Annotated in this window: 78 protein-coding genes, 1 other RNA gene and 1 pseudogene; 73 read left to right on the top strand and 7 right to left on the bottom strand. The window is 42.1% G+C overall.

The genetic code is table 11. The features are described 5' to 3' along the window. Window positions 1-293 (bottom strand): transposase (locus ACE1TI_RS12220; RefSeq protein ID WP_375007855.1); only part of this gene is annotated, 293 nt, incomplete at its 3' end. A gap of 384 nt (window positions 294-677) precedes the next feature. Here ACE1TI_RS12220 and secA point away from each other — a divergent pair. The 8 genes from secA (at window position 678) to ACE1TI_RS12180 (ending at window position 9,944) form a co-directional block, all read left to right on the top strand. Next, window positions 678-3,206 (top strand): preprotein translocase subunit SecA, encoded by a 2,529-nt coding sequence (gene secA / locus ACE1TI_RS12215; protein ID WP_375007854.1) that lies wholly within the window; start codon window positions 678-680, stop codon window positions 3,204-3,206. An 80-nt stretch (window positions 3,207-3,286) separates the two neighbouring features. Beyond that, a protein-coding gene (gene prfB / locus ACE1TI_RS12210) for a peptide chain release factor 2 (RefSeq protein ID WP_375007853.1) occupies window positions 3,287-4,391 on the top strand; the annotation gives its coding sequence in 2 pieces (ribosomal slippage) (window positions 3,287-3,358 and window positions 3,360-4,391; 1,104 coding nt in all). A 146-nt stretch (window positions 4,392-4,537) separates the two neighbouring features. Continuing rightward, window positions 4,538-5,323, top strand: coding sequence for an SDR family oxidoreductase (locus tag ACE1TI_RS12205; protein ID WP_375007852.1), 786 nt, complete (start codon window positions 4,538-4,540; stop codon window positions 5,321-5,323). Window positions 5,324-5,363: 40 nt separating this feature from the next. Beyond that, window positions 5,364-6,254, top strand: coding sequence for a YitT family protein (locus ACE1TI_RS12200; protein ID WP_375007851.1), 891 nt, complete (start codon window positions 5,364-5,366; stop codon window positions 6,252-6,254). A 54-nt stretch (window positions 6,255-6,308) separates the two neighbouring features. Beyond that, window positions 6,309-6,632, top strand: a complete 324-nt coding sequence (locus tag ACE1TI_RS12195) for a c-type cytochrome (protein ID WP_375007850.1) — start codon at window positions 6,309-6,311, stop codon at window positions 6,630-6,632. 399 nt (window positions 6,633-7,031) lie between these two features. Continuing rightward, window positions 7,032-7,718: a cell division ATP-binding protein FtsE gene (gene ftsE, locus ACE1TI_RS12190; protein ID WP_375007849.1), complete on the top strand. Its 687-nt coding sequence runs from the start codon at window positions 7,032-7,034 to the stop codon at window positions 7,716-7,718. Further along, complete coding sequence (gene ftsX / locus ACE1TI_RS12185; RefSeq protein ID WP_375007848.1) at window positions 7,708-8,604, top strand: permease-like cell division protein FtsX; 897 nt, start codon at window positions 7,708-7,710, stop codon at window positions 8,602-8,604. The genes ftsE and ftsX overlap by 11 nt, the downstream gene beginning before the upstream one ends. A 41-nt stretch (window positions 8,605-8,645) precedes the next feature. Next, a complete protein-coding gene (locus tag ACE1TI_RS12180) occupies window positions 8,646-9,944 on the top strand; it encodes a murein hydrolase activator EnvC family protein (protein WP_375007847.1) in 1,299 nt (432 codons plus the stop codon). A 234-nt stretch (window positions 9,945-10,178) separates the two neighbouring features. Here the strand turns inward: ACE1TI_RS12180 and ACE1TI_RS12175 are convergent, their stop codons facing one another. Next, window positions 10,179-11,297: a cysteine desulfurase family protein gene (locus ACE1TI_RS12175; RefSeq protein WP_375007846.1), complete on the bottom strand. Its 1,119-nt coding sequence runs from the start codon at window positions 11,295-11,297 to the stop codon at window positions 10,179-10,181. Between the two features lie 356 nt (window positions 11,298-11,653). Between ACE1TI_RS12175 and ACE1TI_RS12170 the strand changes: the two genes are divergently transcribed. From ACE1TI_RS12170 to ACE1TI_RS12025, 30 genes are all read left to right on the top strand, one after another. Beyond that, complete coding sequence (locus ACE1TI_RS12170; RefSeq protein WP_375007845.1) at window positions 11,654-13,138, top strand: S41 family peptidase; 1,485 nt, start codon at window positions 11,654-11,656, stop codon at window positions 13,136-13,138. A gap of 114 nt (window positions 13,139-13,252) precedes the next feature. Beyond that, complete coding sequence (locus tag ACE1TI_RS12165) at window positions 13,253-14,446, top strand: PDZ domain-containing protein (protein ID WP_375007844.1); 1,194 nt, start codon at window positions 13,253-13,255, stop codon at window positions 14,444-14,446. A 67-nt stretch (window positions 14,447-14,513) separates the two neighbouring features. Then, window positions 14,514-14,738 carry a hypothetical protein gene (locus tag ACE1TI_RS12160; protein ID WP_375007843.1) on the top strand — a complete coding sequence of 75 codons (225 nt, stop codon included), beginning with the start codon at window positions 14,514-14,516 and terminating at the stop codon, window positions 14,736-14,738. 444 nt (window positions 14,739-15,182) lie between these two features. After that, window positions 15,183-17,159, top strand: coding sequence for an excinuclease ABC subunit UvrB (gene uvrB, locus ACE1TI_RS12155; protein ID WP_375007842.1), 1,977 nt, complete (start codon window positions 15,183-15,185; stop codon window positions 17,157-17,159). Window positions 17,160-17,164: 5 nt separating this feature from the next. Further along, window positions 17,165-20,050, top strand: a complete 2,886-nt coding sequence (gene uvrA, locus ACE1TI_RS12150) for an excinuclease ABC subunit UvrA (protein WP_375007841.1) — start codon at window positions 17,165-17,167, stop codon at window positions 20,048-20,050. Between the two features lie 361 nt (window positions 20,051-20,411). After that, entirely contained in the window at window positions 20,412-21,605 is a 1,194-nt protein-coding gene (locus tag ACE1TI_RS12145) for a DUF4097 family beta strand repeat-containing protein (protein WP_375007840.1), read from the top strand. Between the two features lie 13 nt (window positions 21,606-21,618). Then, window positions 21,619-21,819, top strand: coding sequence for a PspC domain-containing protein (locus tag ACE1TI_RS12140; RefSeq protein ID WP_375007839.1), 201 nt, complete (start codon window positions 21,619-21,621; stop codon window positions 21,817-21,819). Further along, complete coding sequence (locus ACE1TI_RS12135; protein WP_375007838.1) at window positions 21,819-22,175, top strand: phage holin family protein; 357 nt, start codon at window positions 21,819-21,821, stop codon at window positions 22,173-22,175. Before ACE1TI_RS12140 ends, ACE1TI_RS12135 begins: the two co-directional genes overlap by 1 nt. 384 nt (window positions 22,176-22,559) lie before the next feature. Beyond that, entirely contained in the window at window positions 22,560-23,495 is a 936-nt protein-coding gene (gene hprK, locus ACE1TI_RS12130; RefSeq protein WP_375007837.1) for an HPr(Ser) kinase/phosphatase, read from the top strand. A gap of 24 nt (window positions 23,496-23,519) precedes the next feature. Continuing rightward, window positions 23,520-24,404: a prolipoprotein diacylglyceryl transferase gene (gene lgt, locus ACE1TI_RS12125; RefSeq protein WP_375007836.1), complete on the top strand. Its 885-nt coding sequence runs from the start codon at window positions 23,520-23,522 to the stop codon at window positions 24,402-24,404. A gap of 33 nt (window positions 24,405-24,437) precedes the next feature. After that, window positions 24,438-25,388 (top strand): nucleoside recognition domain-containing protein, encoded by a 951-nt coding sequence (locus ACE1TI_RS12120; protein ID WP_375007834.1) that lies wholly within the window; start codon window positions 24,438-24,440, stop codon window positions 25,386-25,388. Next, complete coding sequence (gene ppaX / locus ACE1TI_RS12115; protein WP_375007833.1) at window positions 25,378-26,025, top strand: pyrophosphatase PpaX; 648 nt, start codon at window positions 25,378-25,380, stop codon at window positions 26,023-26,025. Before ACE1TI_RS12120 ends, ppaX begins: the two co-directional genes overlap by 11 nt. Beyond that, the gene (locus ACE1TI_RS12110; RefSeq protein WP_375007831.1) at window positions 26,022-26,531 is read left to right on the top strand and encodes an acyltransferase; all 510 of its coding nucleotides are present in this window, start codon (window positions 26,022-26,024) and stop codon (window positions 26,529-26,531) included. The genes ppaX and ACE1TI_RS12110 overlap by 4 nt, the downstream gene beginning before the upstream one ends. A 229-nt stretch (window positions 26,532-26,760) precedes the next feature. Further along, window positions 26,761-28,875 (top strand): glycoside hydrolase family 97 protein, encoded by a 2,115-nt coding sequence (locus ACE1TI_RS12105; protein ID WP_375007830.1) that lies wholly within the window; start codon window positions 26,761-26,763, stop codon window positions 28,873-28,875. A 15-nt stretch (window positions 28,876-28,890) separates the two neighbouring features. Further along, on the top strand, window positions 28,891-29,892 hold the full coding sequence (locus tag ACE1TI_RS12100; RefSeq protein ID WP_375007829.1) for a COG1470 family protein: 1,002 nt from the start codon (window positions 28,891-28,893) through the stop codon (window positions 29,890-29,892). A gap of 300 nt (window positions 29,893-30,192) precedes the next feature. After that, window positions 30,193-31,380 carry an ATP phosphoribosyltransferase regulatory subunit gene (locus ACE1TI_RS12095; RefSeq protein ID WP_375007828.1) on the top strand — a complete coding sequence of 396 codons (1,188 nt, stop codon included), beginning with the start codon at window positions 30,193-30,195 and terminating at the stop codon, window positions 31,378-31,380. After that, entirely contained in the window at window positions 31,373-32,011 is a 639-nt protein-coding gene (hisG, locus tag ACE1TI_RS12090) for an ATP phosphoribosyltransferase (protein WP_375007827.1), read from the top strand. Before ACE1TI_RS12095 ends, hisG begins: the two co-directional genes overlap by 8 nt. After that, window positions 32,008-33,282, top strand: coding sequence for a histidinol dehydrogenase (gene hisD / locus ACE1TI_RS12085; protein WP_375007826.1), 1,275 nt, complete (start codon window positions 32,008-32,010; stop codon window positions 33,280-33,282). Before hisG ends, hisD begins: the two co-directional genes overlap by 4 nt. Next, window positions 33,282-33,872: an imidazoleglycerol-phosphate dehydratase HisB gene (gene hisB / locus ACE1TI_RS12080; protein ID WP_375007825.1), complete on the top strand. Its 591-nt coding sequence runs from the start codon at window positions 33,282-33,284 to the stop codon at window positions 33,870-33,872. The genes hisD and hisB overlap by 1 nt, the downstream gene beginning before the upstream one ends. Window positions 33,873-34,105: 233 nt before the next feature. Continuing rightward, window positions 34,106-34,750, top strand: coding sequence for an imidazole glycerol phosphate synthase subunit HisH (gene hisH, locus ACE1TI_RS12075; RefSeq protein WP_375007824.1), 645 nt, complete (start codon window positions 34,106-34,108; stop codon window positions 34,748-34,750). After that, a complete protein-coding gene (hisA, locus tag ACE1TI_RS12070; protein ID WP_375007822.1) occupies window positions 34,743-35,477 on the top strand; it encodes a 1-(5-phosphoribosyl)-5-[(5-phosphoribosylamino)methylideneamino]imidazole-4-carboxamide isomerase in 735 nt (244 codons plus the stop codon). The genes hisH and hisA overlap by 8 nt, the downstream gene beginning before the upstream one ends. Further along, window positions 35,478-36,236: an imidazole glycerol phosphate synthase subunit HisF gene (gene hisF, locus ACE1TI_RS12065; RefSeq protein WP_375007821.1), complete on the top strand. Its 759-nt coding sequence runs from the start codon at window positions 35,478-35,480 to the stop codon at window positions 36,234-36,236. Further along, complete coding sequence (hisIE, locus tag ACE1TI_RS12060) at window positions 36,233-36,865, top strand: bifunctional phosphoribosyl-AMP cyclohydrolase/phosphoribosyl-ATP diphosphatase HisIE (protein ID WP_375007820.1); 633 nt, start codon at window positions 36,233-36,235, stop codon at window positions 36,863-36,865. Before hisF ends, hisIE begins: the two co-directional genes overlap by 4 nt. Before the next feature lie 122 nt (window positions 36,866-36,987). Continuing rightward, the gene (locus ACE1TI_RS12055; RefSeq protein ID WP_375007818.1) at window positions 36,988-38,043 is read left to right on the top strand and encodes a tetratricopeptide repeat protein; all 1,056 of its coding nucleotides are present in this window, start codon (window positions 36,988-36,990) and stop codon (window positions 38,041-38,043) included. A gap of 150 nt (window positions 38,044-38,193) precedes the next feature. Further along, a complete protein-coding gene (trxB, locus tag ACE1TI_RS12050; protein WP_375007817.1) occupies window positions 38,194-39,138 on the top strand; it encodes a thioredoxin-disulfide reductase in 945 nt (314 codons plus the stop codon). Between the two features lie 368 nt (window positions 39,139-39,506). Next, window positions 39,507-39,977 (top strand): NUDIX hydrolase, encoded by a 471-nt coding sequence (locus ACE1TI_RS12045; RefSeq protein ID WP_375007816.1) that lies wholly within the window; start codon window positions 39,507-39,509, stop codon window positions 39,975-39,977. A 26-nt stretch (window positions 39,978-40,003) separates the two neighbouring features. Beyond that, the gene (rapZ, locus tag ACE1TI_RS12040) at window positions 40,004-40,897 is read left to right on the top strand and encodes an RNase adapter RapZ (protein WP_375007815.1); all 894 of its coding nucleotides are present in this window, start codon (window positions 40,004-40,006) and stop codon (window positions 40,895-40,897) included. Next, window positions 40,890-41,834: a gluconeogenesis factor YvcK family protein gene (locus ACE1TI_RS12035; protein WP_375007814.1), complete on the top strand. Its 945-nt coding sequence runs from the start codon at window positions 40,890-40,892 to the stop codon at window positions 41,832-41,834. Before rapZ ends, ACE1TI_RS12035 begins: the two co-directional genes overlap by 8 nt. A 66-nt stretch (window positions 41,835-41,900) precedes the next feature. Continuing rightward, window positions 41,901-42,863 (top strand): DNA-binding protein WhiA, encoded by a 963-nt coding sequence (gene whiA / locus ACE1TI_RS12030; RefSeq protein WP_375007813.1) that lies wholly within the window; start codon window positions 41,901-41,903, stop codon window positions 42,861-42,863. A 31-nt stretch (window positions 42,864-42,894) separates the two neighbouring features. After that, entirely contained in the window at window positions 42,895-43,152 is a 258-nt protein-coding gene (locus ACE1TI_RS12025; RefSeq protein WP_375007812.1) for an HPr family phosphocarrier protein, read from the top strand. A 41-nt stretch (window positions 43,153-43,193) separates the two neighbouring features. On the opposite strand, the gene clpP is transcribed toward ACE1TI_RS12025, so the two are convergent. Continuing rightward, a complete protein-coding gene (gene clpP / locus ACE1TI_RS12020; RefSeq protein ID WP_375007811.1) occupies window positions 43,194-43,772 on the bottom strand; it encodes an ATP-dependent Clp endopeptidase proteolytic subunit ClpP in 579 nt (192 codons plus the stop codon). A gap of 333 nt (window positions 43,773-44,105) precedes the next feature. On the opposite strand from clpP, the gene ACE1TI_RS12015 reads away from it, so the two are divergent. The 25 genes and pseudogenes from ACE1TI_RS12015 (at window position 44,106) to ACE1TI_RS11895 (ending at window position 68,980) form a co-directional block, all read left to right on the top strand. Then, a complete protein-coding gene (locus ACE1TI_RS12015; RefSeq protein ID WP_375007810.1) occupies window positions 44,106-44,351 on the top strand; it encodes an amphi-Trp domain-containing protein in 246 nt (81 codons plus the stop codon). Between the two features lie 135 nt (window positions 44,352-44,486). After that, a complete protein-coding gene (rpoN, locus tag ACE1TI_RS12010) occupies window positions 44,487-45,842 on the top strand; it encodes an RNA polymerase factor sigma-54 (RefSeq protein ID WP_375007809.1) in 1,356 nt (451 codons plus the stop codon). 381 nt (window positions 45,843-46,223) lie between these two features. Beyond that, a complete protein-coding gene (locus ACE1TI_RS12005) occupies window positions 46,224-47,243 on the top strand; it encodes a sugar-binding transcriptional regulator (protein ID WP_375007808.1) in 1,020 nt (339 codons plus the stop codon). Window positions 47,244-47,363: 120 nt separating this feature from the next. Further along, entirely contained in the window at window positions 47,364-48,368 is a 1,005-nt protein-coding gene (gene gap / locus ACE1TI_RS12000; RefSeq protein WP_375007807.1) for a type I glyceraldehyde-3-phosphate dehydrogenase, read from the top strand. Between the two features lie 205 nt (window positions 48,369-48,573). Further along, window positions 48,574-49,758, top strand: a complete 1,185-nt coding sequence (locus tag ACE1TI_RS11995; RefSeq protein WP_375007806.1) for a phosphoglycerate kinase — start codon at window positions 48,574-48,576, stop codon at window positions 49,756-49,758. Window positions 49,759-49,796: 38 nt separating this feature from the next. Further along, window positions 49,797-50,558 (top strand): triose-phosphate isomerase, encoded by a 762-nt coding sequence (tpiA, locus tag ACE1TI_RS11990; RefSeq protein ID WP_375007805.1) that lies wholly within the window; start codon window positions 49,797-49,799, stop codon window positions 50,556-50,558. Beyond that, on the top strand, window positions 50,551-52,083 hold the full coding sequence (gpmI, locus tag ACE1TI_RS11985) for a 2,3-bisphosphoglycerate-independent phosphoglycerate mutase (protein WP_375007804.1): 1,533 nt from the start codon (window positions 50,551-50,553) through the stop codon (window positions 52,081-52,083). The genes tpiA and gpmI overlap by 8 nt, the downstream gene beginning before the upstream one ends. Window positions 52,084-52,102: 19 nt before the next feature. Beyond that, window positions 52,103-53,386 (top strand): phosphopyruvate hydratase, encoded by a 1,284-nt coding sequence (eno, locus tag ACE1TI_RS11980; RefSeq protein ID WP_375007803.1) that lies wholly within the window; start codon window positions 52,103-52,105, stop codon window positions 53,384-53,386. 152 nt (window positions 53,387-53,538) lie between these two features. Continuing rightward, window positions 53,539-53,769 (top strand): preprotein translocase subunit SecG, encoded by a 231-nt coding sequence (gene secG, locus ACE1TI_RS11975; protein ID WP_375007802.1) that lies wholly within the window; start codon window positions 53,539-53,541, stop codon window positions 53,767-53,769. Window positions 53,770-53,924: 155 nt separating this feature from the next. Continuing rightward, on the top strand, window positions 53,925-54,695 hold the full coding sequence (locus ACE1TI_RS11970; RefSeq protein ID WP_375007856.1) for an IclR family transcriptional regulator: 771 nt from the start codon (window positions 53,925-53,927) through the stop codon (window positions 54,693-54,695). A gap of 18 nt (window positions 54,696-54,713) precedes the next feature. Next, window positions 54,714-55,697: a sugar kinase gene (locus tag ACE1TI_RS11965; protein ID WP_375007801.1), complete on the top strand. Its 984-nt coding sequence runs from the start codon at window positions 54,714-54,716 to the stop codon at window positions 55,695-55,697. Beyond that, window positions 55,697-56,335: a bifunctional 4-hydroxy-2-oxoglutarate aldolase/2-dehydro-3-deoxy-phosphogluconate aldolase gene (locus ACE1TI_RS11960; protein ID WP_375007800.1), complete on the top strand. Its 639-nt coding sequence runs from the start codon at window positions 55,697-55,699 to the stop codon at window positions 56,333-56,335. The genes ACE1TI_RS11965 and ACE1TI_RS11960 overlap by 1 nt, the downstream gene beginning before the upstream one ends. Before the next feature lie 211 nt (window positions 56,336-56,546). Further along, window positions 56,547-57,188, top strand: coding sequence for an alpha/beta hydrolase (locus ACE1TI_RS11955; protein ID WP_375007799.1), 642 nt, complete (start codon window positions 56,547-56,549; stop codon window positions 57,186-57,188). Between the two features lie 115 nt (window positions 57,189-57,303). Continuing rightward, a complete protein-coding gene (locus ACE1TI_RS11950) occupies window positions 57,304-58,059 on the top strand; it encodes an alpha/beta hydrolase (protein ID WP_375007798.1) in 756 nt (251 codons plus the stop codon). A 49-nt stretch (window positions 58,060-58,108) separates the two neighbouring features. Then, window positions 58,109-60,442: a ribonuclease R gene (gene rnr / locus ACE1TI_RS11945; RefSeq protein WP_375007797.1), complete on the top strand. Its 2,334-nt coding sequence runs from the start codon at window positions 58,109-58,111 to the stop codon at window positions 60,440-60,442. A 162-nt stretch (window positions 60,443-60,604) separates the two neighbouring features. Then, window positions 60,605-61,078, top strand: a complete 474-nt coding sequence (gene smpB, locus ACE1TI_RS11940) for an SsrA-binding protein SmpB (RefSeq protein ID WP_375007796.1) — start codon at window positions 60,605-60,607, stop codon at window positions 61,076-61,078. Between the two features lie 93 nt (window positions 61,079-61,171). Continuing rightward, window positions 61,172-61,511: a transfer-messenger RNA gene (ssrA, locus tag ACE1TI_RS11935) on the top strand. A gap of 638 nt (window positions 61,512-62,149) precedes the next feature. Next, window positions 62,150-62,504, top strand: a pseudogene (locus tag ACE1TI_RS11930) (hotdog family protein). Window positions 62,505-63,112: 608 nt separating this feature from the next. Further along, window positions 63,113-63,763: an SDR family oxidoreductase gene (locus tag ACE1TI_RS11925; protein ID WP_375007795.1), complete on the top strand. Its 651-nt coding sequence runs from the start codon at window positions 63,113-63,115 to the stop codon at window positions 63,761-63,763. 491 nt (window positions 63,764-64,254) lie between these two features. Then, window positions 64,255-65,295, top strand: coding sequence for a hypothetical protein (locus ACE1TI_RS11920; protein ID WP_375007794.1), 1,041 nt, complete (start codon window positions 64,255-64,257; stop codon window positions 65,293-65,295). An 831-nt stretch (window positions 65,296-66,126) separates the two neighbouring features. Beyond that, window positions 66,127-67,725, top strand: coding sequence for a catalase (locus ACE1TI_RS11915; protein WP_375007793.1), 1,599 nt, complete (start codon window positions 66,127-66,129; stop codon window positions 67,723-67,725). Window positions 67,726-67,831: 106 nt separating this feature from the next. Then, the gene (locus tag ACE1TI_RS11910; RefSeq protein ID WP_375007792.1) at window positions 67,832-68,056 is read left to right on the top strand and encodes a YozQ family protein; all 225 of its coding nucleotides are present in this window, start codon (window positions 67,832-67,834) and stop codon (window positions 68,054-68,056) included. 17 nt (window positions 68,057-68,073) lie between these two features. After that, entirely contained in the window at window positions 68,074-68,328 is a 255-nt protein-coding gene (locus ACE1TI_RS11905) for an alpha/beta-type small acid-soluble spore protein (protein ID WP_375007791.1), read from the top strand. 124 nt (window positions 68,329-68,452) lie between these two features. Then, on the top strand, window positions 68,453-68,596 hold the full coding sequence (locus tag ACE1TI_RS11900) for a hypothetical protein (protein ID WP_375007790.1): 144 nt from the start codon (window positions 68,453-68,455) through the stop codon (window positions 68,594-68,596). Window positions 68,597-68,824: 228 nt separating this feature from the next. Next, window positions 68,825-68,980: a hypothetical protein gene (locus tag ACE1TI_RS11895; protein ID WP_375007789.1), complete on the top strand. Its 156-nt coding sequence runs from the start codon at window positions 68,825-68,827 to the stop codon at window positions 68,978-68,980. Window positions 68,981-69,027: 47 nt separating this feature from the next. Here the strand turns inward: ACE1TI_RS11895 and ACE1TI_RS11890 are convergent, their stop codons facing one another. Next, window positions 69,028-69,273 (bottom strand): hypothetical protein, encoded by a 246-nt coding sequence (locus ACE1TI_RS11890; protein ID WP_375007788.1) that lies wholly within the window; start codon window positions 69,271-69,273, stop codon window positions 69,028-69,030. Between the two features lie 234 nt (window positions 69,274-69,507). Here ACE1TI_RS11890 and ACE1TI_RS11885 point away from each other — a divergent pair, with 234 nt between their 5' ends. From ACE1TI_RS11885 to ACE1TI_RS11860, 6 genes are all read left to right on the top strand, one after another. Then, on the top strand, window positions 69,508-70,062 hold the full coding sequence (locus ACE1TI_RS11885) for a hypothetical protein (protein WP_375007787.1): 555 nt from the start codon (window positions 69,508-69,510) through the stop codon (window positions 70,060-70,062). Next, window positions 70,049-71,104, top strand: a complete 1,056-nt coding sequence (locus ACE1TI_RS11880; protein ID WP_375007786.1) for an alpha/beta fold hydrolase — start codon at window positions 70,049-70,051, stop codon at window positions 71,102-71,104. Before ACE1TI_RS11885 ends, ACE1TI_RS11880 begins: the two co-directional genes overlap by 14 nt. A 147-nt stretch (window positions 71,105-71,251) precedes the next feature. Beyond that, window positions 71,252-74,242, top strand: coding sequence for a formate dehydrogenase subunit alpha (fdhF, locus tag ACE1TI_RS11875; protein ID WP_375007785.1), 2,991 nt, complete (start codon window positions 71,252-71,254; stop codon window positions 74,240-74,242). Beyond that, window positions 74,217-74,708 (top strand): helical membrane plugin domain-containing protein, encoded by a 492-nt coding sequence (locus ACE1TI_RS11870; protein WP_375007784.1) that lies wholly within the window; start codon window positions 74,217-74,219, stop codon window positions 74,706-74,708. Before fdhF ends, ACE1TI_RS11870 begins: the two co-directional genes overlap by 26 nt. A gap of 14 nt (window positions 74,709-74,722) precedes the next feature. Beyond that, the gene (locus ACE1TI_RS11865) at window positions 74,723-74,962 is read left to right on the top strand and encodes a heavy-metal-associated domain-containing protein (protein WP_375007783.1); all 240 of its coding nucleotides are present in this window, start codon (window positions 74,723-74,725) and stop codon (window positions 74,960-74,962) included. Beyond that, complete coding sequence (locus ACE1TI_RS11860; RefSeq protein ID WP_375007782.1) at window positions 74,962-75,090, top strand: hypothetical protein; 129 nt, start codon at window positions 74,962-74,964, stop codon at window positions 75,088-75,090. The genes ACE1TI_RS11865 and ACE1TI_RS11860 overlap by 1 nt, the downstream gene beginning before the upstream one ends. Window positions 75,091-75,257: 167 nt before the next feature. On the opposite strand, the gene ACE1TI_RS11855 is transcribed toward ACE1TI_RS11860, so the two are convergent. Together ACE1TI_RS11855 and ACE1TI_RS11850 are read right to left on the bottom strand one after the other, a co-directional pair. Then, the gene (locus ACE1TI_RS11855) at window positions 75,258-75,428 is read right to left on the bottom strand and encodes an LPXTG cell wall anchor domain-containing protein (protein ID WP_375007781.1); all 171 of its coding nucleotides are present in this window, start codon (window positions 75,426-75,428) and stop codon (window positions 75,258-75,260) included. 8 nt (window positions 75,429-75,436) lie between these two features. Next, window positions 75,437-76,015 (bottom strand): MFS transporter, encoded by a 579-nt coding sequence (locus ACE1TI_RS11850; protein ID WP_375007780.1) that lies wholly within the window; start codon window positions 76,013-76,015, stop codon window positions 75,437-75,439. A 441-nt stretch (window positions 76,016-76,456) separates the two neighbouring features. Between ACE1TI_RS11850 and bcbE the strand changes: the two genes are divergently transcribed. Continuing rightward, window positions 76,457-77,683 carry a bacillibactin exporter BcbE gene (gene bcbE / locus ACE1TI_RS11845; RefSeq protein WP_375007779.1) on the top strand — a complete coding sequence of 409 codons (1,227 nt, stop codon included), beginning with the start codon at window positions 76,457-76,459 and terminating at the stop codon, window positions 77,681-77,683. Window positions 77,684-77,720: 37 nt separating this feature from the next. Here the strand turns inward: bcbE and ilvD are convergent, their stop codons facing one another. Further along, window positions 77,721-79,418, bottom strand: coding sequence for a dihydroxy-acid dehydratase (ilvD, locus tag ACE1TI_RS11840; RefSeq protein ID WP_375007778.1), 1,698 nt, complete (start codon window positions 79,416-79,418; stop codon window positions 77,721-77,723). 240 nt (window positions 79,419-79,658) lie between these two features. Here ilvD and ACE1TI_RS11835 point away from each other — a divergent pair, with 240 nt between their 5' ends. From ACE1TI_RS11835 to ACE1TI_RS11825, 3 genes are read left to right on the top strand one after another with little or no spacing between them, the layout of a single operon-like run. Then, window positions 79,659-79,985, top strand: coding sequence for a hypothetical protein (locus ACE1TI_RS11835; protein WP_375007777.1), 327 nt, complete (start codon window positions 79,659-79,661; stop codon window positions 79,983-79,985). Between the two features lie 22 nt (window positions 79,986-80,007). Continuing rightward, window positions 80,008-80,373: a hypothetical protein gene (locus ACE1TI_RS11830; RefSeq protein WP_375007776.1), complete on the top strand. Its 366-nt coding sequence runs from the start codon at window positions 80,008-80,010 to the stop codon at window positions 80,371-80,373. Continuing rightward, window positions 80,274-80,876, top strand: coding sequence for a DUF4097 family beta strand repeat-containing protein (locus ACE1TI_RS11825; RefSeq protein WP_483860648.1), 603 nt, complete (start codon window positions 80,274-80,276; stop codon window positions 80,874-80,876). The genes ACE1TI_RS11830 and ACE1TI_RS11825 overlap by 100 nt, the downstream gene beginning before the upstream one ends. The last annotated feature ends 284 nt before the right edge of the window (window positions 80,877-81,160 follow it).

The following is an 81,160-nucleotide window of genomic DNA, read 5'->3' as shown; positions in this document are numbered from 1 at the left end:
CGGTAACTTGGTTCATACCCTTGAGCTAACCACATCATTCGGACACTATCTTTCAATAACCCTTCGATCTTTCTGCCAGAGAAAACAGATTGCGTATAAGCGCATAAAATTACCTTCATCATCATTCGCGGATGATAAGCCGGACAGCCTGTTTTACGCAAAAATCCAGTGAATGCTTCATCCGGAATACTCTCTACGACATCGTTGACGGCATAGGCTATATCATTTTCTTGAAGTTTTATTTCTAAATCTAACGGCAAAATGACTTGATTCATGGTATAATGTTTAAACATAAGGATACCTCCGATACTGTTTTGGTGTGTGTACTTTAACTTTATCAGAAGGTATCCTTTTTGCGTACTTCATTTTAGAATTTTATTAAAAAAAGAGTGGTACTCACCAACGTATTGGCGGGTACCACTCTTTTTAATTACTGGGTTTTGTCCCAGCCCTTCCTTTGGCCCGCCTCCTCGCCCCGTTGTAAGGAGCCGCGGAAACTGATAAAATGATGAATAAGTGTGAAAAGATTCTCCATATACTGGGAAGGGACTAAGCTTTACAAAATAGTACCTTCTTTAACTAAGAAAAGCGCAAGGCTTATCATGCGGTCCCTTTATGAACCGCACGCTTTTCAGATACATTCCGATAGACGGATAAGAGAGGACGATGATAGCGTCATGATCGGTTTACTAAAAAAAGTAATCGGTGATACGAATCAGCGAAGCTTGAAAAAACTGCAAAAAACGGTGGATGAAATAGAAAGTTACGCAGAAGAAATGAAACAGCTTACTGATGATCATTTGCAAGCTAAAACAGAAGAATTTAAAGAGCGTTATAACAATGGTGAATCTCTTGAAAAAATGCTTCCGGAAGCTTTTGCGGTCGTACGAGAAGCATCCACCCGTGTTCTTGGACTAACGCCTTTCCGCGTTCAGTTAATGGGGGCGATTGTCCTTCATGACGGCGACATTGCCGAGATGAAAACCGGGGAAGGGAAAACCCTTGTTGCTACGATGCCGGTTTATCTTAACGCTATAGCTGGAAAAGGAGTTCACGTCGTAACTGTCAACGACTATCTTGCCGGCCGTGACAGCGAAACGATGGGGGAACTGTACCGTTTTCTAGGCCTTAGCGTTGGGTTGAACCAAAAAGGAATGACAAAAGAAGAAAAACGGGAAGCTTATCTGGCTGATATTACCTATGGTACGAATAATGAGTTCGGTTTTGACTATTTGCGCGATAACATGGTGCTGTACAAAGAAAAAATGGTGCAGCGGCCACTTCATTTTGCAGTGGTCGATGAAGTGGACTCTATTTTAATTGATGAAGCGAGAACGCCGCTTATTATTTCGGGTTCTGTGGAGCAGTCGACCAAGCTGTATATGGCAGCAGATGCCTTTGTCCGCCGCTTGAAGCTGGATGAAGATTATACGTATGACGAAAAAACAAAAAATGTTCAACTGACAGAAGAAGGGGTTAACAAAGCAGAACAGGCATTTCAAATTGATAACTTGTTTGATCAAAAGCATGTGCAGCTCATTCACCATATCAACCAGGCGTTGAAGGCCCATGTTTCGATGCATCGGGACACTGATTATGTCGTTGATGAAGGACAAGTTGTTATTGTGGACCAGTTTACCGGACGATTGATGAAGGGACGCCGCTACAGTGACGGCCTTCACCAGGCGATCGAGGCTAAGGAAGGCCTGCAGGTGCAGAAGGAAAGCATGACTCTTGCTTCCATCACGTTCCAAAACTATTTCCGCATGTACGACAAGCTTGCCGGGATGACAGGTACTGCTAAAACAGAAGAAGAAGAATTCCGCAATATATATGGCATGAACGTCACGGCCATTCCAACAAACAAGCCGATTATTCGTGAGGATAAACCGGACATGATTTATAAATCCCGCGAAGGCAAATTTAAAGCCGTAGCAGAAAAAATAGAAGAGCTTTATAAATCAGGTCAGCCGGTACTTGTGGGTACGGTAAGTGTCGATACCTCCGAACTTGTTTCACGGATGCTGAAAAAGAGAAAAGTGCCCCATAATGTCCTGAATGCGAAAAACCATGAAAACGAAGCGAAGATTATAGAAGATGCAGGTCAAAAAGGAGCAGTTACGATTGCTACCAACATGGCCGGGCGCGGAACTGACATTAAACTCGGGGACGGCGTCACAGATATTGGCGGACTGTATGTAATTGGTACAGAACGTCATGAAAGCCGCCGTATTGACAATCAGCTGCGCGGTCGTTCCGGTCGTCAAGGTGACCCGGGTGCTTCTCAGTTTTATCTATCGATGGAAGATGAGCTGATGCGCCGGTTCGGTTCGGATAACATGCGTGGCATGATGGAGCGTTTAGGGATGGAAGAAGATCAGCCTATTGAAAGTAAGCTCGTGAGCCGGGCCGTTGAACAAGCCCAAAAACGCGTAGAAGGCCATAACTTTGATGCTCGTAAACAAATCCTTCAATATGATGATGTTATGCGCGAACAGCGCGATATCATCTATGCCCAGCGTATGGAAGTGCTCGAATCCGATGATCTCAGTAAAATTGTGAAAAACATGATTAAATCAGTAGTAGAACGAGCTGTTGCCTTGCATACTCCGGAAAGTACGGTACCGGAAGATTGGGACCTTGAGGCGCTAGTTAACTACTTGAAAGGAACCGTCCTTGCAGCGGATGATATCTCAGAAAAAGACGTTAAAGGATTAGAACCAGAGGAAATTACAGAGCTTGTATTAGAAAAAGTGTACGCACGCTATGAAGAAAAAGAAGAAGAAATGACAGCAGAAACGATGCGCGAATTTGAAAGAGTAATTATGCTCCGCGCCGTAGACCGTAAATGGATGAATCACATTGATCAAATGGACCAGCTTCGTCAGGGTATTCATCTGAGAGCTTATGGGCAGAATGATCCGCTCCGCGAGTATAAATTTGAAGGCTTTAACATGTTTGAAGAAATGGTAGAGTCCATTGAAGAAGAAGTTGCTACGTACGTGATGAAAGCACAAGTTCGCAACAACCTCGAACGTGAAGAAGTGGCGGAAGGAAAAGCTGTCCACGGCGACAACACGGAGCGCCAAAACACAAAACGGCGGCCGATTCGCAAAACAGAAAATGTCGGAAGAAACCAACCCTGCCCGTGCGGAAGCGGCAAAAAGTATAAGCACTGCCACGGCCGGCAGGAAGCAGCCCAATAATAAATGAAATGAGGGGGAGCGCGCCTCCTCCTCTTTTTTGCTTGAGAATAAACAATAAACTTTACACGAGGTGACTTGTTATGGATATGTCAGACATTCGCAATAATCTTTCTAGTATGGCTAAGCGTTTAGCGGACTTTAGGGGGTCTCTTTGACCTCTCTGAAAAAGAGGAGCGTATTGCGGAACTAGAAGAAAAAATGACCGAACCTGATTTTTGGGACAACCCGGATGAATCGAAAAAAGTAATCGATGAATCAAATGTATTAAAAGACACGGTGAACGGGTATAAAGAGCTTTCCACCATGTATGATGACCTTGAAGTGTCCTATGAGCTCGTCAAAGAAGAAGACGATGAAGACTTGAAAAAAGAGCTTGAAAATGGCGTGACAGAACTGAACCAGAAATTAAATGATTTTGAACTGCAAATGCTTTTAAGCGAACCTTATGATAAAAACAATGCCATCTTGGAACTTCACCCTGGCGCCGGCGGTACGGAATCACAGGATTGGGCAGAAATGCTTTTACGTATGTATAAGCGATGGGCCGAACAAAAAGGCTTTTCTGTAGAAACTCTTGACTATTTAGCAGGAGATGAAGCGGGGGTAAAAAGTGTAACGCTTCTTATCAAAGGCCACAATGCATATGGTTATTTGAAAGCAGAAAAAGGAGTTCACCGGCTGGTGCGGATTTCTCCATTTGACTCATCAGGCCGGCGCCACACTTCTTTTGTATCTTGTGAAGTGATGCCGGAGATGGGCGATGACGTCGAGGTAGAGATTAATACGGAAGACCTCAAAATTGACACGTACCGCTCCAGCGGGGCTGGCGGCCAGCATGTCAATACGACCGATTCGGCTGTGCGGATCACCCACCTTCCAACCAATACGGTTGTAACATGTCAAAACGAACGTTCTCAGATTAAAAACCGAGAACGAGCGATGAAAATGCTTAGAGCAAAACTCTATCAGCAAAAAATGGAAGAGCAGCAAAAAGAAATTAATGAAATCAGAGGGGAACAAAAAGAGATCGGCTGGGGGAGTCAGATTCGCTCTTATGTATTCCATCCTTATAATATGGTAAAAGATCATCGAACCAACCTTGAAATCGGTAATACGTCTTCTGTGATGGACGGAAATATCAATCCGTTTATTGATGAATATTTGCGTTCGAGCATGAAGGCTTAAAGCATTAGGGCCTGGCCCTGAAAAAGGGCCGGCTCGTCTTATTTATGCTCAACCCTTATGGGATGTACCATAAGAATTTTTAGATGGTGCATTTTTGTAAAGGGTTGCAAAAATAAAATTTTACCCATAGGTTGAGGAGGCTGAAAATGGATCTTGAATTAAAAGGGAAAGCTGCTGTGGTGTTAGCATCAAGTAAAGGGCTTGGTAAAGCATCTGCTAGACAATTTGCGCTCGAAGGAGCGAGGGTGATGCTTTCGGGAAGAAACGAAGAAGCGTTGGAGAAAACTGCCAAAGAAATTGAAACAGAAAGCGGCAGTCCGGTGTATTGGAAAACATGTGATGTCTCTAAAGCAGAGGATATCAAAGCACTAATGGAACAAGCCAGAGACAAAATGGGCCGTATTGATGTGCTCGTTAATAACTCCGGAGGTCCTCCTGCCGGTACATTTGCAGACATGAAAGATAGTGATTGGCAGCAAGCGTTTGAGCTGACATTGTTTAGTTTTATCCGCGCTATTCGTGCTGCGCTTCCTGAATTAAAAAAGAATGAAGGACGAATCGTAAATATTGCATCTTCTTCATTAAAAGAACCGGTGGACCATTTAATACTTTCCAACACTTTTCGCATGGGCATAGCGGGACTTTCGAAAAGCTTAGCAAGAGAGCTGGCGCCTGACGGAGTACTTATTAATACTGTAGGTCCTGGCCGGATTGCGACCGATCGTACCAAAACCTTAGATGAAAAGAAAGCAGAGCGCCTGGGCAAAACGCTTGCAGACGTTAGAGCCGAAAGTGAAGCTTCTATACCGGCAGGACGTTATGGAACCCCTGAAGAATTTTCTAAGCAGGTTGTTTTTCTTGGATCTGGAGCGAATACTTACGTGACCGGCCAAACATTACTGGTCGAAGGCGGAGCCGTAAAAGCATATTAAACGGCGGCAAATGAGCTGCTGACATCAGGAGGAATACGGGATGTGGAATTGGGATAAACGGCGGGAACCAATGCCGCAGAACGTGCAGCTGGTTCTCAATTCATTGTTTATTTTTTTAGGCTCAGCGATAGTAGCTGTATCTTATAACCTATTTTTGCTGCCAAACCGTATTGCCTCCGGGGGATTAAGCGGTCTTGCCACTATTATTTATGATGTGGCTGCAATTGAGCCGGCTGTTACCCTATGGTCTCTGAATATCCCGCTGTTTATCGCGGGAATCGTTCTTCTGGGAGGCTGGAAATACGGAGGAAAAACCTTAATTGGCACGTTATTTCTTCCGTTAGTGGTCTATATGACAAGGAATATTCAGCCAGCCGTAGATGATCCGCTGCTAGGTGCTTTATTTGGAGGTATAGGGGTTGGTCTTGGGCTAGGCTTAGTGTTCCGTGCGCATGCGTCTACCGGCGGTACCGACCTTGCCGCACAGATTATACATAAATATACTGGCATTTCACTTGGGGTCTGTGTGTTTGTTATGGATGGACTGATTGTTGCGACGTCAGCCTTTGTCTTCAGTCTTGAATTTGCCCTTTATGCTTTAATCGGTTTATTTGTAACTGGAAAAACAATCGATATCGTTCAAACAGGCGTGGGATATGCAAAAGTAGCGTTCATTATTACCGCTGCGGAAAACGAAGTACTGGACGTTATTTTAAATAAAGTAGACCGCGGCGTCACCAAATTAGATGCTCATGGGGGATATACCAACCACCCCCGGCCGGTATTAATGTGTGTAGTAAACCGAAATGAGGTCACAAAATTGAAACAATTGGTTCAATCTGTTGATTCTCAGGCTTTTGTGGTAGTGACAAACGCTGCGGAAGTACTTGGAGAGGGTTTTAAAAAAGAAATAGTAGGGTATAATAAGTGAGCGATATTTGGAAGAATTATCATTTATTAATTTGAACGAGGGAGGACAACCATCATGAAAAAATTTCTCATGGCGATCGCAGGCAGTGCCGTACTTATTCTTGGAGCCTGTGGAGGCGGAGAAGAAGACGAAGGTGAATCTGGCGGCGGTGAAGGCGGCGAGACATATGATGAAACAGCTGCTGAAGAAAGTTATCAAGCAAACTGTGCGCAATGTCATGGTGAGAACCTGGAAGGCGCAAGCGGTCCGGAGCTTCCAGGAGGACACTCTGAGGATGAAGTACGCGAAATGATTGATAATGGTGGAGGCGGTATGCCAGCAGACATCATTGAAGGCGAAGAAGCGGATAACGTCGCAGCCTGGGTTGCAGACCAATAATCGGTGTATATGGACCGGAATTTCCGGTCCTGCCCTCTCACGAAATCAAGACTTTTTTCCTACACTTTTTCTTTTTAATTATTACAACCCCTATGCATCATCAAACCCCTTTACTCTCACGATTTCACGACTTTTTTTTATTTCTCATTACCATTGAAACAAAAATGTAATACTTTTATAGCGTTTTTTCGGTTGGAAAGATGATATAATGTTTCAGTGGAAGATGACATAAACTTATCTTTCTTTACTTTTTTCAACAAAAAATTTCAAAACACCGATGACTCACTATATGCTTGGTACTGCCAAGTATCTTTTCATGTAAAAATATGTTCAGGAAGCAGCGGACAAGCACCTTTGTCGACCCAGCTTAGAAATTGTTTGCTTCAGGAAGTGATGAGTATGATAGAAATGATTGATGTGTCGAAAACGTATTCTAATGGTGTGAACGCCTTGAATAATATCGACATTCTGATTGAAAAAGGAGAATTTGTATACGTGGTAGGGCCAAGCGGTGCCGGGAAATCAACGTTTATTAAAATGATTTACCGTGAGGAGAAACCTTCAGAAGGAAGTATTGTGATAAACGGTTCGGACCTTACCACTTTGAAAGAAAAGCATGTACCGTATTTACGCCGTAAAATCGGGGTAGTATTTCAGGATTTTAAACTGCTCCCAAAGTTATCTGTTTTTGAAAATGTTGCTTTTGCACTTGAAGTTATTGAAGAACCACGCGACGTCATAAGAAAACGAGTTATGGAAGTGCTTGATATTGTTAAACTAAAAAATAAAGCACGATTTTTACCGGATGAATTATCAGGAGGCGAACAGCAGAGAGTATCTATAGCGCGTGCTATTGTTAACAAACCGCGTGTGGTGATAGCGGACGAGCCTACTGGAAACCTGGACCCGGATACCTCATGGGAGATTATGGATATCCTTGAGGATATTAACAGCCGGGGAACGACTATTTTAATGGCTACCCATAATCGCGAAATTGTAAACACGATCAAAAAACGGGTTATCGCGATTGATTCCGGCCGAATTGTTCGTGATGAGCTAAGGGGGGACTACGGATATGAAAGGTAGAACCCTTGTACGTCATGGAAAAGAAGGGATGAAAAATCTCGGACGCAATGGCTGGATGAGTTTTGCTTCCATTAGCGCAGTAACGATTATGCTGATGGTAGTTGGTGTCTTTTTAATTCTTATTATGAACATGAATCATTTCATGTCTTCTGTTGAAGAAGACGTAGAAGTTAGGGTTTATGTTGATTTAACAGCAACAGATGAAGACCAAGAAGAATTAGAAGAAGGACTCAAACAGATAGATAACGTAGAGAGTGTTACATATTTGGGAAAAGATGAAGGGCTTGATGAATTAATAGAAAGCCTTGGAGAAGAAGATAGAGAAGCGTTTGAGTCTCTTCGCGATGAAAATCCACTGAATGATGCATTTATTGTACATGCTGCCGATCCGCAGCTGACCGAGCAGGTTGCATCGGAGGCAGAGGAACTGCCTCACATAGACCGGGTCGATTACGGTGAACAGGTAGTTGAACAGCTGTTTAACGTGACCAATGTTCTTCGTACCATAGGCATTGTGCTTGTACTCGGGCTTATGTTTACTGCAATGTTTTTAATTTCAAATACGATCAAGCTGACGATCGTAGCTAGACAAAAAGAAATTCAAATTATGAAACTAGTAGGGGCAACAAACGGCTTTATACGCTGGCCGTTCTTTATAGAAGGCTTGCTGCTCGGTGTACTGGGAGCGGTACTGCCAATAGCCGCTATTATGGCGGGCTACCACTATCTTTATGATAACTTCGCAGATCGTTTGCGGTTGAATTTTGCAGAACTTCTGCCGGTCTATCCGCTGACCTTGCAGGTAACGCTTGTTCTCCTTGGAATAGGAGCGCTGGTCGGCGTTTGGGGAAGTCTTACATCCGTTCGTAAGTTTTTAAAAGTATAACGCTTTTGTTCATGGAAAAGTATAGAGGAGGAAAACTGGGGATGAGGAAACAAATAGTTAGGAGTTTAATTGCATTTGCTGTTATTACTGTCGGCTTTGCGTACGGAACTTCAGATAATACAGCAGATGCCAGCTCTGAACTAAGGCAGAAGCTAAGTGATTTAGAAGAAAAGCGAAACAGCAACAAAGCAGATTCAGAAGAAACAAAGAAAGAAATGGAAGAGCTCGAGGACGAAATAAAAAAAGTAGAAAAAGAGCTTCGCCAGATTGATGAAGAAATGACCGAGACGAACGAAAAAATTTCGGAAAAAGAAGACGAAGTAGAAGATACAGAAGAACGCATTGATGAACTGAAAGACCGCATCAAAGAGCTTGAAAAGCGGATTGAAGAGCGCGATGAGCTGTTAAAAGACCGGGTCCGCGCTATGTATCAAAACGGCGGTTCTGTTGATTATATAGAAGTGCTCATGGGAGCAAAAAGCTTCGGCGATTTTCTTGACCGAGTGTCTGCGCTGAACACCATTGCAGAACAAGATAGAGAAATTTTAGAGGCACATATTAAAGACCAGGAAGAGTTAGAAGAAGCAAAAGAAAAAGTAGAAGAAGAGTTAGCTTCTCTTGAAGAAAGCCTGGATGAATTGGAAAATTTAAAAGAGAAATTAGAAGAACAAAAAGAAGAAAAAAGTGATATTTTAGGCGATCTTGAAGAGGAGGAGGAGCTCTTAGAAGATGCTCTTATTTCGCTTGAGGACGAAGAAGAGCTTCTTAAGAAGCAGGAAGAAGCTGCTGAAAAAGAATTAAAAGCATACGAAAAACGCCAGGAAGAACGGAAGCAGCATGAAAGAGAACAAACCGAGAATTCATCTTTCGGATCCAGCGGCAGCAGCTCAGAAAGCAGTGCCAGTTCCAGCAGTGATGTACCACCAGATAGTGGAAGCGGGAAATTAACAAGACCTGCAACCGGTGCGGTAACTTCTGAATACGGTCCGCGCTGGGGCAGAATGCATCATGGTACGGATATTGGACAGGGCGGCCGTTCGAATGTACCAATTGTTGCAGCAGAGGACGGCACGGTTGTGCAGGCAAAATATATGAACGGCTACGGTAATACGGTGATGATTTCTCACCGCGTCGATGGCAAGCAGGTCACAACGCTTTATGCGCATATGTCGTCAATCAGTGCCTCCGCTGGAGAGAGTGTTTCTAAAGGAGACAAAATTGGCATGATGGGGAATACAGGTGCTTCTCAAGGTCCTCACCTTCACTTTGAAGTTCATGAAGGACCGTGGAACGGATCAAAATCCAACTCGGTAAACCCTCGTAATTACGTAGACTTTTAGAATAATAGAAAAGGAGTGTCTCCCTCGGAGGCACTCCTTTTTTATTGTTTAGGAAATTATGTTTTTACAAGTTGTGGATAACTATCACCATATTGTTTGATCCGCGTCTAACTTCAGCGCCCAGCCTCTCGGGGTTTAATAACCTCCAGTCATGAAAGGCAAAGAGCGCCTTTCATGACTGAAGAACATTTACCTGTCGAGGCTGAACATGGCGCTTGCGCTTTTGTTCCCAATCTATAAAACTTCTTTTAGTCTCTCCATTACAACACGAACATCTTTCTCCTCTGAATAACGCCCAAGGCTGAAACGGACAGCTCCTTTCCCGGTTTCTTCATCAACACCCATAGCTTCCAGCACAGAAGAAAGCTGAACTGTTCCAGAGTGGCAGGCGGCACCAGTGGAAGCGGCAAGCTCAGGAACACGCTCGAGAATTTCTTGTCCTGTGTACCCTATAAAACTGACATTTAATGTATTCGGCAGCCGCTGATTAGGATGGCCATTCAGGTGAACCAGGGAGCCAAATGTTTCTTGCAATTCTACCCAGAATTGATCTCGTAATTCTTTTATTCTTTTTATATTATGATCCTGTTTTGCAGATTCGCATGCTTGGCCGAGCGCTCCTGCAAGAATGACATTTTCCGTACCGGCACGTCTTCCTTGTTCATGTCCTGCCCCATGCATAAATGAAGGAAGTGTGCAGCCGCTTCGCATATACAGCGCTCCAATGCCTTTGGGTGCATAAATTTTATGGCCGGCAATCGTTAGAAAGTCAACACCCAGCTTGTCAACGTTCACTGGGATTTTTCCGAGAGATTGAGACGCATCTGTATGAAAAGGAATGCTGTGCCGACGGGTAATCTCTGCAATTTCTTCAAGCGGCTGAATGGTTCCGGTTTCATTATTGGCATGCATCACTGAAACAAGAATCGTGTTGTCTGTTATGGCTTTTTTTATATCTTCCGGATGAATTTGTCCATAAGTATCCGTATCAATATATGTGACAGAAACACCATGTTTTTTTTCTAGATACCTGCATGGTTCGAGGATGGCAGGATGTTCTGCTTTTGTAGTTACAATATGAGTTTTTTTCCTATGGTTAGCTTCAACAATACCTTTAAGTACATGGTTATTGGATTCGGTGCCGCCGCTTGTGAATATCACTTCTTCTGACGCTGCGCCTATCAAACTTGCAACTTGCTGCCGTGCTTTTTCTACAGCCATTTTAGCTGGAGAGCCGGCCCAGTGAGAAGCAGATGGGTTGCCGTAAGCGCCATCACCCAGATCATTAATAATTTGTTTCACTTCCGGAGCAAGCGGGGTGCTGGCATTAAAATCCATATATATTTTTTTCATTATACCCACCTTCCTTTTCTTTCACTGTACCTTTTTCTTTCAGTGCTGTGCAAATGAAAATAAAAATATAAATAAATTTTTAAAATGTCAGGTGAACGCCTAAATGGCAGCTTATCACTATTTTTAAGAAATAAAGAGAGAATAATGATGGACGTAAAGGAAGCTGTAAAAGCCCTGTCTATTATTATTTTGTTTTTCAATTATAGTATTTGTTGAGTGCATTTTTCATGCTAGAATAAAAGGAAGCAGAATGTATGAAAAAAAAGGAGCGGCGATTCTATTTGCTCTTTTCTCTGCATATAATAACTAGCTTGCAAGATACATGCTATGAAACAGAGCTGGGGTGGATAAACATAATGAAATGGAAAACAAAAGCGGCAGCAGCAGTTACCGGCGCTGTGTTAGTAGCAGGAGCTGGCGGTGTGTTTGCTGGAATGTCAATAAAAGATACAGAAGAAGACCCTTCCCGGTCTGCTTCTAATGCCAATAATCAAGTAGAGAACATTGAGCAAAGTGAAGAGTCGTCAGAAGCTGCAGAAGCAGGAATGGAAAAAATTGAACAAGTGTATCAAATGATTAACGAGCAGTATGTAGAAGATGTTGATGAAAAACAGCTGCTTGAAGGAGCTCTTGAAGGAATGGTAAAAGAGCTGGATGACCCTCATTCGGCTTATATGGATCAAGAAACAGCAAATGAGTTCAGTCAGTCACTTGAATCTTCCTTTGAAGGCATTGGTGCAGAGGTAAGCATGGTAGATGATATAGTGACGATTGTTTCACCATTTCGTGATTCTCCTGCTGAAGAAGCTGGGTTGCAGCCCAATGACCAAATTCTAAAAGTGGACGGCGAAAGTACAGAAGGCGATTCTCTGAATGAAACGGTACTTAAAATCCGCGGAGAAAAAGGATCCAATGTCACTCTCACTGTGCAGAGAGGCTCTTCGGACCCATTTGAGGTAGAAGTAGAACGCGATGAAATTCCAGTAGAAACGGTTCGTTCAGAAACGATAGAAGAAAATGGTCAAACAATCGGCCATCTTGAACTAACTTCTTTTTCTGAGAGCACAGCAGAAGAATTTGAAGAGCATTTAACCAAGCTGGAAGAAGAAGGTATGAATGGATTAATTGTGGATGTGCGCGGCAACCCGGGCGGATTTTTGAACAGTGTTGAAGATATAGGTGATTTAATTATCCCTGGTGGAGAACCAGTGGTTCAAATTGAAGATCCAAATGGAGAAACAGTTCGCTCCATTTCCAAGCTTGATGAAAGAAAAGATTATCCTATTGTCGGCCTTATTGATGAAGGAAGTGTATCTGCCTCTGAGATATTAGCGGCTGCCTTAAAAGAAGCAGGCGGTTATGATTTAGTTGGTGAAACTACTTACGGTAAAGGTACAGTGCAGCAATCGATGCAGCTTGGAGACGGCAGCGAATTGAAACTGTCTATGTTTAAGTGGCTCACTTCGGATGGAAACTGGATCAATGAAGAAGGGGTGGAGCCTACAATTGAAGTCAGGCAGCCAGAATACTTCTATTCAGCAGTTTTGGCGCCTGAGGAAGAATTGAAGCAGGAATCTGTCGGAGAACAAGTGAAAATAGCGCAGCAGATGTTGGAAGGGCTAGGGCACGATCCCGGTCGTACGGATGGCTATTTTGATGAGCAGACAGCTGAAGCTGTGGCATCCTTCCAGGCAGCCGAAGAAGACCTCGATGAAACAGGGATTATAGACGAAGAAACGGTCAGTCGGTTAAATCAGGATCTGCTTGAATTAATTCGTGATCCCGAAAACGATAAACAATTAGAAAAAGCACTAGAAGTAGTCAGCGAACAAACTTCTTAATGAAATGAGCGCTCTGCTGCGCTCATCCGCCCCATTAGAATATAATTTTTAATGTTGCGGTGTTATCTTCTAAGCATACGAAACCGATCCATCTACCATAAAGGAGATGCCGCCATGGATGTTTTTGGCATAGAAGTATTAAAAGGTCTGGGGCGTTTTTTTGCGCATCCGCTTACATATATTATTCCAATCACGATGTTTATACTTGGTTATGTTCGTGTGAAAAGAGAGAGGGCCGCTTTTCATACACGGGTGTATCAAGCGGTATTTGACGTTACCGCACCGCTTTTACCCGGTCTGCTGACTGGGATTGCACTATCTATTGTAATTTTTGCGACGGGTTTAACGGTGCCTTTTGCTTTTCTAGTACTGGTCGGAAGTATCATGTTTCTGTTTATCCTTCTTGGGAGAATCCGCTGGCTTTCTCCTTCCTATACTATTGGGCTGGCTATTATCTTAGCGTTGTTTTTACCGGGGATGGAGAGCGGCTACGGATGGGTGGACAGCTTATTGTCTGAGCTGGGACAAGCCGATTACCGTCCAGCTCTTGTACTCCTTACTGTGCTAATGCTTGCCGAAGGACTGCTCATATGGAGAAATGGCAAGAACCATACCTCTCCTATTGTAGTGAAAAGCTCACGTGGAAAATGGATTGGAGCACACCGGCTCCAGCGTATCTGGTTCATTCCGGCTTTCATTTTTGTTCCGGGCGGTACACTGGAAGCTTTGAACTGGTGGCCTGTGTTATCTATAGGGGATGAAGGTTTATCTCTTTCTCTCGTACCGTTTGCGATTGGAGTTAAATACAGTATATTTTCTACTCTTCCCTCAGCTGCTATGAAATTAGCAGGACAGCGCGTTATGGTACTAGCAATTATCACGGGGATAAGCACGGCAGCAGCTTTTTATGCTCCGGCTATGGTATTATATACAGCCATTTTTGCGGTGGCTGCAAGAGAAATACTCACACTCTGGATAAAAGGAAAAGAACGGTCTCACACCCCTTTTTTCCGATTACGTCAGCATGGTATCTGTATTCTTGGGGTGCTTCCTGAATCGCCCGCAGAAAAAATGGGAATGAAACCTGGCGAAGTAATAATGAAAGTAAACGGCCAGCCTGTAAACAATGAAAGTGAATTTTATGATTCTCTTCAGAAAAATTCTGCTTACTGTAAAGTAGAAGTATGTGATGTTCAAGGAGAAATCAGACATACTCAATCCGCAGTATATGACAATGAGCATCATGAGCTCGGTGTACTATTAGTAAAAGAACAGGATTTTCCGGAAATAATGACAAAAGAAGCGTAATAGAGGGGGAAAAACTAAAACTACTGGTAACTTCTCCTCTATTGAAGTAAAGAAGGACTGATGGTTTGTGGTGACAGTAGTGGGAGCGGTAATTCTCCCGTTTTTTCTTATCCTGGCAGGTGTGAGGCTTACCCACAGTTTTATTGGCGGCGTCTCTGTTGCTCTTATGGTGACAGCAGCATTACAGCCGTGGAACCTAGGGGTGGGAACGATGATTATAGCAGCTGTTTCTCTTGCTGCAGCCATTCCTGTAGGATGGCGAGTATCGAAACATCAGAAAACAGGACCTTAACGACGGAAAAAATTATACCGTCGTTTTTTGCACTTTTTGCACTGTTTAATTATAAAAAAGTTGTTGGGAACGGCCCCTCGTTTTTTTATATTCGTAAAAATGTTAGAAATAGACGGGCACGCGGACCCTTATTCCGTTATTTCATGTGAAATTGATGATTTTCTCAAAAAATACAGCCATTAGCGTAACTGAGGTCCTCAAGCACGTTAAATCAGTAAGAAAAGAAGAAATTAGCGGAACGTGAGTCCGCCTAGCGAACTGCTTACACGATTCAACCGTCCACTGCTTGAGATAAATATTGTTCAGCTCGCGGTCTTTCTGGAAAATAAAAATACGAACATATATTCGTAAAAATCGTTTAAATTGACGTGTTATGTGGTATAATGTATAAGCAGTATTGAAAAGATGTAAGTAGTGATTTAAACGAAGCGAGGGATAGGGCTCATGAATGAAACCTTTGATTTAGTTTCCAAATATGATCCGGAAGGGGATCAGCCTGAGGCAATTAAAGCTTTAACAAAAGGAATAAAAGAAGGCAAAAAACACCAGACATTGCTTGGTGCCACAGGAACGGGTAAAACATTTACTGTGTCCAATGTTATAAAAGAAGTTAATAAGCCAACCCTTGTCATCGCACATAATAAAACCTTGGCAGGACAGCTCTACAGTGAGTTTAAAGAGCTGTTTCCAAATAACGCAGTTGAATATTTTGTCAGCTATTATGACTATTACCAGCCGGAAGCATATATTCCACAGACGGATATGTATATAGAAAAAGACGCCAGTATAAATGATGAAATAGATAAATTGCGACACTCTGCTACGAGCGCATTATTTGAAAGAAATGACGTCATCATTGTCGCCAGTGTATCCTGTATTTATGGTTTAGGTTCGCCGGAAGAGTACCGTGACCTAGTGCTTTCTCTTCGTACAGGCATGGAAATGGAAAGAGATGACGTGCTCCGCGAACTCGTCGATATTCAGTACGAGCGTAATGACATAAATTTTGTGCGCGGGACATTCCGTGTGCGCGGTGATGTCGTAGAAATTTTTCCGGCTTCACGAGACGAACATTGCATTCGAGTGGAGTTTTTCGGTGATGAAATAGACAGAATAACGGAAGTGGACGCTCTTACCGGAGAAATTCTCGGAGAGCGCAATCACGTGGCGATTTTCCCGGCGTCTCACTTTGTTACGAGAGAAGAGAAAATGACGAGGGCAATTAAAAATATTGAAAAAGAACTCGAAGAACAGCTGGCTCATTTTCGGGAAAAAGGCAGAGAGCTGGAAGCCCAGCGCCTTGAACAGCGCACCAATTACGATATCGAAATGATGAAAGAAATGGGTTTTTGCTCCGGCATTGAAAATTATTCCCGCCATCTGACGTTTCGTAAACCAGGTGAATCTCCCTATACGCTCCTTGATTTCTTTCCAGATGATTTTTTAATAGTGGTCGATGAATCCCATGTGACACTTCCGCAGGTCCGTGGCATGTACAATGGAGACCGGGCCCGTAAAAGTGTATTGGTGGATCACGGCTTCCGCCTGCCGTCTGCAATGGACAACCGGCCGCTTCAATTCGAAGAATTTGAAAAACGTGTGCGACAGGCCGTGTATGTATCAGCTACACCTGGACCATATGAGCTTGAGCATTCGCCTGAAATGGTGGAACAAATCATCCGGCCGACCGGACTTCTGGATCCGACGATCGATGTTCGGCCGATTGAAGGGCAGATCGATGACTTAATCGGAGAAATTAATGAACGGAAAGACAGAAAAGAGCGGGTGCTTGTCACGACGTTAACAAAAAAAATGGCAGAAGATTTAACGGCTTATTTAAAAGAAGTTGGTATACGTGTAAAATATTTACATTCCGATATTAAAACATTAGAACGGATTGATATTATACGCCAGCTCCGGCTCGGAGAATTTGACGTACTCGTAGGAATCAACCTGCTCCGTGAAGGACTGGATATCCCGGAAGTTTCTCTCGTTGCTATACTCGATGCGGACAAAGAAGGCTTTCTCCGTGCCGAACGCTCGCTGATCCAGACCATGGGCCGTGCGGCAAGGAACGCTAATGGGCACGTTATTATGTATGCTGATAAAATAACAGATTCAATGGATGTTGCCATCAACGAAACGAACCGCCGCCGTGAAATACAGAAAGCCTATAATGAAAAACATGGTATTACTCCAAAAACCATTCAAAAAGACATTCCTGATTTAATTCAGGCAACGATCGCTTCTGAGGAAGAAGGGGACTTTAACAAGCCGGCCCTTGAAAAAATGAGCAAGAAGGAACGTCAAAAAGTAATAGACGAATTAGAAGCAGAAATGAAGCAGGCAGCCAGAGATCTTCAGTTTGAACGGGCTGCAGAGCTTCGTGATATGGTACTTGAATTAAAAGCGGAAGGATGACCTCTATGGCTCTTGAAAACTTACGAATAAAAGGTGCTCGTTCCCACAATTTAAAAGATATTGATGTGACAATCCCGCGAGATAAGCTGGTCGTTTTTACAGGGCTGTCTGGTTCGGGTAAATCATCGCTTGCATTTGATACGATTTACGCTGAAGGCCAGCGCCGCTATGTCGAGTCCTTATCTGCGTATGCCCGGCAGTTTCTAGGGCAAATGGATAAACCAGATGTCGATTCGATTGAAGGGCTGTCTCCAGCCATTTCTATTGACCAAAAAACAACAAGCCGTAATCCCCGCTCCACGGTGGGCACGGTAACGGAGATATATGATTACTTACGGCTTTTGTTTGCAAGAATAGGCCGGCCTGTCTGTCCGAAGCATAATGTTGAGATCTCGTCTCAAACGGTGCAGCAGATGGTGGACCGTATGCTTGCTTACCCGGAGCGTACCAAAATGCAGATTCTCTCTCCGCTTGTGTCAGGGCGGAAAGGAGAGCATGTGAAGGTTCTTGAAGACCTGAAACAAAGAGGGTTTGTCCGTGTCCGGGTTGATGGTGAAATGCGGGAAGTCAGTGAAGAATTTAATCTTGAGAAAAATAAAAAGCATGACATCGAAGCAGTTGTGGATCGCATCGTAATTAAAGATGGCGTAGAAACCCGTCTTGCTGACTCTCTGGAAACTGCTCTTGATTTAAGCGGAGGAAAAGGGCTAATAGATGTAATTGGAGAAGAGGAACTGCTGTTTAACCAGCACCACGCTTGTCCATATTGCGGCTTTTCTATAGGAGAGCTTGAGCCGCGTTTGTTTTCTTTTAACAGTCCGTATGGCGCGTGCCCAACGTGTGATGGTCTTGGCAGCAAACTTGAAGTGGACGAAGAGCTTGTTATTCCGGATTGGGAGCGGACGATTAGAAACCATGCGATCGCTGCCTGGGAGCCGACCAGCTCTCAATATTATCCGCAGCTCTTAGAATCCGTTTGTCACCACTTTGGCATCGACATGGACGTGCCTGTTAAAGATATTCCGAAGCAGCAAATGGACATTATTTTACACGGAAGCGGCAGAGAAAAGGTTACTTTCCGGTATGAAAATGACCGGGGCACTGTAAAAGAACGGCAGATTTATTTTGAGGGAGTATTACGGAATATATCCAGACGCTATCACGAAACAGTATCTGATTATATCCGCGAGCAAATGGAACAATATATGGCACGCAATCCGTGTCCGACTTGTAAAGGCTACCGCCTCCGCAAAGAAAGTTTAGCCGTGAAAGTAGCGGGCAGTCATATCGGCCAAACGACAGAGCTTTCTGTGAAAGATGCAAAGAGTTTCTTTGAAAACCTGGAACTAACCGAGAAAGAACTCGCGATTGCTCGCTTAATCCTGCGTGAAATTGAAGAAAGGCTCAGCTTTTTAGTAAATGTCGGGCTTGATTATTTAACCTTAAGCCGTTCAGCCGGCACACTGTCCGGAGGAGAAGCGCAGCGAATAAGGCTTGCCACCCAAATAGGTTCCTCTTTAATGGGCGTACTTTATATACTGGATGAGCCTTCAATTGGGCTTCACCAGCGCGATAATAATCGTTTAATCCGTACGCTTGAGAGAATGAGAGACCTTGGTAATACTTTGATTGTCGTGGAGCATGATGAAGACACAATGCTGGCGGCTGACCACATTGTAGATATCGGACCGGGGGCAGGTGTGCACGGGGGCTATATCACCTCTGAAGGAACCCCGGACGAAATAAAAGAAGACGAGAAGTCCTTAACCGGACAGTATTTATCCGGCAAAAAATTCATCCCGCTTCCAGCAGAACGCAGGGAGCCGCAAGGACGCTGGCTTAAAATAAAAGGAGCAAAAGAAAACAACCTTAAAAATACCAATGTAGATATCCCGCTCGGTCTGTTTACTGCTATCACCGGTGTTTCAGGTTCCGGAAAAAGTACATTAATCAATGACATCTTATACAAATCTTTGTCTCAAAAGCTGCACCGCGGCAAAGAAAAGCCGGGGAACCACAAAAAAATTGAAGGAATTGATCAGCTTGAGAAAGTGATCGATATTGACCAGTCCCCTATCGGCCGAACGCCGCGTTCTAATCCGGCGACATATACCGGAGTTTTCGATAATATTCGTGAAGTATTTGCGATGACGAACGAAGCAAAAATGCGCGGTTATCAAAAGGGACGCTTTAGCTTTAATGTAAGAGGCGGCCGTTGTGAAGCATGTAAAGGAGACGGCATTATAAAAATTGAAATGCATTTTCTGCCGGATGTATACGTCCCATGCGAAGAATGCGGCGGAAAAAGGTATAATCGTGATACTTTAGACATACGGTACAAAGGGAAGAATATCGCTGATGTGCTCGCTATGACAGTAGAAGAAGCACTCACATTTTTTGAAAATATCCCGAAAATTAAACGTAAAATCCAGACGCTCTTTGACGTAGGACTCGGTTATATTAAACTTGGCCAGCCTGCAACGACCCTTTCCGGAGGAGAAGCACAGCGGGTGAAATTGGCCAGTCAGCTGCACCGCCGCTCTACTGGTAAATCACTGTATATTCTGGATGAACCGACAACTGGTCTCCATATAGACGATATTGACAGACTTTTGACGGTGCTTCAGCGTCTTGTAGAAAATGGAGATACCGTTCTTGTTATTGAGCATAATTTGGACGTTATTAAAACAGTAGACTATATCATCGACCTTGGTCCGGAAGGCGGTGACAAAGGCGGGAAACTTGTGGCAAATGGACCGCCTGAAGAAGTCGTGAAAGTAAAAGAATCTTACACGGGCTATTATTTAGAGCCGATTCTAGAAAGAGAACAAAAACGAATGGAAGAAAAGCTATTACAAGCCGAGCAGGTAGCTGAGCCATCGTCTTCTTAATAATAAGCTGTCTCAAAAGCGCAAGAAATATGAGGTTGCCGTACAAACTGTAATGGAAAACCAGCTATTTCTCCTGTGCCTTTGAGGCAGCTTTTTTCATCATTTCATCATAGAAAGGAGACAAAAAACAGACAGCAGGGGGAGTGGAAATCCGTCTCCAGTCGGAAGAAATGTTGAAACGAAAACGATATCTTAAACGTAAGAGTTACTACCGAACAATGATTTTAAAACGTATTAGTAACACATTATAAGTTAACAAAGCCTGCGTTAAGCCTTGTACTTGGCGGAAGTCTTATTTGAGACCAGTTTTGTCTATATTAACTTGGCATGATCCAAGTTTTGAAAAAGGAAGGGATGAACGATGGAAGAAGAACGCAAGCTAATTTTAAAGATGGTAGAAGAAGAAAAAATTTCACCGGAAGACGGCGCAAAATTACTAAAAGCGCTGAACCAGGAAAATAAAACAGAAAATGCAGACGCTGCCTCTGTTACCGGTACACAAAAACAACCGGAGACACGCACCTCGGAAGAAAAAAGCGATCCGGGTGTTACTGGCCCAGAGTCGTCGAACAGTCTTTCAACGAAGGTGAACTGGGAAGAAGGAAATAAGCGGTTTGAAGATTGGGAGAAAGAAAAACGGAAAAAAGCAGATGCTACGACAAGCTTTACCGATTTCATCGACAGCGCCATTCAAAAAATCAAAGAATTGGATCTCGATTTTAATTTCGGAACGTATCAAAACGTCCATCATATTTTTCAACATAAAAATATGGAACAAACGGCGCTGGATATTTCTTTGGAAAACGGTTCTATTGAATTAAAGCCGTGGAATGAAAATGATGTAAAAATGGATTGCCAGGCCAGAGTTTATAAAGGAAAAAATCAAGAAGAAGCCCGACAGGAGTTTTTAAACGAAACGGCTTTTGAAGTGGATGGAAATCTGCTCAGCTTTTATACGAGAACCAAATCTATCAAAGTGAATGCCGTAATGTATCTGCCGCGCAAAACGTATGAACGCGTGCAGCTCTACACGTTTAATGGCCATTTGAAAGGGGAACTAATAAAAGCGGACAGCTTTTCAGGAAAAGCTGTAAACGGAAGTTTAACCATCGAAGCCCCGGATCATATGAAATTCAGCGGGGAAACTGTAAATGGTCCAATTAAAATAAGCCGAGGAAAACTTGATATTGCTGATATTAAAACCATGAATGGAACGATTGAATTAGATACCGACATCCGTGATTTAGAAGCAGAATCGGTTAATGGTACGATTGATAGTAAGCTTTCTATCAGCCAAGATGCACGAGCCAATCTTTCTGCCACTACTGGAAGTATTTTCATTACTATCCCTGAGCATATTCGCACTGAAGGTCAGCTGAGAACCAATGTAGGAAACTATAATTATTCGTTAAGCGATATGGAAATTACAGAAGAGAAAAAAGATTTTATCCAGAAATCATTACGGTTTACTTCGAACCATGCAGCATCTCCGCGTTTACGTTTAGATGCAAGCACGAAAACAGGATCCATTTCAATAAAACCGAAACATGTCTGAGGAGGAAAAGAAAATGAAAAAATTACATCGCAGCCAGCATAACCGCATGCTTGCAGGGGTATGCGGAGGAATTGCTAATTATTTTAATGTAGATCCAACGTTAATCCGTATCGTAACTGTATTATTAGCTATTATTACTTGGGGCCTTCCTGTACCGATCGCTTACATTGTCTTAGCTATTATTATGCCGAATGAAGGAGATATGGTCGAGTAATGGGCTGTATTGTTCCGTTTATTGTAAACGCGGTAACGCTTATGGTAGTGGCAGGTTTTTTCAGCGGGTTTGAACTCCAGGGGATCGGCGCAGCCGTGTTGGCTAGTATTATTTTGACTGTTATTAACATGCTGATCCGTCCGCTCTTAGTAGTGCTCACTCTTCCAATTACTGTGTTTACACTCGGATTTTTTATCTTCATTATTAATGCGGCCTTATTAATGCTCACTGCTGGGTTAATGGGAGATGCCTTTGAAATTTCAGGATTTGGCATGGCGCTATTGGCTGCCATTATTATTGCCATATTAAATGTGTTCATTAATAATTTTATCGTTGATCCTCTGCGAAGAAAGTAACGGATCGACGCAAGGTACGTGGAAGGTTATCTGTGTTCCGTTAACTTGTTTGAAGGTTTTTCGGCCCCCGCGTTCCATCATAAGAATTTTAGCAACCTCTGTCTGTGAAAGTCCTTTATAAAAAAAGAATTACATCAGAACCTCAGAAATACCGAATTCTATGTACGTTTCACGTACTGTGTGAACGGAACATCTTCGTCTCAAATGCTGTCTCTTCATATATGAGGCAGCTTTTTTAGGTTTTCCTAAACTCTCCAATCAAAGCTTCTCTCGAAATTTCCACATTCTGAAGAAATCATGCTACAATGAAAAAAGTGCACAAAATACTGAGTATTCCAACCGGGCAAACAGCCTGATTGTGGAAATGGTTGGAGGGTTGAAAAAATGGCAAAAGTAACGGCAAATGATTTAGTCAAACGTTTTAACCTTGAAGTACTGTCTGGGGAAGATGGGGTTCACCGAGCGATAACCACAAGTGATATCTCCCGGCCGGGTATAGAAATGGCTGGTTTTTTTACCTATTATCCAGCTAAACGTCTGCAGCTGTTCGGACGTACCGAGTTATCTTTTTTTCAGCAGTTAAGTGATGATGAAAAAAAAGAACGTATGGAAAAATTATGTACATATGACACACCGGGAATTATCATTTCCCGCGGGTTAGCTGCACCACCGGAACTTATAGAAAGTGCAGAAAAAACTGGAGTGCCTATTTTACGTTCTGATGTAACTACCACCCGTTTGAGCAGTCAGCTTACTAATTTTCTTGAAGCTCAACTGGCTAAAGCGACCGCTGTACATGGGGTCCTCGTGGACATTTATGGCATAGGTGTTCTATTGACAGGGGCGAGCGGTGTCGGTAAAAGTGAGACAGCTTTGGATTTGGTCCGACGTGGCCATCGGCTTGTCGCAGATGATTCGGTTGAAATTCGTCAGCAGCATGGAGACACGCTTGTCGGACGGCCGCCTGAATTGATTCAGCACCTTCTTGAAATTCGAGGGTTGGGCATCATTGATGTCATGACACTGTTTGGGGCGGGAGCGGTTCGCCCGTTCAAACGGATTGCCCTTACCATTCACTTAGAATTATGGGATGAAACGAAAGCGTATGATCGGTTAGGGATAGAAGAGGAAAAATTAAAAATCATTGATACGGAAATTCCGAAATACACTATTCCTGTGCGTCCCGGCCGGAATCTTGCTGTTATTGTGGAGGTAGCGGCAATGAATTTCCGTTTGAAACGTATGGGTATTAATACCGCACAGCAGTTTTCTGATCGTCTTACCGATGTGATTGAAGACGGAGACCGGGAAGAATTTTAGGATAAGATTGGAGAGAAAGCTGTTATGTTATATTCAATACAGCCTATTGACAGAGTTGCGTTTGAAATAGGGCCACTCACCGTCTATTGGTACGGCATAATTATCGGTTTAGGTGCTTTTCTCGGCTTTATTATTGCGAACCGGGAAGCGGACAAGCGAGGAATGCCGAAAGATATTTTTGCAGATTTGCTCATTTTCGCCATACCTATTTCTATCCTTTGCGCAAGGCTTTATTACGTGATTTTTAGATGGGAGTATTATTCTCAGTTCCCAAGGGAAATTCTCGCCATTTGGCAAGGCGGTCTGGCTATCCATGGTGGATTGATTGGAGCTGTTTTAACTACGTATGTTTTTGCTCAAAAAAAAGGAATTTCGTTTTGGAAGCTGCTAGATATAGCGGCTCCAAGTATCATTCTCGGTCAGGCAATTGGCCGCTGGGGCAACTTTATGAATCAGGAAGCACACGGCGGTCCGGTGTCCCGGGGATTTCTGGAAAGCTTGCAGCTCCCTGAATTCATTATTAATCAAATGTTCATTGATGGGACCTATTACCATCCTACGTTTTTATATGAATCGATATGGAATCTGTTGGGTTTTGCACTTTTGATGTATCTACGCCGCGTTAATTTACGCCGCGGAGAGCTGTTTTTAAGTTATATTATTTGGTATTCTATCGGCCGTTTCTTTGTGGAAGGCATGCGCACAGACAGCTTAATGATAGGTGACATGCTGAGAGCTGCTCAAGTACTGTCTTTACTGCTGGTCGTTGGCGCCATTGCGTTGTGGATATATCGCCGAAAAATGGGCCTTGTTCATGCGCATTACTTAGATGAAGATGGAGGCGGGCTTCCGCCAAACAAACAAAGAAAGATCCACCACAATAAAAAGACAGGTAAAAAAAAGAGATAAAATAATTAAGAGTATGAAAAGGGCGGGGATGAGATGGATACGCTGAAAAAAGGGCTTAAAGTAGGTCTGCAAACGACCTGGACCCTGGGGAAAATTATTTTTCCGGTAACATTAATAGTCACCGTGCTGGGTTATACTCCTTTTCTTGATTGGCTGGCGGGACTGCTTGCACCGCTCATGGGATGGATTGGTCTGCCTGGAGAGGCCGCCATTCCTCTTGTACTTGGAAATGTACTGAACTTATACGCAGCTATCGGGGCTATATTATCGATGGATCTAGCTGTAAAAGAAGTATTTATTTTAGCAGTGATGCTTTCTTTTTCCCATAATTTATTCGTAGAATCAGCTGTTGCGGTAAAAGTAGGCGTGCGTATGTCTGTGGTGCTTGCCGTACGCCTTGGGCTTGCTTTCTTTTCCGCTTTGATGATCCATTGGCTGTGGCAGGGAGGTTCAAGTCAGGCTCAATACGGATTTGTATCACAGGATGCCCAGGCCGCAGTGAGCGGCTGGGAAGGTGTGTTATGGGAAGGTATATCAAGTGCATTTATGGGCGTGCTCCAGATCGCACTGGTGGTCATTCCGATTATGGTATTTATTCAAATAATGAAAGACTTAAATTGGCTGCAGGTATTTTCAAAATGGATGTCTCCGTTTACAAAAATGCTTGGCATTCGGGAAAATACGTCTACTACACTCGCATCTGGTATCGTTTTTGGCCTGGCTTTTGGAGCTGGGGTTATGATTCAAGCGATAAAAGAAGATAATGTTAAGAAAAAGGATTTATATCTTGTATTTATATTTCTTGTGGCCTGTCATGCTGTTATAGAAGATACACTTATTTTTATCCCGCTTGGCATTCCGGTTATTCCATTATTAATTATCCGGCTTGTAACGGCTGTTCTTTTAACGATGCTGATCGCTTATATCTGGAACAAATCGGAAAAAAGTGAATACGCCCGTAAGGAGGCAACCTATGACTATTAATACCGTCTTGTTTGATTTTGATGGAACGCTTGTAAACACAAATGAACTGATTATCGCATCTTTTCAGCACGCCCTGGACAGCTATGCACCCGGGCGTTACACGAGGGAAGATATTGTCTGTTATATCGGACTTCCTCTAACAGAAAGCTTTCGAAAAATTGACCCGGACCGGGCAGAGGAACTTATTGAAATTTATCAAAAACATAACCTTGCCCATCATGATGAGCTGATTGAAGAATATGAAGGAGTAAAAGAAACCATTCAAGAGCTTCATAAGCAAGGATTTAAGCTCGCTATTGTGACGACGAAAAGAAAACATACCGCAAAGCTCGGACTCGAAGTTTCTGGCCTGCTCCCTTATTTTTCTTCTGTTGTTACATTTAATGATGTGGATAAGGTGAAACCAGATTCAGAACCGTTGGATAAAGCGATGAAGGAATTGGGATCACGCCCTGAGGAAACGATGATGGTTGGTGACAGTCAGTATGATATTCTCGGCGGAAAAAATGCCGGCGTGAGAACAGCCGGAGTCGCATGGACGATAAAAGGGGAAGATTACCTCCGGACATTCGAACCGGATATTATGTTAAATAAAATGCCCGATCTGCTTGATCACCTTGGAGTGAAGACAACATGAGACGGATGGAGCGGTTTCCGGTTGACTCCGCCAATTCGCTCTGGCACATTTACAAAACAGTACCTTTCTGGAAAGTAGTGAAAAACTTTATTATTATTCACATGGCGCGCTACACCCCGTTTTTGCCATTAAAAAACTGGCTGTACCGAACTTTTTTAAGAATGAAGGTAGGGGAAACCACCGCGTTTGCGCTGATGGTGATGCCAGATATTATGTTTCCTGAAAAAATCAGTGTTGGTCGAAATAGCGTCATTGGCTACAATACAACGATTCTTGCGCATGAATATTTAATCAAAGAGTACCGCATCGGCAGGGTAGAAATAGGTGATGATGTCTTAATTGGGGCAAATACCACTATTCTGCCCGGTGTAACGATTGGCAGCAGAGCCGTTGTCGCTGCAGGCTCCGTTGTGCATAAGGACGTGGCTCCGGGCAGTTTTGTAGGAGGCAATCCGCTGCGGGTCATTCGAGAACTAGATAATAAAGACGATTCCTTCCCGACGTAGAGGGCTCTCTCTGCATCGGGATCTTTTAGTTGAAAATAATGTAACGGATGTTTTGTTTAAGCAAACACCTCCCCTAAAAATAATGCTAATATTCCAAAAATATTGAAGATAATTAATGATTTCTTTTATCTCCTATCATGATAGAATTTTTAATGAAAGCGCTGACTTTAATCCAAATAAAGGAGATGTTATTAGGTTATTTCAAAAATCATAAAGTAAGGAGGAAAAAATGATTATAAAAAAGAGCATCACACTGTTTTTTGCATTTGCTTTAGTAATGCTTTTGGTCTCAACCGTATGGGCTGATTCTTCCGAACGTTCAGGGAGGAATAATAAATTAAAAACATCTGTTAGCTCACCTGATGGGAAGGTGAACCTTGAATTTGATCTCACTGAGAAAGGTGAGCCTCAATATCGACTATCTTTTGAATACACTACTCTTATAGAACCTTCATCATTAGGGTTCGAATTTAAAGAACAGGCCCCTTTAGACAGAAGTTTCAAAGTGGTGGATACATCTATCGAAAATTATAATGACCATTGGGAACCCGTATGGGGAGAAAAAGATAAAATTAAAAACCATTATAAACAACTAATGGTTTATTTACAGGAAAAAGACGCTCCTCATCGGAAAATGAACCTGGAATTTCGGGTTTATAACGATGGTGTAGGATTTAGATACGTTCTACCAGAGCAGGAGAACCTAGATAAAAACCTACAAATCACTTCTGAAAATACTGAATTTAAATTTTCAAGTGATAATACGTCCTGGTGGATCCCTAATGACTGGAATAGTTATGAATATAACTATACGGAAACTCCATTAAGTGAAGTAGAGGAGGTAAGCACTCCTTTCACAATGAAAACTCCCGAGGGGATACATCTTTCCGTTCATGAGGCAGCATTAATTGATTACGCGGAGATGGCCCTTAAAGCTGAAGAAGAAGAAAATACGTTTAAGAGTTACCTAGCTCCATGGCCGAATAGTGATGTGAAAGTGAAGAAAGACGAGTTTCCTATCGAAACGCCATGGAGAACGATCCAAATTGGAGAAGACGCCGGAGATCTTGTTGAATCGGATCTGATTCTGAATTTAAACGAACCAAATGCACTAGAGGATACGTCATGGATTAACCCGATGAAATATGTAGGCATTTGGTGGGAAATGCACATCGATAAATCAACATGGGAATCTGGCCCCGATCACGGCGCCTCAACAGAAAATGCGAAAGATTATATCGATTTTGCACATGAATACTTGGATAGTGAAAATCAAGAAATTGGCCTATTAGTAGAAGGATGGAATACAGGATGGGATGGAAATTGGACAGAAAATGGTGCTTTATTTAGCTTCACAGAATCTTATCCTGACTTTGACCTAGAAGAAGTTGTAAACTACGGGAAAGAACACGGCGTCGAATATATCATGCATAATGAAACAAGCGGAGACATCATAAACTACGAAGAACAAATGGATGAAGCGTACAGGCTATATGAAGATTTAGGCATTCACGCCATTAAGAATGGGTATGTAGCAGATGACGGTATTAAAAACCCGGAAGGTCACAACCACCATGGTCAGTATATGGTGAATCATTATTTGGAAGCCGTAAAGAAAGCAGCAGACCATAAAATAATGATTAATACCCATGAACCAATTAAAGACACAGGGCTTTATCGTACGTATCCGAACTGGATGAGCCGTGAAGGAGTCATGGGGATGGAGTATAATGCCTGGAGTGAAGGCAGTCCTCCAGATCATTTAACGATTCTTCCATTCACGAGAATGCTAGCTGGTCCGATAGATTATACCCCTGGTATCTTTGACGTTGAAATTGAAAATAAGCCTGATAATCGCGTTCATACAACGCGCGCCCACCAAATTGCTCAATATGTTAACATTACTAGCGGCGTACAGATGGTTACGGATTTACCAGAAAACTATAAAGATGAAGATGGAAACATTCTGCCAGAGTTTAAGTTCATAAAAGATGTACCCGTAACCTGGGATGACATTATGGTCCCTAATAGTGAAATAGGAGATTATATTACTGTGGTCCGTCGCAGCGGGGAAGAATGGTATATTGCAAGTACCACAGACGAAGAAGTGCGCGACTTGGATGTAGAACTAGATTTCTTAGACAACGGTCAAAGATATGTAGCTGAAATTTATTCCGATGGGCCAGAAACAGATTGGGAGACAAACCCTACTCCTGTTTCTATTGATAAAGTTATTGTTGATTCTAAGGATACACTGGTAGCTTCACTAGCAGCTGGTGGAGGCCAAGCAGTCAGGCTCTATCCTGCAGCGAAAGAAGAAGTCAAGGAACTGCCCGGATATTAAGCCCCGAAAGCGGAGATGTCTTATACGGAAGTTCCAGATACAATTCAATCCAATGATACCTTCGAGGTTAAAGTAAATGTTAAAAATGAAGGTGATGTAACCGTTGGAAAAAAATTAGAGCTTCAAATTGATGGACAAACCACAGCAGCAGAAAATGTTAGAGTCGGTCCAGGGGATACAAAAGAAGTCAGCTTAAGTTATGATAAGTTATTTGAAACAGGTGACTATGAAGTAAGTATTAACGATCTCAATAGTAAAACTATTACGGTAACAGAAAAAAAACCAACTTTTGAATACAGCGACCTGGAGGTTACACCAGCCGATCAGGCAATCTCAGCGACAGCTACGGTAACGAACTACGGAACCTATGAAGGAACAGCACACGTACCGTTATCTATTAATGGGGAAACAGTTGATAGTAAACAAGTTGAGGTTTCTGCAGAAGCCGGAGGGGGCAGCAAAGAAGTCACCTTTACGTATCAAACTCCTGATGAAGCTGGCGTTTATGAAACAACAATCGGAGACCTAGAAGAACAATTAGCTGCATTGCCAGCCATCGACCTTTCAGGAACCTGGTTATTTAAAAAAGGAGATGATTCACGCTGGAAAGATGTCGACTTTGATGACAGCGAATGGCAGGAAGTAATACTTCCATCTAGTTGGGAAGATCACTCTGATTACACGGAAGATTATGTTTACGGTTGGTACCGGAAAACGATTGATATTCCTGCAGAGTGGGAAGGGTATTCCCTTAAAGTAAAGCTTGGAAAAATTGATGATGTAGATGCGACCTATTTTAACGGAGAAAAAATTGCTCAATCTGGAGAATTTCCAACCGGTGAAGGCGAAGATGGTATGCTTTCAGCCTGGGATTGGGAACGGGAATATGAGATTCCCGCAGATGCTATTGAGTTTGGCCAGGAAAACGTTATAAGCATCCGGGTTTTTGACGCTTCTGGCGGAGGCGGACTGTATGAAGGTCCTCTTGATCCTATTGAAGTAGTGAAGAAACAATAGAACCTTTTGAAAGTCTCCTTCCTTATTGCTGTATAATGGGGAAGGAGACTTTTTTACATATATGCTAATCTTAAAAAAAATATAAATCACAGAGAAGCATTCTGTTTAAAAGGTTATATATTACTGCTTCTTATGCTTGATTTATGAAACTATTGACGGGGAGGAGGAACCCGTGTAAACTACACGGTATATTCTTTATCTCATTAGTACATTAGCATACTAAAGTAAAGTTGTATATTTAATAATAAACATAATTGATCAATGGTATGTGGAAAGCAGTACGAAAGGAGCATTTACGTCATGAGTAAACCCTTTATGTTTGAAAAACCAGTAGGGATGAGAGACACCTTGCCATCCTATTATCAAACGAAAAATAAAGTAAGAGAATGCATGGAAAAAGAAATAGACAGCTGGGGGTATCTTCCTATTGAGACCCCTGCTTTGGAATATTACGACACTGTTGGTACTGCTTCAGCGATTTTGGATCAGCAGCTTTTCAAACTACTAGATCAGCAAGGAAATACGCTCGTCCTGCGTCCAGATATGACAGCGCCAATTGCCCGGGTCGCAGCGTCAAGTCTAAAGGATCAAGCTTTTCCTCTCCGTCTTTCTTATCACAGTCCATTATTTAGAGCACAGCAAAGAGAGGGCGGCCGGCCGGCTGAATTCGAACAAATGGGAGTGGAGCTTGTTGGAGACGGAACGGCAAGCGCAGACGGTGAAGTGATTGCATTGATGGCCGCTGCATTAAGAAAAGCGGGGCTGCAGGATTTTCAAATAGCAATCGGTCATATCGGCTATGTAAATGCTCTACTTCTTGATGTGGTAGGAAGTGAAGAAAGAGCGAATACACTGCGCCGGTATTTATATGAAAAAAATTATGTCGGATTTAAACAGCACGTGAAGAGCCTTCCACTATCCTCTATTGACGAAAGACGTTTATTAGGATTGCTGAAACTAAGAGGCGGAGAGGAAAAGTTAAACGAGGCGGAAGAGCTTGTCCAAAATGAAGAAGCAGCAAAAGCAATCAATGACCTGCGTCAGCTGTGGGATGTCCTGGAAGGATACGGTGTCAGCGAGCATATTAAGCTCGATTTGAACCTGGTGATGCATATGAGCTATTACACGGGAGTGGTTTTTGAAGGATATGGCAGCAAGCTTGGATTCCCATTATCAAGCGGAGGCCGTTATGATGAACTCCTTCAAAAATTTAACCGTCCTGGCCAGGCCACCGGTTTTGGTATCCGCCTGGATCTGCTGGTTGAAGCGCTTGGTGATACGGAAGAATTGCCTCAGCAGACATGTATCCTTTTTAGTAAAGAACGCAGAAAAGAAGCGATCCAAGAAGCAGCGCAGCTTCGCGAAAGCGGGCATAAGGTTGTACTGCAAGACTTGCAAGGGGTCGAGAACGTAGATGAATTGAGCGAAGCCTTTAGAGATGTACAATATTTTATAGGAAAGAAGCAAGGAGGCGGCAGCAATGAGTGAACCGTTGACATTAGCGATGCCTAAGGGACGAATTTTTGAAGAAGCAGCATATCTTCTTCGAGAAGCAGATTTTCCGCTTCCGCCGGAATTTGATGACTCTCGTAAATTAATTGTAGATGCGCCGGAAGCCGATCTTCGTTTTATTTTAGCCAAACCGATGGACGTACCCACCTATGTAGAGCACGGAGTGGCAGACTTAGGAGTAGCTGGGAAAGATACGATGATCGAAGAAGAGCGCGACGTCTATGAAGTTCTTGATCTGAACATTAGCGAATGCTACCTTGCTGTTGCCGGTCTGCCTGGTTACGAAAAAACGGATATCAATCCGAAGGTAGCTTCTAAATACCCGAACCTCGCCACACAATATTTTAAAGAACAAGGTGAACAAGTAGAAATCATTAAACTGAACGGGTCGATCGAGCTCGCACCACTTGTCGGACTGGCTGATCGAATAGTGGACATTGTATCTACCGGCCGTACATTAAGAGAAAACGGTCTGGTAGAGTTAGAAACGATCGTTCCGATTACATCAAGATTGATTGTTAACCCGGTCAGCTACCGCATGAAAGATGCCCGCATTGATGATTTGGTTGAACGTCTTGCAAGAGTGGTAGAGGAGGATGAAGCGTGAAAATTATAGAGCTTACAGAGGATGTCAGCCTGACTCGAGACATTGAAACAGGGACCGAAAAGCAGCGGAAATCCGTCGGAGCCATTATTAATCAGGTTCGTCAAAACGGAGACAGTGCACTGAAAGATCTAACTGAAATGTATGACGGCGTCCGTCTGGAAAATCTTTTTGTTACCGAAAAAGAAATGAAAGAAGCGTATGACGATATCAACGAGCAAACATTGAAAGCATTGCGCCGGGCTATAAAAAACATACGTTCTTTCCACGAACGCCAAACTCGACAGTCATGGGTGACAACAAATGAAGACGGCACGATGCTCGGCCAAAAAATTACGCCGTTGGATTCAGCCGGCGTTTATGTTCCAGGAGGCAAGGCTGCTTACCCTTCTACAATTATGATGAATGTGATTCCAGCACAGGTAGCCGGTGTTAGAAACATCATCATGACATCCCCGCCGGATAAAGAAGGCAAGCTTGCTCCGGCAGTTCTTGTGACAGCAGCAGAACTTGGAGTAACTTCCATCTTAAAAGCTGGAGGAGCTCAGGCAGTCGCAGCGCTTACTTATGGAACAGAATCCGTTCCAGCTGTCGATAAAATTACAGGTCCAGGCAACATTTTTGTCGCTCTTGCTAAACGGGAAGTGTTTGGTCAAGTCGATATTGATATGATTGCCGGTCCGAGTGAAATTGTCGTGCTTGCTGATGACACGGCTCGTCCCGATTATACGGCGGCAGACCTTTTGTCTCAAGCGGAACATGATGAAATGTCCTCTGCAGTATTAGTGACGACGTCAAAAGAGTTAGCAGAAAACGTACAAACAGAAATAGAAAAACAGCTTGCCGACCTGCCAAGAAAAGAAATTGCATCTGCTTCTATTAATGACCACGGTGCAATTTATACAGCAGCTACACTTGATGAAGCGGTGGACGCCGTGAACCAGCTCGCTCCCGAGCATTTAGAAATCATGACGGGAAACCCTAACGAACTGTTAGGTAAAATTCGCCACGCGGGAGCTATTTTTCTCGGTCCGTTAAGCGCTGAACCGGTCGGAGATTATTTTGCCGGCCCGAATCATGTACTTCCAACCAATGGAACAGCCCGTTTTTCAAGTCCTTTAAATGTAGATGATTTCACGAAAAAATCAAGCATTATTTCATACAGCCAAACAGCATTTGAGCGGGATGCAGAAAATATAGCAGCCATTGCTAGATTGGAAGGATTAGAAGGCCACGCCCGCTCTATAGAGGTTCGGAAAAAGGGGGAAAACTAATGGCAGAACGTACAAGCGCTGTTGAAAGAAACACCGGAGAAACGCAGATTCGTTTAGAAATGAATATTGATGGAGAAGGACAAAGCAATATTTCAACCGGTGTCCCTTTCATGACGCATATGCTCGATTTATTTACCAAACACGGACATTTTGATGTAACGATTGACGCCAAAGGGGATACCGAAGTAGATGATCATCATACGACCGAGGATATCGGGATTTGCCTTGGCCAGGTTTTTAAAGAAGCTCTCGGTGACAAAAAAGGAATACGCCGCTATGGAAATGCGTTTGTTCCGATGGATGAAACGTTGGCGCAAGTAGTAGTAGACTTAAGCAACCGCCCCCATCTTGAATACTGTGCAGAATTGCCAAGTCAAAAAGTCGGAACGTTTGATACAGAACTAGTACATGAATTTTTGTGGAAGTTTGCGCTTGAAGCCCGCATGAATCTTCATGTGATTGTTCATTATGGCCATAACACACATCACATTATTGAAGCGGTCTTTAAAGCAATGGCGCGTGCTCTTGATGAGGCGACGCAAATAGACGAGCGCGTAAAAGGTGTGCCTTCTAGCAAGGGAATGCTGTAAAGTAGCGACGAGGAGGTAAAGTGCTGAACCAAGGCGGAGAAGAGCTGAATTGAGTGAGCGAAGAGCTGAAATCGTTGGGAGCAGAGCTAAATAAGGAAAGCAAAGCACTGAATGTATCAGATAGATGCTGAAACTTCTCACCGAAGCGCAGTCCCACCTCCTGATCACTTAAACACACGGCTAAAAACGGAAGCCGGACCAGAAAAAACAATAAAGAAAGGAATGAGTTGGGCATGATCGGAATTATCGACTACGGCATGGGAAATCTGCACAGTGTCAGCAAAGCACTAGAACGGCTCGACCTTTCTTATTTCTTATCCGAAGAACCAGAAGAGCTTGAAAAAGCAGATGGATTGATTTTACCGGGGGTAGGTTCCTTTCGGGATGCAATGACACTTCTTAAAGAAAAGCAGCAAGAAGAATTTATTAAAACGTGGGCAGCCGATGGAAAACCGCTTCTTGGCATATGTCTTGGCATGCAGTTATTATTTGAAGGCAGTGAAGAAAACGGCGATACCGAGGGACTTGGATTTCTGCCGGGCTATGCGAAACAATTTTCCGGGAAAAGTGAAGCAGGTGAGGCGTACAAAGTACCGCATATGGGCTGGAATAAACTAAACTTTCAGCAGCCGAATCATGACATGCTGTATGATACAGAGGAAGGCCATGTATATTTCGTTCACTCCTATATAATTGAAACCCAGGATAAAGACGTGCTCGTTGCGACAAGCGATTACTATCAAGAAGTGCCTGCCGTTGTTGGGAGGGGACTCGTAATGGGGACCCAGTTCCATCCGGAAAAAAGCAGCTGCCTCGGCATGAAAATGCTAGAAAACTTCGGAAAAATTGTGGCAGAAGGGAGCCGAACCTATGAGTGAGTTTAACATTTATCCAGCCATCGATATCCGCGGCGGGAAATGTGTCCGGCTGCTGCAAGGAGATTATGATAAAGAAACGGTTTATGGAGACTCACCAGTAGATATGGCCGCGCGCTTTGAAAAAGCCGGGGCTTCCTGGATACATATGGTCGATTTAGATGGAGCAAAAGAAAAAAAGCGTGTAAATGATGAGTTTGTTGTAAAAGCCGCTAAAGAACTAACCGCTAAAATTCAGGTAGGCGGAGGGATCCGAACGGCCGAAGACGTGGCGTATTATCTTGAGAACGGTGTCGATCGTGTAATTTTAGGAAGTGTCGCTGTTCAGCACCCTGATTTTGCTAAAGAAATGCTTGCTAAATATAAAGAAAAAATTGCAATCGGCCTTGATGCAAGAGAAGGTTATGTGGCGGTAAACGGATGGCTGGAAACGTCTGAAGTTACAGCTGTAGAGCTTGGTCAGAAAATGGCAGAGTACGGAGCGGAAACATTTATTTTTACGGATATTGCAAAAGACGGCATGCTATCTGGTCCTAACGTCGAAGCCATTTCACAACTGGCAAAAGCAACGGGGAAAAAAGTAATCGCCTCTGGAGGAGTCAGCAAGCTTGACGACTTAAAAGAGCTGGCCTTTTACCGAAATGAGGGCGTAGCAGGAGCGATTGTAGGTAAAGCGATTTATACGGAAAAAGTAGATCTCGAACAAGCGCTCACGGAGGTGGATCAATAAATGCTTACAAAGCGAATCATCCCATGTCTAGATGTAAAAGAGGGCCGAGTCGTGAAAGGAGTCCAGTTCGTTGACCTTCGTGATGCTGGGGACCCGGTAGAGCTTGCTGCTTTTTATGATGAGCAAGGTGCTGATGAACTTGTATTTCTTGATATTTCAGCCTCTCATGAAGGACGCAAGACGATGGTCGAGGTAGTAAAAGAAGTGGCGGGTACCCTTGCCATTCCATTTACTGTAGGTGGTGGCATCAATTCTTTAGATGACATGCGTACTATTTTACGGGCAGGGGCAGATAAAGTGTCTCTGAACACAGCCGCTGTTAAGCGCCCGGAACTTATTACGGAAGGCTCTGATTATTTCGGTTCACAATGTATTGTGGTTGCGATTGATGCAAAATATGAAGAAGAGCTCGGCTCTTGGAGAATATATACCCACGGCGGACGAACCCCTACTGATTGGGAAGTATCTGACTGGGCTAAAGAAGTAGTCCGCCGGGGCGCCGGAGAAATTCTTTTAACAAGCATGGATCAGGACGGGGCTAAAACGGGATTTGACCTGGCCCTTACGGATAAAGTAAATGAAGCAGTTACGGTTCCGATTATTGCTTCCGGAGGAGCAGGAGCAAAAGAACACTTTGTTGATGTATTTGAAGACGCAGAAGCAGATGCTGCTTTAGCAGCTTCCATTTTTCATTACAAAGAAACGTCTGTCGAGGAAGTGAAAGCATACTTGCGTGAGAAAGGGGTACGGGTCCGATGAACATAGAAGAGCTGACATTCGATGAAAAAGGCTTGATTCCTGCGATTGTTCAGGATGCTGTTAGTAAAGAAGTACTGACTCTCGCTTATATGAACAAAGAATCTGTTCAAAAAACATTAGAGACAAAAGAGACCTGGTTTTACAGCCGCTCGAGACAGGAGCTTTGGCATAAAGGAGAAACATCAGGAAATACCCAGCATGTAACCGATATCCACTATGATTGTGATCAGGACGCCCTGGTTGTGAAAGTCACACCGAATGGCCCTGCGTGCCATAAAGGCAAATACAGCTGTTTCAGCCAATCTCTTCTTGAAAAAGATCCAGATTCTACTAGCGGACGTTTTGCTATTTTAAACCAGCTCGAGCAAACCATTGCTGAAAGAGAAGCGGAAATGCCTGAAGGGGCATATACCACTTATTTGTTTACCGAAGGTGTCGACAAAATTTTAAAGAAAGTCGGCGAAGAAGCAAGTGAAGTAATTATTGCTTCAAAAAATCGAGACGCTGAAGAACTGAAATGGGAAAGTGCCGATCTGCTGTATCACCTATTTGTTCTGCTTCGTGAACAAAAGATGCCCCTTGATGAAGTACTAGGTGTGCTCGATGAACGACACGGCAGTAAGAAGTAATCATCTGTTTAAGCTGTTCAAAAAGGGGGAAATTCCCTTGATGAACAGCTTTTTTTCCTTTCTAAGTGATGATATACTAGGCATATTGCAACGGTGCTCCTAATGGAGAGGGGAAGGAAGTAATGAAAATTCAAGATGATCAAAAACAGGGACAAGTGATTCCTTTTATACAAAACGGGGAATACTTTTTTAAACGGGGCGTCACGGCTTATCAAAAAAAGGAGCTGACACGCGCCGTTAAATATTTACGGCGGGCGATTGAATTAAACCCGGATCAGGGTGTTTTCCGGTGCCAGCTGGCAGCCATTTATGCCGACATGGCTGAGTACGAAAAATCAAATGAATTGCTGCTCTATGTGCTCGATAAACTAGATGAAACCTTGTATGAGTGCTACTTTTTCCTGGCCAACAATTATGCTTATCAAGGGCTGTTCGACCGGGCAAAAGATACAGCAAGACTTTATTTGCGGTTTGCCCCGGAAGGTGATTTTTCCGCTGACGCTGAGGACTTACTTGAGCTTTTGAAGTTCGAAGACGAAGAGGCAGAACAGGAAGAAGAGTTTTCTAAGACCGGAGATGAACTAATCATAACCTATGAAAAAGCTGTACGTATGATAGAAGAAGAAAGATATTATGAGGCGGAAACGCTTCTTGAGAATATAATTACTGATTATCCGTCATACTGGCCTGCGCAAAGTCAGCTGGCACGAGTTCTTCACTTAAAAGGCCAGACAGAAGAGGCGTTAGCTTATATAAAAGAATTGTTAGAAGAAAATTCATATTTGCCAGCCGTTTGTCAGTTAGCTATTTTATATAAAGAAATGGGACGAGAAAAAAAAGCTGCCGAAACAGCGGAAATGTTAAAGAGAACGGTGCCGATGGATAAAGATCATTTGCAGAGGATCGCTTCCACGTTATGCAGGTTAAGAGAATATGAAGATGCATACTATTTTTTCCGGATGTTAGCTCAGCGCTTTTCTCCAGAAGATGAAAACTTCTATTTTCAATACGGTGTAGCTTCTTATCAAACCAACCGTTATAATCAAGCCGAAAAATGGTGGAAACAAGCAGAAATAAGGAACCATCAGGGAGCTTCTATACTATTAGAAAAGATGCAGCATGGGCTGCTGACAGCCAGCGATGTTCATCATGAATCTTATCAATACCACCAAATGTAGCACTATTTTTTCACTATACTATTTCATTCAAGCAGAATATTGGACTTATTCGCCGGACTTATTTACGATAAGGCATGAATAATACAAATCAAAATGTATCGCTAAAGCTTTACAGGGGATATTATGGATATGAAAGAGGAGTGAATCACCATGTCAGAAGAAAAAATTTATGATGTTATCATTGCTGGTGCCGGCCCAGCAGGTATGACAGCAGCTGTTTACACGTCCCGCGCTGAAATGGATACGCTTATGCTTGAACGCGGCGTACCAGGCGGACAAATGGCCAACACAGAAGATGTAGAGAACTATCCAGGGTTCGATCATATTCTTGGTCCGGACCTTTCTAATAAAATGTTTGAACACGCAAGAAAATTTGGTGCAGAGTACGCTTACGGTGATGTGAAAGAAATCGTAGACGGAAAAGAATATAAAATCGTCAAAGCGGGCGGCAAAGAATACAAAACCCGTTCCGTTATAGTAGCAACCGGAGCAGAATACAAGCAGCTTGGAGTGCCGGGTGAAAAAGAGTTAGGCGGACGCGGTGTTTCATATTGTGCGGTTTGTGATGGAGCTTTCTTTAGAGATAAAGAGATTGTTGTCGTTGGCGGAGGAGATTCAGCTGTGGAAGAAGCGGTTTACCTGACTCGTTTTGCTTCAAAAGTCACAGTAGTACACCGCCGCGATCAGCTCCGTGCACAAAAGATCCTGCAGCAGCGCGCATTTGTAAATGATAAGATTGAGTTTAAATGGGACACTGTTGTAAAAGAAATCAATGAAAACAACGGAAAAGTTGGGAGTGTCACACTCACTGACTTGAAATCCGGAGAAGATTATGAGTTTGAAACAGAGGGTGTCTTTATCTATATCGGGATGCTTCCTTTAAATGATGCAGTAAAAGGATTGGACATTCTAAACGAAGAGGGCTACGTTGTAACCAATGAAGAAATGGAAACAAAAATCCCTGGAATTTTTGCAGCTGGAGATCTTCGTGAAAAATCACTTCGTCAAATAGTTACAGCTACGGGTGACGGTTCCCTGGCAGCTCAAACTGCCCAGCATTATGTCGAAGAATTAAAAAATGCTGTTGAAGCGTAATGCGACGAAAATTGTTCATTTTAAATCGTTTTTAACGATTTTGTAACAAACATGAAATAAAAAAAGAGTAAAATTAATTTAGTAATTGACCCCCTTTTTATATATCCTGGTGCAGCACAGGCAGAGGCCTGTGCTCTTTTTTTGCATGGTTAAGTATAAAAATTTTTTGATGAACAGGATAAGTAAAATTTTGGCATTCAGCTACTGGACGCACTTATGCCGCCGGTGCCACAGGACATAGCGCCTTTAGGGACCTTTAAAACACGCTGATCCGAACTTCTCTAATTATTTTACGAACAAATGTGAAAAAATTGAGCAAAACCCCTCACAAATAGTATACTAATAAGAGTAAATGTGAGGTGATGAACATGCAGCGTGTCACAAATTGTGTGTTAACCCATAATGACCAACTACTTATGCTCCAAAAGCCCAGCAAAAATTGGTGGGTGGCACCTGGTGGAAAAATGGAACCAGGAGAATCTGTCCGTGATTCTGTTGTCCGTGAATTTTGGGAAGAGACAGGAATCACGGTGAAAAATCCAGTTATACGCGGTATTTTCACTTTTTTAATCATAGAAAATGATAAAGTAATTTCAGAATGGATGATGTTTACGTTTCAGGCCGAAAAGTGGGAAGGAAACCTGCTGAAAGAATCTCCAGAGGGACATCTTTCCTGGCAGCCAAAAGAAAAAGTAAACACATTATCTATGGCAGAAGGAGACCAGCGGATTTTACAGCACATTTTAGAAGACAGCGGTGTATTGTATGGCACCTTCCGTTATACTCCAACCTACCAATTAATATCCTGCGAACTGCAAAGTGAAGAAACATTCGAATAAGATAGAGAGAAGGGAAGGATGCAGTCATGGGTCAGCCAAATGAAGATATTCAGGTAGTAATCATTACCGGAATGTCAGGGGCTGGTAAAACAGTAGCCATGCAAAGCTTTGAGGATTTAGGGTATTATTGTGTCGATAATCTACCTCCAGCATTAATTCCCACATTTATCGAATTAATCGAAAACTCCGGCGGTAAAATGAATAAAGTAGCATTAGTTATTGATCTGCGGGGCCGTGAGTTTTTTGATCATTTGTTTGAAGCTGTTGATCAATTACGGCTGCAGTCCAATTTGAGCACTCATATATTATTTTTAGACGCTAAAGATAATATACTTGTACAGCGGTATAAAGAAACACGCCGTTCTCATCCGCTGGCTGCTGAAGAAGCGCCTCTTGAAGGTATTCAGCACGAAAGAGAGATACTAGAGGATTTAAAAGGAAGAGCCCGGCAAATTATTGATACGAGTGATTTAAAACCGAAACAGCTGCGCGAACGCATTATCCAATATTTTTCAGGACCTGAAAAAGACGCTTTTTCTGTCAATGTTATGTCCTTTGGTTTTAAATATGGTCTTCCTATCGATGCTGATCTCGTGTTTGATGTACGCTTTTTGCCAAATCCTCATTATATTGACCACCTTCAGCCGAAGACCGGTCTAGAAGAGGAAGTTTCTTCGTATGTGTTAAAATGGTCAGAGACAAAGGAATTTATAAAAAAACTGATTGATATGCTCGAGTATATGCTTCCTCAATATAAACGGGAAGGAAAAAGCCAGCTTATTATAGCCATTGGCTGCACAGGAGGAAAACACCGTTCGGTGACCCTCGCTGAGTATATAGGCGATTATTTTGCCGGGGACTATGCGACGCATAAAAGTCACCGGGATTTAGAGAAAGGAAAGAAATACAATCGTGGATAAGCCTAACATCGTAGTCATCGGCGGGGGAACAGGGCTTTCCGTACTGTTGCGGGGACTAAAAACCTTTTCGGTTGATATTACAGCTATCGTAACCGTTGCTGATGATGGTGGCAGTTCAGGAAGGCTTCGTAAAGAATTTAATATTCCTCCCCCAGGGGATGTCCGTAACGTTTTAGTAGCTCTTGCTGAAGTAGAACCGATGATTGAACAATTATTTCAGCATCGCTTTGAAAATGGAAACGGTTTAACCGGACATTCGTTAGGAAACTTGCTACTTGCCGGCATGACTTCCATTACCGGTGATTTTGCCAGAGGAATAAGTGAATTGAGTACAGTGCTGAATGTGCGGGGAAAAGTATTCCCGGCCGCTAATCAAAGCATAGAACTGCATGCAGAAATGCTGGACGGCACCTTTGTTAAAGGAGAGTCAAGCATACCGAAGTCAGGAAAGCGAATTAAAAGAGTATTTTTGTCACCATCTACGGTTCAGCCTCTTCCTGAGAGTCTTGAAGCAATTCAAAAAGCAGATCTGATTGTTTTAGGTCCGGGTAGTCTTTATACAAGTGTTATTCCAAATCTGCTTGTGCCAGGCATTACGGATGCTATACGGGAAGCAGCAGCGAGAAAAGTTTATATATGCAACGGCATGACGCAAGCAGGAGAGACGGACCATTTCTCAGCAGCTGATCATGTAGAAGCCATTTATCATCACACTGGCAAAGGAGTTATAGATACAGTGCTAGTGAATAATGGGGACATACCAGAGCAAATTATTAAACGATATGCAGAGGAAGACGCTGTACCTGTTCTATGTGATGAAAACAGAATAGGAAAACTGGGATTGAGAGTTATTAAAGATGAGTTTATGCAATTTAAAGATAATCTTTTACGCCACAATGCTGTAAAAGTATCGCAATCTTTATTAACTGAACTTTAAATATTGGTTAGGGAAGGCCGCTTCTGTAAAGATACGGCCCGAAAGAGTAAAGGGCGGTGAGCCAACATGTCATCCTTTGCGGCTATGACAAAAAAAGAATTAACTCAGCTTGAAACAGATGATTGCTGTGCAAAAGCTGAACTTGCTGCATTAATAAGAATGAATGGCTCTATTTCTTTTGGAAACAAAGAAATGCTTTTAGACGTTTCTACAGAAAATGCAGCGATAGCAAGACGTATTTATATGTTGATCAAAAAAGTGTACAAAGGAACCGTTGTGGAATTAATGGTAAGAAAAAAGATGCGGCTGAAAAAAAACAACGTTTATTTAGTCCGTATCTCAGAAGATGCACGGGAGCTTTTAAGTGATTTAAGCATTATGGAAGATGGATACCGTTTTATCCGGTCAATATCATCCGACATAATCAAAATGAATTGCTGCAAACGCGCATATTTACGAGGCGCTTTTTTGGCAGGAGGATCCGTGAATCACCCCGAAACGTCTTCTTACCATTTAGAAATTTTCTCGTTTTATGAAGAACATAATAAAGCATTACGTGACTTATTAAATGAATTTCACCTTCCTTCTAAAAGTTTAGAAAGAAAAAAAGGATTCATCTTGTACATTAAAGAAAGTGAAAAAATAACAGAGTTTCTAAACGTGGTAGGTGCTCATCAGGCGCTGCTTTATTTTGAAGATGTCCGCATAATGAAAGATATGAGAAACTCCGTCAACCGGCTGGTTAATTGTGAAACCGCCAACTTAAACAAAACAGTTGGTGCTGCATTAAGACAGGTAGAAAATATTCAGCTCGTTGATAATGAAATCGGACTTCAAAATTTGCCAGAGAAAGTAAGAGAAATTGCAGAGCTTCGAGTAAAACATCAAGATGTCACCTTAAAAGAATTGGGAGAAATGGTCCCTAACGGCCCGGTTAGTAAGTCAGGGGTAAATCACCGCCTACGAAAAATTGATCAATTAGCAGAAAAAATTCGAAAAGGTGAGACGGTACAGCTTGAAAAAACGTAAGTATTGATAATCTTGGATGGAGGAGATGTGAGTGGTAGAAAAAACGGCTGAAGTAAAATTGAAAACAGGATTGCAAGCAAGACCCGCAGCATTATTCGTACAGGAAGCTAACCGCTTTCAATCGGATATCTTTCTAGAAAGAGATGAGAAGAAAGTGAACGCCAAAAGTATTATGGGCGTCATGAGCCTTGCTGTTCGAACGGGCGGCAAGATTCAAATCATTACCGATGGTACGGATGAAGAAGAAGCAATGCAGGCACTCATTGAATTTGTAGAAAAAGAAGAATAAAAAAGCTCCGGCCCTTTTAAGAGGTGCCGGAGCTTTTTTGTTTACTTATACAGTACTTCGTCAATCAAGCCATATTTTTTAGAGTCTTCGGCTGACATGAAGTTGTCGCGGTCCGTATCTTTTTCAATCACTTCAAGTGGCTGGCCAGTACGCTCTGCAAGAATTTTGTTGAGCTTTTCGCGCATTTCAAGGATGCGGCGGGCATGAATTTCAATATCGGCTGCCTGCCCTTGTGTTCCGCCGAGCGGCTGGTGAATCATGACCTCACTGTTTGGAAGAGCAAAACGTTTGCCAGGTTCGCCGGCAGTGAGCAAAAACGCGCCCATTGATGCAGCCATACCGACACAGATGGTGGATACTTGGGGTTTGATGTGCTGCATCGTATCGTAGATTGCCATTCCGGCAGTAATGGAACCACCCGGGCTGTTAATGTAAAGAGAGATATCTTTTTCAGGATCATCCGCAGCAAGGAAAAGAAGCTGTGCTACTACGGAATTGGCGATATTATCATCAATTCCTGAACCCAGCATAATTATGCGGTCTTTCAATAGACGGGAATAAATGTCATAGGCGCGTTCCCCGCGGTTAGTTTGTTCAATTACTGTAGGTATTAGATTCATGTTTATACATCCTCCTATCATATAATACATCCAGCGCTTATCATTGCTGTTGAATCCATGATAACTTAATGGTCAATAATGGTCAAATGATAAGACAGTCCGCTAAGATTAATATGTAAAACCTGGCTGTACTGTTCACCATTATACAGAAAAGATCAGTATATTCCCACCAAACTGATCTTCTCCTGTATTTCGATAAAAATATGATAAACCCTGCATGTATCTTATCCTTTTTTTCTTTATTTCAAACCAAATCCTCTCAACCTTTTTCATTCATTCAAAAGTAAGATATAATAGAAGCAATACTATGATTAACAGAGGGGGAAGAGTGTTATGTTTGGTCAGGAACGCCTTGGAGAAGATATTCGGTTCGAAAAAGAAAACCGGTCTACATTAGAAGAAGCAGCTCTACATTTAGAAGAGATAGCAGCCTCTTTAAGAAAACAAGGAAAAACGACCGTGGAGAATGGAAAGGAGCAAATCACCTTATCTCCTTCTAAAGACGTGCGAGTTTCCTTAGAGTATGTGAAAAAAGGAAAACATCATAAAACTGGATTTTATTTAGAATGGAAAGATTAAATATTTCATTAAATAAATATAATAAATTTTTTGATTTTTCTGTCTTAAATAAAAGTTCAGAGGAAAAAGTACGTGCCGTATATCATATGATATAATAAATATAGAAACCGCTTACAAACGAGAGGAGGAAGCGGCGTGAATCTGGAAATGGGACTGTTTCAACAGCAGACAATGAAGCTTGTTATGACGCAAGAATTACGCCAGGCGATCTCCTTACTGCAGTTTTCTACCCTTGAACTGTCCGAATATTTAGAAGAACAGGCGTTAGAAAACCCAATGATGGAAATTGAAGAACGGAATACTGATTTAAAAGATGAACCTGTATATAATATGCCGGTAATGTGGAATGACGAGCCTTCTGAGATACAAGAGAAAGAAGATCAGGAAATGTCTTCGCCTTTTGATCGAATTAAAGATGACAGAGAAAGGATTTCCGATTATTTAATTCAACAAATCCGCTTTTTGCCAGGCGATGATGATGAAAAAAGAGTGTTAAAACACTTAGCCAGAAACGTTAGTGACAGCGGCTATTTAGAAGGGACATATGAAGAAACAGCTGCTTTGTTTGCTGTTTCGGAGGAACAGTACGAAGCGTGCGTTTCAAAACTGCAAAGCCTAGAACCATCGGGTATTGGAGCTCGCTCATTAAAAGAATGCCTGCTGCTGCAGCTGCAGCGCCAGACTTCAAGAAATCCTTTTGCTGAAACAATCGTAAATGATCATTTGGAAGAGCTGGCCGCCAGAAAATGGAAGAAGATCGCCAAATGTCTTGGCACCTCTTTAGAAGAGGTCCAGCAAGTGTATGATGATGTACAGCGGCTTGATCCACACCCAGGAGCAAGTTTTGGCGGAGGAGACCATCCCGGTCATTTGCTGCCTGATGTTTATGTGGAAAGAGACGGAGAAGACTTCATCGTCCGCTTAAATAATGATGGTCTGCCTAAAATTAGAATGAACCGTCAGTACCGCCACCTTCTTGAAAACAAGGAAGAAGGGGAAGCTGCAGAGTACGCGCAGAAAAAATATAAGCAGCTTGTCTGGCTGCTGAAAAGTATTGACCAGCGTCAACAGACCATTCGAAACATAACAGAAGCGATCGTCCGATTTCAGCATGATTTTTTCAAAAAAGGTCCTTCAGCTATCAAACCCCTTACCTTAAAGGATGTAGCGGAAGCTGCAGATGTTCATGAATCAACTGTGTCGAGGACGACAAATCAGAAATACGTTCAAACGCCTCACGGGTTGTTTGAGTTAAAATACTTTTTCTCAGCGGGGATGAATAACAGCACAGGCGAACAGACTTCAACTTTTGTTATAAAATCGATGATAAAAGAGTTGGTCGTACAAGAAAACAAACAAAAACCTTTGTCTGATCAAAAAATAGCAGAATTTATAAAAGAGGAACACGACATTGCTATATCACGCCGGGCTATAGCAAAATACAGAGGAGAATTGAATATACCTTCATCTTCTAAGAGAAAACGGTATTAACAAAAAGAGGCTGCTTCTAAAAGGAGGCAGCCCTTTTCCTGTTTATTACAAACATCGACTTGCCGCCAAAGATGGGTGCTGTGGCGGAACCATACTTTGTTGCGTTGCATAAAATAGAAAATATGATCGATCTGTAAAAAGGCTGAATCTATGTTAATTGCAGCGAAAAAGGAATCTCCAGCCGCCTTTCCTTTGAACTTTCTAATGTTTAGAAATATAAATACAGGGGCAATATAAAAAATAGATTGTTGCGAACCCAAACATTTATTGTTATGATAAAACAGGAAATTGAAACAAACCTTTTTTTATACCGATGGTGGGACTTAAAATGTCACAGTGGGACAAAAAACGACCCGGTCGAAATTCTGGTGATGGATACATATGAGAAATTTGATTGAATTACAAAAGAAGTTGCAGCCGGACATCCTGGAAGCAATGGAAAAACGTTATCAGATTTTACAATATCTCCGCTTAAAGCAGCCTGTTGGCAGACGGACACTGGCTGGCAGTCTTGACGTTTCTGAACGCGTTCTTCGTGGAGAGGTTATGTTTCTAAAAGAGCAGGGCCTTGTCTATATTGGAAGCGGAGGAATGACGTTAACAGAAGAAGGGGAAGATCTTCTTGAAGGGCTCGAAGAAGTAATGAAATCTGTGTCAGGGCTGACAGATATGGAAGAACGTCTTGCCCGTACGCTCCGTGTCAGTCGAACAATTATTGTATCCGGGAATAGCGATCGTTATTCATGGGTAAAAAAAGAAATGGGAAGAGCATGCGTTCAGCAAATGAAAGAAAAGCTTGCTTCTAAAGATATTGTAGCTGTGGCAGGTGGAACTACACTTGCAGCAGTAGCCGATATGATGACACCAGATTCGAACTTAGATGAAGTGTCATTTGTTCCTGCTCGCGGCGGTTTGGGTGAGAAAGTGGAAATTCAATCGAATACCATCAGTTCGACGATGGCCATGAAAGCCCGCGGGAAGTATAGATTATTGCATGTGCCGGATCAATTAAGTGATGAAACAAGAGAATCATTAATTCTGGAACCCGGCATTAAGGAACTTCTTAAGATAATCCGACAGGCAAAAATGGTCGTCCATGGTGTTGGAGAAGCAGAAACAATGGCTGCAAGAAGGGAAACTAAAGCAGAAACATTAGGATCCTTAAAAAATAAAGAAGCTGTGGCGGAAGCGTTTGGTTATTATTTTGACCGAACAGGCAAAATTGTTCATAAGGAAAAAACAATTGGCCTACAGCTAGATGATCTAACAAGTGAACAGATTGTAATAACAGTAGCTGGCGGAGCCTCCAAAGCAGAAGCCATCACCGCTTATATGAAGTATCGTCCAAGTGACGTTCTAATCACAGATGAAGGGGCAGCTCAAGCAATATTGAATCTATAAAAAATGCCCTGGATAAACATTGGCAAAACCCTGCAGTAGAGACCGTTTTTTGGACGGGATCCCTGCCGGTTTTTATATAAGTATTAAAGCATTATTTTACTTCAAGGAGGAAATTTTCTTATGGCAACTAAAATTGGTATCAATGGTTTTGGAAGAATCGGTCGTGTTGTATTCCGTGCTGCTTTGAAAAATGACGATGTTGAGGTAGTAGCAATCAACGATTTAACAGACGCTGAAATGCTTGCTCACTTGTTGAAGTATGATTCTGTACATGGCAAACTTGAAGAGGAAGTTTCTGTTAATGGAGAAAACTTAGTAGTAGGCGGAAAAGAAATCCGTGTAACAGCTGAAAGAAACCCTGCTGACATTGGCTGGGGAGACGCTGGCGTTGAACTTGTAGTAGAATCCACTGGCCGCTTTGTACAACGTGACGACGCTGCAAAGCACTTAGAAGCAGGAGCAAAGAAAGTTATTATTTCTGCACCTGGTAAAGACGTTGATGCTACATTTGTTATGGGCGTTAACGAAAACACGTATGACCCATCCAAGCATGACATTGTATCTAATGCTTCTTGTACGACAAACTGCCTCGCTCCTTACGCTAAAGTCTTAAACGATAAGTTTGGTTTGAAGCGCGGTATGATGACTACTGTTCACTCTTACACAAACGATCAGCAAATTCTTGACCTTCCGCATAAAGACTACCGCCGTGCACGTGCTGCAGCAGAAAACATCATCCCTACTTCCACAGGGGCTGCAAAAGCAGTTGCACTTGTGCTTCCTGAACTGGAAGGCAAACTGAACGGAGGAGCAATGCGTGTTCCAACTCCAAACGTTTCACTTGTTGACCTTGTGGCAGAGCTTGAGGAAAACGTAACTGCAGATGATGTGAATAATGCATTAAAAGAAGCGGCAGAAGGCGAACTTAAAGGTATTCTTGGCTACAGCGAAGAGCCTCTCGTTTCTGGCGACTACAACGGTAATGCTAACTCTTCCACAATCGATGCCCTTTCCACCATGGTAATGGAAGATAATATGGTTAAAGTAATTTCCTGGTATGACAACGAGTTTGGATATTCTAATCGTGTTGTAGACCTTGCCGCATATATGGCAAAACAACAATAATAAACACTTATCAGGAAATAGAGATAAAAAGGGGAGAAGGAAGTTATTTTTCTTACTCCCCTTTTTAATGAAAAGACCGTACTGGCTTGTTTTATTAAGATATTTGACAATTTCAAAAACATACAGCGGAAGAAAGTGTTTGTACACTTTGTAATGGGAAACGATATAATGGAGCTGCGGAAAAGGAAAGGGAGGTTCATCATCAATGAATAAAAAATCTATTCGTGACGTGGATTTAAAAGGGAAGACAGTATTTTGCCGGGTTGATTTTAACGTACCAATGAGTGATGGAAAAGTAACGGATGACACTCGTATTCGAGCGGCCCTTCCAACCATTGAGTATATGATCGATCAAGGAGCTAAGATCATTCTGGGAAGCCACCTTGGCCGCCCAAAAGGAGAAGCTTCCAATGAACTTCGCCTTGGTCCGGTTGCAGTGCGCCTTGGTGAACTGCTGCACAAAGACGTAAAAAAAGTAGATGAAGTATTTGGAGAAGAAGCTAAACATGAAGCAGCACACCTGGCAGAAGGGGAAGTCATCTTATTAGAGAACCTTCGCTTTGAACCTGGAGAAGAAAAAAATGATGAAGAATTATCCAAAAACATCGCTTCTTTAGCTGACTTTTATGTAAACGATGCGTTTGGTGCAGCTCATCGTGCTCATGCTTCTACAGAAGGAGTAGCTCGTTATCTTCCTTCTGCTGCCGGCCTGTTAATGGAAAAAGAGCTCGAAGTTCTAGGCAATGCTCTGTCAGACCCAGAGCGTCCGTTTACTGCTATTATCGGCGGCGCAAAAGTAAAAGATAAAATCGGTGTGATTGATAATCTGCTTGATAAAGTCGATAACCTAATTATCGGCGGCGGGTTAGCTTATACGTTTGTAAAGGCAAAAGGCTATGAAATCGGCAAATCTCTTTTAGAAGAAGATAAAATTGATCTCGCCAAAGATTTTATGAAAAAAGCAGAAGACAAAGGCGTCAATTTTTATATGCCGCTTGATGTGAAAGTGGCAGATGACTTTGGAAATGATGCGAACACCAAAGTAGTAAACATTGATAATATCCCAGCTAATTGGGAAGCTCTTGATATTGGTCCGAAAACGATGGATGCATATAAAGATGTAATTAATACATCCAAACTAGTTATTTGGAACGGACCGATGGGCGTGTTTGAACTAGAAGCATTCGCAAATGGAACAAAAGCGATCGGAGAAGCTCTGGCTAACGCTTCTGAAACATATTCTGTTATTGGCGGAGGAGATTCCGCAGCAGCTGTTGAAAAATTCGGCTTTGCAGAGAAAATGAGCCATATTTCTACCGGCGGTGGTGCATCGCTTGAATTTATGGAAGGAAAAGTTCTTCCTGGAGTAGCCGCACTGGACGAAAAATAGCGAGAGTTAGCATATAAAAGGTTGAGGTGAGAAGACTGATGAGAAAACCAATTATTGCAGGAAACTGGAAAATGAATAAAACACACGGGGAAGCTGTTTCTTTTATGGAAGAAATAAAAGGAAAAACTCCAGCTAAAAACGAAGTAGAAACAGTCGTTTGTGCTCCGGCATTATTTTTAAAAGAAATGAATGACAAAGCCAAAGGAAGCGAGGCAGAAGTTGGCGCGCAAACCATGCATTTTGAAGAAAACGGGGCGTTCACCGGAGAAATCAGTCCAGCTGCTCTTGCAGATTTAGGCATCAAGTACTCGATCATCGGACATTCCGAACGCCGGGAAATGTTTAACGAAACGGACGAGTCGGTTAACCAAAAGCTTCATGCTGCATTTAATCACGGCATCACTCCAATTATGTGCTGCGGCGAAACGTTAGAAGAGCGGGAAAGCAATAAAACAGAGCAAGTGGTTCGTACCCAAGTAGAAAAAGGTTTTCAAGGATTAAGTAGAGAGCAGGCGAAGCAAGTAGTTATAGCTTATGAGCCAATCTGGGCAATCGGAACTGGAAAATCCTCTTCAGCAGAAGATGCGAATGAAACATGCGGTACCGTGCGTAAAGTTTTAGCAGAGCTGTACGATGAAGAAACAGCAGAAGCCGTTCGGATTCAATATGGCGGTAGTGTTAAGCCGGAAAACATTGATGGATATATGGCTCAAGAACACATTGACGGTGCTCTTGTCGGCGGAGCAAGCTTAAAACCAGACGCTTTTCTGCAGCTGGCGGAGGCTGGAAAAAATGAGTAAGTCGCCTGTTGCATTAATTATTCTGGACGGCTACGCTCTAAGGGATGAACAAAAAGGAAATGCCGTGACCCAAGCTGATACCCCTAACTTCGACCGTTACTGGGATAAATATCCACACACTACGCTGCAAGCATGCGGCGAAGCGGTCGGGCTTCCAGAAGGCCAGATGGGCAACTCGGAAGTAGGGCATTTAAACATTGGTGCCGGCCGCGTTGTTTATCAAAGTCTTACGCGCATAAATAAAGGAATTGAAGAAGGGACATTCCGTGAAAATAAGGCTCTTATCGGAGCTTGCGAACACGTAAAGGAAAACGACAGCAGCCTGCATGTTTATGGACTTCTCTCTGATGGCGGCGTACACAGTCACATTAAGCATTTGTTTGCACTGCTTGATTTGGCACAAGAAAAAGGAATCGAGAAAGTATACGTACATGGCTTTTTAGATGGAAGAGATGTAGGGCCTACAACGGCGAAAACTTACATCGAAGAGCTGGAAAATAAAATGAAGGAAAGCGGAACAGGCCGCCTGGCAACTTTGCACGGACGCTATTACTCCATGGACCGCGATCGCCGCTGGGAGCGTCTGGAGAAATCTTACCGGGCGATGGTATATGGAGAAGGACCTTCCTTTAACAGCCCGGAGGAAGCCATAGAACACTCTTATAATGAAGAAGTGTGGGATGAATTCTTAGTCCCTGCTGTATTAAAAGATGAAGCGGGCGAACCGGTAGCAACGATTAAAGATAATGACGCCGTCGTTTTCTTTAACTTCCGCCCCGACCGTGCTATTCAGCTTTCTGAAGTATTTACCAATAAGGAATTCAGCGGTTTTGAAGTAGGAGATCGTTTTCCTGAAAATCTTCATTACGTCACGATGACTGCCTACAGTGATACTGTGCAGGCGGAAGTCGCATACCCGCCCCAGGAATTAGTTAACACCATGGGAGAAACGGTTTTTAAGGCCGGCCTGAAACAGCTTCGAATTGCTGAAACCGAAAAGTACCCTCATGTGACGTTTTTCTTCAGCGGCGGACAGGAACAGGAATACGAAGGAGAGCAGCGGATTTTGATCGACTCTCCGAAAGTCGCTACGTATGATCTGAAGCCTGAAATGAGTGCATATGAAGTGACAGAGGAACTTGTTAAAGAAATTGAGGCAGAAAATCATGATTTTATCGTCTTGAATTTTGCCAATCCAGATATGGTTGGCCATTCCGGTAAACTGGATGCTACCATTCAGGCAGTAGAAGCTGTTGATGAATGTTTAGGAAAAGTCGTAGATACTCTCCATGAAAAAGGCGGACATGCTATCATTACAGCAGATCATGGTAATGCAGATGAAGTAGTAACAATGGATGATGAACCGATGACGGCTCACACGACAAATCCGGTTCCCGTCATCGTGACCAAAGAGGACGCAGTTCTTCGAGAAGGCGGCATTCTGGCTGATCTTTCTCCAACCGCGATTGATCTTCTTCAAATTAAAAAACCAGCTGAAATGACAGGTACATCATTAATTAAATAGAGAAAAGGAGTTTTAACCTATGAGTATGATTACAGATGTTTACGGCCGTGAAGTCCTTGATTCCCGCGGCAACCCAACGGTAGAAGTAGAAGTATTTACAGAAACAGGAGCTTTCGGGCGTGCTCTCGTACCAAGCGGTGCCTCCACTGGTGAATACGAAGCCGTAGAGCTTCGCGACGGCGGCGACCGTTTTATGGGCAAAGGAGTACTGCAGGCAGTTGACCATGTTAATGAAGAAATTGCTCCAGATGTAGTGGGAATGGATGTTACAGATCAAACTGGCATTGACGAATTACTGCTTGATCTTGATGGCACAGATAACAAAGAAAAATTAGGTGCAAATGCTATTTTAGGTGTGTCCATGGCTGTCGCACACGCAGCAGCAAATGACCTTGGCATTCCGCTTTACGAATACTTGGGCGGATTTAATGCTAAAACACTTCCGGTGCCGATGATGAATATTTTAAACGGCGGCGAACATGCGGATAACAACGTAGATATTCAAGAATTTATGGTTATGCCGGTAGGAGCAGAAGACTTCCCGCAAGCGATTCGCATAGGGGCAGAAATTTTCCATAACCTTAAAAAGGTCTTAAAAGATAAAGGATACAATACAGCAGTAGGTGATGAGGGCGGGTTTGCTCCAAACCTGGGCTCCAATGAAGAAGCACTGCAAACCATTGTGGAAGCTATTGAAAAAGCCGGTTATAAACCTGGTGAAGAAGTACAGCTCGCTATGGATGCTGCTTCTTCTGAAGTGTACGAAGACGGTAAATACAACCTTAAAGGAGAAGGGGTTGTAAAAACCGCAGATGAAATGATCGATTTCTATAAAGATCTTTGTGAAAAATATCCAATCATTTCCATTGAAGACGGCTTGGATGAAAATGATTGGGAAGGCTGGAAGAAGCTGACTCAGGCTATTGGTGATAAAGTACAGCTTGTTGGCGATGATTTATTTGTTACAAACACCAATAAGCTTTCGCAAGGAATCGAGCAGGGTGTTGGCAATTCCATCCTTATCAAAGTAAACCAGATCGGTACACTTACGGAAACGTTTGATGCCATTGAAATGGCAAAACGTGCTGGCTATACAGCTGTTATTTCCCACCGTTCCGGAGAAACAGAAGACGCCACCATTGCAGACATCGCTGTCGCTGTAAATGCCGGGCAGATTAAAACGGGAGCACCATCACGTACAGACCGCGTAGCAAAATATAACCAGCTTATCCGAATCGCTGATGAGCTCGGTACGACTTCCGTTTATCCAGGAAAACAAGCTTTTTACAATGTTAACAAATAATACTTTTTCTTATTGCCGCAGCGTCCTTTAAAAGCCGCTGCGGTTTTTTAGATCACAAAAGGCAGGATCTCATTAATTGCCTTTGGTTATTGCCAATTCACATAGGGTGTGTTAGATTTACAATATGTGAAATGGACGTGGAGGTGTGATGTTTGGAAACCTTGCTGTATGTCTTGTTAATTATTGTTTCAATAGCGTTAATTACCGTTGTGTTGCTTCAATCCGGCCGCAGCGCAGGATTGTCCGGTGCTATTTCAGGTGGAGCCGAGCAATTAATGGGCAAACAAAAAGCTCGCGGTGTCGAAGCATTTCTTAGCAGAGCAACGGTCGTACTTGCAGTAATTTTCTTTATACTCACGTTACTGCTTGCTTACTTTTTATAAAAAAATACGAAACAAAAAAGCAGTGGGAGAGCGATTCCCGCTGCTTTTTTGTTTAAAAAACTAATAATTGACAGCTGCTTTAAAGAAACGGTATAGTAAGTGTAACATATATAGGAACGGTGTTCCTTAATTAGGAACGGAGGGAGGGGAGAACGATTTCTAATTATAAAACCATTCAATCTGTCGAGCGTACGCTGCAATGTATTGAACTGTTAAAAAATGCTAAGCAAGGCCTTGGTATTTCTGAACTTTCCAGACAGCTCGGCGTGGCCAAAAGCACCGTTCACCGAATTTTATCGACCCTTATGCAAAAAGGATATGTAAAACAAGACCCAGGGACGGAATTGTATACATTAGGTCTTACCTTTATTGAAGTAGGACAGCACGTATTAGAATCTCTCGACGTTCGTCAAGTGGCGTCTCCCTATTTACAAAAGCTTGTAGATCATACAGGAGAAACGGCCCACCTTGTTCTTTTTGAACAAGACCACGTAGCTTATATTGACAAAGTCGAAAGCCCCAAAACGATAAGAATGTACTCAAGCATAGGAAAAACTGCCCCGCTTCATTGTACCGGCGTCGGAAAAGCTGTGCTTGCCTTTTTACCTGAAGAGGAAACAGAAGAATTGCTGTCACGTATGAAATTAACATCTTATACAGAACATACCATCATTTCTATCAGCCAGCTGAAAGAACAATTACAAAAAATTAAACAACAAGGTTACTCTATCGATGATGAGGAACATGAAAAGGGCATTCGCTGCGCAGCAGCCCCGGTTTTTGATCATAATGGAAGACCTGCTGCAGGAATTAGTGTGTCCGGGCCGGAGATGAGACTATCTGATGAAAAGCTGAAGAAGTGCGCGGAATTGGTTGTCAAAGCCGGAGAAGACATTTCGAGTTTCCTTGGATATAAAAACGTTTAAAGTATGGAGGGAAAAATTGTGAGTTCAAATAAATTAGATGTTATCACATTTGGTGAAACCATGGTGCTGATGAATCCGGATCAAGCTCTTCCGCTTGATTACGCTACCTCTTTTCAAAAACAGATTGGTGGGGCAGAAGCTAATTTTTCCGTGGCGTTCAGCCGATTGGGCCATCGCTGCGGATGGATCAGTCAATTAGGTGATGATCCATTTGGGTATTACATACAGCGCACTGTAAGAGGAGAAGGGGTAGACACCTCTTGTGTTACTTTTATAGAGAATGCACCTACAGGCTTATTTTTTAAAGAAAGACGTTACGGTGATAAAATGAACGTTTATTATTACCGCCGTCATTCGGCAGCTAGTTTAATGTCCAAGAATATTTTGGATCAAGATTACCTTTCTTCAGCTAAATATTTATTTTTCTCTGGGATTACCCCTGCTTTAAGTGAATCATGTAAGGAGTTAACATTTGAAGCGGTGAGAATCGCAAAAAAACACGGGATGCCGATTATATTTGATACAAATATTCGTAAAAAGCTTTGGGGCAGTGAAGAGGAAATGCGCGAAGTGATCAATAACCTCGCAGCAGATGCTGACTATATTCTTCCAGGACAAGAAGAGGGAAAAGCTTTAATTGGAACAGACGATCCTGAAAAAATTGCAGCGTTTTATTTGGAGCAAAATCCAGAGGCTGCGGTTATTGTAAAGCTTGGTGCAAAGGGTTGTTATTATGCAGCCAAAGATAAAGACGGTTACGTGAAAGGGTACAAAGCAGAAAAAGTAATTGATCCTGTAGGAGCAGGGGATGGTTTTGCTGCCGGCTTTGTAAGCGGCCTCGTAAAAGGTCTTTCCCTGCCGGAATCTTTAAAAACCGCTAACCTTGTTGGAGCGATTACCGTACAAGCTGGCGGAGATATAGAAGGGTATCCGCGCGAAAAAGAATTGAAAGGTATGCTCGAAGCGTTTGAAAACCCCAACCAAGAGGAGGTTAACCGGTAATGAAAAAAAACGCAATGGAATCATTACAAAAATCGCCAGTCATCGCTGTGATAAGAAGGCCGCCGCAGGAAAAAATGCTACAAATTGCTGAAGCTTTGCTGGCAGGCGGCGTTAAGCATATGGAAATTACGATGGAAAAGCCAGAGTCAGCTGAATTAATTCAACAGGTTAAAGAAAAATTTGGCGATCAAGCACTGGTTGGAGCAGGTACAGTTTTAGATGAACCTTCTGCTGTTCGTGCCATTCATGCCGGTGCCGACTTTATTTTTTCCCCGAATTTGAATCTGGATGTTGTGAAAGCTGCAAAGCGTTATGGTGTTACTTCTATCCCAGGAGTTATGACACCTACAGAAGTAGTCACAGCGTATGAGGCTGGTGCAGATATCGTTAAAATTTTCCCAGCGGCCACCCTCGGATCTGCATATTTAAAAGAACTGAAAGGGCCGCTTCCGCATATTCCAATGATTCCGACCGGCGGAGTAAATGCAGCTAACATTCAGGAATTTATTGATAATGGTGCTTTAGCAGTTGGTGCAGGCGGTTCTTTAATAGACAAGCAAGCTATCGAAGAAGGAGATTTTGAAAAAGTTACTGAAAAAGCAAAAGAGCTGTTTTCAGGGCTGCGAAACAAAAAATAGAAATCTCAAATAATAACCCGGCTGTGGTGCTTTTCAACAAAGCATAGAAGCCGGGTTTTCTATGTTTTTATAGTGAGCAATCTACCTTATGTTTTGATATGATTAATTTTGGGCTTGCTTTCAAGTATTTGGGGTATATTGGTAAAGTAATGAATAAATAACGCTGACACAGAAGCGAATGAGAGCAGAGGAGAACTATGATAGGCTGTTTATGTTTACATGGATTTACTCGGTCGCCATGGGAATTAGAGCCGCTGGCGGAACGATTGAGAAACGAATATTTAAGTGGCTTGTATATACACCGGTACTTCCAGGCCATGATCAAAATGAAAATTTAAAGGAACCTTCTTATAAAGCATGGATTTATAAAGCTGATCTTGCGGCAAAAGAGTTGTTTTTATACTGTAACAAAGTATACGTCATTGGATTTTCCATGGGCGGCATGCTCGCAAGCTACATAGCAGCACGCTATTCAGTGTCGAGAGTCGTTCTGTTAGGCGCTGCTGCGCAATATATCGGACCTGGACAGCTCATGAAAGATATGGCCGTGATGCTTGAATCCAGCGTAAAAGGACAAATGAAAAAGCATCCGTGGTACCCGATTTTTAATGATAAAATTCATACGCCGATTCAGGCGGCTGTTGAATTTCGAAAAGGAGTAAAAGTGGTAATGCCTTTTTTAAAAGATATTAAAGTGCCTGTATTTATCGGCCAGGGCGTACAGGATGGCCTGGTACCGAGAAAAAGCGCAGAATTTTTACATGAAAACATTAAAACACCGGTGAAACAGCTTTATTTTTATAACAATCCAAGCATTTTCTTTGTCACGGAGAAAACAGTGCAAAAGTATTAGAAGACGTGGAAAGGTTTTTGCTTTCCGAATCACCGCCACAGGAAGTAGTATGGAAAAGTATTCATTGAAAAATAATAAAAGTGATAGGAACGAGAGAGAAAGGGGAATACGTATCATGAAGATTGTACCGCCAAAGCCATTTACATTTGAAGGAGGAAAACGTGCTGTTCTGCTGCTGCATGCATTTACCGGATCCTCTGCTGATGTGAGGATGTTAGGGCGTTATTTACAAAAAAGAGGATATACATGTCACGCTCCCATTTACAAAGGTCACGGTGTACCTCCGGAAGAACTGATGGAAACCGGTCCGTTTGATTGGTGGCAGGATGTGGAACGAGCCTGGCAAAAGCTGAAAAATGATGGGTATGAAGAAATCGCCGTTGCTGGTTTATCTTTAGGTGGTTTAATGACGCTTAAAGTCGCTTACACTTATCAAGTAAAAGGAATCATTCCAATGTGCGCTCCTATGACAATTACAGAAAATAAAGAGCGGCTCTATAATGGAGTTTTACAATACGCCAAAGAATACAAACAGCTGGAAAAGAAAGACGAGGAGGAAGTAGAAAAAGAAATGGAAGAGTTCAAAACGCTCCCGCTTGATACAATCACCTCGGTTAACGGTCTTATTGATGAAGTACGTGACTCATTAGATATGATTTATGCGCCAGCATTTATCGTCCAAGCGACACAGGATGAAATGGTAGAGCCAAAAAGTGCTCAAATTATTCATGATGAGATTTCTTCTGATGCGAAAGAATTGAAATGGTATGAAGAGTCCGGACACGTTATTACGATGGATAAAGAAAGAGAACAGCTGCAAGAGGATATCTACCAGTTTTTAGAACAGCTCGATTGGGAAACAGATAAGTAGGTTTTCAGCAAGAAATGATTCAATGACAAGATAATAGCAGTGAAAGGAGATGAAAAAGTTGGATCAAGAAAAAAGACAGCAATTGCTCCAGTATATGAAAGAAGAAGCAGTAAAGCCTATGTCCATTAGCGAAATTCAGGAAGAAATGGACATGGAAGGGGCAGAGGAAACAAAACAACTAATGAGAGCTCTCAACGAATTAGAAGAAGAGGGCGATATTGTCCGGACCCGAAGTAACCGTTACGGAATACCAGAAAAGATGAATTTATTAAAAGGGAAGGTGCAAAGCCACCAGCGCGGTTTTGCTTTTATCCTGCCCGAAAATAAAGACGAAGACGATGTGTTCGTTCCAGCTGGGGATTTAAATGGAGCGATGAATCGAGATACGGTACTTGTCCGTGTTCATCGAAAAACATCAGGGTCCAAACCAGAAGGAGCTATCGTCCGCATCTTAGAACGAGGCACCACAAAAATCGTTGGTACCTATGTCGATAACCGTTCTTACGGCTTTGTGGAAGTGGATGATAAACATATTAACAATGACATTTTTATCCCGCAGGATGCGGAAAATGGCGCTGTTGACGGACATAAAGTAGTCGTTGAAATAACTAAGTATCCAGAAGGACGTTTTAGTGCAGAAGGAAAAGTGGTCAATATCCTCGGGCACAAAAACGATCCTGGTGTTGATATTTTATCCATCATTCATAAACACGAACTTCCGGGGGATTTTCCTGAAGAAGCTATCAATCATGCACACAGCATTCCAGATCAAATTAATACTGAAGAAATCGCTAATCGCAGAGACTTACGTGAAGAAACCATTGTGACCATTGACGGAGCGGATGCAAAGGACTTAGATGATGCGGTTCAAGTAAAAAAGCAAGAGAACGGCAATTATCTTCTCGGTGTTTATATCGCCGATGTCAGCTATTATGTTGAAGAAGGTTCGCCTATTGATGAAGAAGCGCATGAACGTGGAACCAGTGTTTATTTAGTTGACCGTGTTATACCAATGATTCCCCACCGTCTTTCGAACGGGATCTGCAGTTTGAACCCAAAAGTGGATCGTTTAACCCTTTCATGTGAAATGGAGATTAACGAAAAAGGGGAAGTCGTTAACCACGATATATTTGAAAGCGTCATTCGAACGAATGAACGAATGACGTATACGGATGTTCGTTTGATTTTAGAAGAGAAAGATGAAGAAACACGCGAAAAATACAAAGAACTCGTTCCATTTTTTGAACAGATGGAAGAGCTTGCTGCTATTTTAAGAAAGAAGCGTTTCAGCCGCGGAGCGATTGATTTTGATTTTAAAGAAGCTAGTGTGAAAGTCGATGAAGACGGCAACCCTGAAGACGTGGTGCTCCTTGATCGTTCGGTAGCGGAGCGTCTTATTGAAGAATTTATGCTGGCAGCAAACGAAACAGTTGCCGAGCATTTTCACTGGATGAAGGTGCCCTTTGTATACCGTATTCACGAAGATCCCGATTCCGAAAAGCTAGAACGGTTTTTAGAGTTTGTTACGAACTTCGGCTATGTTGTCAAAGGTAGCGCCAATACCGTTCATCCTAGTGCTTTGCAAAAAGTACTCGATGAAGTGAAAGGGGAGCCGGAAGAGGCGGTAATTAATACCGTCTTGCTTCGTTCGATGCAGCAGGCAAAATACGATCCGGAAAACGTCGGCCACTTTGGGCTTGCATCTGATTTTTACACCCATTTCACATCCCCTATTCGACGTTACCCCGACTTGATCGTGCACCGATTAATTAGGGAGTATTTGGTTAAGAAAAATATGGATGGGAAAACACAGTCCGACTGGAAAGAAAAGCTTCCTGATATTACCCGGCATTCCTCTGAAATGGAACGCCGCGCGGTTGATGCTGAACGCGAAGTTGATGATTTGAAAAAAGCACAGTTCATGGAAGATAAGGTTGGAGAAGAATTCGTTGGGTTTATCAGCGGGGCCGCCAATTTCGGCTTATTTGTAGAACTGGAAAATACCATTGAAGGCATGGTCCACATCAGTTATCTGACCGATGACTATTACCATTTTGATGAAAAGCAGTATGCTTTAATTGGAGAGCGTACCGGCAACATTTTCAGAATTGGTGATGAGGTAGAAGTCCGGGTGATAAATGTAAACGTAGAAGAGCACGATATCGATTTTGAAATTGTCGGTATGAAAGGATCGAAAAAGCGGACACGGAAAGACCGCCCTAAAGTAATTGAAGGCGGAAAACGAGCGAGTGCGAAGAAAGGCAATAAAGAAAGCGCAAACGGTCCAAAAGCAAAAAAAGGGAGTCAAAAAGGCAAAAACAGAAACCGCCGTAATAAGCCGTTTTATGAAAATGTTCCTAAGAAAACGAGCAAGAAAAAATAATGGTAAAAAGGGATCGGCTGCTGCACAGCAGCCTTTTCCGCGGAGAATGGCTGTTGTATTGACGCTATTTTGCTTCTTTTGCTACTATAAAAGGATAATAGCGACTTTTCAGAGAGTACAGAGAAAGAATTCTCTGTGATAGGGAAGAAAGGTGTTCGGGAGATGGCAGCAAAAACGGAAGGAAGAGTTATAGCACAAAACAAAAAAGCCCGCCATGATTATTTTATTGAAGAAACATATGAAGCGGGAGTCGTATTAAAAGGGACCGAAATAAAATCTATACGTGCCGGCCGGGTAAATATAAAAGACAGTTTTGCCCGAATAGAAAACGGAGAATTATTTTTGCATAACGCACATATCAGTCACTACGAGCAAGGTAACCAGTTCAACCATGATCCCTTGCGAACACGAAAGTTATTGCTGCACCGCCGCGAAATTAATAAACTGATCGGGAAAAGCCAGCAAGCCGGCTACTCGATTGTACCGCTGAAAGTTTATATTAAAAATGGTGTAGCTAAAGTACTCATCGGCCTTGCAAAAGGTAAAAAGAAATATGACAAGCGTGAAGCCCTGAAGCAAAAAGACGCCAAACGCGATATGGAACGTGCGATTCGCCGCGAAATGAAAGGTGAATAAAAAATATTTGCATTGGGAAGAGAATGTGTTATAATAAAATGTCCAGAGGGAAAAATGAATATTTATTTCTCTTCCTATTTCAACTGGGGACGACACGGCTTCGACAGGGATAGGTCGAGCTTAAGTTGCGAGCCGAGCTAGGCAGTCTCGTAAAAGGCCTGCGCCAATAATAACTGGCAAATCTAACGAAAACCTCGCAGTAGCTGCGTAACAGTTGACTGCGGATCCCGCTCTCCATCGCCTATGTGGAGTGACCGGGGTCTCACTAATCAGTGGGCTACGCTGTCCGACCGCCGTCTGAGGCCGGCAGAAGAGACGAATCAGACTAGCCTTGCAGCGGCCCGTCACTAGGCCAAAGCAACGGCGAATCATAATATAGTGACTACGCTCGTAGAAGCTTAAGTAGCGATATCTCTGGACGTGGGTTCGATTAGTAAAATAGTCGCCTTATGTGGTAACACATAAGTGAATAATCCGGCTTAATCGGTGAAACCTGTGTTGTGTGATCTACAATATGGCAACACCGAGCGGTATGAGGAGCAATCCTTCAGCCGTGTATCGACTTATAGGCCGCCTACTGGGTGGTACTAGGATGCGAAATGGCGCTTTTAAAGCAAATATATATTTCGCATAATACGCCGGGGGACCTAATAAAATATTAGGTTCAAGATATAGTCAGTGCCTTTGCGAAAGCATGGATGAACACGTCCCACCGTCTCCACCATACATAATTTATGATATAAAAGAGGGTTACTGTGACTTGAACCATAATTTTGCCGCTTTGGTAACCTTATGCTTCAAAATACTCTCGGCAACCTTATGCTTCAACTTTTTGATTTTTCCATTACGAAAATCGTTGTGGTAAGTGATAATAAAGTTATTTAAAAACTGTCAGCTTTCAATTTAAAGCTGGCAGCTTTTTTTGGTAACAAACGAGAGGATTAAAAGTCCATGCTTTGCTAAGGTATTTTGGCAATCGGGCGAAATTCCTGAGTAATGTATTGTATAAATAATGGACATTTGCAACCATTGCTATTTAGCTAAAGAAGCAGGCTAGTCTAATATGGATAAATAGTTGGAGATATAATTAGGTTTGAACGGATATTCACAAAAGAAGATGTTGAAATGTTTTGATGAGGGGAATCACCATACTAAACCTGATGAACAGGGGAGACTTGTCATTCAAGGGTTGTTGACTGCTACATTACCAACAAAAATTGGTGGAGATAACAATGTACTGGCTCGTACTATGAATTTTGAGTTTTTGAGACCAGTTTTTACAGGAGATTCAATAATATGTGAAGTAACGATCGAGAAGTTTGAAAAGCAAGATAATAATAGAATATCTATTTTGGTATCTTTCCTATGTACAAATCAGAATGAGAAACAAGTCTTAAGAGGAAACTTTGCGGGAGTAATATTATAAACTTATATATTCTTCTCCAACTCGGGCGCATTTCTTTAATAAGGAATAGTCCTCTTGTTATTTTGGTGGAAATTTAATGGAGTAATGTTTTGAGAAAATGACCGGAATTTGAAATAATTGTAAGTAAGGATGGAGAATTTGCAGGGTATTTAAATGAAGAACTAAAAACACAATCATAAAATCTCACCTAAAAAAGTCTTATTACGAGACTTCAGTGCCGTTTTCCCTCAAAATAATCCACCTTAATCCATAAAGCTAAATCTTAAAAATATCATCACCCACGGGGAAAATTGGTGTTGTTAACGGTAATCTATTATTAGATAACAAAAAATTTGTGATGTGTATAATTTAACCAGTGCAGGAAAATACTCAAATAAAAGAGATATGGAACAAAGAAATATCCTCAAGGTTATGAACTGAAACAAAAAACGTACGATTGTTATGCGCATTGCAGAGGAAGAATACTCTCTTAATAACTGCTGTTGAGTCTTGAAAAAGCTTTGCTTAGACATCGTCTTTTTTATACAATCAAGATAAAGGGGAATACAATAGCTGGGAACCTTTATGGTAGAGACTCTTTATTAGTTTACTTAGAAAGGGTGGAAAAATTGAAAGTTCTTGTAGTTGGAGCAAATGGCCAAATTGGAAAACATCTTGTTTCCTTTATTCAGGATAGTAATAGTCTGGAAGCAAAAGCGATGGTTCGTAAGCAGGAGCAAGTTTTCTTTTTTGAAAAGTCGGGTGTTGAAACCGCAGTAGTAGATCTAGAACAAGATATCGAAAGGATTGCAAAAGCTGCTGAGGGAGTCGATGCGATCGTATTCACAGCAGGTTCTGGACCACACACGGGCAAAGACAAAACCATATTAATTGACTTAGATGGTGCTGTAAAAACAATTGAAGCAGCGAAAGTTGCTGGCGTGAAGAGGTTTATCATGATTAGTTCATTTGACACAAGGCGTGAAGCAATCCAGGAGGCTTCTTCGTCCTTTGCACCATATGTTGCAGCAAAGCATTATGCGGATGAATGGTTAAAGTCCACGGACTTGGATTATACGATTATACATCCTGGTCTGCTAACCAACGACAAAGGAACTGGTCAAGTAGAGGCAGCAGAAGAAGTGGAGAGAGGTGAAATTCCTAGAGAAGATGTGGCAAGCGTTATCGTTGCCACCCTGGAAAATGAGGCAACGATTGGAAAGGAATTTCAAATAGTAACGGGAAATCAACCCATTAAAGAAGCAATAAAATCAATCTAAGCGAAAAATAACAGTTTTTCTTTAAGGGAAAGACAGTTTGCCGACAAGGTGAATTGTCTTTTTTTGGGTGTGCCCGGCATGTCTAACAGCTAGGTGGAGAAAGTCCTCTACGGGCTAGGCAGTAGAAACCGTTAGCGAATGGCAAGGGTGTCCGGGGTGACCCAGAATCTGAAGGAAAACGGACGAATTTGCCTAACAAAATGAAGTCCAACACTGCCCGACCCCTCTACAGTAAATCCAGCATCGACGAGCGCTGATACCTTATTCTATACATGTCACAAATATCTGGATTAGTTCCGATAAATGTACGCTGGACAGGTGTGATTAAGAGCGGGCGGACAACATTATTTATCATTCGTTGATTTTCGATTGTATTTTTTCAACCATGGCCCGTTTTTTTGTATCAGTACTTCTCAGCATGCAATTTTTTTGCATAAAGTACGATTATTAACACACAACTATACGGTATCAAAAATATAGGAGGGTATAATATGTTAAACCAATTTTATCAACAGGGGTCGCAACCAGCTGGTACAGATGCCCAGCAAGTGAGACAGCAGAATACGCAGTCCTCGCAGGGAATGGGGCAACAGCAGCAACAGGCTTTTCCGCAACAGCAAAACTTCGCACAAGGTTCCCAAGCGGCATTCCAGCCAGGGTTCGCCGGCACGGACGCCGAGCAAGTGAGACAGCAGAATGCGCAGTCCTCTCAGGGAATGGGGCAACAGCAGCAACAGGCTTTCCCGCAACAGCAAAACTTCGGGCAAGGTTCCCAAGCGGCATTCCAGCCAGGGTTCGCTGGCACGGACGCTGAGCAAGTGAGACAGCAGAATACGCAGTCCTCACAGGGAATGGGGCAACAGCAGCAACAGGCTTTCCCGCAACAGCAAAACTTCGCACAAGGTTCTCAAGCGGTATTCCAGCCAGGGTTCGCTGGCACGGACGCTGAGCAAGTGAGACAGCAGAATACGCAGTCCTCACAGGGAATGGGGCAACAGCAGCAACAGGCTTTCCCGCAACAGCAAAACTTCGCACAAGGTTCCCAAGCGGCATTCCAGCCAGGGTTCGCTGGCACGGACGCTGAGCAAGTGAGACAGCAGAATGCGCAATCCTCACAGGGAATGGGGCAACAGCAACAGGCTTTCCCGCAACAGCAAAACTTCGGGCAAGGTTCCCAAGCGGCATTCCAGCCAGGATTCACTGGCACGGACGCCGAGCAAGTGAGACAGCAGAATGCGCAGTCCTCACAGGGAATGGGGCAACAGCAACAGGCTTTCCCGCAACAGCAAAACTTCGGGCAAGGTTCCCAAGCGGCATTCCAGCCAGGATTCACTGGCACGGACGCCGAGCAAGTGAGACAGCAAAATGCGCAGTCCTCACAGGGAATGGGGCAACAGCAACAGGCTTTCCCGCAACAGCAAAACTTCGGGCAAGGTTCCCAAGCGGCATTTCAGCCAGGGTTCGCTGGCACGGACGCCCAGCAAGTGAGACAGCAGAATACGCAGTCCTCACAGGGAATGGGGCAACAGTAGGTTCTCCTTAACAAATAACGTTTTATAAAATAGTTAAGCAGTTTTCCCCCATTACTGTGTTTTCTCATAGCGTTTGCGATTTTTTTGTGAGTGATTTCATACGGTAAGCGTCGGATCCCAAAAGACCCCGTACTTCCATGGAGAGTACGGAGGTCTTTGCATACAAAAAATGGAATCCTATAGAAAAAGCGAATCTTCTTTGTCGTTTTTTACTTTGGAACAGGATTACGAATCTGACATTATTCTTTGCTTTTTCTTAGACTTTTCATCTTTCCGGTCAATTGTGAGGTAGGGGATGAAAAATTAGTATTAATAGCTGACGCTATGACTACGGCTTTGTTCGGTTCTGATGTTTCCTGAGGAATTTCTCCAAGTTCAACGATAACTGCATGACGTGTTTTTATTTGGCGGGTAAGACTTCTTTTTTATTTCGTGCAGCTACTGTGGAATACACATGGCAAGGGGTTAAGGGGCTTTAGAGAATAGCTTTATTATCACTACAGAAGCATCATAAAACAGGCATTGGTTCTGTTAAATTAGTAGGTCTTTACATTGAGAAAAGATATAAATGAGTTCCTAAAAGTGTTTTATTGTAGTTTGTTGGGTTAGTAAACGAAACCATGTCGATAGTATTTTCCTCCAAACGGATAGTAAATACGGAAGCTCGGAAAGCACTTGAAAATTTTCCCCTTGCCCCTCTAAAGAATGATAACTAAAAGCCAGCAGACCACTCCACTTCGCATGTTGTACCTTGCCTCCCTTTCATATCCAATTTTTCTAATATTTTATGTTCTAATGGAAAGAATAAATAGAGAAAGGGGGTGCCAGCCAATGGATGAAAGGGAAAACAAAAAAAGCTTGCACAAATATGACCAAAAAGAAGAAACGCTGACCAATCGGCAGGGTCATCCGGTAACAGATAATCAAAATACGCGAACGGTAGGAAACCGCGGCCCAACTACTTTGGAAAACTATGATTTTCTTGAAAAGATCAGTCATTTTGACCGGGAAAAAGTGCCAGAACGTATTGTTCACGCACGCGGGGCAGGAGCGCACGTTTATTTTGAAGCTTATGGTAAGGTTGGAGATGAACCAATTTCCAAATACACTAGAGCAAAATTGTTTCAGGATAAAGGGAAGCAGACACCGGTATTTGTTCGTTTTTCAACAGTAAACCACGGAAAGCATTCACCGGAAACACTGCGGGACCCAAGAGGCTTCGCGGTGAAATTTTACACAGAAGATGGGAACTGGGATTTAGTAGGAAATAACTTAAAGATATTTTTTATCCGTGATCCCATTAAATTTCCGGATTTCGTTCACGCCTTCCAGCCGGATCCAGTAACAAATATACAGGACGGCGAGCGTATTTTTGATTTTATTTCACAATCTCCAGAAGCCATCCACATGATCACTTTTTTATTTTCTCCATGGGGTATTCCTGCCAATTATCGCAAAATGCAAGGTTCGGGAGTGAATACTTACAAGTGGATTAATGAGAAAGGTGAATCTGTTCTTGTTAAGTATCATTGGGAACCAAAACAAGGTATTAATAATTTGACTCAGCAAGAAGCGGAAGAAGTACAGGGTAAAAATTTCAACCATGCGACTCAGGACTTGTTTGAAGCGATTGAAAGAGGGGATTATCCAGAATGGGAGCTTTTTGTCCAAATTATGAGTGATGATGAACATTCTGAACTTGATTTTGATCCACTAGATCCAACCAAGCTCTGGTATAAAGAAGATTTTCCATGGCTTCCCGTAGGAAAAATGGTATTAAATAAAACCCCGGATAATTTTCATGCTGAAGTGGAGCAAGCTGCATTTGGTACCGGTGTTCTTGTAGACGGCCTTGATTTTTCGGATGATAAATTGCTGCAAGGACGGACGTTTTCTTATTCCGATACACAAAGATACCGGGTAGGCAGTAACTATTTACAGCTTCCGATTAATAAACCGAAGCAAAAGCCTGCGACAAACCAGCACGGCGGACAAATGGATTTCAGAACGGATTACAAAGAGCATCGCAATCCACATGTGAATTATGAACCTTCATTGATTGCCGGTTTGAAAGAAGCTGAAAATCCCGGCAAAGAACACGAACCATACGTGGAAGGGCGGGTGAAACGGGAATCGATTGATCGCACGAAAAATTTTAACCAGGCAGGAGAAACATATCGGCGTTTTAGCGAATGGGAACGTGATGATTTAATCTCCAACCTCGTTAATACATTAAAGCCATGCCGAAAAGATATTCAAGACCAGATGGTTAAGTTGTTTTACAAATGTGATGAGAACTATGGAAAACGTGTAGAAGAAGGATTACAGCAAAAAGATGAAATGGGCAGTAAAGGCCCTATAGGAAATGAAGATTCCGCAGAAGCAGTAAGGCAGGCGGAGGAAATGTCTCATCCTTCCGATCCATATTAAAAAATGAACCGGCCCAGAAAATTGGGCCGTTTTCCTTTGGTAATAAAAGAATAAATATAGCTGGATACACACATATTAATCGTAAAATAGGAAGAGGAGTTTTAGAATGAATAAAAACAGACAGCAATCGATGAAAAATGCTGATAAAACATACGATCCGTCAGATTATTCAAGCAGTGAGCCAGACTCTAAAGGATTAGCTTCTACCCATGAACAGGTATCTGATACGTACACTGAGGGTACAATTGACGGGACAATTGATGAGGTGGATGAAAATGGTAATTTAGCATCACATGAAGGAAAAGAATTGAAAAGGAACAAACTCAAATAAGAGAGAGGGAAAGTAAGATGGGGAGAAGGAACAAAATTCTCGTGCCTAAAGCGAGACAACAATTAGATGAATTAAAAGCAAGAGTATCAAACACCAACAATGCTGCTGATGCCAAATTTGAAACAGCTGAAGAGCATGGAGTGCCTTTACAAAACGGCTACAATGGGGAAATAAAAGCGAAAGAAGCAGGAAAAGTCGGTGGAAATATCGGAGGGAAAATGGTAAGGGAACTCGTGAAAATGGCTGAACAACAGTTAAATGAAAAAAAATAAAAGGGAGAACCGTCTATTGGACGGTTTCTTTTTTAATGCTGCCAAACAAATTATTTTCTAAACGTTATACTGCGGATAGTTTCGGGAAAGATCACTGTAAACAATTACAATGGGAGGAGATACGATGTCTAAGCCAGGGTTAAATACGTTAAAACCGGGCACACAATATAAGGCAAAGGATCTTGACAGTTATGTCACCACAACAGACGCTGTACTCCTGTCCACGAATGAAAACCAGCTATTTACTGATCCAGACCGTAAATTTTAGTTACGCATGAATTTGAAGGCTTTTTTGAGCATTCCTCTGAAGATGGAGAAAAATATTTAGAGAGAAAAGAAAGCTTATGTGGTAGAAAAAGCATAAAGGACCAGAAGAAGAGTGTCGAAGCTGGCACTCTTCTTTTTTAGCTTGGTTGATTAAAGCCGAGTATTCCTAAGAAATTGAATAAATAAATATAATTACGTATACCTTAAAGCTTAAAAGGAGGAAATTTATATGACACCAGATGAAAAGTATGAAGGCTATGCTGCAGCTGACCTTGAACCAGCACAATTAGAACGGTTAAAGGCACTAGAAAATGAACTGCGTGAGTCTGCCAACCAAGATATCATTCTCATTGCATATGAAGAAAATGAAGCGGGCACTCCTTAAAGCTGATTGAAGAGCTTGAATGAGACAAGCTCTTCATTTTCATCGTTTTACCACGGTCTATAAGGAAGATCATTGTTTTCATAAATTTTTTTAAACACTCTAAAATGATGGATAAAATCATCAAATAATACCTTATCACTATTATCAAAAGAATACCGATCCAAAAATGATTCCAGAATTTCTATATCCACGTCCTTAAATTCCCCTGAGACTTCGAGCGGATAACGAAGCTTTTTGTAAAGATCTGAATATCCAAAAAGGTCAAACGTATATTCTACTTGTTTCTCAGTCATCATGTGCCTCCTTTCTTGGTCCAGCAATGCTTGTATCCTACTAATAGAAACAACAAAAGGAAACGGCAGTTATATATAGCCTGCTAGAAAGTTATGAAAAGTATACCTGTTCCCTATAAAAATCCCTTATGTAAAAGGGGCACGGGCAAATCTATTAATTCTATCACATATCAGTGAATGCTTGTTTATACTATAGGGAACATTGGCATTTTCACTTTCGAAAGGCGGGATGTTATGTCAGATTCCTATAAGGATATAAAAGAATTAGCATTTGTACTGGAAAAAAATATAAATAATTTAATACAGCAGGAATTAAATAAAGATGAGATCGCAAAATCTGCAAGCACAACAATTCAAAAACATGCTTCCTTTTTGCGGACTCTTCAAGATTACAGTGAAATCTTATCCGCCCCTTTAAATATCCCAACGAAAAATGATGTAGCAAATATAGCTAAACTGGTCATTCAATTAGAAGAAAAGGTAGACGCACTGGAAGAAAAAATTGATGGCTTGAAAGAACGTCTAGAGCAAGACCATAGTTCAGAAAAAAAGGAAGAGCAAAATCAAGCAAAAGTACAGTCCCTCAAAGAAACGTCCGCAGAAAAAAATAGTGGCTCAAGTACAAGGGGGAATAAATTAAGACAGGAATTAAATAAATTAAGCAATACGGATAAAACAGGACAGTCTTTAGAAAAACTGTTGAACTTAAGCCTTCTTTTAACACCTACTATCATTTCAGACCTAGATACTAATTCATCAAAAAAGGAAAAAAACGATGATGAAAAATAAAGCATACCTCTCAACAGATGGGGAAAAAGAGAAACAACGATGGGAAGGGATTAAAAGCGTAATCACAGAACCTCTACCAGAAATGGGGGTCACTCCTCGAACAGCTATCTGGAAGAAAAATAAAGCAGCCTTATGGTACTATGAAGCACCCGAAAAAAAATACAACACTCCTTTGTTTTTAGTCTATTCTTTAGTCAACAAACCGTTTATTCTTGATTTAGCTCCTGGTATGAGCATGATAGAAGCTTTTATAAATGAAGGCTTTGATGTATATTTGCTTGATTTTGGCATACCTGGATACGAAGATAAAGATATAACGATTGACGATTATGTTTTTGACTATATTCAAAAATCTGTTCAAAAAGCATTACGTCATTCAGGTGTAAATGAAATCACTGTGATTGGATACTGTTTAGGAGGTACTCTGGCAGCAATATACACTGCTGTGGCAGAAGAACCTATTAAAAACCTTATTCTTTCGGTGGCCCCCATCGATCTTACTGATTCGCCTGTTTTTGATAAATGGGTAGAACAATTAAGAGAAGGAACATTAACGTTTAATGAAATATTGGACGTGTATGGAGTTATACCGGCGTGTTTTATAGAGGCTGGTATGCGTATGGCTTCCTACCCGGTTAATATCAGCCATTATGCTTCCCTTATACAGCGGGCAGATGACAAAGATTACGTAGACAAATGGAGACGCTTTAATCATTGGACGAAGAATCATATTCCATTTTCGGGGGCAGCACTAAAACAATTAATCACTGATCTCGGAAAAGAAAACAAACTCATTCAAGGAAATTTATTTTTACGGCAAAAACCAGCAAGTCTTTCCAATATCACCTCAAATTTATTAGTAGTGTCTACTGCTTTTGATCCGTTAGTACCAAAAGAATTGAGCGTGTCAGCCATTGATGCGGTTTCTAGTGCAGATAAAAAATTTAAGCTGGTGGAAGGAGGACACGCCACATTGGCAGCAAATAGAGGGCTGCCGGACTTTCTTGCCGAGTGGCTGCCGCAGCGTTCAAATCCAATATAAAAAGTTATAATGCCTGGGATAACCTTTCCAGGCTTTTTTGCGTTATAAAAATGTATAAAAATTTTAACGAGAGCCAAGTTTTTCTTATATAAAGATTATTTTTTGTAAATAACTATACATAAAGTCAAAATATTGCAGGTGGTAAGGATGGAAGAAAAGCAGGTTACCTTTCAGTTTAACGGGGAGAAAATAGAAACAAAGGCCGGCCGCACTATTTTTGAAGCGTGCAGGGATAAAGACATTTTTATGCCGGGCATTTGTTCGTCTCAGCCGGATCTTGGCGTAGGAATGATAAAAACGTGTGATACTTGTTATGTAGAAGTGGATGGTGACTTACAGCGTTCCTGTACGACGGAAGTAAAATCGGGTATGAAGGTTAATTCTGAGTCAGAAAAAGCTAAAGCAGCACAGCTCGAGGGCATGTCCCAAATTCTAAAAAATCATGAACTCTACTGCACCGTTTGTGATAATAATAACGGAAATTGTGAAGTGCATAATACAGCCGAGCACTTGCAGGTCGACCACCAAAAATATGAATTCACCCCAAAACCATATCCGCCGGATAATACACATCCGAATTACCGTTACGAACCTGATCAGTGCATCTTATGCGGGCTTTGTGTAGAAGCTTGTCAGGATCTTCAAGTCAGCGAAGTATTGAGTATTGATTGGGAAAGAAAAGAACCGCGTGTTATATGGGATAATGATGTTCCTATTGATGAGTCGTCGTGCGTGTCTTGCGGACATTGTGTAACGGTCTGTCCGTGTAATGCACTAATGGAAAAATCAATGCTTGGCGAAGCGGGCTATATGACCAACATTCCAAAAAACATATTGGAGCCGATGATTGACCTAACGAAAGAAGTGGAGCCAGGTTATCAGGGGATTTTTACGATATCGAACGTAGAAGCATCGATGCGTGAAGATAGAATCGAACGGACGAAAACGGTCTGTACGTATTGCGGTGTTGGGTGCAGTTTTGAAGTATGGACAAAAGATAGAGACATATTAAAAATTCAGCCGCAGCCAGACGCACCGGCGAATGGGATATCAACGTGTGTGAAAGGAAAGTTCGGCTGGGATTTCGTTAACAGCGACGAGAGACTCACCACTCCGCTTATAAGAAAAAACGATTCCTTTGTAGAAGCTACATGGGATGAAGCTCTCTCTTTAATAGCGGAGAAATTTCAAACCATAAAAAGACACCATGGAGCAGATGCACTTGGTTTTGTTGCGTCATCCAAATGTTCAAATGAAGAAAATTATATATTTCAAAAGCTGGCCCGCTCTGTATTTCAAACAAATAACGTAGATAATTGTTCAAGGTATTGCCAAACTCCGGCTTCAGCAGGCCTTATGCGTACAGTTGGCATCGGCGGGGATTCAGGTACGATAAAAGATATCGCTAACGCTAGTCTTGTCATTGTAGTAGGAGCGAATCCATCAGAGTCTCACCCTGTGCTTGCAACTCGGATTAAACGGGCAAACAAGCTGCATGATCAAAAATTAATCGTCGCTGATTTAAGAAAAAATGAATTAGCGGAACGAGCCGATTATCATATTCATCCAAAGCCTGGCACAGACCTTGTCTGGATCTCTGCTGTTACAAAATATATATTTGATCAAGGCTGGGAAGACAGCGAATTCTTAAAGAACCGCGTGAATAATGTAGAAGAATATAAAAAATCGCTGGAAAAATATACAATGGATTATGCTGCAGAAATAACAGGTCTTTCTAAGGAAAATATGATTGCTGTTGCAAAAATGATTCACGAATCTAAAGGTACATGTATTCTTTGGGCAATGGGAGTGACCCAGCATATCGGTGGCACTGATACAAGTACAGCCATGGCAAATCTGCTGTTAGTAACAGGAAACTTCGGAAAAGAAGGAACCGGAGCCTATCCGCTGCGCGGGCATAACAATGTGCAGGGAGCCAGCGATTTTGGCACGATGCCTAACTTTTTTCCAGGATATGAGCCAGTAGAAAATAAAGAAGTCCGGCAGCGTTATGAACAAGCATGGCAAACTGAAATTCCAAAAGAGCCCGGCTTGAACAATCACCAAATAGTAGAAGCAATTGATGATAAAAAAGTAAAAGCAATGTATTTATTTGGAGAAGAAATGGCCTTAGTGGATTCGAATATTAATTACGTTCATCAAGCTTTTGAAAAGCTGGAATTCTTCGTTGTACAAGATATCTTTTTCTCTAAAACTGCTCAATATGCCGATGTTGTCCTTCCAGCTGCCCCAAGCTTGGAAAAAGAAGGAACGTTTACAAACACGGAAAGACGGATCCAGCGTTTTTACAAAGTATTTGAACCACTGGGTAACAGCAAGCCGGACTGGGAGATCTTCCAGGAACTTGCTAATAAGTGCGGAGCCAATTGGTATTATGACAGTCCGGCAGAAATTATGGATGAAGCAGCAAAACTGGCTCCAGCTTTTGCAGGAGTTAGCTATAAACGTTTGGAGAATTGGGAAAGCCAGCTCTGGCCGGTGGATGAAAACGGCAAGGATACTCCGCTTTTGTATAAAGAGTCATTTGGATTTCCTGATGGCAAAGCCCGTCTGTTCCCAGTAGACTGGAGCGAACCGTTTGAAGCCGGAGTTGAATATGACTTACATCTTAACAATGGACGTCTGCTTGAACAGTTCCACGAAGGCAATATGACGAATAAATCAGAAGGCATCACACACAAAGCTCCAAACCCTTGGCTTGAAGTATCTCATGAACTCGCTGAAGAAAGAAAGATAAAAACTGGTGCACTTGTCCGCTTGACATCGCCTTATGGCAAGGTAAAAGTTAGAGTTCTGGTTACAGATAGAGTAAAAGGAAATGAACTGTATCTGCCGATGAATACAATAGAAGAAATACAAGCCGTTAATAAGCTGACGAGCAGTTACCATGATAAAGATACACACACACCGAACTATAAAGAAATGCAAGTGAAGATGGAAGTACTGGAATCGGACGGTGAATCCCCACTTCCATCTGTTAATTTCCGTTTTGGAAATCCGCAGCCTCATATCGGTGTAGAGGTGGAGAAAAAATGGAAAAGGGATGATTTTACTTCTGTGCCAGAGGTTGTGGAGAAGGAGGACATCATAGATGGCGAAAGCAATCACGCAAATTAATATTCAAGAAAAAACAGAAGAAGAAAAGGATCAGCAGATTCAAAAAGACCTGTTAAAACAAATTACGGATAACCATGAATCCATCCAAACGACTTTAGAAATTATAGAAGAACTGCAGCAGGCGGGCATACTGGATATGGCTAAAGGATTACTCAGAATGAGGGAAAAAATCGGATCAATAAGCATAGAAAAAGTCAATCAGCCAAGTATGCACCATCTTATTAAAAACGGGTTCCACGCCATTGAATTTGTAGGAAAAATAGAACCTGAAGAATTAGAAAAAATGATGAATGGTGTAATACACGGAATGGAGAGAATGTCAAAAGAAACGGAAAAAGATGAGGAAATCAGCATGTGGAAAATGTTTAAAACGATGCGGGACCCTCACGTCATGACAGCACTTTCCTATTTGACAGCTTTTTTAAACGGTATGGGAGAAGAAATGGGAAAGAAGAAACCCCATTAAACAGGAAGGTGATAATGTTGATTACGCATACTATTTCGATCAAAAATATAACCAGCGAAGATAAAGAACGAATCAATGAAGTACTGCTTGATGTATGGGGAGTACGTAATGTTCATGTTAACCCGGAAAAAGGTGAAGCAGTTGTTTCGTTTGATGAAAAAGCTGCTTCATTTATAGACTTCCAAGCAGCAGTTCGTGATAGCGGATATGACATAACAGATACTGCTTCAAAAACGGACATGGAGGAGTTATAATGGCAAAAATGTGTGAGATATGCGGACACAAAGAATTGCGGGAAGATGAAGAAGAAGAAAAGACATATGAGATACTTGGAATATGCGAGACGTGTTTACAGGATCGCTCCGGTTCACCATCAGAATAAAGAATATGAAAGAAGCCGCCTCAAAGAGAGTGCGGCTTCTTTCAATCGTAACAGACAGAGGTGCCTCTAGAATTTGCGAGGTCTCACAGACAAGAGTTTTGTTAACTGCGATAATTATCCTTTTTTTACTCGGTAAACCTCCTTAAAGGAACCAATGTCCTCTCACATTATTGGGGTGACAATTCAGGTTCTACCTGCTCTCCTTTTCCTTCTCGAATTTTAGCGATATTTCTTTTCATCAGGATAGACAGAACGAGAGCTGCGATTAAAAAGCCGACAAACACAAAAAATGTAGTGCTGTAGCTTCCTGTAAATTCATAAACAGTAGAAACAATCATTGGTCCAACTACCCCGGCAAGCGACCAGCGGGTAAACAGGCAAATCCTCCTCCATAATACGATATAATGAGAACAAGGAGGGTAGAGAATAATATAACATTTGTAAGACAGTAAAAAGAAAGCAGCCACTTGAAAAATGAAGAAAATGAGATAGTATTGGGACGGCCTATATAATCAGAAGCCCATGCAATCCTGCCTGCACCGTTAAATAACCCCATTACTCCGACAATAGTGGCAGCTCTTGCTCCGGTAATTTCTTGAGACATTGGAGAAGCCACCGATAAAAGCATGATACCAGCAGAAATATCAATAAACATCATGCCCCATAACAGCCAAAAACGTATTTTTACTGCATCATTTGCTTTCAGATAAGCCAAATCTCCTTCATGTTCTTCGTCCTCTTCTGTTGACTCTCCATCAGTCTTCAGGAGGTTTAGAAATATAATCCTCCAAGCAGCATAAGAAGAAAATAAGAAACGCCAAGGATATAAAAAGTCATCGGGATCGATAAGTTTGTCATTAATTGATTTGCATGACTTAGATAAGAGCGCCTGTTCCAAACCCCATGACAACCATTCCAGTTGCAAGACCTCTTCGGTCAGGAAATCATTTCACAAGAGTAGAGACAGGTGCAATGTAGCCATAGCCAAGGCCAAATCCGCCTATAACCCCAAAAAAAGCAAGAAAAGTGATATAATTTTCCATTTGCACCGCAAATCCTGCTCCAATCGTTCCAATGCCAAATAATACGGCGCAATAATAGCAGAGATGCGCGGTCCCTTTTTTTCTACAAACTTTCCGAAAAACGCAGCTGAGAGTCCGAGAATAAATATTACAATCGTAAAAGCAAGCGAAACATCTGTTTTTTCCCCTGCATGTTCTTATTATGAACGTAAAATGAAAAATCATTAAAACGTTTATGTGGTTACAAAAATGTAAAAAACTTGAAGGATAATAACGGAGCAGGAAACGAATACTACCTTTACATTTATGAGTACAAACATAAGTAAATTAAACGGGGGAGCAAAATGGAGCAAAAAAGATGGGACTTATTAGCATTAGCATCTATTCCATTAATGATGACATTAGGGAATTCAATGCTGATTCCAGTGCTGCCGTTAATTGAAAAAGAAATCAATATTACTGCTTTTCAATCCAGCTTAATTATTTCGATTTACTCCTTTATAGCGATTATTTTGATTCCAGTTTCGGGATATTTATCAGATAGAATCGGAAGAAAAAAAGTTATTATTCCCAGTCTTATTATAGTCGGGGCGGGTGGAGCTTTATCGGCCTATGCGGCGTGGCAGATGAAAAATCCATATGCTGTAATTATGATTGGACGGTTTTTACAGGGAGTGGGAGCTTCTGGCGCTTTTCCTGTTGTATTGCCAACTGTAGGGGATATGTTTAAAGAAGAAGAGCAGGTAAGCCAGGGACTGGGGGTTATTGAAACCGCCAATACTCTAGGCAAAGTACTAAGTCCAATATTAGGAGCTTTATTAGCGGTTGTCATTTGGTATATGCCCTTTATAGCGATCCCAATATTATCTTTTGTATCTATGCTGTTAGTATTATTTTTGGTGAAAACTCCTAAAAAAGAAAAAACAGAGGAAAAAAGCAACCCTTCTTTTCACGAATTTTTGCTAGGGATAAAAAAAACGTTTCACGATAACGGCCGTTGGCTTTTTGCTGTGTTTTTTATAGGCTGTATTTTAATGTTAGTGTTATTTGGTATTTTATTCCATTTCTCCTCTTTGTTGGAAGAAAAATTTAATATTAATGGGTATAGAAAAGGCCTAATATTAGCCATTCCCTTATTATTTTTATGCATTGCTTCTTTTTCGAGCGGAAAAATTATCGGAGAAGATAAAATTCGCATGAAATGGTTTATTTTAGTGGGAAACGGTACAGCTGCTGTTTCATTATTTTTTGTAAGAGAAGATATGAACTTATTTATGTTTACTCTGTTGTTATCCTTAGCAGGAATAGGAATTGGACTATCATTGCCTTGTTTAGATGCCCTCATTACAGAAGGGATCAAAAAAGAAGAGCGGGGCTCTATAACATCATTTTACAGCAGCATGCGTTTTGTAGGAGTAGCCGCTGGACCGCCTGTAGTGGCCTTATTAATGAAGTATGAAGCTTCGCTGATTTATTATATTTTAGCCGGGGTGAGTGCAGTTGCAGTTTTGCTTACTTTTGCAGCCATCAAGCCGTCATCGGAAAGAGAAAAAGAGCCTGCTGTAAATTAAAAACAGCTTGGGATTTAAAAATCCCAAGCTTGATTTCTTAGTCTAAATTATCATCTGTAACAGCACCTCTTGCACTCGAGGCAACTAATTTTGCATATTTAGCAAGGGAACCGGTTTTGTATCTTGGTTCAGGAGCATTCCATTCGCGGGCGCGTTTATCAAGCTCTTCATCAGAGACCTCAAAATTAATTTCCTGGGTGTCGCTGTCGATCGTAACCTTGTCCCCGGTTTGAAGCAGACCGATTGGGCCGCCGGCTGCTGCTTCGGGGGCAACGTGGCCGATAACAAAGCCGTGTGAACCTCCGGAGAAGCGGCCGTCTGTGATAAGAGCGACTTTACCGCCAAGTCCTTTTCCGACGATCATAGCCGTAACAGAAAGCATTTCAGGCATACCAGGGCCGCCTTTAGGACCAACATTACGGATAACAAGGACATCGCCTTCTTTGATTTCATTGTTTGTAATAGCCTCTGTCGCTGATGCTTCACTGTCATACACTTTAGCAGTTCCTTCAAACCTGCTGATCTTCTGGCCGGACATTTTTGCAACCGCACCTTCTGGCGCAAGATTACCTTTTAACACGACAAGAGGACCGTTTGGCTTGATTGGATTGTTGATTGGATAAATAATATCCTGTCCTTCTTTAAGACTTGGTGCTTCTTTAAGATTTTCTGCCAATGTTTTTCCAGTAACCGTGAGGCAGTCTCCGTGAAGAAGTCCTTCTTCTAGCAAAAGCTTCATTACTGCCGGAACACCGCCTGCAAGGTAAAGATCCTGCATGACATATTTTCCGCTTGGTTTTAAGTCAGCAATATGAGGGACTTTTTTACGAATTCTTTCAAAGTCGTCATAGCTTAAATCTACTTCTGCAGAATGAGCAATCGCAAGAAGGTGTAAAAAGGCATTTGTTGAACCTCCGAGAGCCATAACCACAGTAATTGCATTTTCAAACGCTTCTTTTGTCATGATATCCCGAGGGTAAATTTCTTTTTCGAGCAGCTCCGTCACAAGGGCTCCAGCTTCTTTCGCTTCTATTTCTTTATAATCATATACGGCCGGAGTAGAAGAGGAGCCAGGTATGCTCATCCCCATTGCTTCTACCGCTGCAGCCATTGTATTGGCTGTATACATACCTCCACATGCCCCTGCGCCAGGACATGCATTACATTCTACTTGATGCAGTTCTTCATCATCAATAATCCCTTGTTGATGTTGTCCCACTGCTTCAAAGGAAGAAACAATATCAATGTCATTTCCGTTTAATTTGCCGGGCTGGATGGTTCCGCCGTAAATATATACAGATGGAAGGTTCATGCGTCCGATCGCCATCATGCATCCAGGTGTTGTTTTATCACATCCGCCGATAGCAACATAGCCGTCCAGGCGTTCTGCGCCAACTACAGTTTCAATGGAGTCGGCAATAATTTCACGGCTGGGAAGAGAATAGCTCATTCCTTCGTGCCCCATTGCAATGCCATCAGAAACAGTGATTGTATTAAAAATAAGAGGAGCACCGCCATTTTCTTCGGCTCCGCTCTTAGCTTCCCGAGCAAGCTTGTCAATATGTACATTACATGGGGTGACTTCACTCCAGGTGCTGGCAACCCCCACCATAGGTTTTTTAAAGTCTTCATCTTTAAAACCAACGGCACGAAGCATAGAACGGTTTGGTACTCGATTGACACCTTCACTAATTACCTTACTTCGTATACGCAAGTCTTTTTTGCCTTTTTCCATTGCGTTCCTTCCTCTCTCCAAATATTAACCTTTTTTAATTCTGCGTATGTTCAGAAAAATAGTGCAATAACTACTATTTATAATAATACTAGGATAATCTCTTTCAATCAAATATGGAAAATTGGAAAATCTGCCTCCGTCTTAAGACGGATCAAAAATCCTCCTGGATTATGGTGTGTAAAAGCAGCTTACCCTATAAAATAAAAATTACATAGATGAAAGGATACAGGAGGATTATTCATGCTTAATAAGAAACGGAATAAAATATTTGCAGGAGCTGTTATACTGCTGGCCTTACTAATCGTATTAGGAGATCGTCTTATGCCTGTTCTTACCCTCCTATTAGCAGGGCTCAGTTTTTATGCCGGAACAAAACTTCTGAAAAAAGAACAATCTAGAATGATGGTGGGAGCCGGACTGGGCTTAATACTGGCAGGTTCCTTTATTTTAACGGGTTGGCTGCAATTTTTTATAGGAATAACTTGTGCTGGTTTCGTTTTATACATGGCATGGAAACAAGTAAAGCGAAAAAAAGCTGACTCTACAGTGATAAGTTCTTCAAATTAGAAAATAAAAAAGAGGGAATAACATGCGCAGGCTAGCAGGAGTGATTCTTGTTTTAACAGGGCTTATTATCTTAGGAGGCACAATTTTTGCAAATGCCGCCCATTTTGTGCCGGGCCTTGGAGTTTCTAACCAACATACAGAAAAAGAGCTGCAAGGAGCAGACACTATTCAGCTGGACGTAATATCGAGCGATCTGATCATTAAAACACATGAAAAAGACACAGTTAGTGTGAACACATCCGGAGGTAAAATTAATAGAGATGTGAAGGTAACCCGGGATAATTCAAAATTACTCAGTCCAAACGAAGCTGGTTTCCTTTTTTTTCTTTTGGTAAAGGATCGAATTGGGTGGTTACCATTCCAGAAACATTTGATGGACACCTTTTGATAAACGGAGGGTCGAGTAACGTTCGTTTTGAAAATGAAGAAGAAAAAATGCTGAAATCCCTTCAAACAGATATTGCTTCAGGCGATATCCGGATCAAACATGTAAAAGCAGAAGAGATAGACATGTCGGCAAAATCGGGGAATCTCACTTTAAATGAAATAGAGGTGGAAAAGGCAGCACTGCATACCATCTCAGGAGATATTAAAATAGACCGCTATTCCGGACCGCTTAATGCAGATCTAACGTCAGGCGACCTCTACGCACAATGGGATAAAATGAAAAATGGTGTTCATATTAATGTTACTTCCGGGGATGTGGATCTAAAGGTAGAGGAGGAAGAGCTAAAGTTAGATATTTCTGTGGTAAGCGGCGATATTAGAAATGAAGTAAGATTAGATAATATAGAAAAAAGCGGAAAGAGGAGCTTAATTGGCCAAAAAGGAGAAGGAGAAGTCTCTGTCAACATAGAATCAATCAGTGGGGATATTCATATTGAGGAATAGTTAATGCCTTAACAGCATGCCTTGGCCATAGGTATACTTTTTTGTTATACAAAATAAAAAATTTTATGAAGTGAATATTAATTTATATCGAAGATTTCTTATCAAACTTTATATAAAAATGATAGCGTAAGATAGTTTGTGTAAGTTCCTTGAGACAAAAAAAGAGGTAGGGTATCCTCAGAATTAACGACCAAATCAACTCGAGAGGAGATGCCCTACCTATGTCTACTAGTATAGGACAAAATAATCTAGAAAATCAATTAGATCAAATGGTCCGCGAATTC

This window comes from Alteribacillus sp. JSM 102045 (genome assembly GCF_041949975.1).
Lineage (GTDB): Bacteria > Bacillota > Bacilli > Bacillales > Marinococcaceae > Alteribacillus.
Note: the sequence above shows the minus strand (reverse complement) of the source record. Positions and strands in the feature narration are given on the sequence as shown.

Excerpts from the sequence above, each read along its gene's own strand:
- ACE1TI_RS12200 (WP_375007851.1), top strand. The coding sequence starts at position 5,364 with ATGTGGAATTGGGATAAACGGCGGGAACCAATGCCGCAGAACGTGCAG.
- ACE1TI_RS11900 (WP_375007790.1), top strand. The coding sequence starts at position 68,453 with ATGTCTAAGCCAGGGTTAAATACGTTAAAACCGGGCACACAATATAAG.
- ACE1TI_RS11960 (WP_375007800.1), top strand. The coding sequence starts at position 55,697 with ATGAAAAAAAACGCAATGGAATCATTACAAAAATCGCCAGTCATCGCT.
- ACE1TI_RS12170 (WP_375007845.1), top strand. The coding sequence starts at position 11,654 with ATGAAATGGAAAACAAAAGCGGCAGCAGCAGTTACCGGCGCTGTGTTA.
- ilvD (WP_375007778.1), bottom strand. The coding sequence starts at position 79,418 with ATGGAAAAAGGCAAAAAAGACTTGCGTATACGAAGTAAGGTAATTAGT.
- fdhF (WP_375007785.1), top strand. The coding sequence starts at position 71,252 with ATGGAAGAAAAGCAGGTTACCTTTCAGTTTAACGGGGAGAAAATAGAA.
- gpmI (WP_375007804.1), top strand. The coding sequence starts at position 50,551 with ATGAGTAAGTCGCCTGTTGCATTAATTATTCTGGACGGCTACGCTCTA.
- hisA (WP_375007822.1), top strand. The coding sequence starts at position 34,743 with ATGAGTGAGTTTAACATTTATCCAGCCATCGATATCCGCGGCGGGAAA.
- ACE1TI_RS12145 (WP_375007840.1), top strand. The coding sequence starts at position 20,412 with ATGGAAGAAGAACGCAAGCTAATTTTAAAGATGGTAGAAGAAGAAAAA.
- ACE1TI_RS12100 (WP_375007829.1), top strand. The coding sequence starts at position 28,891 with ATGTCTTATACGGAAGTTCCAGATACAATTCAATCCAATGATACCTTC.
- secA (WP_375007854.1), top strand. The coding sequence starts at position 678 with ATGATCGGTTTACTAAAAAAAGTAATCGGTGATACGAATCAGCGAAGC.
- trxB (WP_375007817.1), top strand. The coding sequence starts at position 38,194 with ATGTCAGAAGAAAAAATTTATGATGTTATCATTGCTGGTGCCGGCCCA.
- ACE1TI_RS12165 (WP_375007844.1), top strand. The coding sequence starts at position 13,253 with ATGGATGTTTTTGGCATAGAAGTATTAAAAGGTCTGGGGCGTTTTTTT.
- ACE1TI_RS12195 (WP_375007850.1), top strand. The coding sequence starts at position 6,309 with ATGAAAAAATTTCTCATGGCGATCGCAGGCAGTGCCGTACTTATTCTT.
- smpB (WP_375007796.1), top strand. The coding sequence starts at position 60,605 with ATGGCAGCAAAAACGGAAGGAAGAGTTATAGCACAAAACAAAAAAGCC.
- ACE1TI_RS12095 (WP_375007828.1), top strand. The coding sequence starts at position 30,193 with ATGAGTAAACCCTTTATGTTTGAAAAACCAGTAGGGATGAGAGACACC.
- whiA (WP_375007813.1), top strand. The coding sequence starts at position 41,901 with ATGTCATCCTTTGCGGCTATGACAAAAAAAGAATTAACTCAGCTTGAA.
- hisG (WP_375007827.1), top strand. The coding sequence starts at position 31,373 with ATGAGTGAACCGTTGACATTAGCGATGCCTAAGGGACGAATTTTTGAA.
- hprK (WP_375007837.1), top strand. The coding sequence starts at position 22,560 with ATGGCAAAAGTAACGGCAAATGATTTAGTCAAACGTTTTAACCTTGAA.
- ACE1TI_RS11860 (WP_375007782.1), top strand. The coding sequence starts at position 74,962 with ATGGCAAAAATGTGTGAGATATGCGGACACAAAGAATTGCGGGAAGAT.
- ppaX (WP_375007833.1), top strand. The coding sequence starts at position 25,378 with ATGACTATTAATACCGTCTTGTTTGATTTTGATGGAACGCTTGTAAAC.
- ACE1TI_RS11885 (WP_375007787.1), top strand. The coding sequence starts at position 69,508 with ATGTCAGATTCCTATAAGGATATAAAAGAATTAGCATTTGTACTGGAA.
- tpiA (WP_375007805.1), top strand. The coding sequence starts at position 49,797 with ATGAGAAAACCAATTATTGCAGGAAACTGGAAAATGAATAAAACACAC.
- ftsX (WP_375007848.1), top strand. The coding sequence starts at position 7,708 with ATGAAAGGTAGAACCCTTGTACGTCATGGAAAAGAAGGGATGAAAAAT.
- ACE1TI_RS11830 (WP_375007776.1), top strand. The coding sequence starts at position 80,008 with ATGCGCAGGCTAGCAGGAGTGATTCTTGTTTTAACAGGGCTTATTATC.
- ACE1TI_RS12120 (WP_375007834.1), top strand. The coding sequence starts at position 24,438 with ATGGATACGCTGAAAAAAGGGCTTAAAGTAGGTCTGCAAACGACCTGG.
- ACE1TI_RS12205 (WP_375007852.1), top strand. The coding sequence starts at position 4,538 with ATGGATCTTGAATTAAAAGGGAAAGCTGCTGTGGTGTTAGCATCAAGT.
- ACE1TI_RS12175 (WP_375007846.1), bottom strand. The coding sequence starts at position 11,297 with ATGAAAAAAATATATATGGATTTTAATGCCAGCACCCCGCTTGCTCCG.
- rnr (WP_375007797.1), top strand. The coding sequence starts at position 58,109 with ATGAAAAAGTTGGATCAAGAAAAAAGACAGCAATTGCTCCAGTATATG.
- eno (WP_375007803.1), top strand. The coding sequence starts at position 52,103 with ATGAGTATGATTACAGATGTTTACGGCCGTGAAGTCCTTGATTCCCGC.
- rapZ (WP_375007815.1), top strand. The coding sequence starts at position 40,004 with ATGGGTCAGCCAAATGAAGATATTCAGGTAGTAATCATTACCGGAATG.
- ACE1TI_RS11895 (WP_375007789.1), top strand. The coding sequence starts at position 68,825 with ATGACACCAGATGAAAAGTATGAAGGCTATGCTGCAGCTGACCTTGAA.
- ACE1TI_RS11955 (WP_375007799.1), top strand. The coding sequence starts at position 56,547 with ATGTTTACATGGATTTACTCGGTCGCCATGGGAATTAGAGCCGCTGGC.
- ACE1TI_RS11865 (WP_375007783.1), top strand. The coding sequence starts at position 74,723 with ATGTTGATTACGCATACTATTTCGATCAAAAATATAACCAGCGAAGAT.
- ACE1TI_RS11905 (WP_375007791.1), top strand. The coding sequence starts at position 68,074 with ATGGGGAGAAGGAACAAAATTCTCGTGCCTAAAGCGAGACAACAATTA.
- ACE1TI_RS11910 (WP_375007792.1), top strand. The coding sequence starts at position 67,832 with ATGAATAAAAACAGACAGCAATCGATGAAAAATGCTGATAAAACATAC.
- hisF (WP_375007821.1), top strand. The coding sequence starts at position 35,478 with ATGCTTACAAAGCGAATCATCCCATGTCTAGATGTAAAAGAGGGCCGA.
- ACE1TI_RS12180 (WP_375007847.1), top strand. The coding sequence starts at position 8,646 with ATGAGGAAACAAATAGTTAGGAGTTTAATTGCATTTGCTGTTATTACT.
- clpP (WP_375007811.1), bottom strand. The coding sequence starts at position 43,772 with ATGAATCTAATACCTACAGTAATTGAACAAACTAACCGCGGGGAACGC.
- ACE1TI_RS11855 (WP_375007781.1), bottom strand. The coding sequence starts at position 75,428 with ATGATTGTTTCTACTGTTTATGAATTTACAGGAAGCTACAGCACTACA.
- ACE1TI_RS11880 (WP_375007786.1), top strand. The coding sequence starts at position 70,049 with ATGATGAAAAATAAAGCATACCTCTCAACAGATGGGGAAAAAGAGAAA.
- ACE1TI_RS11915 (WP_375007793.1), top strand. The coding sequence starts at position 66,127 with ATGGATGAAAGGGAAAACAAAAAAAGCTTGCACAAATATGACCAAAAA.
- ACE1TI_RS11890 (WP_375007788.1), bottom strand. The coding sequence starts at position 69,273 with ATGACTGAGAAACAAGTAGAATATACGTTTGACCTTTTTGGATATTCA.
- ACE1TI_RS11995 (WP_375007806.1), top strand. The coding sequence starts at position 48,574 with ATGAATAAAAAATCTATTCGTGACGTGGATTTAAAAGGGAAGACAGTA.
- ACE1TI_RS12105 (WP_375007830.1), top strand. The coding sequence starts at position 26,761 with ATGATTATAAAAAAGAGCATCACACTGTTTTTTGCATTTGCTTTAGTA.
- hisIE (WP_375007820.1), top strand. The coding sequence starts at position 36,233 with ATGAACATAGAAGAGCTGACATTCGATGAAAAAGGCTTGATTCCTGCG.
- ACE1TI_RS12110 (WP_375007831.1), top strand. The coding sequence starts at position 26,022 with ATGAGACGGATGGAGCGGTTTCCGGTTGACTCCGCCAATTCGCTCTGG.
- ACE1TI_RS12045 (WP_375007816.1), top strand. The coding sequence starts at position 39,507 with ATGCAGCGTGTCACAAATTGTGTGTTAACCCATAATGACCAACTACTT.
- ACE1TI_RS11920 (WP_375007794.1), top strand. The coding sequence starts at position 64,255 with ATGTTAAACCAATTTTATCAACAGGGGTCGCAACCAGCTGGTACAGAT.
- ACE1TI_RS11835 (WP_375007777.1), top strand. The coding sequence starts at position 79,659 with ATGCTTAATAAGAAACGGAATAAAATATTTGCAGGAGCTGTTATACTG.
- gap (WP_375007807.1), top strand. The coding sequence starts at position 47,364 with ATGGCAACTAAAATTGGTATCAATGGTTTTGGAAGAATCGGTCGTGTT.
- uvrB (WP_375007842.1), top strand. The coding sequence starts at position 15,183 with ATGAATGAAACCTTTGATTTAGTTTCCAAATATGATCCGGAAGGGGAT.
- ACE1TI_RS12140 (WP_375007839.1), top strand. The coding sequence starts at position 21,619 with ATGAAAAAATTACATCGCAGCCAGCATAACCGCATGCTTGCAGGGGTA.
- ACE1TI_RS12015 (WP_375007810.1), top strand. The coding sequence starts at position 44,106 with ATGTTTGGTCAGGAACGCCTTGGAGAAGATATTCGGTTCGAAAAAGAA.
- bcbE (WP_375007779.1), top strand. The coding sequence starts at position 76,457 with ATGGAGCAAAAAAGATGGGACTTATTAGCATTAGCATCTATTCCATTA.
- ACE1TI_RS11870 (WP_375007784.1), top strand. The coding sequence starts at position 74,217 with ATGGCGAAAGCAATCACGCAAATTAATATTCAAGAAAAAACAGAAGAA.
- hisH (WP_375007824.1), top strand. The coding sequence starts at position 34,106 with ATGATCGGAATTATCGACTACGGCATGGGAAATCTGCACAGTGTCAGC.
- uvrA (WP_375007841.1), top strand. The coding sequence starts at position 17,165 with ATGGCTCTTGAAAACTTACGAATAAAAGGTGCTCGTTCCCACAATTTA.
- hisB (WP_375007825.1), top strand. The coding sequence starts at position 33,282 with ATGGCAGAACGTACAAGCGCTGTTGAAAGAAACACCGGAGAAACGCAG.
- ACE1TI_RS12135 (WP_375007838.1), top strand. The coding sequence starts at position 21,819 with ATGGGCTGTATTGTTCCGTTTATTGTAAACGCGGTAACGCTTATGGTA.
- ftsE (WP_375007849.1), top strand. The coding sequence starts at position 7,032 with ATGATAGAAATGATTGATGTGTCGAAAACGTATTCTAATGGTGTGAAC.
- lgt (WP_375007836.1), top strand. The coding sequence starts at position 23,520 with ATGTTATATTCAATACAGCCTATTGACAGAGTTGCGTTTGAAATAGGG.
- ACE1TI_RS11950 (WP_375007798.1), top strand. The coding sequence starts at position 57,304 with ATGAAGATTGTACCGCCAAAGCCATTTACATTTGAAGGAGGAAAACGT.
- ACE1TI_RS12055 (WP_375007818.1), top strand. The coding sequence starts at position 36,988 with ATGAAAATTCAAGATGATCAAAAACAGGGACAAGTGATTCCTTTTATA.
- ACE1TI_RS12005 (WP_375007808.1), top strand. The coding sequence starts at position 46,224 with ATGAGAAATTTGATTGAATTACAAAAGAAGTTGCAGCCGGACATCCTG.